Source organism: Kitasatospora sp. NPDC048298 (assembly GCF_043201465.1).
In the GTDB taxonomy this organism is placed as follows: domain Bacteria; phylum Actinomycetota; class Actinomycetes; order Streptomycetales; family Streptomycetaceae; genus Kitasatospora.
In genome coordinates, this window is sequence record NZ_JBICYZ010000021.1 from 1 (window position 1) to 115,343 (window position 115,343).

Annotated in this window: 43 protein-coding genes and 2 pseudogenes (1 of these 45 running past the window's edge); 30 read left to right on the plus strand and 15 right to left on the minus strand. The window is 74.7% G+C overall.

Annotated elements, in window-relative coordinates:
• From ACGF0D_RS17735 to ACGF0D_RS17780, 10 genes and pseudogenes are all read left to right on the plus strand, one after another.
• Nucleotides 1-483 (plus strand): annotated as a pseudogene (locus ACGF0D_RS17735) (RNA polymerase subunit sigma-70); the annotation flags it as partial.
• Nucleotides 484-1,090: 607 nt separating this feature from the next.
• Complete coding sequence (locus tag ACGF0D_RS17740; RefSeq protein ID WP_392917208.1) at nucleotides 1,091-15,394, plus strand: type I polyketide synthase; 14,304 nt, start codon at nucleotides 1,091-1,093, stop codon at nucleotides 15,392-15,394.
• 16 nt (nucleotides 15,395-15,410) lie between these two features.
• Nucleotides 15,411-30,410 carry a type I polyketide synthase gene (locus ACGF0D_RS17745; RefSeq protein WP_392917100.1) on the plus strand — a complete coding sequence of 5,000 codons (15,000 nt, stop codon included), beginning with the start codon at nucleotides 15,411-15,413 and terminating at the stop codon, nucleotides 30,408-30,410.
• 37 nt (nucleotides 30,411-30,447) lie between these two features.
• Nucleotides 30,448-42,240: an SDR family NAD(P)-dependent oxidoreductase gene (locus ACGF0D_RS17750; RefSeq protein ID WP_392917103.1), complete on the plus strand. Its 11,793-nt coding sequence runs from the start codon at nucleotides 30,448-30,450 to the stop codon at nucleotides 42,238-42,240.
• A gap of 100 nt (nucleotides 42,241-42,340) precedes the next feature.
• The gene (locus ACGF0D_RS17755) at nucleotides 42,341-52,510 is read left to right on the plus strand and encodes a type I polyketide synthase (protein ID WP_392917210.1); all 10,170 of its coding nucleotides are present in this window, start codon (nucleotides 42,341-42,343) and stop codon (nucleotides 52,508-52,510) included.
• Nucleotides 52,511-52,541: 31 nt separating this feature from the next.
• On the plus strand, nucleotides 52,542-58,835 hold the full coding sequence (locus ACGF0D_RS17760; RefSeq protein WP_392917106.1) for a type I polyketide synthase: 6,294 nt from the start codon (nucleotides 52,542-52,544) through the stop codon (nucleotides 58,833-58,835).
• 17 nt (nucleotides 58,836-58,852) lie between these two features.
• Nucleotides 58,853-59,722: a 3-hydroxyacyl-CoA dehydrogenase family protein gene (locus ACGF0D_RS17765; protein WP_392917109.1), complete on the plus strand. Its 870-nt coding sequence runs from the start codon at nucleotides 58,853-58,855 to the stop codon at nucleotides 59,720-59,722.
• A gap of 22 nt (nucleotides 59,723-59,744) precedes the next feature.
• A complete protein-coding gene (locus ACGF0D_RS17770; protein WP_392883116.1) occupies nucleotides 59,745-60,026 on the plus strand; it encodes an acyl carrier protein in 282 nt (93 codons plus the stop codon).
• Nucleotides 60,019-61,134 carry an acyl-CoA dehydrogenase family protein gene (locus ACGF0D_RS17775; protein ID WP_392917112.1) on the plus strand — a complete coding sequence of 372 codons (1,116 nt, stop codon included), beginning with the start codon at nucleotides 60,019-60,021 and terminating at the stop codon, nucleotides 61,132-61,134. Before ACGF0D_RS17770 ends, ACGF0D_RS17775 begins: the two co-directional genes overlap by 8 nt.
• Before the next feature lie 35 nt (nucleotides 61,135-61,169).
• Entirely contained in the window at nucleotides 61,170-62,270 is a 1,101-nt protein-coding gene (locus tag ACGF0D_RS17780) for an HAD-IIIC family phosphatase (RefSeq protein ID WP_392917114.1), read from the plus strand.
• Between the two features lie 45 nt (nucleotides 62,271-62,315).
• Here the strand turns inward: ACGF0D_RS17780 and ACGF0D_RS17785 are convergent, their stop codons facing one another.
• The 3 genes from ACGF0D_RS17785 to ACGF0D_RS17795 form a co-directional block, all read right to left on the minus strand.
• Nucleotides 62,316-62,978, minus strand: a complete 663-nt coding sequence (locus ACGF0D_RS17785; RefSeq protein ID WP_392917117.1) for a class I SAM-dependent methyltransferase — start codon at nucleotides 62,976-62,978, stop codon at nucleotides 62,316-62,318.
• Nucleotides 62,979-63,087: 109 nt separating this feature from the next.
• Entirely contained in the window at nucleotides 63,088-64,989 is a 1,902-nt protein-coding gene (locus tag ACGF0D_RS17790) for a BTAD domain-containing putative transcriptional regulator (protein WP_392883108.1), read from the minus strand.
• Between the two features lie 191 nt (nucleotides 64,990-65,180).
• A complete protein-coding gene (locus ACGF0D_RS17795) occupies nucleotides 65,181-65,327 on the minus strand; it encodes a hypothetical protein (RefSeq protein ID WP_392917120.1) in 147 nt (48 codons plus the stop codon).
• Between the two features lie 367 nt (nucleotides 65,328-65,694).
• Here ACGF0D_RS17795 and ACGF0D_RS17800 point away from each other — a divergent pair, with 367 nt between their 5' ends.
• Both ACGF0D_RS17800 and ACGF0D_RS17805 read left to right on the plus strand, forming a co-directional pair.
• Nucleotides 65,695-66,456, plus strand: a complete 762-nt coding sequence (locus ACGF0D_RS17800; RefSeq protein ID WP_392917122.1) for a thioesterase II family protein — start codon at nucleotides 65,695-65,697, stop codon at nucleotides 66,454-66,456.
• Between the two features lie 161 nt (nucleotides 66,457-66,617).
• Entirely contained in the window at nucleotides 66,618-66,842 is a 225-nt protein-coding gene (locus ACGF0D_RS17805; RefSeq protein WP_360509318.1) for a hypothetical protein, read from the plus strand.
• A 205-nt stretch (nucleotides 66,843-67,047) separates the two neighbouring features.
• Here the strand turns inward: ACGF0D_RS17805 and ACGF0D_RS17810 are convergent, their stop codons facing one another.
• The 5 genes from ACGF0D_RS17810 to eccCa form a co-directional block, all read right to left on the minus strand.
• Complete coding sequence (locus ACGF0D_RS17810; protein ID WP_392917125.1) at nucleotides 67,048-67,551, minus strand: VOC family protein; 504 nt, start codon at nucleotides 67,549-67,551, stop codon at nucleotides 67,048-67,050.
• Between the two features lie 95 nt (nucleotides 67,552-67,646).
• On the minus strand, nucleotides 67,647-68,831 hold the full coding sequence (locus ACGF0D_RS17815; protein WP_392917128.1) for a macrolide family glycosyltransferase: 1,185 nt from the start codon (nucleotides 68,829-68,831) through the stop codon (nucleotides 67,647-67,649).
• A 94-nt stretch (nucleotides 68,832-68,925) separates the two neighbouring features.
• On the minus strand, nucleotides 68,926-70,218 hold the full coding sequence (locus tag ACGF0D_RS17820) for a hypothetical protein (RefSeq protein ID WP_392917131.1): 1,293 nt from the start codon (nucleotides 70,216-70,218) through the stop codon (nucleotides 68,926-68,928).
• 854 nt (nucleotides 70,219-71,072) lie between these two features.
• Nucleotides 71,073-73,652: a hypothetical protein gene (locus tag ACGF0D_RS17825; RefSeq protein WP_392917133.1), complete on the minus strand. Its 2,580-nt coding sequence runs from the start codon at nucleotides 73,650-73,652 to the stop codon at nucleotides 71,073-71,075.
• A complete protein-coding gene (eccCa, locus tag ACGF0D_RS17830; protein WP_392917136.1) occupies nucleotides 73,649-77,677 on the minus strand; it encodes a type VII secretion protein EccCa in 4,029 nt (1,342 codons plus the stop codon). Before eccCa ends, ACGF0D_RS17825 begins: the two co-directional genes overlap by 4 nt.
• Before the next feature lie 266 nt (nucleotides 77,678-77,943).
• Here eccCa and eccD point away from each other — a divergent pair, with 266 nt between their 5' ends.
• The 14 genes from eccD to ACGF0D_RS17900 all read left to right on the plus strand — a co-directional run bounded on the left by eccD (nucleotide 77,944) and on the right by ACGF0D_RS17900 (nucleotide 106,221).
• The gene (gene eccD / locus ACGF0D_RS17835; protein ID WP_392917139.1) at nucleotides 77,944-79,335 is read left to right on the plus strand and encodes a type VII secretion integral membrane protein EccD; all 1,392 of its coding nucleotides are present in this window, start codon (nucleotides 77,944-77,946) and stop codon (nucleotides 79,333-79,335) included.
• A gap of 110 nt (nucleotides 79,336-79,445) precedes the next feature.
• Entirely contained in the window at nucleotides 79,446-80,924 is a 1,479-nt protein-coding gene (eccB, locus tag ACGF0D_RS17840) for a type VII secretion protein EccB (RefSeq protein ID WP_392917142.1), read from the plus strand.
• Between the two features lie 75 nt (nucleotides 80,925-80,999).
• Nucleotides 81,000-81,338 (plus strand): hypothetical protein, encoded by a 339-nt coding sequence (locus tag ACGF0D_RS17845; RefSeq protein ID WP_392917145.1) that lies wholly within the window; start codon nucleotides 81,000-81,002, stop codon nucleotides 81,336-81,338.
• Nucleotides 81,339-81,394: 56 nt separating this feature from the next.
• On the plus strand, nucleotides 81,395-81,682 hold the full coding sequence (locus ACGF0D_RS17850; protein ID WP_392883079.1) for a hypothetical protein: 288 nt from the start codon (nucleotides 81,395-81,397) through the stop codon (nucleotides 81,680-81,682).
• On the plus strand, nucleotides 81,682-82,110 hold the full coding sequence (locus ACGF0D_RS17855; RefSeq protein ID WP_392883076.1) for a hypothetical protein: 429 nt from the start codon (nucleotides 81,682-81,684) through the stop codon (nucleotides 82,108-82,110). Before ACGF0D_RS17850 ends, ACGF0D_RS17855 begins: the two co-directional genes overlap by 1 nt.
• A gap of 69 nt (nucleotides 82,111-82,179) precedes the next feature.
• Nucleotides 82,180-84,465, plus strand: a complete 2,286-nt coding sequence (locus ACGF0D_RS17860) for a hypothetical protein (RefSeq protein ID WP_392917148.1) — start codon at nucleotides 82,180-82,182, stop codon at nucleotides 84,463-84,465.
• A gap of 104 nt (nucleotides 84,466-84,569) precedes the next feature.
• Entirely contained in the window at nucleotides 84,570-85,040 is a 471-nt protein-coding gene (locus ACGF0D_RS17865; RefSeq protein WP_392883072.1) for a YbaB/EbfC family nucleoid-associated protein, read from the plus strand.
• Nucleotides 85,033-85,332, plus strand: a complete 300-nt coding sequence (locus ACGF0D_RS17870) for a hypothetical protein (protein WP_392883070.1) — start codon at nucleotides 85,033-85,035, stop codon at nucleotides 85,330-85,332. The genes ACGF0D_RS17865 and ACGF0D_RS17870 overlap by 8 nt, the downstream gene beginning before the upstream one ends.
• 91 nt (nucleotides 85,333-85,423) lie before the next feature.
• The gene (locus ACGF0D_RS17875; protein WP_392917151.1) at nucleotides 85,424-99,010 is read left to right on the plus strand and encodes a protein-glutamine glutaminase family protein; all 13,587 of its coding nucleotides are present in this window, start codon (nucleotides 85,424-85,426) and stop codon (nucleotides 99,008-99,010) included.
• An 82-nt stretch (nucleotides 99,011-99,092) separates the two neighbouring features.
• A complete protein-coding gene (locus ACGF0D_RS17880; RefSeq protein ID WP_392917154.1) occupies nucleotides 99,093-99,551 on the plus strand; it encodes a hypothetical protein in 459 nt (152 codons plus the stop codon).
• 149 nt (nucleotides 99,552-99,700) lie between these two features.
• Complete coding sequence (locus ACGF0D_RS17885; RefSeq protein ID WP_392917157.1) at nucleotides 99,701-101,035, plus strand: hypothetical protein; 1,335 nt, start codon at nucleotides 99,701-99,703, stop codon at nucleotides 101,033-101,035.
• A gap of 79 nt (nucleotides 101,036-101,114) precedes the next feature.
• Nucleotides 101,115-104,525: a right-handed parallel beta-helix repeat-containing protein gene (locus ACGF0D_RS17890; protein WP_392917160.1), complete on the plus strand. Its 3,411-nt coding sequence runs from the start codon at nucleotides 101,115-101,117 to the stop codon at nucleotides 104,523-104,525.
• The gene (locus tag ACGF0D_RS17895) at nucleotides 104,522-105,790 is read left to right on the plus strand and encodes a S8 family serine peptidase (RefSeq protein ID WP_392917163.1); all 1,269 of its coding nucleotides are present in this window, start codon (nucleotides 104,522-104,524) and stop codon (nucleotides 105,788-105,790) included. Before ACGF0D_RS17890 ends, ACGF0D_RS17895 begins: the two co-directional genes overlap by 4 nt.
• Nucleotides 105,791-105,915: 125 nt before the next feature.
• Nucleotides 105,916-106,221, plus strand: a complete 306-nt coding sequence (locus ACGF0D_RS17900; RefSeq protein ID WP_392917166.1) for a DUF6193 family natural product biosynthesis protein — start codon at nucleotides 105,916-105,918, stop codon at nucleotides 106,219-106,221.
• Nucleotides 106,222-106,358: 137 nt separating this feature from the next.
• Here the strand turns inward: ACGF0D_RS17900 and ACGF0D_RS17905 are convergent, their stop codons facing one another.
• The 3 genes from ACGF0D_RS17905 to ACGF0D_RS17915 all read right to left on the minus strand — a co-directional run bounded on the left by ACGF0D_RS17905 (nucleotide 106,359) and on the right by ACGF0D_RS17915 (nucleotide 108,891).
• On the minus strand, nucleotides 106,359-107,537 hold the full coding sequence (locus ACGF0D_RS17905; RefSeq protein ID WP_392917168.1) for a MinD/ParA family protein: 1,179 nt from the start codon (nucleotides 107,535-107,537) through the stop codon (nucleotides 106,359-106,361).
• A gap of 111 nt (nucleotides 107,538-107,648) precedes the next feature.
• Entirely contained in the window at nucleotides 107,649-108,326 is a 678-nt protein-coding gene (locus ACGF0D_RS17910; protein ID WP_392917171.1) for an HAD family hydrolase, read from the minus strand.
• Nucleotides 108,327-108,567: 241 nt separating this feature from the next.
• Nucleotides 108,568-108,891 (minus strand): hypothetical protein, encoded by a 324-nt coding sequence (locus ACGF0D_RS17915; RefSeq protein WP_392883047.1) that lies wholly within the window; start codon nucleotides 108,889-108,891, stop codon nucleotides 108,568-108,570.
• Between the two features lie 129 nt (nucleotides 108,892-109,020).
• Here ACGF0D_RS17915 and ACGF0D_RS17920 point away from each other — a divergent pair, with 129 nt between their 5' ends.
• Nucleotides 109,021-109,461 (plus strand): hypothetical protein, encoded by a 441-nt coding sequence (locus tag ACGF0D_RS17920; RefSeq protein ID WP_392917174.1) that lies wholly within the window; start codon nucleotides 109,021-109,023, stop codon nucleotides 109,459-109,461.
• Nucleotides 109,458-109,967 carry a hypothetical protein gene (locus ACGF0D_RS17925; RefSeq protein ID WP_392917177.1) on the plus strand — a complete coding sequence of 170 codons (510 nt, stop codon included), beginning with the start codon at nucleotides 109,458-109,460 and terminating at the stop codon, nucleotides 109,965-109,967. The genes ACGF0D_RS17920 and ACGF0D_RS17925 overlap by 4 nt, the downstream gene beginning before the upstream one ends.
• A 71-nt stretch (nucleotides 109,968-110,038) precedes the next feature.
• Here the strand turns inward: ACGF0D_RS17925 and ACGF0D_RS17930 are convergent, their stop codons facing one another.
• Together ACGF0D_RS17930 and ACGF0D_RS17935 are read right to left on the minus strand one after the other, a co-directional pair.
• Complete coding sequence (locus ACGF0D_RS17930; RefSeq protein ID WP_392917180.1) at nucleotides 110,039-111,280, minus strand: serine hydrolase domain-containing protein; 1,242 nt, start codon at nucleotides 111,278-111,280, stop codon at nucleotides 110,039-110,041.
• Between the two features lie 55 nt (nucleotides 111,281-111,335).
• Nucleotides 111,336-112,243, minus strand: a pseudogene (locus ACGF0D_RS17935) (alpha/beta hydrolase).
• Nucleotides 112,244-112,360: 117 nt separating this feature from the next.
• On the opposite strand from ACGF0D_RS17935, the gene ACGF0D_RS17940 reads away from it, so the two are divergent.
• The gene (locus tag ACGF0D_RS17940) at nucleotides 112,361-113,392 is read left to right on the plus strand and encodes a PucR family transcriptional regulator (RefSeq protein WP_392917182.1); all 1,032 of its coding nucleotides are present in this window, start codon (nucleotides 112,361-112,363) and stop codon (nucleotides 113,390-113,392) included.
• Between the two features lie 568 nt (nucleotides 113,393-113,960).
• On the opposite strand, the gene ACGF0D_RS17945 is transcribed toward ACGF0D_RS17940, so the two are convergent.
• Nucleotides 113,961-114,104, minus strand: coding sequence for a hypothetical protein (locus ACGF0D_RS17945; protein WP_392917185.1), 144 nt, complete (start codon nucleotides 114,102-114,104; stop codon nucleotides 113,961-113,963).
• A gap of 99 nt (nucleotides 114,105-114,203) precedes the next feature.
• Complete coding sequence (locus tag ACGF0D_RS17950) at nucleotides 114,204-114,545, minus strand: hypothetical protein (RefSeq protein ID WP_392917188.1); 342 nt, start codon at nucleotides 114,543-114,545, stop codon at nucleotides 114,204-114,206.
• 681 nt (nucleotides 114,546-115,226) lie between these two features.
• On the opposite strand from ACGF0D_RS17950, the gene ACGF0D_RS17955 reads away from it, so the two are divergent.
• Nucleotides 115,227-115,343 carry the 5' portion of an IS701 family transposase gene (locus tag ACGF0D_RS17955; protein ID WP_392917191.1) on the plus strand. The gene runs 1,134 nt beyond the window's last position, so only the first 117 of its 1,251 coding nucleotides appear in the window; its start codon is at nucleotides 115,227-115,229; its stop codon lies off the right edge, out of view.

A 115,343-nucleotide genomic window follows, 5' to 3' on the forward strand; every position in this document is an offset into this window, starting at 1 on the left:
CTCCACCGGGCCCGGCGCCGCATCACCACCGCGCGCCGCGGCGGCGGCGAAGCCGACCCGGCATCCGCCCGCAGGATCGTCGAGGAATTCCTCGCTGCTGCCTCGTCCGGCCGCACCGAACGGCTGGTAGCACTGCTCACCGACGACGCGACCGCGATCTCCGACGGCGCCGGCCTGACCGAGAAGCTGCTGCAGTACGACACCGCGCAGCGCATCGCCGCCATCGCACGGGCCGGCTTCAAACCCACAGCCGCGAAGCGGCGACTCGCCGGCGGCACGTCCGCCGTCCACTACGCGCTCGTCAACGGCGCCCCCGCCATCCTGTTCGTTCCCGGCGACCAGGTCGTCGGCGCCGTGACGTTCGACATCACGGGCGGCAGGATCGCGACCGTGCGCGGCATCGCAGCCCCCAGCCGCCTCGCCCGCCTCAACGAAGCCTGGCGGCAGCACGAACCGGACACGCCGCTCATCGCCCAGTGGTGACCCGACGCCGACCGCGTTCAGGCCTACGGCCGGACGCCATCGCAACTGGCGACCATCCAAGCGCGCAGGTGCGTCAGGCTGGTGCCGCGCCAGCAGTGCCCGTCCTGCCGGGGAGGAGGGCTGTCCTCCAGCCGATCAACCGCGTTCCGGGCTGAAGGTGGAGGATCGTGGTCGCCAGGGTGGCGTGGCGCAGGGTCTTGGAGACGATCGCGATGGGGATGCCTTCGGCGATCATGATGCTGGCCGCGGTGTGCCGCAGCCGCCTGCCCCGTTGACGTAGCGGGTCGAGGTGGAGGGCTTGCCCTGAGTTCGTGGCGGCACTGGACGGGATCTGGCGGGAGCCGGGGGTGACGCGAACTCCGGGCCCGGAGCGGTCCGCCGGAACGGACGGTTGACCCGCCCCACGGTGCGCGCGGGCCTCCCGCTGCTCCGCGACCCGCCCGTTCCCCGTGTCCACGTCGTGTCGCGGCCTGCGCTATCGAGCCGCTATGCGACTTGGGCAAGATCGGCGTCGCAGGTCCGGTGGCGGTACACGCCGGGCATGACGAAGGCGTCCCGGTCGGCGCGCGACCCGTGGGAGCGGGCCCCCGCCACGGTCCGGCGACTGATGGTCCTGCTCGCCGTGAAGGAGTCCGAAGACACGATGGCGCACCCCGACGGTACGGAAGCACCGCTGCTGTGGACCCTGGCAGGCAGCGGCAAGGAGTCGCTGGCGGCCGGCGCGCGGGGCCTGCACGCGTACCTGGCCGGTCGTGACGACTGGAGCCCCCAGGACATCGCGTTCACCCTCGCGCGCACCGCTTCCGAGGGGAGCCGGCGGGCGGCACTGGTGGCGGACGGCCGCGACGGATTCCTGCGGCGGCTGGACGCGCTCGCCGACGGCAGGAGCATGCCCGGCCTGGTGGAGGGCGCCGCAGGGGCAGGCCGCCGGGTCGCCTTCGTGTTTCCCGGACAGGGCGCGCAATGGCCCCGGATGGCGGTGGACCTGCTGGACACCTCCACGGTGTTCCGCGACCGGATTGACGCGTGCGCGCAGGCCCTGGAACCGTTCGTCGACTGGTCGCCGATCGACGTGCTCCGCGACCCGGGCGCGCCGGGCGCGCCCGCCGGGGACCGGGCCGACGTGGTGCAGCCCCTGCTGTTCGCCGTGACGGTGTCGCTCGCCGAGCTGTGGCGCTCCCACGGCGTGGAACCGGCCGCCGTGCTCGGGCACAGCGTCGGCGAGGTCACCGCCGCCGCGGTCAGCGGCGCGCTGTCCCTGGACGACTCCGCGCGGGTGGTCGCCCTGTGGAGCCAGGCCCAGGCGACCCTGGCCGGGCAGGGGGACATGGTCTCCGTCATGGCCCCGGCGGGCGAGGTCGAGCCGCGGCTGCGCGGCTGGGACGGCCGCCTCGTCGTCGCCGCGCACAACGGTCCGCGGTCCGTGATCGTCTCCGGCGACCGCGACGCCGCGGCCGAACTCCTTGCCGACCTGGCCTCGGAAGGGGTGCACGCACGGCGGATCGCGGTGGGCCTGGCCGCGCACTCCCCCCACATCGACGCGATCATCCCCCGGATGCGCGCCGACCTCGCACCGATCCGTCCCCGCACACCGCGGCTGCCCTACTACTCCGGACTGACCGGCGGACGACTGGACGCCCCGGTCCTGGACGCCGACTACTGGTGCCGCAACCTGCGCAACACGGTCAGGTTCCACGAGGCGGCCGGCGCCCTGCTGCGGGACGGGTACGGCGTCCTGCTGGAGGTCAGTCCGCACACCGTGCTGACCTCCGCCCTCACGGACTGCGCGGAGGAACACGGCGCGCAGGCCGCCGTCCTCGGGACGCTGCGCCGGGACCAGGACGGTCCGGGTCGGTTCCTGGCCTCGCTCGGTGACCTGTACGTGTGCGGTGCCGCCCCGGAACGGGAAGCGCCGCCCGCCGGGCAGCACGCCCGGGTACCGGAACTGCCGGCGGCCGTCCTGGCGGCGCTCGCGGAGCCCGGCCCGGCCGACGCGAACGGGCCGGACGACGCGGGCGCCACGGGCGGCGGCCGGGAGGTCGGCCGCGCGTTCCGCGCGGAGCTGGCCGGAACGGACGCCCCGGAACGGCGCGCCGCGCTGGCACGGCTGGTGGACGAGGAGATCGCCGCGCTGACCGGGCGGTCCGATCCGGTCCCCGCCGACCTGGCCTTCCTCGACCTGGGATTCGACTCCGTCACCGCCGTGGAGCTGCGCAACCGGCTGAGCGCGGCGACGGCGCTGCGCATCCCGGCGACGGTTGTCTTCGACTGCCCGACCCCGGCGGCCCTGACCGCGTACCTCTGCGCCGAGATCGGCGGCGACCGGCCCGACGGGAGCACGGACGCGGACGAGCCGGTGCGGCGGGCCGAGGACGACGACCCCGTGGTGATCGTCGGCATGGGCTGCCGCTACCCCGGCGGGGTCGGCAGCCCCGACGAACTCTGGGAGCTGGTGTCGGCGGGTGCCGACGCCGTCTCCGCGCTGCCCGACGACCGCGGCTGGGACACCGCCGGACGGTACGACCCCGCACCGGGCACACCGGGCCGGTACTACCAGCGGGAGGCGGGTTCGCTCGCCGGAGCGGCCGACTTCGACGCCGAGTTCTTCGGCATCTCGCCGCGCGAGGCGCTGGCCATGGACCCGCAGCAGCGGCTGCTGCTGGAGACCACCTGGGAGGCGCTGGAGCGGGCCGGGATCGACCCGTCCACCCTGCGGCGGACCCCGACGGGCGTCTACGTCGGGGCGATGACCATGGACTACGGCCCCTCCCTCGAACAGGGCGCCGACGAGGGCGGCCACCTGCTGACCGGCAACACCGGGAGCGTCGCGTCGGGCCGCCTGGCCTACACCCTCGGCCTGGAGGGAGCGGCGGTCACCGTGGACACGGCGTGCTCGTCCTCGCTGGTGGCCCTGCACCTCGCGGTCCGGGCGCTGCGCTCCGGCGAGTGCTCGCTGGCCCTGGCCGGCGGCGCGACCGTGATGTCCACCGTCGGCATGCTCGTGGAGTTCAGCCGGCAGGGCGGCCTGGCCCCGGACGGCCGCTGCAAGGCGTTCGCGGCGGCCGCCGACGGCTTCGGCCTGGCCGAGGGCGTGGGCATGCTGCTGCTGGAGCGGTTGTCGGACGCCCGCCGCAACGGGCATCCGGTGCTGGCGGTGGTGCGTGGTTCGGCGGTGAACCAGGACGGTGCGAGCAATGGTCTGACGGCGCCGAACGGTCCGTCGCAGCAGCGGGTGATCCGTGCGGCGCTGGCGGACGCGGGGCTGACGGCGTCCGAGGTGGACGTGGTGGAGGCGCACGGTACGGGGACGCGGTTGGGTGACCCGATCGAGGCGCAGGCGCTGCTGGCCACCTACGGCCAGGGGCGGCCTTCGGATCGCCCGGTGTGGATCGGCTCGCTGAAGTCCAACATCGGCCACGCCCAAGCCGCGGCCGGTGTGGGCGGGGTCATCAAGTCGGTGCTGGCGCTGCGGCACGGCGTGATGCCCAAGACGCTGCACGTGGACGGTCCCACACCCGAGGTGGACTGGTCGGCGGGCGCCGGCCGGCTGCTGACGGAGGCCCGTGCGTGGGACGACACGGGCCGTCCGCGCCGGGCGGGCGTGTCCTCCTTCGGCATCAGCGGGACCAACGCCCACGTCATCCTGGAGTCCGCGCCCGCCGAGGCGGTGGAGGACGCCCCGCGTCCCGGGACGGTGGTGTGGCCGGTGTCGGCGCGCAGCGCCGAGGCACTGCGCGCACAGGCGGAGGCGTTGGCGGCGCGGGTGGCGGCGGAGCCCGGCCTCGACGTGGCGGACGTGGGTTGTTCGCTCGCGGTGGGGCGTGCGTCCTTCGAGCACCGTGCGGTGGTGGTGGGTGGGGACCGGAGCGAACTGCTCGACGGCGTGAAGGCGCTGGCGCAGGGTGCCGCGGTGTCCGGCGGCGGGCTGGTTTCCGGTCGGGTGGCGCTGGTGTTCCCGGGCCAGGGTTCGCAGTGGGTGGGGATGGCCGCGGAGTTGCTGGCCGGGTCGGAGGTGTTCGCGGGGCGGATGGCGGAGTGCGGGCGTGCGCTGGCGCCTTACGTCGACTGGTCGTTGGCGGAGGCGTTGGGTTCGGAGGCGCTGCTGGCGCGGGTGGATGTGGTGCAGCCGGTGCTGTGGGCGGTGATGGTGTCGCTGGCGGAGGTGTGGCGTTCGTACGGTGTGGCGGTCGACGCCGTGGTGGGCCACTCGCAGGGTGAGGTTGCGGCCGCCGTGGTGGCGGGCGGTCTGAGCATCGACGATGGGGCGCGGGTGGTGGCGCTGCGTTCCCGTGCGGTGGGGGCGTTGGCGGGCCGTGGCGGGATGGCGTCGGTTCCTCTGCCGGTGGACGCGGTGCGGGAGCGCATTGCGGGGCGGTTGTCGGTGGCGGCGGTGAACGGTCCGTCGTCGACGGTGGTGTCGGGTGACGCGGACGCGGTCGCCGCGTTGGTGGAGGCTCTGGTGGGGGAGGGTGTGCGGGCGCGTCTGATCGAGGTCGACTACGCGTCGCACTCCGCGCATGTGGAGGAGGTCCGCGAGCAGCTGCTCGCCGACCTGGACGGCATCGTGCCGCTGTCCGGTGCGGTGCCGTTCTATTCGAGCGTCACGGGCGGCCTGTTGGACACGAAGGCCCTGGACGCCGAGTACTGGTACCGCAACCTGCGGGAGACCGTCGAGTTCGAGCAGGCCACCCGCGCGCTCCTGGCGGCCGGGCACCGCGTTTTCATCGAGTCCAGTCCGCACCCGGTGCTGTCGGTGGCGGTGGGGGAGTCGGTGGAGGCGGCGGGTGCGGACGCCGCGGTGCTGGGGACGTTGCGTCGCGGGGAGGGCGGTCCGGCGCAGGTGCTGCGCGCGGTCGGCCGTGGCTGGGAGCGCGGGTTGGAGGTGGACTGGTCGCGGGCGTTCCCGGGGGCCCGGCGCGTCGAGCTGCCGACGTACGCCTTCCAGCGCACCCGCTACTGGCTGACGGCCCCCGCCGCCGTCCCGGCCGCCCCCGCCGAGGACCGCTGGGACGACCTGGAACTGCAGGACCCCACCCGGCTCGCCGAGATCCTCGGGGTCGGCCATGCCGCCCTGGACGAAGTCCTGCCCGCACTGGCGGCCTGGCGCTCCGTCAGGAGCCGTGAGCGGAAGGCGGAATCCTGGCGCTACCACGTCGCCTGGGCACCCCTGTCGGTCACGCCGGCGGACGGCCTCCCCGGTCGCTGGCTCGCTCTGCGTCCCGAGGGCGGTGACGCGGCGGCCGTCCTGGACGCCCTCGGCGAGGCCGGAGCCGACCTCCTCCCGTGCGTCGTCGCCGATCCGGGCGCGACCCGCGAACAGCTGGCCGCCCTGCTCACGGAGACCGCCGGGGAGCAGCCGATCGCCGGCGTGCTGTCCCTGTTGTCCTGGGAGGAGCGCCCCCACCCCGACCACCCCGACCTGCCCGGTGGTCCGGCGCTGACCCTCGCGCTGGCCCAGGCACTGGAGGGCGCGGGCATCCAGGCCCGGCTCTGGACGCTGACGAAGGGACTGGCGGTCCTTGGCGGCGCGGAGCGGCCCGGACACGTCGGTCAGGCCGCCTCCGCCGCCCTGGGCCGGACGCTGGCCCTGGAGCACCCGCACCGCCGGGGCGGCCTGGTCGACCTGCCCGAGGTGCTGGACGCACGGGCCGCCCGCCGCCTGTGCGCGGTGCTCGCGGGAGCCGCGGCCGACGAGGAACAGGTGGCGGTGCGCTCCACCGGGGTCCACGGACGCCGGCTCCGCCCCGCGTCGTCCGGGTCGCCGAAGGCCCGTGCAGGCGGCCCGGACGTCCGGTGGCGGGGCACGGTCCTGGTCACCGGCGGCACCGGCGGCGTCGGCTCGCACACGGCGCGCTGGCTGGCGGGCCGGGGCGCGGAGCGGCTGCTGCTGGTCAGCCGACGCGGCGCCGACGCCCCCGGTACGGACGCGCTGCGGGCGGAACTGACGGCGCTGGGCGCCGAAGTGGCCTTCGCGGCCTGCGACGTCGCCGACCCGGCCGCACTGGCGGCGCTGCTCGCCGACATCCCGGCGCGATACCCGCTGTCCGCCGTCATCCATGCGGCGGGCGTCCTCGACGACGGTGTGCTCGACGCGCTGGACCCCGCGCGGCTCGCCGTGGTGCTGCGCGCCAAGCTGACCGCCGCACGGAACCTGCACGAGGCCACCGCGGGTCTCGACCTGTCGGCCTTCGTGGTGTTCTCGTCGGTGATGGGCGTCGTGGGCAACGCCGGGCAGGGCAACTACGCGGCCGCCAACGCGGCCGTCGACGCACTCGTCGCCGCCCGCCGGGCCGCCGGGCTGCCCGGCACGTCCGTGGCCTGGGGCGCCTGGGCCGGGCCGGGCATGCTGGCGGACGAGGTCGCCGCACGGCTGCGGGACTTCGGCATGCCGGTGATGGAGCCCGAAACGGCCGTCACCGCGATCGGCCGGGCACTGGAGGCGGACGACACGCTGGTCGTGGTCGCCGACGTCGACTGGAAGCGCTTCACCGCGGCCATCGGCCTGCGGTCCGCCGCCCTGCTCGACGGGCTGCCGGACCCGGCGGCCGCGGGGCCCGCCCCGGACACCGCCGGACTGCCGGCGGCCCGGGAGGGCGACGGCGCCGCCGACACTCTGCGGCAGCGGATCGCCGTACTGCCGCGCCACGAGGACCGGGTCAGGACGCTCACCGAACTGGTGCGCACCCATGCGGCGACGGTCCTGCGCCACCCCGACGTCGACACGGTCCAGCCCGGAAAGGCGTTCTCCGCGCTCGGATTCGACTCCCTGATGGCGGTGGAGCTGCGTAACCGGATCGCCGCCGTCACCGGGCTGGCCCTGCCCGCCACCGTCCTCTTCGACCACCCCACGCCGTCGGCACTGGCCGACCGGCTGCTCGCGGAACTGGACCTGAACCCGAACCTGGACCTGCCGGACGCGACGGGCGGCACCGCCGAGTCCGCCGGGGCCGCCGACCCCGTCGGCAACGAGCCGATCGCGATCGTCGGCATGGGCTGCCGCTTCCCCGGCGGGGTCGCCCGGCCCGAGGACTTCTGGCAGCTGCTCTCCAAGGGCACCGACGCCGTCGGCGACTGGCCGTCGAACCGGGGCTGGGACACCGAGGGGCTGTACGACCCGGACCCCGACCGCGCCGGCACCACGTACAGCAGGCAGGGCGGCTTCCTGCACGACGCGGCCGACTTCGACGCGGAGTTCTTCGGTATCTCGCCGCGCGAGGCCCTGGCCATGGACCCGCAGCAGCGGCTGCTCCTGGAGACCGCCTGGGAGGCGGTCGAGGGCGCCGGGCAGGATCCGACCGCGCTGAAGGACCGGCAGGTCGGCGTCTACGTCGGCACCAACGGCCAGGACTACTCCGCGCTGCTGGAGGGCGCCGAGGGCGTGTCCGAGGGCCACCTGCTGACCGGGAACACGGCCAGCGTGCTGTCGGGGCGGCTGTCCTACGTCCTCGGCCTCCAGGGGCCCTCGCTCACCGTCGACACCGCGTGCTCCTCGTCGCTGGTGGCGCTGCACCTGGCCGTGCAGGCACTGCGGCGCGGCGACTGCGAGCAGGCCCTCGCGGGCGGGGTGACGGTGATGAGCACCCCGCGGCTCTTCGTGGAGTTCAGCCGTCAGCGCGGGCTCGCCGCCGACGGACGGTGCAAGGCGTTCTCGGCGGACGCGGACGGCACCGGCTGGGGCGAGGGCGCCGGAGTGCTGCTGCTGGAGCGCCACAGCGACGCCCTGCGCCACGGCCACCCCGTACTCGCGCTGATCACCGGCACCGCCGTGAATCAGGACGGCGCCAGCAACGGGCTCACCGCCCCCAACGGCCCGTCCCAGCAGCAGGTCATCCGCGCCGCGCTGGCCGATGCCGCGCTGCGCGCCGACCAGATCGACGCGATCGAGGCCCACGGCACCGGCACGAAGCTCGGCGACCCCATCGAAGCGCAGGCGCTCCAGGCCGTCCACGGGCCGGCGCGCACGGCGGACCGGCCGCTGTGGCTCGGCTCCGTGAAGTCGAACATCGGGCACACCCAGGCGGCGGCCGGGGTGGCCGGAGTGATGAAGATGGTGCTGGCCATCCGCCACGGCGAACTGCCGGGAACCCTGCACGCCGGGACGCCGAACCCGCACGTCGACTGGTCCGACGGTGCCATCCGCCTGCTCACCGCGCACACCCCGTGGCCGGAGACCGGGAACCCACGCCGGGCCGGCGTGTCGTCGTTCGGCATCAGCGGCACCAACGCGCACGCGATCATCGAGCAGGCGCCCGCCATCGCGGCCGTGCCCGCCCTGGACCGGACCGACATCCCGGCCGCCCCCACCGAGGGAACCGCCGCCACCCCCGCCGCCGCGATGGCGCTCGCCGCGGACACCGCCGTCCCCACCGCCCGCCGTACCGGCTCGCCCGTGCCGCTGCTGCTCTCGGCCAGGACTCCGGAGGCCCTGCGGGTCCAGGCCGGTCGGCTGGTGAGCCGGCTCGACGCCGACCCGGACGTCGAACTGGTGGACGTCGCCTATTCGCTCGCCACGGGACGGGCCCCGCTCGAACACCGGGCCGCCGTCCTGGGACGGGACCGGGCGTCCGTCCGGCGCTCGCTCACCGCACTCGCGCGCGGCACGACAGCGGGCCGACTGCTCACCGGCGGCGTGCGCCCCGGCCGGACCGCCTTCCTGTTCCCGGGACAGGGCAGCCAGCGGGCCGGCGCCGGCGCAGAGCTCTACCGCGACGACCCGGTGTTCGCCGACGCCCTCGACGACGTGCTGACCGGCCTGGACCCGCACCTCGACCTGAACCTGCGCGACCTCCTGTTCGCCGAGCCCGGAACCCCCGACGCGGAGCTGCTCGACCGCACCCGGTACACCCAGCCCGCACTGTTCGCCCTGGAGACGGCGCTGTTCCGGCTCGTACGGCACTGGGGCGTGCGGCCCGACCTGCTGATGGGGCACTCCATCGGCGAACTCGCCGCCGCCCACGCGGCGGGCGTGCTGGACCTGCCCGACGCCTGCGCGCTGGTGACGGCCCGGGGCCGGCTGATGGACGAACTGCCCGGGGGCGGGGCGATGGTGGCGGTGGAGGCCGGCGAGGAGGAAGTACGCCAGGCCCTGTCGGCCGAGGACCGGGACGCGGTGGACATCGCCGCCGTCAACGGGCCCGACTCCGTGGTCCTGTCCGGTGACGAGGATGCGGTAAGCCGCCTGGCCGGGGCGTTCCGCGCCCGCGGCCGGCGCATCCGGCGCCTGAGCGTGAGCCACGCCTTCCACTCCGCCCGGATGGACGGCATGCTCGACGCCTTCCGGGACGTGGCCGAGTCGCTGACCTACCACGCGCCCGGCATCGAGATCGTCTCCAACCTGACCGGGCGTACGGCCACGGCCGCGGAACTCCGCTCCCCCGAGCACTGGGTGCGGCACGTCCGGGGCACCGTGCGCTTCCTGGAGGGGGCCCGCCAGCTGCGGGCCGAGGGCGCGACCACGTACCTCGAACTCGGACCGGGCGGCGTGCTGTCCGGCATGCTCCACGCCTGCCTCCCCGACGCCACCCCCACCCCCGGCGGCCCCGGCGGCCCCGGGACGGTGCCGCTGCTGCGCGACGGCCGCGGCGAGCCGGACGCGGTCCGCACCGCACTCGCCTCGCTGCACCTGCGCGGTGTGGCGGTGGACTGGTCGGCGGGCTGGAGCGGCACCGACGTGCGGCGGGTCGACCTGCCCACCTACGCCTTCCAGCACCGGCGCTTCTGGCCGGAAGCCGCGTCGGACCCGGCCCCCGCCGCCTGGCGCGCCCGCCGGGGGACCGCGGCCCCCATCGGCCCCCGCCGCTACCGCATCGCATGGGAGCCGCTCGCCGCGCCCGCGGAGCCCCGCCTCTCCGGCCGCTGGCTGCTCGTCACCCCGGACGGACCCGGTGCCGAGGACACCGCGCTCGCCTGCGAACAGGCGCTCGCCGGACACGGCGCCGACGTGGCCGTGTTCCGGGTCGGGGCCGCCGCCGAACGCGCCGAACTGGCCGCGCTGCTCCCGGAGTTCGGCTCCTTGGACGGAGTCCTGTCGCTGCTGGCCCTGGCCGAGGGCCCCCGCCCGGGCCTGCCGATGCTCGACGCCTGCCTGACCGGGACCCTGCTGCTGCTCCAGGCCCTGGGCGACAGCGGCATCGACGCACCCCTGTGGTGCGCCACCCGCGGCGCGGTGGCAGCCGACGGCACGGAGGAGGTCCGCCCCGAGCAGGCCCAGGTGTGGGGCCTGGGCCGGGTGGCGGCACTGGAGCACCCGCTGCGCTGGGGCGGCCTGGTCGACCTGCCGGACCTGCTGGACGGGCCCGCGCTGGACGGGCTGTGCGCGGTGCTGGCCGGACGGGACGGCGAGGACCAGGTGGCCGTACGCGCGCCGGCACCGTTGGGCCGCCGGCTCGTCCCCGCGCCGGAGCCCGCGACACCCGCGCCCGCACCGTGGACGCCGCGCGGCACGGTCCTCGTCACCGGCGGCACCGGCGGCCTCGGCGCCCAGGTGGCGCGCTGGCTCGCGGAGCGCGGCGCGGACCACCTGGTCCTGCTCAGCAGGCAGGGCCCCGAGGCCCCGGGAGCCGACGCGCTGGCCGACGCCCTGGCGGCGCTCGGCGCCCGGAGCACCCTGCTGGCCTGCGACGTCGCCGACCGCACCGCGCTGGAACGGATCCTGGAGCGGCTGCACGCCGAGGGCGACACCGTACGGGCCGTGGTGCACACCGCGGGACTCACCTCGGACACCGCGTTGACGGACTGCACGCCGGAGGAACTGGCCCTGCGGACGGCGGCCAAGACGCGCGGCGCGGCCCACCTCGACGCTCTGTTCGAAGGCCGTCCGCTGGACGCCTTCGTGCTGTTCTCCTCGATCTCGGGCACCTGGGGCAGCGGCGGCCAGGGCGCGTACGCGGCGGCCAACGCCTACCTGGACGGCCTCGCCGCGGCGCGGCGCGGCCGGGGCCTGCCGGCGACCTCGGTGGCCTGGGGCCCCTGGGCCGGCGCGGGCATGGCCGAGGGCGCAGTCGGCGACGGCCTGCGCCGCCACGGGCTGGTGCCGATGGACCCCGCGGCGGCGCTCTCGGCGCTCGGCCTGGCGCTGGCCCTGGACGAGGGCGAACCGGTCGTCGCCGAGCTGGACTGGAGTCGCTTCGCGCCCACCTTCGGTTCGGTCCGGGAGAGCGCGCTGCTGCGCGGCCTGCCGGCCGCCGCCGAGTTCCGGTCGGCGGACGGCGGCCCCGCGGCCGCGGACACCTCCACAGGGTCCGGACCCGGTACGGGCGGCGACCCGTCGTGGTCGCACCGGCTGCACCGGCTGTCCGGGCCCGAGGGCCGCAAGCTGCTGACGGAGCTGGTCCGGAGCGAAGCGGCCGCCGTGCTGGGCCACGAGTCGGCCGTCGGCCTCGCAGCCGACCGCCCGTTCCGCGAGGCGGGCTTCGACTCGCTCACCGCCGTCGAACTCCGCAACCGGCTGGTCGCGGCCACCGCCCTGCCGCTCGCGCTCACCTCCGTCTTCGACCACCCGACGGCGGACGCCCTCGCCGCGCACCTGTTCGCCGGGCTGGGCGGCACGGAACCGGGTGCCGACGGCACGGCTGGCACAACCGGCGCGGCCGGCGCGGCCGGGCCCGCGGCGGCCGACGAACCCCTGGCGATCGTCTCGATGGCCTGCCGGTTCCCGGGCGGCGTCCGCTCGCCCGAGGACCTGTGGCAGCTGGTGGCCGACGGAGTGGACGCGATCGCCGCGCTGCCCGCCGACCGCGGCTGGCCGCTGGACACCCTCTACGACCCGGACCCCCTGCACCCGGGCACCTTCTACACCACCGGCGGCGGATTCCTGGACGGCGCGGCCGAGTTCGACGCGGAGTTCTTCGGCATCTCCCCGCGCGAGGCCCTGGCCATGGACCCGCAGCAGCGGCTGCTGCTCGAAACCAGCTGGGAGGCCCTGGAGCGGGCCGGACTCGACCCCGCGTCGGTCCGCGGCAGCGAGGGCGGCGTCTACGTCGGCGTCGCCTCCCAGGGCTACGGCACCGGCCCGCAGGACCCGGCCGACGAGGTCGAGGGGCACCTGCTCAGCGGCACGGTCACCAGCGTCGCCTCCGGCCGGGTCGCCTACACGCTCGGCCTCGGCGGCCCCGCCGTGACCGTGGAGACGGCCTGCTCGTCCTCGCTGGTGGCCCTGCACCTGGCCGGCCAGGCACTGCGGGCCGGCGACTGCTCGTTCGCCCTGGTCGGCGGCGCCGCGGTGATGGCGAGCCCGGACGTCTTCGTCGAGTTCAGCCGCCAGCAGGGCCTGTCGCCCGACGGCCGCTGCCGCTCCTTCGCCGAAGGGGCGAACGGCACCGGGTGGGGTGAAGGGGTGGGCGTCCTGCTCGTGGAACGCCTCTCCGACGCGCGCCGCCTCGGGCACCCGGTCCTCGCCCTGGTACGGAGCACCGCGGTGAACCAGGACGGTGCCAGCAACGGCCTCACCGCCCCGAGCGGCCCCGCGCAGCAGCGGGTGATCCGGGCCGCGCTGGCCACGGCGGGACTCGCCGGCGCCGAGATCGACCTGGTCGAGGCGCACGGCACCGGGACCGTACTCGGCGACCCCATCGAGGCGCAGGCCCTGCTGGCCACCTACGGCCAGGACCGGCCCGCTGACCGCCCGCTGTGGCTGGGGTCGCTGAAGTCCAACATCGGGCACACTCAGGCCGCCGCCGGAGTCGCCGGGGTCATCAAGACGGTGCTCGCCCTGCGGAACGGCGTGCTCCCCGGCACCCTGCACGCCCAGCAGGCGTCCAGCCGGGTGGACTGGTCGGCCGGCGCGGTCCGGCTGCTCGCGGACGCCCGCCCCTGGGACGCCCCGGACGGGGGCCGGCCGCGCCGGGCCGGCGTCTCCGCGTTCGGCATGAGCGGCACCAACGCCCACGCCATCCTGGAGGAGGCACCCGCCGCCGACGGCCCGCCCGGCGACACGGACGGCGGACCGGCCGAGGACACCGGGGCCACGGTTCCCTGGCTGCTCTCCGCCATGACCCCCGCGGCCCTGCGCCGCCAGGCGCGTCGACTGGGCGAGCACCTGCGGGCCGACCCCGACGCGGGCGCCGCCGCGGCCGCCCGGGCGCTCGCCACCACCCGCCCCGCCCTGCCCTTCCGGGCGGCCGCCACCGGCCGCGACCGCGCCGCGCTGCTCGGCTGGCTGGACGCCCTCGCGGCGGGAGAACCCGCGCCCGACGCCGTGCAGGACCGGGTGCGCGGCGGCCGCACGGTCTTCGTCTTCCCCGGCCAGGGCTCGCAGTGGGCCGGCATGGCCGCGGCGGCGCTCGACACCTCCGCGCCGTTCGCCGCCGCCGTCGCCGCCTGCGAACGGGCGCTCGCCCCGCACACCGACTGGTCCCTGACCGAGGTGCTGCGCGGCGCGCCCGGCGCACCGACGCTCGACCGCGTGGACGTCGTCCAGCCGGTGCTCTTCGCCGTGATGGTCGCGCTGGCCGCGCACTGGCGCGACACCGGGGTCACCCCGGACGCGGTCGTCGGGCACAGCCAGGGCGAGATCGCCGCCGCCTGCGTCGCCGGAGCACTGTCGCTCGACGACGCGGCCCTCGTGGTGGCGCGGCGCAGCCAGGCGCTCCTGAGGCTGGCGGGCCGCGGCGGCATGGTGTCGGTCGCCGCCTCCGCCGAGCGGGCCACGGGCCTGCTGCCCGCCGGCGGACGCGCGTGCGTGGCCGCGGTGAACGGCCCCGACGCCGTGGTCGTCGCCGGGGAGCCCCAGGAGCTGGCCGCCCTGCTCGCGGCCTGCGAGCGGGAAGGCGTCCGGGCCAAGGCGATCCCGGTGGACTACGCGGCCCACTCGGCCCAGGTCGCCGAGATCGAGGACGAACTGCGCGAAGCCCTCACCGGGATACGCCCCCGCGCCTCGGCCGTCCCGCTCTACTCGACGGTGACCGGCGAACCCGTCGCCGGAGAGTCGCTCGACGCCGCCTACTGGTACCGCAACCTGCGCGAACCGGTCGACTTCGCCGGAGCGACCCGCACCCTGCTGGACGCGGGCCACACCCTGCTCGTCGAGGTCAGCCCGCACCCGGTGCTGCTCGCCGGGATCGAGGCGGTGGCCGCGGAGGCCGGGCGGGAGGTGTCGGCGGTCGGCACGTTGCGGCGCGGCGACGGCGGCCGGGACCGGCTGCTGGCCTCGCTGACCGAGGCGTGGGCGGCCGGCGGCGGTCCGGTGGACTGGTCGCCCTGGACGGGGACCCCCGGGCCGGGCGGACCGGCCCCCGTCCTGCTGCCGACGTACCCCTTCCAGCGCGACCGGTACTGGCTGGCCACCCCGGGCCGGACGGCCGCCGCCCCCACCGGGGCGCCGGCCGAGGACGCTCCGGAGGCCGCGGCCGACGACGACGGCACCGCCGCCGCACGACTGGCCGCCCGGCTGGCCCCGCTGGACCGGAGGGCCCGCCGGCAGGCGGTGCTCGACCTCGTCGTCCGGCACTCGGCCGCGGTCCTCGGCCACACCGGAACCGGCCCGGTGCGCCCGGAACGCTCCTTCGCCGAGGTCGGCTTCGACTCGATGCTCGCGGTGCGGTTCAGGAACGCGCTGTGCGAGGCCACCGGGCTGGCCGTCCCGCCGACGGCCGTCTTCGATCACCCGACGCCCGAGGCGCTCGCCGCCTACCTGGACGCGGAGCTGTCCGCCGCGCCCGAACCACCCTCGCCGCTGCTGGCCGAGCTGGACCGGCTGGCCACGCTCCTCACGGCCGCCCCGCCCGGAGCGGACGACAGCGACGGGGTCGGCGAACGACTGGACGAACTGCTGCGCGGCTGGCGCCGGCGCGCCGGCGCCCCGGGCGGCAGGGCAGTACCTCCCGGGGCGGTGGACGACACCGCAACGGTGACCGCAACGGCGACAGCGGACGAGTTGTTCGCCCTGATCGACAACGACTTCGGGAACGTCTGAGAGAGAGCTGGCACTGATGTCCGACGACAAGAAGCTGCTCGACTACCTCAGGCGCACCACCGCGGACCTCGGTGACGCCCGGAGGCAGCTGCGCGAGGCCGAGCGGGCCCGCCACGAACCGATCGCCATCGTCTCCATGGCCTGCCGCTACCCCGGCGGCGCCGACACGCCCGAACTCCTGTGGGACCTGGTCTCCCGGGGCGCCGACGCGGTCTCCGCCTGGCCGGTCAACCGCGGCTGGGACCTGGAGGGCCTCTACGACCCGGACCCCGAGCGGCCCGGCACCTCCTACACCCGGCACGGCGGCTTCCTGCACGACGCGGCCGAGTTCGACGCGGAGTTCTTCGGCATCTCGCCGCGCGAGGCCCTGTCGATGGACCCGCAGCAGCGGCTGGCCCTGGAGACCGCCTGGGAGGCGGTCGAGCGGGCCGAGATCGACCCCCGCGCGCTGCGGCGCACCGGCACGGGCGTGTTCCTCGGGGCGATCGGCAACGGCTACGGCGCGGGCTCGCGCCACCTCCCCGAGGTCCAGGGCCTGCTGGACACCGGGACCGCGAGCAGCGTGGTCTCCGGCCGGATCGCCTACACCCTGGGTCTGGAAGGGCCCGCGGTGACCGTGGACACGGCCTGCTCCTCCTCCCTGGTCGCCCTGCACCTGGCGATCCGCGCCCTGCGGGCGGGCGACTGCACGCTGGCCCTGGCCGGCGGGGTGTCGGTGATGGCGACCCCCGACCCGTTCGTGGCGTTCAGCCGCCAGCGCGCACTGTCGGCCGACGGCCGCTGCAAGGCGTTCTCGGCGGACGCGGACGGCACCGGCTGGTCCGAGGGCGCCGGCGTCCTGCTGCTGGAGCGGTTGTCGGACGCCCGCCGCAACGGACACCCGGTACTGGCCGTCATCCGCGGTTCGGCGACGAACCAGGACGGTGCGAGCAACGGTCTGACGGCGCCCAGCGGTCCGTCGCAGCAGCGGGTGATCCGGGCGGCGCTGTCGGACGCGGGGCTGACCGTGTCGGACGTGGACGTGGTGGAGGCGCACGGTACGGGGACGCGGTTGGGCGACCCGATCGAGGCGCAGGCCCTGCTGGCCACGTACGGCCAGGGACGGCCCGCCGAACGGCCGCTGTGGCTGGGCTCGCTGAAGTCCAACATCGGCCACACCTCGGCGGCGGCCGGCGTCGGCGGCGTCATCAAGATGGTGCTGGCGATCGGGCACGGCGAACTGCCCAGGACCCTGCACGCGGACCGGCCGACGCCCATGGTGGACTGGTCGTCGGGTGCCGTGGAAGTCCTCTCCGAGGCCCGCGACTGGCCCGCCGTCGACCGGCCGCGCCGGGCCGGCGTGTCCGCCTTCGGCGTCAGCGGCACCAACGCCCACCTGATCCTGGAACAGGCCCCGGCGGAGGAAGCCGAACCGGTGGCCGAAACCGCGGCCGACGGCGATCCGCACCCGCTGCCCTGGGTGCTCTCGGGGCGTACCGACGAAGCGCTGCGCGCCCAGGCGGCCCGGCTGCTGGCACACCTGGGCACCGCCCCCGGACCCCTGCGGGCCGCCGACACCGGCCGCGCCCTCGCCCTCACGCGTACCGCCTTCGAGCGGCGGGCCGTCGTGGTGGGCACCGACCCGGACCGGCTGCTCGACGGCGTGAAGGCGCTGGCGGAGGACCGCTCGGTGCCGGGCCTGGTGCGGGGCGACGGTGTGTCGTCCGGCCGTTCGGTGTTGGTGTTCCCGGGTCAGGGTTCGCAGTGGGTGGGGATGGCCGCGGAGTTGCTGGCCGAATCGGCTGTGTTCGCGGGGCGGATGGCGGAGTGCGGGCGTGCGCTGGCGCCTTATGTCGACTGGTCGTTGGCGGAGGCGTTGGGTTCGGAGGCGCTGTTGGCGCGGGTCGATGTGGTGCAGCCGGTGCTGTGGGCGGTGATGGTGTCACTGGCGGAGGTGTGGCGTTCGTTCGGTGTCGTTCCGGACGCGGTGGTCGGCCACTCGCAGGGTGAGATCGCCGCGGCGGTGGTGGCGGGCGGTCTGAGCATCGACGACGGGGCACGGGTGGTGGCGCTGCGTTCCCGTGCGGTGGGGGCGTTGGCGGGCCGTGGCGGGATGGCGTCGGTTCCCCTGCCGGTCGAGGCGGTGCGGGAGCGGATCGCGGGCCGGTTGTCGGTGGCGGCGGTGAACGGTCCGTCGTCGACGGTGGTGTCGGGTGACGCGGACGCGGTGGCGGCACTGGTCGAGGCCTTGGTCGGGGAGGGTGTGCGGGCGCGTGTGATCGAGGTCGACTACGCGTCGCACTCCGCGCATGTGGAGGAGGTCCGCGAGCAGCTGCTCTCCGACCTGGACGGCATCGTGCCCGTCTCGGGCGGGGTGCCGTTCTTCTCGACGGTGACGGGCGGCTGGCTGGACACGAAGTTCCTGGACGCCGAGTACTGGTACCGGAACCTGCGGGAGACGGTGGAGTTCGGGAAGGCCACGGAGGCGTTGCTGGGGGAGGGCTTCCGGTTCTTCGTCGAGTCCAGCCCGCACCCCGTGCTCACCTTCGGTGTCCAGCAGACCGCCGACGCGGCCGACACCGCCGGTTCCGCGCAGGGCCCCGCCGTGGTCGTGGGCACGCTGCGGCGCGGCGAGAGCGGCCTCGACCGCTTCCTGACGTCCCTGGGAGAGGCCCACGTGGGCGGCCTGCTGCCCGACTGGGACCGGGTGTTCGCCGGACACCGTCCGGGCGGCGTCTCCCTGCCCACCTACGCCTTCCAGCGCCGCCCGTACTGGCTGGAGGACACCGGCCCTGCGGCGGGCGGTCCGTCCGGGACGTCCGCGGCGGGCGACGACTTCTGGGAGGCCCTGGGCGGGGGTGACCTGGACCGGTTCACCACCGCCCTCGGGGTGGCGCCCGAGGACCCGCTGAACGTGGTGCTCCCCGCGCTCGCCAGCTGGCGCACCGAGCGCACCGAGCGTTCGGTGGTCGACTCCTGGCGCTACCGCGTGACCTGGCGGGCCCTGCCCGAGGGCCCGGCGGTCGCATTGGACGGCAGCTGGCTCGTGCTGTCGTCGGACGGCCAGTCCGAGGACGGGGCACGCCGGTCGGAGGCGACCGTCCACGCCATGGAGCAGGCCGGGGCCTCGGTGGTCCACATACGGATCACCGAGGCGGCGGCCGACCGCACCGTGCTGGCCGACCGGGTGCGCGCGTCCCTCGACGCGCTGCCAGGACCGGTGACGGGAGTGCTGTCGCTGCTGGGCCTCGACGAGCGCCCGCACCCGGAACACCCCTCCGTCCCGCTGGGCACCGCGCTCAACCTGGCCCTGGTGCAGGCCCTCGGCGACGCCGGGATCGGCGCGCCCCTGTGGTGGGCGACCCGGGGCGCGGTGTCGGTCGGGGGCACGGACACCGGGAGCGGGGTCAGCGCCGCGCAGAACCTGCTCTGGGGCCTGGGCCGGGTCGCCGCGCTGGAGTTCCCGCAGCGCTGGGGCGGTCTGGTCGACCTCCCGGAGGTCCTGGACCCGGACACCGCCGGGCGGCTGTGCCGGGTGCTGGCCGGCCAGGCCGGGGACGAGGACCAGGTGGCCGTCCGGGCCACCGGCTGCCACGGCCGGCGGCTGGTCCGGTCCGCCCTGGGCGACACCGCGCCGCGGCGGAGCTGGCGGCCCGGGGGCACCGTGCTGATCACCGGCGGTACCGGCGGGATCGGCGCGCAGATCGCGCGCTGGCTGGCCCGGCGGGGAGCCGGGCACCTGGTGCTGGTCAGTCGGCGCGGCCCGGACACGCCGGGTGCGCCGGAGCTCGCCGAGGAACTGGCCGCGCTCGGCACCCGGGTCACCCTGGCCTCGTGCGACGTCGCCGACCTTCAGGCCCTGCGTGCGTTGAAGGACGGCCTCGAACAGGACGGCCACCGGATCAGCACCGTCTTCCACGCCGCGGGGGCCGGGCTGCTGGTGCCACTGCCCGACACCGACGCGGACGAGTTCGCCGACACCCTGCACGCCAAGGTCGGCGGGGCCCGGAACCTGGACTTGCTCTTCGACCGGGACACCCTCGACGCGTTCGTGCTGTTCTCCTCCATCTCCGGGGTGTGGGGCAGCGCCGTCCACGGCGCCTACGCCGCCGCCAATGCCTACCTCGACGGCCTCGCCGAGGACCGCAGGAGCCGCAGCCTGGCCGCGACCTCCGTGGTGTGGGGCATCTGGAGCCCCGAGGGCGGGGCCGGCGGGATGGCGGCCGAACTGGCGGAGGAGACCCTGCGCGGCCACGGCGTGCTCTTCATGCCGCCCGCGGTCGCGATCACCGGGCTCCAGCAGGTCCTGGACCACGACGAGACGGTGGTCGTGGTCGCCGACATCGACTGGGACCGCTTCGCGACGGTCTTCACCTCGGCGCGCCCCAGCCCGCTGATCGGGGAACTCCCCGAGGTGCGCAGCGCGCTGGCCGCCGGACCGGAGACCGGCGGGACCGGTGCAGGGGGGACCCCCTCGGCGCTTCGCGACCGGCTGGCGCCGCTCCCGGCGGCCGAGCGGACCCGGGTGCTGGTCGACCTGGTCCGGACCCACGCGGCCGCCGTCCTCGGCCACGACTCGCCGGACGCGGTCGCCCCCGGCCGCGCCTTCCGCGAGCTGGGCTTCGACTCCCTGACCGCCGTGGACATGCGCAACCGACTCAACGCCGCCACCGGCCTGCGGCTCCCGGTCACCGTCGTCTTCGACTACTCGTCGGCGACCGCGCTCGCCGGACGCCTGGAGACCGGCCTGCTGGGTGCCGCCGGGGAGCCCGCCACCGTCCGGCAGCCCCCGACGGCGCTACCCGCCGCCGACGACGACCCCATCGTGATCGTCGCCATGAGCTGCCGCTACCCCGGCGGCGTCCGCACCCCCGAGGACCTGTGGCGCCTGGTCGCGGACGGGCACGACGCCGTCTCCGGGCTGCCGTCCGACCGGGGCTGGGACCTCGACACGCTGTACGACGCGGACCCCGACCGGCCCGGCCGGAGCTACGCCGCCGCGGGCGGATTCGTCAGGGACGCGGACCGCTTCGACCCCGGGTTCTTCGGGATCTCCCCGCGCGAGGCCCTCGCCATGGACCCGCAGCAGCGACTGCTGCTCGAAGCCTCCTGGGAGGCGATCGAGCGCGCCGGCATCGACCCGTCCACCCTGCGCGGCACCCCGACCGGCGTCTTCGCCGGCGCCTCCTACCAGGGCTACGGCGGCACCCTGCGCGACATCCCCGAGGAATTGGAGGGCCTGTTCATCGCGGGCATCTCCACCAGCGTCCTGTCCGGGCGGGTCGCCTACCAGCTCGGCCTCCAGGGGCCCGCCGTGACCGTGGACACGGCCTGCTCCTCGTCACTGGTGGCGGTCCACCTCGCCGCGCAGTCGCTGCGCTCGGGCGAGTGCACGCTGGCCCTGGCGGGCGGCGCCACGGTGATGGGCACCCCGCTGTCGTTCACCGGCTTCAGCCGGCAGCGCGGGCTTGCCGAGGACGGGCGCTGCAAGTCCTTCGCCGCCTCGGCGGACGGCTTCGGCATGGCAGAGGGCGTGGGCCTGCTGCTCCTGGAACGTCTCTCGGACGCCCGCCGCAACGGCCACCCGGTACTCGCGGTGCTGCGCGGCTCGGCGATCAACCAGGACGGCGCGAGCAACGGACTGACCGCGCCCAGCGGCCTGGCCCAGCAGCGGGTGATCCGCGACGCGCTGGCGAACGCCCGGCTGTCGGCCGCCGACGTGGACGCCGTCGAGGCGCACGGCACCGGCACCCGGCTGGGCGACCCGATCGAGGCCGACGCGCTGCTGGCCGTCTATGGCCAGGACCGGCCGGCCGGCCGGCCGGTGTGGCTCGGGTCGCTGAAGTCGAACATCGGGCACACCCAGGCCGCCGCCGGCGTCGGCGGCATCATCAAGATGGTGCTGGCCATGGGGCACGGCGAACTGCCGCGCACCCTGCACATCGACCGGCCGACCCCGAACGTCGACTGGACGGCGGGCGCCGTCGCCCTGCTGACCGAGGCCACCCCCTGGCCCGAGACCGGCCGGCCGCGCCGGGCCGGAGTGTCCTCGTTCGGCCTGAGCGGCACCAACGCCCACGTCGTCATCGAACAGCCGCCGGCCGAGCCCGCACCCGCCCTGCCCGCCGGGCCCGCACCCGCCCTGCCCGCACCCGCCGCCGTCCCGTGGGTCCTGTCCGGGCGGACCGCCGAGGCGGTGAAGGCCCAGGCGGAGCGGCTGCACGCGTACCTGACGGAGCGGCCGGAGCTGCCGTCCGCCGACGTCGGCTACTCGCTGGCCACCACCAGGACCGCCTTCGAGCACCGCGCGGCCGTCGTCGGCGGCGACCGGGCGACCCTGCTGGGCGGCCTGGCCGCGCTGGCCGCCGGAGAGCGCGCACCCGGCCTGGTCCAAGGCACCGTCGCCCGGTCGGCCAGGACCGTCTTCGTCTTCCCCGGCCAGGGAACCCAGTGGGCCGGCATGGCCCGGGAACTGCTCGACCACGCCCCGGTCTTCGCCGACCGGATCGCGGCCTGCGAACGCGCCCTCGCCCCGCACCTGGAGTGGTCGCTGCTCGCGGTCCTGCGCGACGCGCCCGACGCGCCCCCGCTCGACCGGGTGGACGTGGTGCAGCCGGTGCTGTGGGCGGTGATGGTGTCGCTGGCCGAGCTGTGGCGGGCGCACGGGATCGTCCCCGACGCCGTGGTCGGCCACTCCCAGGGCGAGATCGCCGCCGCCTGCGTGGCCGGCGCGCTCTCGCTGGACGACGCGGCCCGGATCGTCGCCCTGCGCAGCCGGGCCCTGCTGGCCCTGACCGGACGCGGCGGCATGCTGTTCGTGCCGCAGCCGGTCGAAGCCGTGCGCGAGGCACTGTCCGCCCACGATGGGGCACTCGACGTCGCCGCGGTCAACGGGCCGACGTCGGTGACGGTCTCCGGCGACCCGGCTGCACTGGAACGGCTGCGCGAGCAGTACGCCGAGGCGGGCGTCCTGGCCTGGCCGGTCCCCGGCGTGGACTTCGCCGGACACTCGCCCCAGGTGGAGGAGCTCCGCGAGGAACTGCTCGCCCTGCTCGGCGGCATCGCGCCGCGGACCTCCGCCGTCCCGTTCTACTCGACGGTCAGCGGCGGCCCCGTGGACACCCTGGACCTGGACGCCGCGTACTGGTACGAGAACCTGCGGCGGCCGGTGGAGTTCGGCCGGGCGCTCGACGCGCTCGTCGCCGACGGGCACCACACCTTCGTCGAGTGCAGCACCCACCCCGCGCTGACCGTCTGGATCCAGGAGGCCGTCGAGGCGGCCGGGGTCGGCGACGGGGCCGTCGTCGGCACCCTGCGCCGCACCGAGGGCGGCCCCGGCCGCTTCCTCGCCGCGCTCACCGAGGTCCAGGTCCGCGGACTGCCGGTGGACTGGGACGCGGTGTTCGCCGGAACCGGCGCGCGCAAGCGGCCCCTGCCCACCTACGCCTTCCAGCAGCAGCGCTACTGGCTGGACGCCACCCCCGGCCGGCCCGCCGACGCCGCGGCCGGCCCGGCCGCCGCGACCGGCGCCGGCCCGGCCGACTCCGGCTTCTGGGCGGCGGTCGACCGCGCGGACGTGGACGCCCTCGCCACCACCCTGCGGGTCGAGGACGGAGAGCTGCGGGCCTCCCTCGCCTCCCTGGTGCCCACCCTCGCCGAGTGGGCGCGCGGCCGCGCCGACGACCGGACCGCCGACAGCTGGCGCTACCGGGTCGCCTGGAAGCCCCTGCCGGCACCCGAGCGGCCCCGGCTCACCGGCAGCTGGCTCCTCGTCGCCCCGGCCGTCGCCGCCGACGACCCGGCCGTCGCGTTCGCCGCAGACGCCCTGCGCGGACACGGCGCCACCCCCGTCCTGGTCGAGGCCGGCCACGACGCGACCGACCGGACGCGGTTCGCCGCACTGCTCCGCGACGCCCACGACCGCGCCGACGGGCCGCCCGCCGGAATCCTGTCGCTGCTCGCCCTGGCCGAGGAACCGCACGGCGACGGATCGGCGCTCCCCCTCGGCCTCACCCTGACCGTCGCGCTCCTCCAGGCCCTGGGCGACCTCGGCACCGACGCCCCGCTCTGGAGCGCCACCCGGGGCGCGGTGTCGGTCGGCCGCTCCGACCGGATCGACAGCACCCTCCAAGCCCTGGCCTGGGGCCTCGGCGGGGTCGCCGGCGTCGAGTACCCGCAGCGCTGGGCCGGCCTGGTCGACCTGCCGCGACGGCTCGACGACCGGGCCGCGACCCGGCTCGCCGAAGCCCTGACCAACCGCGACGGCGAGGACCAGCTGGCGGTGCGCGCCACCGGCGTCTACGGCCGCAGGGTCGTCCACGCCGGACTCGGCGACACCGCCCCCGCACGCGACTGGACACCCGAGGGCACCGTCCTGATCACCGGCGGCACCGGCGGCCTCGGCGCCCAGATCGCCCGCCGGCTCGCCCGCACCGGCACCGCGCACCTGCTGCTCACCAGCCGGCGCGGCGCACAGGCCCCGGGAGCCGACGCCCTGCTCGCCGAACTGCGCGGACTCGGCGCCGACGCCACCGCGGTGGCCTGCGACGTCGCCGACCGCGACGCACTGGCGGAACTGCTCGCCGGCATTCCGGCCGAGCGCCCGCTGCGCGCCGTCCTGCACACCGCGGGCGTCCTCGACGACGGGGTGATCGATTCCATCACCCCCGAACGCGCGGCCGGCGTCCTGCGCCCCAAGCTCGACGGCGCACGCAACCTCGACGCGCTCACCCGGGGACTCGACCTGACCGCCTTCGTGCTGTTCTCCTCGCTCGCCGGCACCCTCGGCGGCACCGGCCAGGGCAGCTACGCCGCCGCCAACGCCTACCTCGACGCCCTGGCCCGGCAGCGCCGCGACCTCGGACTGCCCGGCACCTCGGTGGCCTGGGGCCTGTGGGGCGGCGAGAGCCTCGCCTCCGGAGCGGTCGCCGAACGGCTGATCCGCGACGGCCTGCCCGCCATGGACCCCGCCGTGGCCACCACCGCGCTGCACCAGGCCCTCGACCACGACGACACGGCCGTCCTCGTCGCCGACTTCGCCTGGGACCGCTTCACCCGGGCGTTCACCGCGCTCCGGCCCAGCGCCGCCGTCGGGGACCTGCCCGAGGTGCGGGAAGCGCTCGCCGCCGCGGCCGGGTCCCGGGGCGGCGCCGACGGCGCCGAGCCGCCGGCCCTGCGGCTCGCCGCACTGCCCCCGGCGGAACGCGACCGGGCCCTGCTGGACCTGGTCCGCCGCGAGGTCGCCGCCGTGCTCGGCCACCCCGGGCCCGAGGCGGTGGGACCCGACCAGGCGTTCAAGGACATCGGCTTCGACTCGCTGATCGCCGTCGAACTGCGCAACCGGCTCGCGGCGGCCACCGGCCTGCGCCTGTCGGTGACCCTGGCCTTCGACTACCCCACGGCCACCACCCTGGCCGGACACCTGCGCGCCGAACTGCCGGGGGAGCCCGCCACCGAGGCACCCGACGCCCCCGGGCAGCCGCCCGCGGCCGCCGCGGTGCCCGAGGACGAGGCGATCGCCGTGGTCGCCATGAGCTGCCGCTACCCCGGCGGCATCAGCACCCCCGAGGAGCTGTGGGAGCTCGTCGCGGGCGGACGGGACGCGATCACCGGCTTCCCCACCGGACGGGGCTGGGACCTCGACGGCCTCTACGACCCGGACCCGGACCGGGCCGGCAGCACCTACGCGCGGGAAGGCGGCTTCCTGCACGACGCCGACCGCTTCGACCCGGCCTTCTTCGGGATCTCCCCGCGCGAGGCGCTGACCATCGACCCCCAGCAGCGGCTGCTGCTCGAACTCTCCTGGGAGGCGTTCGAGCGGGCCGGCATCGACCCGCTCTCCCTCAAGGGCAGCGCGAGCGGCGTCTTCGTCGGCTGCAGCCACCACGACTACGGGTCGCGCGTCACCGAGCCCTCCGAGGAGTTCGAGGGCTACCTCGGCATCGGCAGCGCGGGCAGCGTGGCATCCGGGCGGATCTCCTACAGCCTCGGCCTCGAAGGGCCCGCGGTGACCGTCGACACGGCGTGCTCCTCGTCGCTGGTCGCGGTCCACCTCGCGGCCCGGTCGCTACGGGCCGGCGAATGCTCGCTGGCGCTGGCCGGCGGCGTGACCGTGATGTCGACCCCGGGCGCGTTCGTGGAGTTCAGCCGGCAGCGGGTGCTCGCCGAGGACGGCCGCTGCAAGCCGTTCGCCGCCGCCGCCGACGGCACCTCCTGGGCCGAGGGTGCCGGACTGCTCGTCCTGGAACGCCTCTCGGACGCCCGGCGCAACGGCCACCCGGTGCTCGCCCTGGTCCGCGGCTCGGCCGTCAACCAGGACGGCGCCAGCAACGGCCTGACCGCCCCCAACGGTCCCTCCCAGCAGCGGGTCATCCGGGCGGCCCTCGCCGACGCCGGACTGACCGCCGCCGAGGTGGACGCGGTGGAGGCGCACGGCACCGGGACCAAGCTGGGCGACCCGATCGAGGCCCAGGCGCTGCTGGCCACGTACGGCCGGGAACGCGGCGAGCGGGAGCCGCTGTGGCTGGGGTCGCTGAAGTCGAACATCGGACACAGCCAGGCCGCCGCCGGAGTCGCCGGCATCATCAAGATGGTGCAGGCCATGCGGCACGGGACACTGCCGCGCACCCTGCACGTCGACACGCCGACCCCGCACGTCGACTGGTCGGCCGGCGCGGTCCGGCTGCTCACCGACGACACCCCGTGGCCGGAGACCGGCCGCCCCCGGCGGGCCGCGGTGTCCTCCTTCGGGGTCAGCGGCACCAACGCCCACACCATCCTCGAACAGCCCACCGAACCGGCCCCGGCGCCCACCGCCGTCCCTGACGCGCCCGCCGCGCCCGCCCTGCCCTGGCTGATCTCCGCTCGCGGCGCGGACGCGCTGCGCGAGCAGGCGGCCCGGCTGCTCCGGCACGTGGAGCAGGCCCCGGCGCTCGCCGTCGCGGACCTGGGGCGCTCCCTCGCGCTGCACCGCAGCGCCTTCGAACACCGGGCCGCCCTCACCGGCACGGACCGGCAGGCCCTGCTCCAGGGGCTCGCCGCCCTCGCCGCCGGCGAGCCGTCGGCGGACCTGGTGCGCGGGATCACCGGCCCGGCCGCGAAGACGGCCTTCCTGTTCCCCGGCCAGGGCAGCCAGCGCACCGGCATGGGCGCCGGACTGTACGCACGGTTCCCGGTCTTCGCCGACGCCTTCGACGCGGTCTGCGCGGAACTCGATCCGCTGCTCGACCGCCCGCTGCGGGAGGTGATCGACGCGGCCCCCGGCGACCCCGGCCACGGCCTGCTGGACCGCACCGAGTACGCCCAGCCCGCCCTGTTCGCACTCGGCGTCGCCCTGTTCCGCCTCGTCGAGCACTGGGGCGTTCGCCCCGACCGGCTGCTCGGCCACTCCGTGGGAGAGCTGGCCGCCGCCCACGTCGCCGGGGTGTTCACCCTGCCCGACGCCGCGGCGCTGGTGGTCGCGCGGGGACGGCTGATGCAGGCCCTCCCGGCGGGCGGCGCGATGGTCGCCCTCGCCGCCGGGGAGGAGGAGGTGCTGCCGCTGCTCGCGGGCCGTGAGGGCGAGGTCGGCCTCGCCGCGGTCAACGGCCCGGCCTCGACCGTGGTCTCCGGCGACGCGGCGGCGGTGGACGAGATCGCCGCCGTGCTCGCCGGGCGCGGCCGCAAGACCCGGCGGCTGCGGGTCTCCCACGCCTTCCACTCGCCCCTCATGGAGCCGATGCTCGCCGAGTTCCGCGAGGTCGTGGCCCGGATCGTCCCGGGGGAGGCCGCCGTCCCGGTGATCTCCGACCTGACGGGCGAGCCGGCCACCGCCGAGCAGCTCGGCTCGCCGGACTACTGGGTGGAGCACGTGCGCGGCACCGTCCGCTTCCAGGACGGCGTACGCCATCTGGAACGCGACGGCGTCACCGCGTTCCTCGAACTCGGACCCGACGGCGCGCTCACCACCATGGGCCAGGACTGCCTGACCGGCGCCACCGGCAGCCCGGTGCTGATACCCCTGTTGCGCAAGGACCGGCCCGAAGCACCCGCGGCGACGGCCGCCCTGGCCCGGCTGCACGTCACGGGCGTCCCCGTGGACTGGGACGCCGTCCACTCCGGTGGCCCGGCCGGCTCCGCCGTCGACCTGCCGACCTACGCCTTCCAGCGCGGCAGCTACTGGCTGCAGGCCGGCCCGGCCGCGGCCGGACTGCCCGCAGCCGGACTTCAGGCGGTCGACCACCCGCTGCTCGGCGCCGGAACGGAACTCGCGGACTCCGACGGCTTCCTCTTCACCGGCAGGTTCTCGGTCCGCAGCCACCCCTGGCTGGCCGACCACGGCGTCTACGAGGGGGTGCTGTTCCCCGCCACCGCGTTCCTGGAACTCGCGGTCCGCGCGGGCGACCAGGTCGGCTGCGACCAGGTCGAGGAACTGACCCTGGAGGCACCGCTGGTGCTCCCGGCGGGCGGAGCCGTCGCACTCCAGCTCACCGTCGGAAGCCCGGACGCCGCCGGCACCCGTCCGCTGAGCGTCCACGCCCGGGCCGCCGACGACGGCCCCGACGCCCCCTGGACCCGGCACGCGAGCGGCCTGCTCGGCTCCACCGGAGCCGCGGACCCGGCCGACCCGGCGGACCCCGAGGCCTGGCCGCCGCCCGGAGCCGTCCCCCTCGACACGGAGGGCCTGTACGACCGCTTCGCGGGCGGCGGGTTCGCCTACGGCCCCGCGTTCCAGGGCCTGCGCGCGGCCTGGCGGCTCGGCGACGAGGTGTACGCCCTCGCGAGCCTGCCCGAGGAGCAGCGGCCGGACGCCGCCGCGTTCGGCCTGCACCCGGCCCTGCTGGACGCCGCCCTGCACTCACTGGTGTTCGACGTCCTGGAGGGGCCCGCGCAGGGCTGGCTGCCGTTCTCCTGGAACGGCGTGCGCCTGCACGCCTCCGGGGCCGCCGAACTCCGGCTGCGGCTGACCCCGACCGGCCGCGACGCCGTCGCCGTGCAGGTGACCGACGCCACCGGGCGGCCGGTGCTCTCGGCCCGCTCCCTGGTCCTGCGGCCCGTCTCGCGCGACCGCTTCAAGGCCACCCGCGCCGGACACCACGAGGAACTGTTCCGCCCCGAGTGGCAGGCCCTGCCCGAGCGCGCCGCGACGGCGGCCGGCACCGCCTTCGACCCGGAGTCCTGGACCGTGCTCGGCACCGGGACACTCCCCGGCCGCACGGTCACCGACCTCGCCGCGCTGTCCGCACTGCTCGACGCGGGCGCCCCGCCGCCCCGGCTGGTGCTGGCCGCCTGCCCGCCCGCCTCGGCCCCGTACGCGCCGCCCGGCACCCTCCGCGACGCGGTCCACGACGGACTCGGCACGGTCCTCGCCCTGCTGCGCGACTGGCTGGCCGAGGAGCGGCTGGCCGGGGCCAAACTGGTCCTGGTCACCTCGGGCGCGGTCCCGGTGACCGGCGACGACGTCCCGGACCCGGCCCTGGCCGCGCTCTGGGGCCTGGTCCGCTCGGCGCAGACCGAGAACCCCGACCGCTTCGTCCTGCTGGACCTGGACACCCACGAGAACCCGCCCGCGCTGCTCGCCGAAGCCCTCGCGTCCGGGGAACCCCAGCTCGCGATCCGGGCGGGAGCCGTCCACGTCGCCCGGCTGGCCCGGGTACCGCTGGCCGTCACCGGGCGCACCCCCGGCTGGGGCGGCGACGGAACCGTCCTGATCACCGGCGGCACCGGCGCCATCGGCGCCCACGTCGCCCGCCACCTCGCGGCCGAACACGGCGTCCGGCACCTGCTGCTGACCAGCCGCAGCGGCCCCGCCGCCGACGGCGCGGCGGAACTCCTCGCCGAACTCGCCGCCCTGGGCGCGCACGCCGAGATCGTCGCCTGCGACGCCGCCGACCGCGACGCCCTCGCGGCCCTGCTGGCCGCCCTGCCCCCCACGCACCCGCTGACCGGGGTGGTGCACGCCGCGGGCGTGCTGGCCGACGGCGTCGTCGCCACCATGACGCCCGCGCAACTGGAGCACGTCCTGCGCCCCAAGGTGGACGCGGCGATCAACCTGCACGAACTCACCGCCGGCCTGGAGCTGTCCGAGTTCGTCCTGTTCTCGTCCATCGCCGGGATCTTCGGCGGCATGGGCCAGGGCAACTACGCCGCCGCCAACGCCTTCCTCGACGCCCTGGCCCACCGGCGCCGCGCCGATGGGCTGCCCGGCCGCTCCCTCGCCTGGGGCCTGTGGGCCAACAGCACCGGGATGACCGGCGGGCTCACCGAGGCCGACCTGCGACGGATCGCCCGGGGCGGGATCGTCGCCTTCGACCCGGCCCAGGGACTGGCGCTCTTCGACACGGCCGGCACCCTCGACGAGCCGGTCGTCCTCCCGCTGCGGCTCGACACCGCGGCCGTCCGCGCCCAGGCCGCCACCGGCGGCGTCCCCGCCCTGCTGCGCGGCCTGGTGCGCCCCGCCGCCCGGCGCGGCGCCGCGGGCCCCGCGGCCGGCACCGGCCCCGACGGGCCCGAGGCCCTGAAGCAGCGCCTCGGCTCCCTCAACGAGACCCAGCGCGGCCGGGTCCTGCTCGACCTGGTCCGCTCGCACGCCGCCCTGGTGCTCGGCCACAGCGGCCCGGCCGCGGTCGAGCCCGGACGCGGCCTGCTGGAGGTCGGCTTCGACTCGCTGACCGCGGTGGAACTGCGCAACCGGCTGCGCGCCGCAACCGGCCACCCGCTGCCGGCCACCCTGCTCTTCGACCACCCCACCCCGGCCGCGATCGCCGCACACCTCGCCGCCGAACTGCTCCCCGACGCCGGACCCGGCCCGCTCCCCGGCCTCGCCGAACTGGACCGCCTGGCAGGCGCCCTCGACGGCCTCCCCGACGACCCGGCGGACCGCGAACGGCTGGCCGGGCGGCTCCGGGAGCTCCTGCGCCGCCTCGACGACCCGGCGGCCATCCCGGCCGACGGCGACGGCACGGCGGCCGGGGTGGCCGCCTCCATCGAGGACCGGATGGACGGCGCCAGCGACGACGAACTCTTCGACCTCATCGACAACGAACTCGGCCGGTCATGACACCGACCCGACCCGCGAACCAGGACGGCGGCCCCCAATGGTGAACGACGACAAGCTGAGGGACTACCTCAAGCGCGTGACGGCGGACCTGCACCACACCCGCCGGCGCCTGACCGAGGCCGAGGAAGCGGGCCGCGAACCGATCGCGGTCGTCGCGATGAGCTGCCGCTACCCCGGCGGCGTACGGTCCCCCGAGGACCTGTGGCGCCTGGTCACCGACGGCACCGATGCCATCACCGGCTTCCCCCGCGACCGGGGCTGGGACCTGGACCACCTGGACGACCCGGAACAACTGCGCGAGGGCACCAGCCACACCGCCCTGGGCGGATTCCTCGACGACGTCGGGCACTTCGACCCCGGATTCTTCGGGATCTCCCCGCGCGAAGCGCTCGCGATGGACCCACAGCAGCGGCTCCTCCTGGAGACCACCTGGGAGGCGTTCGAACGGGCCGGTATCGACCCCGCGACCCTGCGGGGCAGCAGGACCGGCGTCTTCGCCGGGGTGATGTACCAGGACTACGCGGTACGGCTGCGCCAGGTCCCCGACGACGTGGCCGGCTACGTCGGCAGCGGCAGCTCCGACAGCGTCGCCTCGGGCCGCGTCGCCTACACCTTCGGTCTGGAGGGCCCGGCGGTCAGCATCGACACCGCCTGCTCCTCCTCGCTGGTCGCCATCCACCTCGCCGCCCAAGCCCTGCGGGCCGGCGACTGCACCCTGGCCCTGGCCGGGGGCGCGATGGTCATGTCGACACCCGTTCCGTTCGTGGAGATGAGCCGCCAGGGCGGCCTGGCCCGGGACGGCCGCTGCAAGTCCTTCGCCGCCGCCGCCGACGGCACCGGCTGGGGCGAGGGCGTCGGCATGCTCCTGCTGGAGCGCCTCTCGGACGCCCGGCGCAACGGCCACCCGGTCCTCGCCCTGATCCGCGGCACCGCCGTCAACCAGGACGGCGCCAGCAGCAGGCTCACCGCCCCCAACGGCCCCGCCCAGCAGCGCGTCATCCGCCACGCCCTGGCCAACGCCGGACTCACCCCCGCCGATGTGGACGTGGTCGAGGCGCACGGCACCGGCACCCCGCTGGGCGACCCGATCGAGGCCCAGGCCCTGCTGGCCACCTACGGGCAGGACCGCGCGGACGGGCAGCCGCTGCTGCTCGGCTCGCTGAAGTCCAACATCGGGCACACCCAGGCGGCGGCCGGCGTCGGCGGCGTCATCAAGACCGTCCTCGCCATGCGGCACGGTACCGTCCCGCCCACCCTGCACGCGCAGGACCCGTCCCCGCAGATCGACTGGACCGCGGGCGCGGTACGCCTGGTCACCGCGAACACCCCCTGGCCCGAGACCGGACGGCCGCGCCGGGCCGCGGTGTCCTCCTTCGGCGTCAGCGGCACCAACGGACACGTCGTCCTGGAACAGGCGGACGAACCCGTCCTGGAACAGGCCGACGAACCCGCCGCCCCCGCCGCCCCCGCCGTCCTCCCCTGGGTGCTCTCCGGACGCACCGCCGAAGCGCTGCGCGCCCAGGCCGCACGGCTCCGCGACCACCTCGACGCCCACCCCGGACCCGGCCCGGCCGAGGTCGGCCACGCCCTCGCGACGACCCGCGCCGCGCACGAGCACCGGGCGGTCCTGATCGGCGCCCACCCCGACGAGTTCCGGGCCGGCCTCGACGCCCTGGTGGCCGGCCGCACCGCCCCCGGCCTGGTCCTCGGCACTGCCGGAACCGGCGGCGAAGTCGCCCTGGTGTTCCCCGGACAGGGATCCCAATGGGCCGGCATGGCCGTCGAACTCCTCGACTCCGCCCCCGCCTTCGCCGCCCGCATCGCGGACTGCGAGCGTGCCCTGACCCCCTTCGTCGACTGGTCCCTGGAAGCCGTCCTGCGCGGCGCTCCCGGCACCCCGCCGGCCGAACGCGTCGACGTGGTGCAGCCGGTGCTGTGGGCCGTCATGGTCTCCCTGGCCGAACTGTGGCGCTCCCACGGCATCACCCCCGGCGCGGTCATCGGCCACTCCCAGGGCGAGATCGCCGCCGCCGTGGTGGCGGGAGCGCTGAGCCTGGAGGACGGGGCGAAGGTCGTCGCCCTGCGCAGCCGCGCCATCCGCGCCCTGTCCGGCCGCGGCGGCATGGCCTCGGTGGCCCTGCCCGCCGAACAGGTCGCCGAACACCTCGCGCCCTGGGACGGCCGGCTCGCCGTCGCCGCCGTCAACGGACCCGCCTCCACCGTGGTCTCCGGCGACACCGACGCGCTCGACGCGTTCCTCGACCGGACGACGGCGCTGGACATCCGCAGCCGGCGCATCCCCGTCGACTACGCCTCGCACAGCGCCCACGTCGAGGACATCCGCACCGAACTGCTCGCCCGGCTCGACGGACTGACCCCCCGCCCGTCCGCCGTCCCCTTCTACTCCACCCTCAGCGGCGGCCTGCTGGAGGACACCACCGCCCTGGACGCCGACTACTGGTACCGCAACCTCCGCGGGACCGTCCGCTTCGAACAGGCGACCCGCGCCCTGCTCGCCGACGGCTACCAGGTCCTCCTGGAAAGCAGCCCGCACCCCGTCCTCACCGTCGGTGTCCTGGAGACCGCCGAGGACGCGGGCGCCGACGCCACGGCCGTGGGCACCCTGCGCCGCGACGACGGCGGCCCGCGCCGGTTCACCGAGTCCCTGGCCGAACTCCACCTGCGCGGAGTCTCCCCGGACTGGGACACCGTCTTCGCCGACCGCCGCCCCGGACGGGTGGAACTGCCCACCTACGCCTTCCAACGCGACCCGTACTGGCTGGAGGACGGCGCCGCGCCCGTCGGCGACGTCACCTCTGCCGGACTGACCCCCGCGGACCATCCGCTGCTGGGCGCCGTCGTGGTCCTCGCGGACAGCGACGGCCTGCTCCTCACCGGCCGCCTGTCGGCCCGCACCCACCCGTGGCTCGCCGACCACGCCGTCGGCGGCCGGGCACTGCTCCCGGGCACCGCCTTCCTGGAACTCGCGCTCCAGGCCGGAGCCCGCGTCGGCTGCCCCCGGGTCGAGGAATTCACCCTCGAGGCCCCCCTGGTGCTGCCCGAACACGGCGGCACCGTGCTGCGCCTCACTGTGGGCGCCCCCGACTCCCTGGGCCACCGCCCGCTCAGCCTGCACTCCCGGCCGGACACACCCGTCGACGGTGACCCCGACGGCGACGAGTGGACCAGGCACGCCGAAGGCGTCCTGGCCCAGGACGGCGCGGAAGGCGCCGAGGCCGACGGGCCGATGCCCTGGCCGCCGCCCGGCGCCGAACCCCTCGCCCTCGACGGACTGTACGACCGCTTCGCGGCGGGCGGATTCGCCTACGGTCCCGCCTTCCAGGGCCTGAACGCGGTCTGGCGGCGCGGCGACGAGCTGTTCGCGGAGGCCGTCGTGCCCGCTGGGCCCGCACCCGATGCCGCCCGCTTCGGCCTGCACCCGGCCCTGCTGGACGCGGCCCTGCACGCCACCGGTGTGCCCGGCACCCCCGGCGCGGAGGCCCACCCCGAGGGACGGCTGCCGTTCTCCTGGAACGGCGTGACCCTGCACGCCACCGGCGCCGACGCGATCCGCGTCCGGCTCGCCCCGGCCGGGCCCGACGCGGTGACGCTCGCCGTCGCCGACGCGACCGGCGCCCCCGTGGCGACCGTGGACGCACTGGTCCTGCGGCCCGCGGGCACCGTCAGCCTCGGCGCCGACCGCGCCCCCCACGGCCGCCACCAGGACCTCTATGCGACGGAGTGGGTCACCACACCCCCGCGCGGCAGCGGTGCACCCGTTCACCGCACCGCGGACCTGGCCACGCTGCTGGCCGCCGTCGACGCCGGAGCTCCGGTACCCGAAACGGTCCTGCTCGTCTGCGCGGAGCCCGCGGACGCGGCCGGACCGGCCGCGGTGGTCCGCGCGGTCGTCCACCAGGCCCTCAGCGACGTCCGGACCTGGCTCGCCGACGACCGCTTCGCCGGCTCCCGCCTGGTGTTCGCCACCCGGGGTGCGGTCAGCGCCGGGGAGGGGGAGGACGTACGCAACCCCGCGCACAGCGCACTCTGGGGCCTGGTCCGTTCGGCCCGCTCCGAACACCCCGGGCGCTTCGCCCTGCTCGACCTCGACGCCGACGACGAGCACGGCACCTCCGCGGGCGTCGCCGCGGCCCTCGCCTCGGGAGAACCGCAGTCCGCGGTCCGCGGCGACGACGTCCGCGTACCCCGGCTGGTCCGGGTCCTCAGGAACGACCCGGACCTCTCGGACGACGCGGCAGGGCCCCTCCGGGCCTTCGACCCGGACGGCACGGTCCTCATCACCGGCGGCACCGGCCTGCTCGGCTCCCACGTCGCCCGCCGCCTGGTCACCGGGCACGGCGTCCGGCACCTGCTCCTGCTCTCCCGCGGCGGCCCGGCCGCCGCCGGAGCCGACGAACTGCGGGCCGAACTCGCCGCGCTGGGAGCCGAGACCGCCATCGTCGCCTGCGACGCCGCCGACCGGGTCGCCCTGGCCGCCGTACTCGCGGACCTGCCGCCCGCGCACCCGCTGACCGCCGTGGTCCATACCGCGGGCACCCTCGACGACGGCGTCGTCACCGCACTCACCCCCGAACGGGTGGACGCCGTGCTGCGCCCCAAGGTCGACGCCGCCCTCCACCTGCACGAACTGACCCGCGACCTCGATCTGACGCACTTCGTGCTCTTCTCCTCGGCCGCAGGCACCTTCGGCGGCCCCGGACAGGCCAACTACGCCGCCGCCAACGCCTTCCTCGACGCCCTGGCCGTCCGGCGTCGGGCGGCGGGCCTGGCCGGCCAGGCCCTGGCCTGGACCCTGTGGGAGCAGGCCAGCGCCCTCACCGGACACCTGGACGAGGACGACGTACGACGCCTCGCCCGGTCCGGGATGCCGCCGCTCTCCACCGAGCGGGGACTCGCGCTCTTCGACACCGCCCTCACCGTGGACCGGGCCGCCCTGGTCCCGATGCGCCTCGACACCGCGGCCCTGCGGTCCGCGGCGGCGGAGGGCACTCTGCCGCCGCTGCTGCGCGGCCTGGTGCGCACACCGCCGCGCCGGGCGGCCACGGCCGCGCAGGCGACGGCCGACGACAACGCCCTGCGCCGGCGCCTCGCGGCCCTCGACGGCACCGGACGGACCCGGCTGCTCGTCGAACTCGTCCGCACCCACGCGGCTGCGGTCCTCGGCCATGCCTCCCCGGACACCCTCGACCCCGGACGGGCCTTCCGCGAACTGGGCTTCGACTCACTGGCCGCGGTGGAACTGCGCAACCGCCTGAACGCCGCCACCGGCCTGCGGCTTCCCGCCAGCCTGGTGTTCGACCACCCGACCCCGGCCGCGCTCGCGGACTTCTTGGGCGCCGGACTCACGGACACGGAAGCGGCCAGGGCCGTCATGCCCGCCGTACCCGCGGGGTCGGCCGACCGGAACCGGGACGCGGACGACGACCGGATCGCGATCGTCTCCGCGGCCTGCCGCCTCCCCGGCGATGTCCGCTCACCCGAGGACCTGTGGCGGATGCTGGCCGAGGGCCGCGACGGCATCTCCGGGTTCCCCACCGACCGGGGCTGGAGCCTGGACACGCTCTACGACCCCGATCCCGACCGCATCGGCACCTCCGTCACCCGCGACGGCGGCTTCCTCCACGACGCGGCCGAGTTCGACGCGGAGTTCTTCGGCATCTCGCCGCGCGAGGCGGCGGCCATGGACCCGCAGCAGCGGCTGCTCCTGGAAACCACCTGGGAACTCTTCGAGCGCGCGGCCATCGACCCGTCCACCCTGCGCGGAGCCCCGGTCGGCACGTACGTCGGCCTGATGCAGCAGGACTACGCGGCCCGGTTGCTGCCCTACATCCCCGAGGACGTCGAGGGATTCCTCGGCACCGGCAACTCGGGAAGCGTCGTCTCCGGACGCCTGGCCTACTTCTTCGGCCTGGAAGGCCCCGCGGTCACCGTGGACACCGCGTGCTCGTCCTCGCTGGTGGCCCTGCACCTCGCGGTACGGGCGCTGCGATCCGGCGAGTGCTCGCTGGCCCTGGCCGGCGGCGTCAACGTGATGTGCAGCCCCGAACTGTTCGTCGAGTTCAGCCGACAGGGCGGACTCGCTCCGGACGGCCGCTGCAAGTCCTTCGCCGCGGCGGCCGACGGTACCGCCTTCGGCGAAGGCACGGGCATGCTGCTGGTGGAGCGGTTGTCGGATGCGCGGCGCAACGGGCATCCGGTGCTGGCGGTGATCCGTGGTTCGGCGGTGAACCAGGACGGTGCGAGCAATGGTCTGACGGCGCCGAACGGTCCGTCGCAGCAGCGGGTGATCCGGGCGGCGCTGGCGGACGCGGGGCTGACGGCGTCCGAGGTGGACGTGGTGGAGGCGCACGGTACGGGCACGCGGTTGGGTGACCCGATCGAGGCGCAGGCGCTGCTGGCGACGTACGGGCAGGACCGGCCCGCGGACCGGCCGGTGTGGATCGGCTCGCTGAAGTCCAACATCGGACACGCCTCGGCTGCCGCCGGTGTGGCGGGGGTCATCAAGTCGGTGCTCGCCTTGCGGCACGGCGTGATGCCCAAGACGCTGCACGTGGACGGTCCGACGCCCGAGGTGGACTGGTCGGCGGGCGCCGGCAGGCTGCTGACGGAGGCCCGGGCGTGGGACGACACGGGTCGTCCGCGCCGGGCGGGGGTGTCCTCCTTCGGCGTCAGCGGCACCAACGCCCACGTCATCCTCGAACAGGCCCCGACCGACCCGACAGCCCCCGCGGACGGGCTCGTCGACGGGTCCGGGACACCGGGGACCGTACCCGCCGCCGTCCCCCTGCTCCTCTCGGCGCGCACTCCGGAGGCGCTGTGCGCCCAGGCCGCGGCGCTGTCGGCCCGGATCGGAGACGGGTCGGGCGTCCGCGCCGTGGACGTGGCCTTCTCCCTGGCCACGGGCCGCAGCGCGCTGGGACACCGCGCGGTGCTGGTGGGCACGGAGGAGAACCTCGCCGAGCACCTGGCCGCGCTGTCACAGGGTGCTGCGGTGCCCGGCGGCGGGTTGGTTTCCGGTCGGGTGGTGTTGGTGTTCCCGGGTCAGGGTTCGCAGTGGGTGGGGATGGCTGCGGAGTTGTCGGGTGAGTCGGAGGTGTTCGCGGGGCGGATGGCGGAGTGCGGGCGGGCGTTGGCGCCTTACGTCGACTGGTCGTTGACGGAGGCGTTGGGTTCGGAGGCTCTGCTGGCGCGGGTCGATGTGGTGCAGCCGGTGTTGTGGGCCGTGATGGTGTCACTGGCGGAGGTGTGGCGTTCCTTCGGGGTGACGGTCGATGCCGTGGTGGGCCACTCCCAGGGCGAGATCGCTGCCGCTTGTGTGGCGGGCGGTCTGAGTCTGGAGGACGGGGCCCGTGTGGTCGCGTTGCGTTCCCGTGCGGTGGGGGTGTTGGCGGGCCGTGGTGGCATGGCGTCGGTGCCTCTGCCGGTCGAGGCGGTGCGGGAGCGGATCGCGGGCCGGTTGTCGGTGGCGGCGGTGAACGGTCCGTCGTCGACGGTGGTGTCGGGTGACGCGGACGCGGTGACGGCACTGGTCGACGGGCTGACGGGTGAGGGGGTGCGGGCGCGTGTGATCGAGGTCGACTACGCGTCGCATTCCGCGCATGTGGAGGAGATCCGTGAGCGGTTGCTCTCCGATCTGGCCGGCATCGTTCCTGTCTCGGGTTCGGTGCCGTTCTTCTCGACGGTGACGGGTGGTTGGCTCGACACGAAGGCTCTGGACGCGGAGTACTGGTACCGCAATCTCCGGGAGACCGTCGAGTTCGGGAAGGCCACGGAGACGTTGTTGGGGGAGGGCTTCCGGTTCTTCGTGGAGTCCAGCCCGCACGCGGTGTTGTCGGTCGCGGTGGGAGAGTCGGTGGAGGCCGCGGGTGCGGATGCCGCGGTGCTGGGGACACTGCGTCGCGGGGAGGGCGGCCTGGCTCAGGTGCTGCGGGCGGTGGGCCGTGCGTGGGAGCGCGGGCTGGGGGTGGACTGGTCGGGTGCGTTCCCGGGGGCGCGGCGTGTCGAGCTGCCGACCTACGCCTTCCAGCGCAGCCGCTACTGGCTCGACGTTCCGACCACGAGCTGGGACGTCGCCTCGGCGGGTCTCGCCACGACCGGGCACCCGCTGCTCGGTGCGGCGACGCAGGTCGCGGACTCCGATGAGCTGCTGCTCAGCGGCCGGATCTCGCTGCGTACCCACCCCTGGCTCGCCGACCACGCGGTGTCGGGCGTCGTCCTCTTCCCCGGCACGGCGTTTCTCGAACTCGCGCTGCGCGCCGGGGCCGAGGCGGACTGCCCGGTGGTCGAGGAACTCACCCTCGGATCGGCGCTCGTGCTCCCGGAGGAGGGAGCCGTCCACCTACAGCTCCGGGTGGCCGCACCCGACGGCGACGGTCGGCGCAGGCTCGGCGTGTTCGCCCGTACGACACGGGACGCCGACGCGCCCTGGACCGAGCACGCCACCGGCACCCTGGCACCCCGGCCCGCCGGGGACCCGGTCGGAGCCGCGGCCGGCCTGCTGAGCTGGCCGCCGTCCGGTGCCGAACCCGTGGACACCGGCGATCTCTACGAGCGCTTCGCCGAGGCCGGCTACCACTACGGCCCCGCCTTCCGCGGCATCCGTGCCGCGTGGCTCCGCGGCGGCGAGGTGTACGCCGAGGTGGTGCTGCCGGAGCCGCAGCACGCCGACGCCGCCGGATGCGTGCTGCACCCCGCGCTGCTGGACGCGGCCCTCCAGATCGCCGCACTGCTGCCCGACCAGGACGGCCGGGCCCGGCTGCCCTTCAGCTGGAACGGCGTGACCAGCGGGATCACCGGGGCCACCACGCTGCGCGTGCGGCTCACCACCGACACGCCGGACACCGTGACCCTGCACGCCCACGACCTGTCCGGACGGCAGGTGCTCGGCGTGGAGGCCCTGCTGCTGCGGCCTCCGGCCGCCGGCGGGCCGCTCTCCGCGACCGCCCACGCCGACCTGCTGTACCGCCTCGACTGGACCCCGGCCACCGACCCGGCCGACAGCGCCGTGCCCACCTGGGCCGCCCTCGGCGGTGCCGTCCCCGGCGCGGTGTCATGGCAGGACATCGGCGCCCTGGGGGCCGCCCTCGAGGCGGGCGCCGCCCTCCCCGAGGTGATCGTGGCGGCCATCGCCACCGCAGACCTGCCCCACCCCGCCGACCGGGTCCGGGCCACCGCACACCAGGGCCTCGCCCTCGTGCAGCAGTGGCTGGCCGACGAGCGGTTCGCCGCGGCCAGGCTGGCCCTGCTCACCAGGGACGCGGTCCGTACCGGACCGGTCGACCGTCCCGTCGATCCCGCCCAGGCCGCCCTGTGGGGCCTGGTGCGCAGCGCGCGGGCCGAGCACCCCGGGCGCTTCGTCCTCATCGACGCGGCCGGGACCGGCGAGCCGGCGGACGCCCTGCCTGCGGCGCTCGCCACCGGGGAACCCGAGCTGGCGCTGCGGACCGGTCCGCCGCTGCTGCCGCGGCTGGTCCGCGGCGGACGGCCGGACGGCACGCTGTCCCTGCCGGACGGCGCCGCCTGGCGGCTCACCACCGACGGCCGGGGCTCCCTCGAGGACATCGCGGCGGAGCCCGCTCCGGCGGGCCTCGCCCCGCTGGGCAAGGGTGAGGTACGGATCGCGGTGCGCGCCGCCGGGCTGAACTTCCACGACGTCATCGCCGCGCTCGGCCTGGACCCCGACCCCGAACAGCAGGGCCTGGGCAGTGAGGGCGCCGGAACCGTCATCGAGGTGGGCCCGGGCGTGGACGACCTGGTACCCGGGGACCGGGTGATGGGGATCTTCGGGGGCGCGTTCGGCCCGACCGCCGTCGCCGACCGCCGTACCGTCGCCCGGATACCGGCGGGCTGGTCCTTCGCCCGTGCCGCATCCGTACCGGTGGTGTTCCTCACCGCCTACTACGGTCTGTTCGATCTCGGCGGACTGCGGCGCGGGGAATCGGTACTGGTCCACGCCGCGGCCGGCGGGGTCGGCATGGCGGCGGTGCAACTCGCCCGGCACGCCGGTGCGCGGGTGTTCGCGACCGCCTCCCCCGCCAAGTGGGACGTCCTGCGGGCCGGCGGACTGGACGCCGCGCACATCGCCTCGACCCGTACCACCGACTTCGCCGAGACGTTCCTGACGGCCACCGGCGGGCGGGGCGTCGACGTCGTACTCGACAGCCTGGCACGGGAGTTCGTCGACGCCGGTCTGCGGCTGCTGCCGAACGGCGGCCGGTTCGTGGAGATGGGCAAGACCGACGTCCGCGACCCCGAGACGGTCGCCCGGCAGCATCCCGGGGTGCGCTACCGGGCGTTCGACCTGATGGAGGCCGGTCCGGAGCGCATCGGCGAGATGCTCGCCGACGTCCTGGACCTGTTCCAGCGGGGAGTGCTGCGTCCCCTGCCCGTCACCGGCTGGGACGTCCGGCAGGCCCCGGCCGCCCTGCGCTCGCTCAGCCAGGCCCGGGGCGTCGGCAAGAACGTCCTGCTGCTGCCCGCTCCGCCGGACCCCGAAGGGACTGTCCTGGTCACCGGGGCCACCGGCACCCTGGGACGGCTCCTGGCCCGGCATCTGGTCGTCACGCACGGCACCCGGCACCTGCTGCTGGCCGGCCGCCGGGGCGGGTCCGCCGACGGTATGCCGGAGCTGGTACGGGAACTGACCGGGCTCGGGGCGTCGGTGACCGTCGCAGCCTGCGACGTCGCCGACCGCGCCGCGCTCGCCGCCCTGCTCGGGTCGGTGCCCGCCGCGCACCCGCTCACCGCCGTCGTCCACGCGGCCGGTGTCCTGGACGACGCCACGATCGCGGGGCTGACTCCGGACCGGCTCGACCGCGTCCTGCGGCCCAAGGCGGACGCGGCGCTGGCCCTGCACGAACTCACCCGGGACCTCGACCTCGCGGCGCTGGTCCTGTTCTCCTCGGGCGCCGCCCAGTTCGGCGCGGCCGGGCAGGCGAACTACGCCGCCGCCAACGCGGTCCTCGACGCCCTCGCCGCCGAACGCCGGGCCGAGGGGCTGCCCGGCCTGTCCATCGGCTGGGGCCTGTGGGAGGAGCGCAGCGAGATGACCGCCGCGGTCACCGCGGGCCGGGGCGCCGGGGCGGGCGCGCTGACCTCGGCGGAGGGCCTCGCCCTGTTCGACGCGGCACTGGACTCCCCGTACGCCTACCGGCTCGCGGCCAGGATCGCCCCGTCCGTGCTGCGGGCGGACGACCGACTGCCCGCCGTGCTCCGCGGCCTGGTCCGCCCCGCCCGTACCGGTTCCGCCTCCGCCGCGGCGCCGGCCCGCTCGATGGCGCGGCAGCTCGCCGAGCTGCCCGAGGCCGAGCTGTACCGGACCCTGCTCGATCTGGTGCGCGGCAACGCCGCGGCGGTGCTCGGCCACAGTTCGCCGAACCGGATCCGCCCGGCCCGCCCGTTCAAGGACGTCGGCTTCGACTCCCTCACCGGGGTCGAACTGCGCAACCGGCTGGTGTCCTCGACCGGGCTGCGGCTGCCGGCCGCGCTCGTCTTCGACCACCCCACCCCGGAGGCACTGGCACGCCACCTCGCCGAGCGGGCCACCGCCGCCCGCCCGACGGGCGACGCGGCGGTCCGGGCCGGGCTCGACACCCTGGAGGCCCTGCTCGACGCCCTGCCGCCGGACGGCGTCAGCGACGAACTCGCCGCCCGGATACGGGAAGTGCTGTCCCGCCCGCTGCCCGGCGGGACACCGGCCACCACCGCCCGCCCCACGGGCGACGTGGACGACCTGGCCCCCGACCTGATCGAGGCGGCCAGCGACGACGAGGTGTTCGACTACATCGACCGGCAGTTGGGATCCGCATGACCAGGGCACCGGTCCACGCCGTCCGCGCATCCCGCGCAGCCCGAGACGAGACCCGAGCAGCCCGAGACGAAAGCAGCGGTGTCCAGTGAGCGACCAGAGGATGCGCGACTACCTCAACCGGGTGACCATCGACCTGCGGGACACCCGGCAGCGGCTCCGGGAGGCCGAGGCCCGCACGAGCGAGCCGATCGCGATCGTGGCGATGAGCTGCCGCTTCCCCGGCGGCGTCCGCACCCCCGAGGACCTGTGGGAACTGCTCGCCGAAGGCCGCGACACCATCGCGCCGGTCCCCGGCGACCGGGGCTGGGAGACCGCCTGGCCGTCCGGCGGCACGGTCCCCGGGCGAGGGGCGTTCCTGGACGGCGCGGCGGACTTCGACCCGGAGTTCTTCGGCATCTCGCCCCGTGAGGCGGTCGCGATGGACCCGCAGCAGCGGCTGCTGCTGATGGCGTCCTGGGAGGCCGTCGAGCAGGCCGGCATCGACCCGCTCACCCTGCGGGGCAGCCGTACCGGGGTGTACGTCGCGGCCATCGACCAGGGGTACGCGACGCTGGGCTCCGGCGCGGCCGAAGCCGTCCAGGGGTTCCTGATGACGGGGAACTCGATGAGCGTGATGTCCGGGCGGGTGTCCTACGCGCTCGGTCTCGAAGGCCCGGCCGTCTCCGTGGACACCGCCTGTTCGGCCTCGCTGGTGGCGCTGCACCTCGCGGCGCGGGCCCTGCGGGCCGGTGAGTGCTCGCTCGCGCTCGCCGGCGGGGCCAGCGTGATGGCGCTGCCGGCGGTGTTCGTCGAGTTCAGCCGGCAGGGCGCGATGTCCCCCGACGGCCGCTGCAAGCCGTTCGCGGCGGCCGCGGACGGCACCGGCTGGGGCGAGGGCGTGGGGATGCTGCTGCTGGAGCGGCTGTCGGACGCGCGCCGCAACGGCCGTACGGTGCTGGCCGTGCTGCGCGGCTCGGCCGTCAACCAGGACGGTGCCAGCAACGGCCTGACCGCCCCCAACGGTCCCTCCCAGCAGCGGGTCATCCGGGCGGCCCTCGCCGACGCCGGACTGACCGCCGCCGAGGTCGACGCGGTGGAGGCGCACGGCACCGGGACCACCCTTGGCGACCCGATCGAGGCCGACGCGCTGCTGGCCACCTACGGCCAGGACCGGCCCGCCGGGCGTCCGCTGTGGCTGGGGTCGCTGAAGTCGAACATCGGGCACACCCAGGCCGCCGCCGGGGTCGCCGGGGTCATCAAGACGGTGCTCGCGCTGCGGCACGGCGTCCTGCCCCGCACCCTGCACGTGGACGCGCCCACCCCGCACGCCGACTGGTCCTCGGGCGCCGTCGAACTCCTCACCGAGGCCCGCGACTGGCCCGCCGTCGACCGGCCGCGCCGGGCCGGGGTGTCCTCGTTCGGCATGAGCGGCACCAATGCGCACGTCGTCCTCGAACAGGCACCGGAGCCGGAACAGGCCGACGGACCGGAAGCGGCGACCGACGGCCCGGACACCGCAGCCGGGGCGGGCGCGCCCGGGGCCGTGCTGCCCTGGGTGCTGTCCGGCCGCACCGCGTCCGCGCTCGGGGACCAGGCGGCCCGGCTGCGCGCCCGGCTCGCCACGGACGCGCCCGCACGGGCGGCCGACATCGGGTTCTCGCTGGCGACCACCCGGTCCGCATTCGAACACCGGGCCGTGGTGATCGGCGACGGGCGCCCCGCACTGCTGGACGGCCTCGCCGCCCTGTCCGGGCCGGGCACGGACCTCTCCACCGCCCCGGCCACGCCCGCCGACGTCGTCGCGGGCACCGGCCGGGTCGTCGAGGGCCGGACGGCACTGGTGTTCCCCGGCCAGGGCTCCCAGTGGGCCGGCATGGCGCGGGACCTGCTCGCCACCAGCCCCGTGTTCCGGGACCGCCTCGCCGCCTGCGACGCCGCCCTCTGCGCCCATGTCGACTGGCGGCTCCCCGCCGTCCTGGAGGGCGCGCCCGGGGCACCCTCCCTGGAACGGGTGGACGTGGTGCAGCCGGTGCTGTGGGCGGTGATGGTGTCACTGGCCGCGCACTGGGAGTCCTGGGGCGTCCGGCCCGACGCCGTGGTCGGGCACAGCCAGGGCGAGATCGCCGCCGCCGTGGTGGCGGGAGCGCTGAGCCTGGAGGACGGGGCGAAGGTCGTCGCCCTGCGCAGCCGGGCCATCCGGGCGCTGGCCGGACTCGGCGGCATGGTCGCGGTGTCCCTGCCCGAGGACCGGGTCCGCGCCGAGATCGCCCCCTGGGCCGAGAAGCTGTCGGTGGCCGCCGTCAACGGGCCCGCCGCCGTGGTGGTCTCGGGCGAGACCCAGGCCCTGGCCGAACTGCTCGCCCACTGCGCCGCACAGGGCGTACGGGCCCGGTCCGTACCCGTGGACTACGCCTCGCACTCGGCCCAGGTCGAAGGGATCAGGTCCGAGGTGCTGGCCGCGCTGGCCGGCGTACGCCCGCTCCCGGCCCGGATTCCACTGTTCTCCACCGTCACCGGCGACCGGCTCGACACCACGGTCATGGACGCCGACTACTGGTACCGAAACCTCCGCGGGACCGTCCGCTTCGATGCCGCCGTCCGCTCCCTGATCGAACAGGGCCACGAGGTCTTCGTCGAGGTGTCGCCGCACCCGGTGCTGACCATGGCCCTCCAGGACACCGCCGAGGCCACCGGCGCCGAGGAGCCGCCCGTGGTCGTCGGCACCCTGCGCCGCGACGACGGCGGACTGCGCCGGGCCCTGCGCTCGGCCGCCGAACTGTGGGTGGCCGGCGCGGCCGTCGACTGGTCCGCGGTGTACGCCGGTACCGGCGCCCGCCCGACCGCTCTGCCCGGATACCCCTTCCAGCTGCGGCGCTACTGGCTGGAGCCGGAGGCGGCGCCCGGCACCGGACCGGCCGCCGCCGACCCGCACGACACGGCCTTCTGGCACATGGTCGACCACGACGCCCCGGCCGAGATCGCCGCCCACCTCGCCGTCGACGAGGACGCCCTCGCCCCTGTCCTGCCCGCCCTGCGAGGCTGGCGCAAACAGCGGCGCGACGAGAGCGTCATCGACTCCTGGCGCTACCGCATCGGCTGGCAGCCCCTGCCCGACCCGCCGGCCGCCACCCCCGCCGCCGGCACCTGGCTCGTCGTCCTGCCCGCCGGACACGACGACGACGCACGGGTACGCGGCCCGCTGCTCGCCCTCACCGAAGCGGGCGCCACCGTCGTCACGGCCGAACTCACCGCCGACGCCGTCCGCCGCACGGACCTCGCGGACACGCTCGCCACCGCCCTCGGCGACCGCGTCCCGACGGGCGTGCTGTCGCTGCTGGCCGCCGACGACCGGCCCCACCCCGACCACCCGGCCCTGCCCACCGGGACGGCACTCACCGTCGCCCTGGTGCAGGCCCTGGGCGATCTCGCCCTCACCGCACCCCTGTGGTGCGCCACCGCCGGGGCCGTGTCCACGGGCCAGGACGACCCGGTCACCCACCCCCGCCAGGCACTGGTCTGGGGCACCGGACTGGTGGCCGCGCTGGAACTGTCCGCCCGCTGGGGCGGACTCATCGACCTGCCGCCGAACCTCGACGCCCGCGCCAGGACCCGCCTCGCCGCCGTCCTGACGGCCCCCGGCACCGGCCCGGACGGCCTCGGCCGCGAGGACCAGCTCGCCCTGCGCCCCACCGGCCTGCTGGCCCGCCGCCTCCGGCGCGCCCCCCGGAACGACAGCCGTACGAAGCACTGGAAGCCCCGCGGCACCGTCCTGCTGACCGGCGGCACCGGAGCCGTCGGCCCGCACCTCGTCCGCTGGCTGGCCCGCAGCGGCGCCACCCACCTCGTCCTGCCCGGCCGCCGTGGCCCCCAGGCACCCGGCGCGGCCGAACTCGCCGCGGAACTGGCCGCCCTCGGCGTACGACTGACCCTGCCCGTCTGCGACCTGGCGGACCGTCAGGCCGTGGCGGAACTGCTCACCGGCCTGGACACGGCGGGCGACCCGGTCACCGCGGTCGTCCACGCGGCCGCGTTCGTCGCGCTCGCCCCCCTGGACGGCACGCCGATGTCCGCGTTCGAACAGATCGTCGCCGCCAAGGCCGCCGGCGCCGAACACCTCGACGCCCTGCTCGACCGCGAACTCGACGCCTTCGTCCTGTTCTCCTCGATCGCCGGAGTCTGGGGCAGCGGCGACCACGGCGCCTACGCCGCGGCCAACGCCTACCTCGACGCCCTGGCCCAGCACCGCCGGGCCCGCGGCCTCACCGCCACCACCGTCGACTGGGGCATCTGGCAGGCCGAGAACCCCTTCCAGGACCGCGTCGCCGGAGCGGACGCCGATCTGTTCAACCTGGAGCAGCACGGCCTGCCCCGGATCGCCCCCGACCTCGCGGTCCACGCCCTGCAACAGGCGCTCGACGACGACGAGACCGTACTCGCCGTCGCCGACGTCGACTGGGAGCAGTTCGCCGCCGTCTTCACCTCCACCCGCCGCAGCCCGCTGCTCACCGGCATCCCCGAAGCCCGCCGCGCCCTGGAAGCCGCGACCGGCGACACGGAGGCACCCGCCGCCGCACTGCTGCGCCAACGGCTCGCCGCCCTCGCCGAATCCGAACAGCACCGCCTGCTGCTCGACCTGGTCCGCATCCACGCGGCAGCCGTCCTCGGCCATCCCTCGGTGGACGCGATCCGGCCCGGCACGGCGTTCCAGGACATGGGCTTCGCCTCCCTCACCGCAGTCGAACTCCGCAACCGGCTCAACACCGCCACCGGACTGCGGCTGCCGTCCACGCTGATCTTCGACCACCCGTCGTCCACCGCGCTCGCCCGGGAGATCCGCGCCGAACTGCTCGGCCGGCAGGCCACCGACCCGGACCCCGCCGCCCCGGACGCCGCCGCGCACCCGCCCGCGCCCGACGACGAGCCGATCGCGATCGTGTCCATGGCCTGCCGCTTCCCCGGCGGCATCGGCACCCCCGAAGACCTGTGGCGCCTGCTCGCCGACGGCGGCGACGCCGTCTCGGACTTCCCCACCGACCGCGGCTGGGACCTGGAGGGCCTCTACGACCCGGACCCCGACCGCCCCGGCACCTCGACCACCCGGCACGGCGGCTTCCTGCACGACGCCGCCGACTTCGACGCGGAGTTCTTCGGCATCTCGCCGCGCGAGGCCCTGGCCATGGACCCCCAGCAGCGGCTGCTCCTGGAAACCACCTGGGAGGCGATCGAACGCGCCGCGATCGACCCGGCCGCCCTGCGCGGCAGCCGCACCGGAGTGTTCACCGGCGTCAACTACGCCGACTACGCGGCCGTCGTCGCCCAGTCGGAGGAAGGAGACGGCCACCTGCTCACCGGCAGCGCACCCAGCGTCGTATCCGGCCGGGTCGCCTACACCCTGGGCCTCGAAGGCCCCGCCGTGACCATCGACACGGCCTGCTCCTCCTCACTCGTCGCCATGCACTACGCCGGCCGGGCCCTGCGCGGCGGCGACTGCTCCCTCGCCCTGGTCGGCGGCGTCGCCCTGATGGCGACCCCCGGCGCCCTGATCAGCTTCTCCCGGCAACGGGGACTCGCCGAGGACGGCCGCTGCAAGGCCTTCTCGGACGACGCGGACGGCATGGGCATGGGCGAAGGCGTCGGCGTCCTGCTGCTGGAGCGGCTGTCGGACGCCCGCCGCAACGGACACCCGGTACTGGCGGTGGTACGCGGTTCCGCCGTCAACCAGGACGGCGCCAGCAACGGGCTCTCCGCCCCCAACGGTCCGTCGCAGCAGCGGGTGATCCGGGCGGCGCTGGCGGACGCGGGCCTGACGGCGTCCGAGGTGGACGTGGTGGAGGCGCACGGCACCGGCACCACCCTCGGCGACCCCATCGAGGCGCAGGCCCTGCTGGCCACCTACGGCCAGGACCGGCCCGCCGGACGGCCCCTGCTGGTCGGCTCCCTCAAGTCCAACCTCGGCCACGCCCAGGCAGCATCGGGTGTGGCGGGGGTCATCAAGACGGTGCTGTCCATGCGGCACGGGCAGGTGCCCCGCACCCTGCACGTCAGCAGGCCCTCCGGCCACGTCGACTGGACGCGTGGAGCGCTGGCCCTCGCGACCGAGCAGCAGCCCTGGCCGTCCCACGGCCGCCCCTTCCGGGCCGGAGTGTCCTCCTTCGGCCTGAGCGGCACCAACGTCCACACCATCCTCGAACACACCCCCCTGGAGGACGACGGCCCGCCGGCCGAGCGCACCCCCCTGCCGGCGGTGCCCTGGCTGCTGTCGGCGAAGAGCCCGCAGGCATTGCGCCTCCAGGCCGACCGGCTGCGCCGCCACCTGGACGGCAACCCCGGGGTCGACCCGCGCGACATCGGATCCGCCCTGCACACGCGCACCGCCTTCGAGTACCGGAAGGCACTGGTCGGGGACCGGGACCAACTCCACACCCTGCTGGGCCGGATGGCCGACGACGACTCGGGAGCGTGGGACGGCGGTCGCCCGGTCGACGGTCGTTCGGTGTTGGTGTTCCCGGGTCAGGGTTCGCAGTGGGTGGGGATGGCCGCGGAGTTGCTGGCCGGGTCGGCTGTGTTCGCGGGGCGGATGGCGGAGTGCGGGCGTGCGCTGGCGCCTTATGTCGACTGGTCGTTGGCGGAGGCGTTGGGTTCGGAGGCGCTGTTGGCGCGGGTGGATGTGGTGCAGCCGGTGCTGTGGGCGGTGATGGTGTCGCTGGCGGAGGTGTGGCGTTCGTTCGGTGTTGTTCCGGACGCGGTGGTGGGCCACTCGCAGGGTGAGATCGCCGCGGCGGTGGTGGCGGGTGGTCTGAGCTTCGACGACGGGGCGCGGGTGGTGGCGCTGCGTTCCCGTGCGGTGGGGGCGTTGGCGGGTCGTGGCGGGATGGCGTCGGTTCCTCTGCCGGTCGAGGCGGTGCGGGAGCGGATCGCGGGCCGGTTGTCGGTGGCGGCGGTGAACGGTCCGTCGTCGACGGTGGTGTCGGGTGACGCGGACGCGGTGGCGGCACTGGTGGAGGCTCTGGTGGGGGAGGGTGTGCGGGCGCGTGTGATCGAGGTCGACTACGCGTCGCACTCCGCGCATGTGGAGGAGGTCCGCGAGCGGCTGCTCTCCGACCTGGACGGGATTGTGCCCGTCTCGGGCGGGGTGCCGTTCTTCTCGACGGTGACGGGCGGCTGGCTGGACACGAAGCTCGTCGACGCCGAGTACTGGTACCGGAACCTGCGGGAGACGGTGGAGTTCGGGAAGGCCACGGAGGTGTTGCTGGGGGAGGGTTTCCGGTTCTTCGTCGAGTCCAGCCCGCATGCGGTGCTGGGTGTGGCGGTGGGGGAGTCGGTGGAGGCCGCGGGTGTGGATGCCGTGGTGTTGGGGACGTTGCGTCGTGGGGAGGGTGGCCCGGCGCAGGTGTTGCGTGCGGTGGGTCGTGCGTGGGAGTGCGGGTTGGGGGCGGACTTCTCGGGTGCGTTCCCGGGGGCGCGGCGGGTGGACCTGCCGACGTACGCCTTCCAGCGCAGCCGCTACTGGCCCGAGCCGGCGCCCACCGCGGCGGCCGATGTGGGCGCGGCCGGGCTCGATCCGGCCGACCACCCCGTCCTCGGAGCGGCCATCGAACTGGCCGACACGGGTGAACTGCTGCTCGCGGGCCGGATCTCGCTGCGTACCCACCCCTGGCTCGCCGACCATGCGGTGGCCGGTACGGTCCTGCTGCCCGGCGCGGCCTTCGCGGAACTCGCGGTACGCGCCGCGGACGAGGCCGGCTGCCGCACGGTGGAGGAACTGACGCTCCAGTCACCGCTGTTGATACCCGCCGACACCGCCGTCCGCCTGCAGGTTCGGGTCGGCGCCACGGACGCGCACGGCAGCCGCTCACTGGACCTGTTCTCCTGCCGCGAGGACACGGCGACCCCGCACTGGACCGCGCACGCGACCGGCAGGCTCACCGCCGACGCCACGACCCGCGAGCCGTCGTCCTCAGCCGTACCGGACGACGCCGGCTCCTGGCCCCCGCCCGGCGCCGTCCCGATCCCCGTCGACGACCTGTACGAGCGGTTCCGTGCCTCCGGTTACGGCTACGGACCCGCCTTCCGCGGGCTCACCGCTGCCTGGCGCCGGGGTGACGAGATCTTCACCGAGGTACGTCTGCCCGAGGACCAGCACCGGTCCGCCTCTGCCTTCGGCGTGCACCCCGCCCTCCTGGACGCCGCCCTCCAGGGGCTGTTCCTGCGGGCTCGGCCGGACACCGAACCGGGCGCGGACCGGCCGTCCGCCGGACTGCCGTTCTCCTGGAGCGGAGTCGGGCTGCACGCCTCCGGAGCCACCGCGCTCAGGGTACGGCTCGGCTTCCGGCCGGACGGATCGGTGTCGATCGACGCGACCGACTCGAACGGCCTCCCGGTCGCGTCGGTCGAGGCGCTCGCCGTCCGCCCGATCGACCTCGACACCCTCCGCCCGGGCGGCGGCCCGGAATCCCTCTACCGGGTGCAGTGGTCGGCGGTGCCCGCCACCGCACCCGCCGACCCCCTCGGACACTGGGCTGTCCTCGGCGGCCGGGAACTCTTCCCGGACAGCCATCCGGACCTGGCCGCGCTCGGTGCCGCGCTGGACGGGGGAGCGCCGTCGCCCGCCGCCGTGCTGGCCTGGTGCGACCACACCCCGGACCTTTCGTCCCCGCCCGACGCCGCATCCGTGCACACCGCACTGGACGACGCCCTGCGGCTCGTCCAGGACTGGCTGGCCGACCCGCGGTGGGACGACGGCACCCGGCTCGTGCTCGTCACCCGGGGTGCGGTCTCCACGGCAGCCGGCGAGGAGGTCACCGACCTCACCGGCGCCGCGGTCCGCGGCCTCGTCCGCTCCGCCCAGTCCGAGCACCCGGACCGCTTCCTGCTGATCGACACCGACGACCCGGCCGCCGTGGCCGGCCTGCTGCCCCGGGCACTGGCCGGAACGGAACCCCAACTGGCGATACGCGGCGGAGAGCTCCTCGCCGCCCGCCTCACCAGGGCCACCGTCGCCACGGACCCGAACCCGGCCCCGGACACACCGTCCGGTATCGCCGCGGCCGGGGGAACCGTCCTCGTCACCGGGGCCGGCGGCGCGCTCGGCGGCCTGGTGGCACAGCACCTCGTGACCGCGCACGGCGTACAGAACCTGCTGCTCGTCGGCAGGCGCGGCACGGACGCCCCGGGCCTGGCCGACCTCGCCGCCGAACTGCGCGGCCTCGGCGCCCGGGTGGACGTGGAGGCCTGTGACGTCGCCGACCGGGACGCGCTCGCCGCGCTGCTCGCCGGCATCCCCGCCGACCGCCCGCTGAGCGCGGTCGTCCACGCGGCCGGCGTCCTGGACGACGGGACGATCGAGTCGCTGACCCCCGAGCGGATGCGCCACGTCCTGCGGCCCAAGGTCGACGCAGCCCTCAACCTGCACGACCTCACCCGTGACCTCGCGCTGTCGGCCTTCGTCCTGTTCTCCTCCGCGTCCGCCACGGTCGGCAACGCCGGGCAGGGCAACTACGCGGCCGCCAACGCCTTCCTCGACGCGCTCGCCCAGCACCGCCGTGCCCTGAAACTGCCCGCCCAGTCGCTCGCCTGGGGCCTGTGGGCGCGCCGCAGCACCATGACCGGCACGCTCACCGCCGCCGACCTGCGGCGGATGTCCCGGGGAGGCACCGCGGCCATCGGCAGCGAAGAGGGCCTGGCCCTGTTCGACGCGGCGCTCACCCTGGACGAACCGCTGCTCGTCCCGGTCAAGATCGACCTCGGCCGGCTCCGGACGGCAGCCCGGACCGGACCCGTCCCGGCCCTGCTCGCCGCCCTGGTCCCCGGTACCGCACGCCGCCCCGCCTCCGGGGTGGACGCCGCCGAAGCGGACTCGCTGCGCCGCCGGCTGACCGGCCTCACCCCGGAGGAACGCGTCTCCACCCTGCTCGACCTGGTACGGAGCCGGGTCGCCGACATCCTCGGCCACGGCGGACCCGAGGCCGTCGACCCGGACCAGGCGTTCAAGGACCTCGGCTTCGACTCGCTCACCTCCGTCGAACTCCGCAACCGGCTCGGCGCCGCCACCGGCCGCCGGCTGCCCGCCACCCTGGTCTTCGACCACCCCACCCCGGCCGCCGTCGCCGCCCACCTCACCGGGCGCCTGGTACCCGACGGGCCGGGCGACCCCGCCGGCACCGGGAAGGCCGCCGGGGCGCACCTCGCCGACCGGCCGGAGACACCGGACACGCCGGCTCCCGACGCCGACATCAACGCCATGGCCGTCGACGACCTCGTCCGGATGGCCCTGGGCGGCGAACGTGACTGACCGACAGCCGCAGAAGGAGAAGCCCGACCCCATGCCCACCGACACGGACCAGGTGGTCGCCGCCCTGCGCGCCTCGCTGGTGGACAACCAGCGCCTGCGGCAGGAGAACCGACGGCTCCGCGACGACTCCGCCGAGCCCATCGCCATCGTGGCGATGAGCTGCCGCTACCCCGGCGGCGTACGCACCCCGGAAGACCTGTGGGAGCTGCTGGTCAAGGAACGCGACGCGGTCTCGCCGTTCCCCACCGACCGCGGCTGGGACGTCGAGGGCGGCTTCGACGCCGACCCCGACGCCCCCGGCACCTTCTACGTCCGGGAAGGCGGCTTCCTCCACGACGCGACCGGCTTCGACCCCGGCTTCTTCGGCATCTCGCCGCGCGAGGCCCTGGCCATGGACCCGCAGCAGCGGCTGCTGCTGGAAGCGTCCTGGGAAGCGGTGGAACGCGCGGGCATCGACCCGGCGACCCTGCGCGGCAGCCGCACCGGCGTCTACACCGGAGTGATCTACAGCGAATACGGGTCCCGGCTCGGCCGGGTGCCCGACGAAGTGGAAGGCTTCCTCGGCACCGGCACCATCCCCAGCGTCGCCTCGGGCCGGATCGCCTACACCCTGGGCCTGGAAGGCCCGGCGGTCACCCTGGACACCGCCTGCTCGTCCTCCCTGGTCGCCGTCCACCTCGCCTGCCAGGGGCTGCGCTCCGGCGACACCACCCTCGCCCTGGCCGGTGGGGTGACCGTGATGTCCACCCCCGGCCTGTACGTCGGGTTCAGCCGCCAGCGCGGCCTGGCACCCGACGGACGCAGCAAGTCCTTCTCGTCCGCGGCGGACGGAGCCGGGTTCGGGGAGGGCCTGGGCCTGCTCCTGCTGGAACGGCTCTCGGACGCCCGGCGCGCGGGGCACCCCGTCCTGGCCGTCATCCGCGGCTCGGCCGTCAACCAGGACGGCGCCAGCAACGGGCTGACCGCCCCGAACGGGCCCGCGCAGCAGCGCGTCATCAACGGGGCGCTCGCCCGTGCCGGACTCGACCCGTCCGAGGTCGACATGGTGGAGGCGCACGGCACCGGCACCGTCCTCGGCGACCCCATCGAGGCGCAGGCGCTCATGGCCACGTACGGGCAGGACCGGCCCGCCGGGCGGCCGTTGCGGCTGGGCTCGCTGAAGTCCAACCTGTCCCACACCCAGGCCGCCGCGGGCGTCGGCGGGGTGATCAAGTCGGTGCTCGCGATGCGGCACGGCGTGATGCCGCGCACCCTGCACGTCGACCGTCCCTCGCCCCGGATCGACTGGACCGAGGGAGCCGTCTCCCTGCTCACCGAGGCCGCCCCCTGGCCGGAGACGGGACGTCCGCGCCGGGCCGGGGTGTCCTCCTTCGGCGCCAGCGGCACCAACGCCCACGTCATCCTCGAACAGGCCCCGGCCGACCCGGCAGCTTCCGACGGGTCCGCCACGCCGGAACCGGTGCCCGCCGCCGTCCCCTGGATCCTGTCGGCGCGTACCCCGGATGCGCTGCGCGCCCAGGCGACGGCGCTGTACGAGCGGGTGGTGGCGGAACCGGGCCTGAGCGTGACGGACGTCGGCCATTCGCTGGCGGCGGGGCGTTCGCGGTTCGCGGAGCGCGCGGTGGTGGTGGGGGCGGACCGGGGCGAACTGCTGGCCGGTGTCGCCGCCCTGTCGCGGGGCGTGCGTGCGGCGGGCGTGACGGTCGGCAGCGGGCTGCCCCCGGGCCGTTCGGTGTTGGTGTTCCCGGGTCAGGGTTCGCAGTGGGTGGGGATGGCCGCGGAGCTGCTGGCCGAATCGGCTGTGTTCGCCGGGCGGATGGCCGAGTGCGAGCGGGCGCTGGCGCCTTACGTGGACTGGTCGTTGGCGGAGGCGCTGGGCTCGGAGCGGTTGCTCGCACGGGTCGACGTGCTGCAGCCGGTGCTGTGGTCGGTGATGGTGTCGCTGGCGGAGGTGTGGCGCTCGTTCGGCGTCGTTCCGGACGCGGTGGTGGGCCACTCCCAGGGCGAGATCGCCGCCGCGGTGGTGGCGGGTGGCCTGAGCATCGACGACGGGGCGCGGGTGGTGGCGCTGCGTTCCCGTGCGGTGGGGGCGTTGGCGGGCCGTGGCGGGATGGCGTCGGTGCCCCTGCCGGTGGACGTGGCACGGGAGCGCATCGCCCCGTGGGCGGGCCGGCTCTCGGTGGCGGCGGTGAACGGCCCGTCGTCGGTGGCGGTGTCGGGCGACGCCGACGCGGTCACGGCCCTGGTGGAGGAACTCCTGGAGGAAGGGGTGTGGGCGACCCGCATCGAAACCGACTTCGCGTCGCACTCCTCGCACGTGGAGCGGATCCGCGAGCGCCTGCTCTCCGACCTGGACGGGATCACCCCCCTCGCGGGTGCGGTGCCGTACTACTCCAGCGTGACCGGCGGCCTGCTGGACACGAAGTCCCTGGGCGCCGAGTACTGGTACCGCAACGTCCGGCAGACCGTCGAGTTCGAGCGGGCGACCCGCTCGCTCCTCGCGGCCGGGCACCGCGTCTTCATCGAGTCCGGCCCCCAGCCCGCCCTGATGTACGCGATCGAGGACACGGCCGCCGACGCGGGCGCCCCGGAGACGCTGGTGCTCGACACCCTGCGGCGCGGGGCCGGAGGGCTCCGCCGACTCCAGCTCGCGCTCGCCGAGGCACACGTCCGGGGCCTGCGCGTCGACTGGGAGCGACTGTTCGCGGGAACCGGTGCCCAGCGGGTGGACCTGCCCACCTACGCCTTCCAACGACGCCGCTACTGGCTGGACGCCCTGCCGGCCGACCGGGACCAGGCGGCCACCGGCCAGTCCGCCGCGGACCACCCGCTGCTCGGCGCCGCGGTCGAACTGCCCGACGACGCGGGCACCCTCTTCACCGGCCGGCTCTCCTCGGCCACCCACCCCTGGCTCGCCGACCACGCCGTGGCCGGAGCCGTGATCCTGCCCGGCGCGGCCCTCGTGGAGCTGGCCGCGCACGTGGGCCGCCGCCTCGGCTGCGCCCTCGTGGAGGAGCTGACCCTCGCCGCCCCGCTGCTGCTGCCCGACGATCAGGCCGTGCAACTGCGCGTCCGGGTGGGCGCCGAAGACGGCACGGGACGGCGCCCGGTGGAGTTCCACTCCCGGCCCGAGGCCGCCCCCGGCTCCGCCGACCGGGCCTGGACCCGGCACGCGACCGGCGCGGTCGGCCCCCGGGACCCGTCGGCCGACCGGGACGACACGACCGAACCGGCCGGCACGTGGCCCCCGCCCGACGCGGTCCCCCTCGACGTGGACGAACTGTACGGGCTGCTCGAAACCCGGGGCGTCGCCTACGGCCCGGCGTTCCGGGGCCTGCGCGCCGCATGGCGCACCGCAGACGCGATCCACGCCGAAGTGGCCCTGCCCGACGGCCTCCCTGCCGGCGGAGCGGGCGGCTTCGGCGTGCACCCGGCCCTCCTGGACGCGGCCCTCCAGACGACCGGTCTGCGCGAAGGCGCCGCGACCGCGGAGCCCGCCGACAGCGTCCCCCTGCCGTTCTCCTGGCAGCGCGTCGCGATCGAGACCTCCGACGCGCCGGTCCTGCGTGTCCGGCTGCGCCCCGACGGCCCGGACGCCGTCACCGCGCGGATCACCGATCCCTCGGGGCGCACGGTGGTGACGGTCGGCTCGCTCACCCTGCGCACGGCGTCCACCGCCGCACCGCGGGCGTCCTCCGGCTCCGTCTTCCACGTCGGCTGGACGCCGGTCACTGCCGGGCCCGGCCCGCGCCCGGTCACCCGCTGGGGCCTCCTCGGCCCGCAGGACGAGCGGCTGCTGCCGGCCGCCTTCCCCACCGAACCCCCGTCCGCGGCACCCGACGCGATGCTGCTGACCTGCCCCCCGTCCGCCGACACCGTGACCGCGGACACCCCCGCCCGGGACGCGGACCCCGCGGCGGTGCACGTGGTCGCGTCCGGGGTCCTGGACCGCCTCCAGGCCCACCTGGCCGACGACACCACCGCCCGTACGCCCCTGGTGGTGCTCACCCGGGGCGCGACCGGCCCGCTCGGTGCGCAGCCGCAGCCGGCGGACCTCGGTGCGGCGGCCGTCTGGGGCATGCTCCGAGCCGCTCAGCTCGAACACCCCGACCGGTTCGTGCTGCTGGACACCGAAGGGCCGGACCCGGACGGTCTCGGCGACGCGCTCGCCGAGCTCCTCGCCACGGGCGAACCACAGGCGGCCCTGCGCGGTGGGGTCCTGTACGCGCCCCGACTGATACGGCCGCCGGTCACCACCGCCACGGCCACCACCGCCACCGCGACCCGGCCGGCCGGCCCGTTCGGGCCGTCCGAAGGGACGGTACTGGTGAGCGGGGGCGGCGCGCTCGCGGCCGTCCTGGCGCGCCATCTGGTCGCCGCGCACGGGGTACGCCACCTCCTCGTGCTGAGCCGCCGCGGCGCCGACGCCCCCGGCATGCCGGAGCTGACGGCGGAGCTGGCCGAGGCCGGAGCCGAACTGGCCGCCGTCAGCTGTGATGTGTCCGACCGTCAGGCACTGGCCGCCGCCCTGGCGGCCATCCCCGAACGCCATCCGCTGTGCGCCGTGGTCCACACCGCCGGAGTGCTCGACGACGGTCTGCTGGACGGGCTGACGGGGGAGCGGATGACCGCCGTCCTGCGGCCCAAGTTCGACGCCGCCCGGCACCTCGACCAGCTGACGCGCGGAGCGGACCTGTCCGCGTTCGTCGTCTTCTCCTCCGCCGCGGGCGTGCTGGGCAGCCCCGGCCAGGCGTCCTACTCGGCCGCCAACGCCGCGCTCGACGCCCTCATCGCGGAACGCCGACGGCTCGGGCTCCCCGGCCTGTCCCTGGCCTGGGGCCCCTGGGAGCGGGTGAGCGGGATGACGGCGGAGCTCGGCGGCGCCGAACGGCGGCGCATCGACCGGCGCGGCGCCCGCGGCCTCTCCGACGAGGAGGCCATGGCCCTGCTGGACACGGTGTGCGCCGCGGACGCCGCCCCGCCGGGAGACGGGAGCCCCGTCGTCCTGGCCCACCTCGACCTCACCGTGCGCGGCGACGGCCCGGTGCACCCGATGCTGCGCTCCCTGGTCCGGCGCAGCCCGACCGCGACGACCGGAACGAAGGGGACGCCGACCGCCGCCGCAGCGCTGCGGCAACGGCTCGACGCCGCCGCCGACGTACAGGAACGCGGGCTGGTCCTGCTCGACATCGTCCTCGCCCAGGCCGCCGAAGTCCTCGGCCACACCGACTCCGGGGCGCTGTCCGCGACGGTGCCCTTCCTCTCCGTCGGATTCGACTCGTTGACCGCGGTCGAGCTCCGCAACCGGCTGGCCGCCGCCACCGGACTGCGGTTGCGGCCCTCCGCCGTCTTCGACAGCGGCACCCCCGCCGCGCTCGCGGCGCGCCTCGCCGCCGAGGCCCGGAGGGAAGACACCCCCCGGCCCGAAACGGCACCCGCAACCGGAACCGCCGCAACCGGAACCGACACCGCCGACACCGACCCGGTGAGCGTGCTGTTCCGCCGGGCCTGCGCACTCGGCCGGATCGACGAGGGCATCGCCCTGCTCAAGCACGCCTCCGCCCTGCGCCCGGCCTTCCCCAGCGGCGGCGACCTCGCGGCCGCCGGCACCGGCCCGCGGCTGCTGCGCCTGAACGAGCGCGCCGACGCCCCCGTACTCGTCTGCTTCGGCTCCATCGTCGCCCTCGGCGGTGCCCACCAGTACGCCCGCTTCGCCGCCCGCTTCCGGGACCGCTACGCCGTCGCCGCCCTGGACGCCCCCGGATTCAGCCCCGAGGAGGAACTGCCCGCCGACATGTCGGCCCTGCTGGACTTCCAGGCGACGACACTGCTCCGGGAACTGCCCGGACGGACGCTCGTCCTGGCCGGCTCCTCCTCCGGCGGCACGCTCGCCCACGGAGTGGCCGCCGCGCTGGAGCAGCGCGGCGAGGGCCCGGCGGCCGTGGTGCTGCTGGACACCTACCTCTCCGACAACGAAGGCATCACCCAGTTCAACGACGTCCTGCTGGGCGGCATGTTCGACCGCGAGGACCAGGCGGCCCCGATGGACGGGACCAGGCTGACCGCGATGGGCGGCTACTTCCGTCTGCTCGACGACTGGAAACCCCCGGCGGTCCGCGCCCCGCTGCTGCTGGTCCGCGCCTCCACCCCGCTCGGCCGCCCGTCCGCCGAAGCCGGTGACTGGCGCTCGTCCTGGGCCGGTGCCGACACCGTCGTCGACGTTCCCGGAGACCACTTCTCGATCATGGAACAGCATGTCGCGACCACCGGCGACGCCGTCGCCGACTGGCTCGGCGCCACCCTCCGCACCCCCGAAGACCTGTGACACCGAAGGAGAGCCCGTTGACCACAGCCCCGTACGACGATTCCCCCCCGCGACACGCCCTCACCGTGCTGGGAGCCGGGGTGATGGGCGTCGGCATCACCGTCCTCGCCCTCGGACACGGCCTGCCGGTCCACCTGGTCGACATCGACCGGGAACGGCTCGACCGGGCCACGGACCTGATCGACGGCGACCTCCGGCTGGCCGAGCTGATGGGCGCCCTGCCCGCCGGGACGCCCCTCGGCGCCCTGGCCACCGGCACCTCGCTCAAGGCCGTCGCCGGAGCCACCGCCGTCGTCGAGGCGGTCACCGAGAACGCCGCGATCAAGGCCGCCGTCCTGTCCGAGGTCTCCGGACTGGTCCGGCCCGGAACCCTGCTGATCACCAACACCTCCTCGATCCCCGTCGACGAACTGGCCGGGGCCGTGGAGCGGCCGGAGGATCTGGTCGGCACCCACTTCATGAACCCGCCCTACCTGATCGGCACCGCCGAAGTGGTCCGCGGCGCCAAGACCGGGGACCCGGCGATGGCCTCCGTGGCGGCCCTGCTCACGGCGCTGCGGCGGCGGGCGGTGGTCGTCCGGGACGCACCCGGCTTCGTGACCAGCCGCATCCTGCACCCGATGATCAACGACGCGGCCCGGGTCGTGGAGGAGGGCACGGCGACCGCGGAGGACGTCGACGCCCTGATGCAGGGCTGCCTGGGACACCCCACCGGCCCGCTGCGCACCGCGGACCTGATCGGCATCGACAACCTCGTCGACTCCCTCACCGTGCTCCACGAACGCACCGGCGACGACGGCTGCCGCCCCGCCGAACTGCTGCTCCGGCTGGTCCGCGAGGGCCGGCTGGGCCGCAAGTCCGGGCGCGGCTTCTACGACTACACCTGATCACCCCGACAAGGAGACGGCCATGACCACAGCGAACACGCCCGACACCCACGACCTGGAGAAGGAACTGCTGGGATTCCTGGAGGAACGCACCGGAACCGCCTGGGACGCCGACACCGACCTGTTCGGCGCCGGCGGCCTGTCGTCCCTGTTCGCCATGCAGGTGGTGGTGCACCTGGAGAAGACCTACGCCATCGCCGTCCGCGGCGCGGACCTGCGGCTGGACAACTTCCGCACCGTACGGCGGATGGCGGAGCTGGTGGACCGGCTCCGGGTGCCCGCCGCCGGGGGCCGGCGTGGGTGAGGACCTGAACAGCGCCATGACCTCCGTCACCCTGCGGGTCGGCGACCAGGCGGGGGAGTGGGACCGGACCGGCCTCATCCCGCTGGACCTGCTCCGCGAACTGGGCGCCGAGGGCCGACTGTGCGCCGAGGTCCCGGAGCAGTACGGCGGCTGGGGGCTCAGCAGCATGCGCAGCGGCGCGTACACCGCCCACGTGGGCGGCCTCTGCAGCTCGCTGCGCAGCGTGATGACCTCCCAGGGCATGGCGGCATGGACCATCCAGCGCCTCGGCACCGCCGAGCAGGCGGCCGCCCACCTCCCCCGGCTGACCGGCGGCGGACTGGCGGCGGTCGGCTTCAGCGAGCCCGGCGCCGGCAGTGACCTCGCGGCGATGACGACGACCGTCCGCCGCGACGGCGACGCGGTCGTCGTCGACGGACACAAGAAGTGGGTGACCGCCGCCCACTACGCCGACCTGCTGGTCGTCGTCGGCCGCTACGAGGACGGCGCGGTGGCCGTCGTGGTGCCCGCCGACACGCCCGGCGTCCGGATCGAGCGGATCGCCGACCCGCTCGGCTGCCGCGCGGCCGGACACGCGGACGTCCACCTCGACGGGGTGCGGCTGCCGGCCGACAGCGTCCTGGGCGGTCACGGACTGCCGCCCGCCCTGCTGGTGACGACCGCGCTGGCCTACGGGCGGATGTCCGTCGCCTGGGGGTGCGTGGGCATCCTGCGGGCCTGTCTGGCGGCGGCCACCGCGCACGCCTCAGGGCGGGAGCAGTTCGGCAGGCCGCTCGCAGAGCACCAGCTCGTCGCCGGGCACCTCGCCGACCTCTACACGGCCGAGCAGGTGGCCGCGCGGGTCTGCGAGCACGCCAGCCGCTGCTGGGACGAAGGGGCGCCGGACCAGGTGGTGGCGACCGTACTGGCCAAGCACGTCAGCGCGACGCAGGCCGCCCGGGGCGCGGCGACGGCCGTCCAGGTCCTGGCCTCGGCCGGGTCCCGGGACGGGCACGCGGTGGCCCGGGCGTACCGGGACGCCAAGTTGATGGAGATCATCGAGGGCAGCAACGAGCTGTGCCGGCTGATGCTGGCACAGCACGCCCTCTCCGCTCCGGGGGCACGGTGAGCGGGCCCACGGCCGACGAGACGAGGAAGGACGGCATGGCCGAGATTGTCAAGTGCCTGGTCTGGGACCTGGACGACACCCTCTGGCAGGGCACCCTGCTGGAGGACGGCGAGGTGCACCTGCCGGACGAGGTGCGCAAGGTGGTGATCGAACTCGACTCCCGCGGCATCCTCCAGTCCGTCGCCAGCCGTAACGACCACGAGCACGCCTGGGCCCGGCTGGAGGCGTTCGGCGTGGCCGAGTACTTCGTCCTGCCGGAGATCGGGTGGGGCGCCAAGTCCGAGTCGGTGCGCCGGATCGCCGACCGGCTGAACTTCGCGCTCACGACCGTCGCCTTCGTCGACGACCGGCCCGCCGAACGCGCCGAAGTGGCCTTCCACCTGCCCGACGTACGGTGCTACCCGGCCGAGCAGGTCCTCGCACTCCCCGAACTCGCCGAGTTCACCCCTGCGGTCAGCACCGTCGACTCCCGGCGCCGCCGCCAGATGTACCAGGCGGGCTTCCGCCGCGAGGCCGAGCGGGCGGCCGCCCCCGGCCCCGACGAGGAGTTCCTGCGCTCCCTGGACCTGCGGATGCGCATCGGCCGGGCCACCGGCGAGGAGCTGTCCCGGGTCGAGGAACTCACCCTGCGCACCAGCCAGATGAACGCGACCGGGGTCCACTACCCGGACGCGGTGCTGCGAGGCCTGATCACCGACCCCCGGCACGAGGTCCTGGTGGTCACCCTCACCGACCGGTTCGGCCCGCACGGCGCGGTCGGCGTCCTGCTGCTCGAACGGCACCCGGGCCTGTGGCACCTCAAGCTGCTCGCCACCTCCTGCCGGGTCGTCGCCTACGGCGCCGGCGCGACCCTGCTGAACTGGCTGGCCGACGCCGCCGCCCGGTCCGGAGTCCACCTGGTCGCGGACTTCCGGGCGACCGAACGCAACCGGATGATGGAGATCGCCTACCGGTTCGCGGGCTTCGAGGGCCTGGACGAAGCCCCGTGCCCGTGTGCCGCCGTCCTCGCGCCGGCTCCGGAGGACACCGGACTCCAGCGCCTCCACCTGGTCCCCGGCCCGCGCGTGGTGTCCACCGTCATCAGCGTGGACGCACCCGACCTGAACGTGCCGGAAGGGGGCCCGGGAACGTCGTGACCGCGGCGGCGGCGGTCGGCGCTCCCGGGCTCCGGCCCGCCGCCCTCAGCGCTTGCGGACGAGTGTGATCCCGTCGGCCATCACCAGCAGCGACAGCTCCACCCGGGGGTCCTTGTGCAGCAGCCGGTTCAAAGCCCGGACCCCGGCGGTCTCCGGGTCCACGGCGGCCGGATCGGCGACCCGGCCGAAGAAGAGGGTGTTGTCGACCACGATCAGACCGCCGGTGCGCAGCAGCGCCAGCGAAGTCTCGTAGTAGCGGACGTAGTTGCTCTTGTCCGCGTCGATGAACACCAGGTCGAAGCTCTCCGGCCCGCGCTCCGCCAGCAGCGCGTCCAGGGTCGCGGTGGCATCGCCGATCCGCAGGTCGATCCGCGAGTCGACCCCGTCCCGCTTCCAGAAGTCGGCGCCGATGGCCGGCCACCGGTCGTCGATGTCGCAGGACACCAGCACCCCGTCGGCCGGGAGCGCGCGGGCCATGCACAGGGTGCTGTAGCCGGTGAAGGTGCCGATCTCCAGCACCGCCCGGGCCCCCGTCAACCCGACCAGCAGGGAGAGCAGTTGGCCCTCCTCCGCCATCACCTGCATGGCGGTCCCGCCGGGGAGGTCCGCGGTGGCCTCCCGCAGTTCCCTGAGTAGATCGTCGTCACGGAGGGAGACCTCCCGGACGTAGGCGAGCAGGTCGTGGGTGGCTTCTGTCTGGTGGGCCATGGCGCGGGGGTCCTCTCGAAGGAGATCGGGTCGAAGGAGGTCGGGTCGAAAAGCATCGGGGGAAGGGGAACAGGGCCGCCGGGTGCCCGTCGCCGGGCCGCCGGGACGGTCACCCGGCGCGCATGTACGGGTGATCGTGCTGCCGTACGGCGACCGCCTGCGCCCGCTCGCGGGCGTACGCCCGCAACAGCGCGTCCAGCCGGTAGCGGCCCCCCGCCGGCGCACCCAGCAGATTCGCCTCCACCAGGGCGTCCAAGGCCTCCTCGGCCTGCGCCTCGGAGCAGCCGAACATCACCGCGACCCAACTGCTGGAGACCGAACGCGATTCGGCGGCCCCCAGCGCGGTGAACACCTCGGCCGGGTCGACCCCGGCCGGAGCCGCCCGCCGGAGCCCGGCGTGGTCGGCGTCGAGGCAGGGCCGGACACCGAGGTCGCCCGCGCACAGTTCGTCCAGCAGCCGCGGGGCGTCCGTGAGCCGCCGGGCGAAGTGCCCGATGGTCCAGTGCGGGCGCTCCAGCAGCCGGGTCCCCGCGATCCGGATCGCCAGCGGCAGGCCCGCGCAGACCGTCAGCACCGAACGGGCCGACCGCGGTTCGGCACCGACCCTGGCCGGGCCGACGATGCTGCCCAGCAGCTCCAGCGACCCGGCCTCGTCCAGTGGGCCGAGGACAAGCGGGGACGCCCCCTCCAGATCGGCCAGCCGCCGTCGGCTGGTCACCAGCAGCCTGCTGCCCCCGCTACCCGGTATCAGCGGCCGCACCTGCGCGGTGCTGGAGGCGTTGTCGAGTACCACCAGCAGACGGCGGCCCGCGGTGAGCGAGCGGTAGAGGCTCTCCTGTTCCGACTCCTCCTCGGGTATCTCGTCCCGGGGCACACCGAGGTCCGCCAGGAACCGCGGCAGCACCGCCCGGGCGGTCAGCGGCCGCGCGGCTCCGCCGAGATCCGCGTAGAGCTGGCCGTGCACCGAGGAACCGCGCACGGCGTGCGCCGCTTGCAGGGCCAGCGCGCTCTTGCCGACACCGCCCCGGCCGGTCACCACCGCCGTCGCCACCATGCCCGCGGGCATCGTGCCGGTCGTGAGGAAGTGCTGCAGCCGCGCCAGTGCACCGGAGCGGGCCGACAACGGCAGCGGCACCGAGGGCAGCTGCGCCGGGCTCGGCCAGCAGGATCTTTCCCAGGCGGCGGCCGGCGCCGGCGCGACGGCCGCCTCCGGGGCCTTCGCGGGCTGCTCCAGCGGGTCGGGCGTGCGGGGCCGGTCGTGGGCCGAGAGGATGTGCCGGTGGACCTCGCGCAGATCGGTGCTCGGCTCGGCGCCGAGCTGCTCGACGAGCAGCGCCCGGGTGCGCTGGTAGAGGTCCAGGGCCTCCGACTGCCGTCCCGAGCGGCCCAGCGCCAGCATCAGCTTGCCCACCAGGGCCTCGCGTAAGGGGTGCTTCCGCACCAGCCGTACCAGCTCCGGCACGATCTCGGCGTGCCGCAGCAGCGCCAGCTCCGCGTCGAACCGCATCTCCATGGTCTGCAGGCGAAGCTCCTGGAGGTAGCGGCCCTCCACATCGCGCAGCGTCTGCGACGGGATGTCCGCCAGCGGCTCCTCGCGCCACAGGGCGAGCGCCTCGGCCAGCTCGGCGGAGGAACCTTCCAGGTCTCCGCGCTCGGCCAGCTCCGCCGCGCGCCGGCGATGGGCCGTGAACTGCCCGAGATCGCTCTCGTGCTCGCCGAGTTCGAGGAGGTAGCCGGGCGCCCGGGTGACGATCCGGGCGGAGGCGTGCTCGCCCAGCGACTGCCGCAGGCGCATCACATAGGTGCGGACGGTCGCGGCGGCACTCGGCGGCGGGGCGCCGTCCCAGACGTACTCGGCGATCCGGTCGACGGAGATCACCCGGTTGGCGTTGAGGAGGAGGGCTGTCATGACCACGCGTTGCCTCGGCGCCGACACGTGCACCTCACGCGCGTTCAACCGGACGGAAAGCGGGCCCAGTAACAGGAAGTTCAAGGGGGGAGTCCTCTTCATCGCACGACCGGTGGGCAAGACTGCCTCCAGCGTCTTGGGTGACCATGAACGGGTCAACGCGGTCCTGTCGTATCTAGAGGTATTCCTAGAGCACAGGTCTTGCGCGCATGCCGGGTTTACGCTGCGCGGCACCGTCACGGTGGTCAGGACCAGGCCGCCCACCACGGCCCACCGGCCGGAGTCCGTCACCGCTACTCACCGGACGGGAAGACCTCACGCAGCAGCGGATCCGGCTTGCCCCACCGCCGCCACTCGCGCGGATACCCGAGGGACACCTCCTGATGCCGCACCCCGTCCGCGTGGACGGTCCGCGGACTGACGGCGTACAACCTTGCCATGAGGTGCCCTCGCCTCCTCGCCCGGATCCGCGGTGCGGGGTCCGGCCGGACCGTTGCTGCCGAGTCGGAGCCAAGTAAATCCCACAGGATTGCTCGGCGCTGCAACGTTCTTACCATTCGCCGAAGAAACGGCCGGTTTTGAACCCGGGCATGAGTGCCGGATGCGCTCCGATGCGTACTTGCTGACATTCCCGGAGGCATGGCAGGCTGTCATATGTGGCGCCCGTGACCCGCCGACCGTCGCCGATCGGGGATCCCCGGATTAGTACGTACCAGCCGGCCCACCGGTGCGGCGGGTGTCCGACGTGATCACCACACCCCGCCCGCCGGCACCGCGCGGATTTCGCGAAAGGAATGAAAGGCCGACATGATCCCCCTCTCTTTGGACAGCGACCTGTGGTGCCGTCGCTTCCATCCCTCGCCGACGGCCACGCGCCGACTGGTCTGCTTTCCGCACGCCGGCGGCTCGGCGAGTTTCTACTTCCCGGTATCCGCCGCACTGAGCGGTCCGGTGGACGTCCTGGCCGTGCAGTACCCCGGCAGGCAGGACCGCCGGGAGGAACCCGGTGTCCAGGACCTGCACCGGCTGGCCGACGAAGTGTCCGAAGCGCTGCGCCGCTGGGACGACCTCCCCCTGACCTTCTTCGGGCACAGCTTGGGCGCGCTCGTCGCCTTCGAGGTGGCCCGGCGGATCGAGCGCGCGGGCGGTCGGATCGACCACCTCTTCGTCTCCGGCCGCAAGGGGCCGTCCGCGGACCGGCCCGGGCCCTCCCACCCACTCGACGACGCGGGCATCGTGGCCGAGGTCAGGGCCATGAGCGGCACCGACGCCCGGCTCCTGGAGGACGAGGAACTGCTGGCGATGGTGATGCCCGTGCTGCGCGGCGACTACCGGGCCCTGGGGGCCTACCGGACCGACCGTGACGCCGCGGTCACCTGCCCGGTCACCGCCGTGGTGGGGGATCAGGACGCCTGGACACCGGTCCCCGAGGCCGGGCACTGGCGCGACCGCACGACGGCCGCGTTCGACCTCAAGGTCTTCCCCGGCGGGCACTTCTACCTCAGCAGCCGGGCGGACGAGGTGACCGGCATGCTCCGCGACCACCTCGCCGGTACGCCGCGCGCCTGAGACCGCCGACGACAGGGAAGGGGGACCGAGGAGTGACACCGTCAGCGACCTCCGAGGAGATCAAGCCCGCGCAGCGGCCGCCGCGGTCCGGGCCCGCCGGCGGCGCCCGTCCGGCAGTCGGGGGCCCTTCCGGCGGCGCGGGCGTCCGTCGGCTGACCGCCGTGGACGCCCGCATCCTGGAAGGCGTCGCGGTCGGCACCCCGACCGTCCGGCTGGCGGCATCGCTTTATCTGAGCCCGCAGGGCATCGAGTACCGCATCGGGCTGATGATGCGCCATTTCCAGGCCGCGAACCGGCCGGCTCTGGTCTCCCGGGCGCACTCCCTCGGTGTGCTGAGCGTCGGAGCATGGCCACCCCGCGTCCTCCCGGAATTCCTCGAGTCCTAGCAGAGCGCGGCGCGCACCGCTCCCTGATCTCCCCCGTGAGTTCTCTCCCGGAGGGCGGGCCGAAAAATCCTTTCCGAAAGCGGAGAATTCACTCCGCCGGTATGCTGTCGGATATTCTCCCAGACCCGGATATCGTATCGATATCGCGCCACGAGACGGGTTCCCGGGTGTCCGGTCGAACGCCGGATTCTGCGGCATTCTGGTGTCAGGCCCACTTCTGCTGCACTACGCTCGGGCCGTACCGGCACCCCTCCATTCGCTCCGATTCACAGGAGCTGTCATGAGTCCGGGGTACCTGTTCGTCGGCGGCGTCGGGACCGAGCCGCATGGCCGGGAGCTCTACCGGACCTACGAGGTCGTGTACCGCGCCGAGCGGGACCAGCCGTGCGCATTCGGCCTCAAGCGCGGCCGGCCGCTCCTCACCCACCAGCCCGGTACCGACCCGTACGTCGAGATGCAGCCGGTTCTTGGCGGCCTTGCCCTCGGGAACGCGCTGGAAGTACAACCGCGGCCCCACGCCTGACGGATCGACGCAGGCGAACCACGCGTCCCGCCGGTCGGCCGGCTGCGCGCTCCTGTAGTCCTCCCACGTGGCGAACCCCTCCGGTGGCGGCGGCACGACGTACCCCAGCACCTCGCACCAGAAACGGGCGAGGCGCTCGGGTTCCGCACAGTCGAAGGTGACCTGGAACTGCTTGGTCGATGACATCGGCCCACCATGGTGGCGCGCACCGCCCGCCGGGACCCCTGGGCGGCCGTTGATCGTTCCGCTTCTCGTCGGGGACGCCGGGCCCTGTGGTGGGATCAGGTCGTGCGCTTCAGGTAGGCCTCGATCTCGTCGGCGGCGCGGGTGGCACCGCCCGCTTCCCGGGTGAGGCGCTGCGCCTCGGTGCCCCGCTCCCGCACGGCCGCGTCGGCGGCCACCTCGGTGATCGCGGCCCGCAGCCGGCTCACGTCGGCCTCCGCCGGCAGCAGTACCCGGCCGAGGCCCAGCTCGGCCACCCGCGCGGTGTTGGCCGCGACGTCCGGCCAGGACGGCACTCCGAGTATCGGGCAGCCGGCGTCCAGGGACTCCAGCACGCCGCCCATGCCGCCGTGGGTGATCACCAGCCGGGCGTGCCGGAGCACCGCCAGGTGCGAGACCCAGCGGTGGACCTCGACGTTGTCCGGCAGCGGACCGAGGTCGGCCGGGTCCATCCCCCCGCCGACCGAGATGACGGCGTGCCAGGGCAGCTCGGCGAAGGCGTCCACGCACAGCCGGAAGAACTCCGGATGCCTGTTGTGCACGGTCCCCATCGAGACCAGCGCCACCGGCAGGCCGCTCGCCGGGGGCCGCCACTCCCCCAGGAAGGAGCGGTCCGTGAGGCACGGCCCGACGAAGGCGAAGCGCTCGTCGAAGCTCTCGCCGTGCGGCTGGAAGAACCGCGGCACGTGGACGAGGTTGAGGCGCTCGGTGCGCATCATGAACTCGTGCGCCGGCTCGTCGATGCCGTGCGAGGCCAGCAACTCGGCCATCCGGACGCCGAATTCGACCATCACCTCCTCGGTGAGCGGGACCGCGCCGTCCGCCTCCATCATCTGCTGCACGAAGGAGTAGGTGTCGTTGGAGGCGAAGAACGGCGTCGACTGGACGGCCGGGAGCCCCCAGGTGTGGGCCAGTATCCGACCGGCCTGGAAGGCCACGGCGTCGTAGACCACCGCGTCGGGCCTGGCGTCGCCGAACCACTCCTGGACCGCGCGCAGGACGGCGATGTTCTCGTCCAGGAAGATCAGCGGGGTGCGCCCGTTCTCGGGACCGCCCACGCTGTCCAGCGGCTGGGTGGAGTCGTAGCGCAGGTGTTCGGCGCCGACCTCGGCCAGGGCCTGGGCGAAGTCGTCGACGGCCGCGTAGGTGACCCGGTGCCCGCGGCGTACCAGTTCACCGACGACCGCCAGAGTGGGGAAGACATGGCCGTGGGCCGGGATGTTGACCATCAGGATGTGGCTCACTGCTACTCCGTCGGTATCGGGAAGAGGGACGAGGGAAGAGGGAAGCGAGAAGCGCGATTCGGGAAGGGAGAAGGGGCGCGCCAGGCCGCGCGGCTCAGCTGGGGTCCTGGTCCGGGCCGGGCTCGGGCTGCAGCTCGGACTGCTGCTCGGCGGCCCGCCGGGCGTCCGCGATCTCCTCGGCGCTCAGCTGCCGGCGCGGGATCCAGGCGGGGAGGGTGCCCTCCTCGTTGCGGCCTTTGTCGAGGATCGCCAGGTTGTGGTAGAAGTGCGCGCCGGCCAGCGTCCGGTCGGTCCCGCTCGGGCGGTGCGCGGTCGGCGGCTCGTGCTCCTCGTGGTTGAGGCCGTCGAGCAGCTGCTTGAGGAAGCCCATGCTGGTGGTCGGGTCGCCGAGCCGCTCCGAACTGCCGCCGTAGCTCGGCCAGTAGGAGGTCTGCAGGTCCTCGATCACATAGAGCCCGCCCGGGACCACGTGCGGGAAGAGCGCGCCGAAGGCGGCGATGACGTCCGGGCAGTAGTGGCTGCCGTCGTCGATGACGATGTCGATCGGCCCGATCCGCTCGGCCAGTGCGGTGAGGAAGGCCGGGTCCGCCTGGTCGCCCTGGACGGTGTGGATCCGCTGCTCGCGCAGCGCCGTCTTGTCGTAGACGTCGACCCCGTAGACGAGGCCCCGCCGGAAGAAGCGCTTCCACATCCGCAGCGAGCCACCGCCCGCCGCCGGGTCGGCGTAGCCGCCGATCCCCAGCTCCAGGATGGTGAGCGGCCGGTCCCGCAGCGGGGCGAAGTGCCGGGCGTAGTGCTCGGTGTAGTAGTGCAGCCCCCACTTGTCCGAACCGTGGCGCAGCGACAACTCGGCCAGGTCGAGCGGCTGTTCCACCAAGCCGCGGAGCAGCTGCTGGACGACCGGGAAGGCCGCCAGCACGGGCATCAGCCGGGCCGGGTCCTCGATGCCGTGCCAGGTGACCCTGGGCGTGCGGTGGCCTGCGGTGTGCCGGGCGCCGAAGACGGCGCGGGCCAGGTCGAGCAGGTCCAGCTCGACGGTGGCGCTGGGCTCGTCGGCCGGCCCGGTGCGGTGCTCGGCCTTGGGGCCGGTCAGCAGGTGGTGCCGGAGCACCTGGCCGTCGAAGGCGAGCTCGAACTGCACCACCACCGCCGCGGCGGCGAGTTGCTCGCTCAGGTCGGCCCGGCTGACCAGTTCGTCCACCAGGTCGGCGGCCGTCTGCTCGGCGCCCGCCGTCCTGATCACCGCCGCAAGCTGCTCCTCGGGCCCGTCCGCCGCCAGGATCAGGGTGCGGATCCGGCGCAGGTCGGTCTCGTGCGGGTCCGAGTCGTGGTCCGACGGGCTGTTCACGTGCCGGCCGTTCTCGTGCTGTCCGGTGAGGGTGGTCATGCGTGAGCCTTTCCACGAGGGAGTCGAGAGGACGGGGAACAGATCGGGGCTTCTTCCAGGCCGGGGTGACGCCGTCGGTCATCGCCGGCGGCGGGATCTCCACCCGACCGGGGAAGAGGGCGTTGTCCACCACGATCGGACCGCCGGGCACCGAGTTCACGGCGGGACACCGTTGCCACTCTCAGCTACTGGATCGACACGTCGTGAATCTAGGTGCGCATCCCTCCCGCCACAAGCACTACCTGGGGCCGCGGGGCGCCGAGTGCGGGAAACGAGCCAGAATCGGGGCACCGCTGTTCCGCATGTTTGAACCCGTCACCCCGGTGTCGTTCGTGGCAGCGGCGGAGTCGGTGATCGTCGGGTGACCGGGCCCCGGCCCCGGATCCACCGGCCCCCGCGGCCGGCCCCGGGCGGGACCGTCCCGCCCGGCCGGGTCGGCCCGCAAGGACACGAGGGGCAGTTCCACCCCCATGACCAGTGACCGAGCCGCCCGGGTCCGGCCCGGCCCCGAGGCCGGAGCGCCGCAGGTTCGGCTCCCGGGTCCGCACCGTGGATCGTGGCCGAGTACGACGCCGCCGGGAACGAGAAGGGCGCGCTCCCGCGGTGCGGCCTTCGCGTCACGTCCTCGCCCGCTCGGCGGAGTCCAGGATCACGCGAAGGCCGCAAGGCCGTCCCGGAGGATTCCCGGGCATCAGGCCGAGGTGGCCAGGTCGGCGAGCAGGTCCTGTTCCGCGGTGTCGTGGACGGACTCGTCGACCAGGCCGGTGACGAAGTCCTCGAACACGACACCACCTTCGCCGAAGACGCCTCGGAGATCCACACCGGTCACGGCCCGGAGAACATGGCGACGACGGCTACCGGGGGGTGACGCCGAGTGCGAGGTGCAGCCGCTCGGGGCGGGCGGAAGCGCGAAGCCGTTCGGCCGGTATCCGGTCGCGGCGCTCCTGCCAGGCCAGCAGCCGGGCCCGGTCCTGCTCGTCCGCGGCCTCGTCCCCGGCGCCGCCGGGCACGCTCTCGCGCAGCAGTACCCGGGCCGGACGGTCCTCGTCGGCGGGCAGTACGTCGAGGACCAGGAAGTGGGTGCCGGGCGGGAACACCACCTCGGGATCCCCGTCCTCGGCGATCACGGATGTGCGCCGCCCGGTCGCCGACCACAGCAGGAACTCGACGTCCGTGCCCGGCACCACCTCGGCCTGCGCCGTCCCCACCACGGGCGCCGGCTCCACCAGCAGCGCACCGCGCGTGTACTGCGCCAGCACCGACGCGGACACGTCGGCGCCCAGCAGCACCGCGCCCCGGTGGTTGGGCAGGCGCCGCAGCCCCGATCCCAGGCAGGCCAGGTAGCCGGCCAACGGCCCCTCGCCGCCGGCGGTTCGCCGGGCCGCCTCGACCAACTCGGCTCGGTGCACCGGGATCCCGGTGTCGGTGTGGTGCAGGTACACCGCCGCGAGATCGTCCCTCAGGTCGTCCCGGGACTGCGCGCGCAGCGCCGGCATCCGCAGCGCGGCCTGCTCGGCGCGGCTGGCGTAACGGTGGAAGTCCGCGCCCAGCAGCGCTCGGAAGGCGGCCCGCTCGGCGGCCGTGGACACCCGGCCGGCGGCGCCGGCGCCGGTCGGTGGGACGAGGAGGCGGGGTGCGGCGGCGGAGTCGGGGGAGCCGGAGGCGGTGGTGCTCTCGGTCGTGGTGGCGGTGGCCGGGGCGATCGGCTCGCTGTCGCCCTCGGCGGGGGCCTGGGCGAGGAGCGGGTCCTGCGGGGTGGTCGGCTCGGGTGGGGTGAGCTGCTCGTCGCCGTGGTCGGGGGTGTCGGTGCTCTCCGTGGTGACGGTCGCCGCAGTGGCGGGGGTGAGCGGCTCGGGCGGCTCGGTGTGGCTCTCGGCGGGAGCCGGGGTGGTGGGGGCCTCCGGCGTGAGGGGTTCGGGGGCCGCGGGTGCGGCCGTGGGGGCCCGGTGGATGCTGGGGGTGCCGGGCAGGAGCAGGTGCGGGGCCGGGGCACCCGGTTCGGTGAGGGCGGACGCCAGGTCCTCCAGGACGGCGAGCACCTCGGCGGGCGCCGGCCGGTCGGCCGAGCCCGCGATCAGCGTCGGCCGGGCGGGGTCGGGGTCGAGCAGCCGGGGGCCGCGGTCGTCGGGCGTCCGATCGGGCCGCAGCCACAGCCCGGCGGGGACGGCCTCCAGGCGCCAGCCCGCGACCGGGGCCTGATGGAGCGCCGGCCCGGAGACGGCGAAGGCCGCGGGGAGGGGACGCCACGCGGAGGCGATCACCCGTCCCAGTTCGATACTGGCGGTCAGTTCGGTCAGCCACGGCTCCCAGGCCGGGGCCCCGTCGGCGCCCAGGACGCGGGAGGACCAGCCGCTCGCGGTGTGCGTCGGCAGGCCGACGGCGGCCCGTACGTCGTGACCGAGGGCCACGGCGAGCGCCCCGGCCAGGGCGACGAGCTGCGCGGTGTCGGCCCAGGGCGCGCTGACCAGCAGCTCGGCGGGGTCGGCACCGGGCAGGACGGGCCGGGCGGAGGCGGTGGCGGAGGCGGCGGCAGTGGTGATCGCGGCGATGTCGGCGGCCGGCGGCAGGGGTGCGTCCGGGCGGCCCACCACCAGCACCGCGGTGCCGGGCGCCGCGGCGGCCCGCAGCAGGGGGGACGGCACGGCGGCCGGGCCGGGCCCGCCGTGGAACCAGAAGCCGTGCGGCAGCACGGTCATCAGCGGGTCGGCCGCGCCCTCCGACGCGGGTTCGGCCACTGGTTCGGCCGCCGGTTGGGCCGCCGCTGCGGCCACGGGTCCGGCCGGTGCCGCGGGGGAGGGTGCCGGGCCTGCCGCCGCCGGTGCCGCCGCTGCGGTGGCTGTCGTGCCTGCCCGCCCGCGTGCCGCGCCCGCGTCCGGGCGGGGCAGGGGCCACACGGGCCCGAGTCGGCGGGTGCGTCCGTCCGGGGTGAACAGCCACCAGGAGGACGGTTCGGTGTCGGTGGCGCCCGTGGTCAGCAGGGTGCCGTCGGGGCGCAGGGTGACGAGTCCGTCCGGGGCGACGATGCTGGTGGCGGCGATCTCGGCGATCCGTTGCGCGGGCCGGGGTCCGGACGCGGGTGCCGCCGCGAGGGCGGAGGCGGCCAGGACGAGGGTGGCGGCGTTGCGGTCGGCGGCGGTGCGGGCCAGGTCGGCGAGGCGGCCGAGCAGGACGGGTTGGGCGTCGGGGGCCGCGGCCAGCACGGTGACGGTGCCGGGCACGGCTTCCAGCGCGGTCAGCGCGTCGGTGAGCGTGGCCGGCAGCGCCGCCGCCCCGGTGCCGTTCCCGTTTCCGGGCGCGATGACGAAGTGCGCTCCCACCTCGTGCAGCGCTGCCGCGCCCGCGCCCGCGGCCACGGCGGCCGGCGCCGCAGCGGTGTCGGTGTGCCGGCGGGGCAGCCAGCGCCGCGCCCCCGAGGCCCGTTCGACGGCACTCACTGCTTCGACTCCCCGTCCCCGTCCGCACTGCCGTTCCCACCGCTGCCGGCCACACCGCCGTCGCCGTCGTCGACGAGCGCGGTCTGCACCTGCACGGTCCGGCGTCGGGTGATGTGCAGGGCGCGGCCCGGGGGCAGCGCGAGCGGCTTGGTGTTGCCGAACAGGAAGCCCTCGCTGGGCGGGCAGGACAGCAGCAGCGCGGGGGTGTTGACCTCTTCGAGCTTGCGCAGCAGCTGGTCGGAGGAGGCCCGTCCGACGCCGTTGGCGCTGCGGGCCACGATCAGGTGCAGGCCCAGTTCGGTGCCTTGCGCCAGGTGTTCCAGCAGCGGCGCGAACGGGTGGGCGTGCATGCCGCCGGGGGAGCCGGAGACCAGTTCGTAGTCGTCGACCAGGATGAACAGTTCGGGGCCCTCCCACCAGTCCCGCAGCCGCAGCCGCTCGGGGGCGATGTCCGCGCCGGGCAGCCGGTTGGCCATCGCCCGGGCCGCGCCGTCGACGATCTGGCGCAGCACGTCCACGGCGACGGCGTGTCCGAGCCGGTACTCGGGCGGTACCGCGCCCTGGAGGACCCGCCGGTAGTCGACCAGCATGATCCGTGCCTCGTCGGGCCGGTAGGCGCGGGTGATCCCGGCGGCCACCAGTTTCAGCAGGTTGGTCTTGCCGGCCTCGCTGTCGCCGACGACGACCAGGTGCGGGGACTCCTCGAAGTCGTGCCACAGGGTGTCCATGGAGACGTCCCGCAGGCCCAGCGGCACCCGCAGCCGACCCTCGGGGGCGGGCAACGCGGCGGCGGGCAGGTGCAGCGGAAGCATCCGGACCTCCGGTGCGCGCGGGCCGCTCCAGTGCTCGGCGACGGCGTCGACCAGGTCGGCGACGCCCTCGCCCAGGTCCTCGGTGCTGCCGTGGCCGTCCAGGCGGGGGAGCGCGGTGAGGAAGTGCAGTTCCTCGCCGGTCAGTCCGCGGCCGGGGATCTTGGGCACGGTCGCCGCGATCCGCATGCCGATCGCGGAGTCGACCGGGTCGCCCAGCCGCAGCTCGAACCGGGTGCCGAGCAGGTCGCGCAGCGCGCCGGTGACCTCGCCCCACCGGGTGGTGCCGACCACCAGGTGGATGCCGTAGTTCAGGCCGCGCTGGGCGATCAGGGTCAGGGCCGGTGCCAGGTCGGGGAACTCCTGGCGCACCGTGTTCCAGCCGTCGACGACCAGGAACACGTCACCGTGGCTCTCGCCGGGCAGCGCCCCCTGGGCCAGGGCGCGCCGGAACGCCGCCACCGAGTCGATGCCCTGTTCGGCGAAGCTCTGCTCGCGCCGGGCCAGGATGGCGTTCACCTCCGCGACCGTGCGCACCACCCGTTCCGGGTCGTGCCGGCCGGTCACCGCGCCCACGTGCGGCAGGGCGCGCAGCGAGGAGAGCGTGCCGCCGCCGAAGTCCAGGCAGTAGAACTGCACCTCGCGCGGGGTGTGGGTGAGCGCCAGTGCCGCCACCAGGGTGCGCAGCAGGGTGGACTTGCCGCTCTGCGGCCCGCCCGCCACGCCCACGTGGCCGCCCGCTCCCGACAGGTCCGCGACCAGCAGGTCGCGGACCTGCTGGAAGGGCTTGTCGACGACGCCCACCGGCACCCGCAGCGCGCCGCGGCCCGGGTCGTCCTCGGCGGTCAGCCCGCACCCGGGCACCGGTGCCAGCGGCGCCAGCAGCTGGTCCAGGGTCGGCGGCACGCCCAGCGGGGGCAGCCACACCGGGTGGGCCGGCGGACCGGCGTCCACCAGCTTCTCCGCGGCGATTTCCAGCAGGCTGCGGCCGGACGCCGCCTCCTGCTCCCGCACCTCCTCCGGCACGACGACGGGCTGACGCGGCGCCACGTACTCCGTGCCGTACACCGCGACCTGCCCGGCCGCGGCCTGGCGGCGCGCCTCGACCGGGCGCGGCGCGCGGTAGGGCCCGGAGACGTACGCGGCCTTGAACCGGGTCAGCGTGGCGATGTCGCTGCGCAGGAACCCGTTGCCCGGCTGTGAGGGCAGGTGGTAGGCGTCCGGGACGCCCAGTACGCCCCGGCTCTCCATCGCCGAGAAGGTCCGCAGACCGATCCGGTAGGACAGGTGCGACTCCAGCGCGTGCATCCGCCCCTCGTCCAGGCGCTGCGAGGCCAGCAGCAGGTGCACCCCCAGCGACCGCCCCAGCCGGCCGATCATGATGAACAGGTCCATGAAGTCCCGGTGCGCGGCCAGCAGTTCGGAGAACTCGTCGACCACGACGAACAGCGTCGCCAGCGGCTCCAGCGCCGCCCCGCCGGCCCGGGCCCGCTCGTAGTCCAGCAGCGAACTGTAGTTGCCCGCCGCCCGCAGCAGTTCCTGACGGCGCACCAGCTCCCCGTGCAGCGCGTCCCGCATCCGGTCGACCAGCGCCGCCTCGTCGGCCAGGTTGGTGATCACCGCCGAGGTGTGCGGCAGCTGCTCCAGGCCCAGGAACGTCGCCCCGCCCTTGAAGTCCACCAGCACGAAGTTCAGCACCTCGGAGGAGTGCGTCAGCGCCAGCGCCAGCACCAGCGTGCGCAGCAGCTCCGACTTGCCCGACCCGGTCGCCCCGATCAGCATCCCGTGCGGCCCCATGCCGCCCTGCGCCGACTCCTTGATGTCCAGCTCCACCGGCGTGCCGTCGGCGGCGATGCCCAGCGGCACCCGCAGCCGGTCGGCGACGCCGCGCGCCCAGCCCGCCGCCACGTCGTGCCCGTGCAGGTCACGGACGCCCAGCAGCGACGCCAGGTCGAAGTCCCCGGCGAGCGGCTCGCCGCCCTCCGACCCGTCCCCGATCCGGTACGGCGCCATCAGCGCCGCCAGCCGCCGCGCCGCCGGCAGCGACAGCGCGTCCGCCCGACCCAGGTCGGTCTCCTCGTCCCGGTGGTTGCGGTCCGCGCCGACCATCGCCAGCCGGCCCTCCTCGATCCGCAGCCGCAGCCGGTGCCGCAGCGGCTTCCACTCCAGCGCCTCACCCAGGTCCAGCAGCACGGTGTTGCGCCACCCGGCGAGCGCCGCGCGGCTGCCCGCACCCACCGGCACGCCGTCCAGCACGACCACCGTGAACGGCTCGTCCCGGCCCGGCTGCGCCTCGGGCTCCCAGGGCCCGCGCCCCGCGAACTCCGCCCCCAGCACCTGCTCCAGCTCCGCCACCGAACCGGCCGTCAGCCGGACCGGCCCCAGCGCGTCGGTGTCCTGCGGGTGCAGCGCGTGCGGCAGCCACTTCACCCACTCCCACCGCCCGCGCCGCCCCGGCTCGCACACCACCGCGATCCGCAGCTCCTGCGGCGCGTGGAACAGTGCCAGCTGCGCCAGCATCGCCCGCGTCAGCGCCCGCGCCGCCTCCCGGTCGTCCGCGCGCACCAGCACCTGGGCGTAGCCGCGCACGTACACCGCGATCGGCTGGTCGGCGACCGTGCCGTACGCGTGGATGAACCGGCGCAGCGCGTGCGCGCACAGCGGCTCCAGGTCCTCCACCGGCTTGGTCGCCAGCGGCGCCAGCCGCACCGCCAGCCGCTGGTGGCCCACCCCGACCCGCACGTCCCCGAAGTCCGGGTGCGCGCTGCGCCGCTCCCACAGCCGCGAGGTGCGCACCAGCGAGGCCAGCGCCCCCGGCGCCGGGTGCCGCCAGGCCAGCGCCTCCTGCTGGCGCACGATGTGCCCGCGCACCTGACGGCGCATCTGCGCGAGGTAGCGCAGGTAGTCGCGCCGCTCGGCGCGCAGCTCCCGCTTGCGGTCGCTGGACCCGCGCAGCAGCGACGTCACCAGCATGCCCACCGCCGAGAGGCCCATCATGCCCATCGCGACGTACGTCATGATCCCGCCGCCCTCACCCGGGCGCAGGAACACGAACACCATCGACAGCGAGCTCAGCGCCATCGGCGCCATCGTGATCATGCTCGACATGCCGCTCTGCGACTGCGGCAGGACCGGCGGCTCCTGCAGCTGGATCTCGCCGTCGGGCATCGCCGGCCCGGGGCGCCGCGGCGCACGCTCGACCACTACCACACTCAACGAAAGCGCTCCTCGCACCCGGGAAGGACGGCCGCGAAGTGCCCCGCCGCGCGGGCGCCGTCCTCCTGGGGCGACGGACGGCGACCCCTCCCGGGTTCAACCCCCCTGCCGAGGGCGCCCGCCACGTCCGCGCCGGGCCCGTCCGCCCGGCCCGTCCGGCCCGTCCGGCTCGGATTGAACCCCGCACCCGTCCCGGCCCGTCCCCCGGGAAGGAGACCACCCCGCGGACGGCACGGCGACCGTCGCACGCAAGCACGAGGAGAACCTTGAACGGGAGCACCACCGGAACCACGGCCACCGGACTGTGCCGACTGAGGTTCCACGCACCCGACGCGGTGTTCGAACTCGTCGTCCCCGCCGACGTCCCGCTCGCCGACCTGCTGCCCGCCGTCCTCGACCACGCCGGCGACGACCTCGACGAGCAGGGCACCGAACACGACGGCTGGATCCTCCAACGCCTGGGCCACGCCCCCCTGGACGAGGAACTGGGCGCCGACGCCCTCGGCCTGCGCGACGGCGAGGACCTCCACCTGCGCCCCCGCCGCGACCCGCTCCCCGAGGTCCACTACGACGACCTCCCCGACGGCCTCGCCACCGGCATGCGCGAACGCGCCGACACCTGGCGCCCCGCCCTCACCCACCACACCGCCCTCGCCCTGGCCGTCACCGTCCTGGCCGGCGGCCTGGCCCTCCTGCTGCTGTCCGGCCCGCCCCACCTGCGCGCGGGCGCCGCCGCCGTCACCGCGCTGTTCCTGCTCCTGGGCGCCCTCAGCGCATCCCGCGCCGTCGGCGACGCCGGCGCCGGCACCGCCCTGGGCGCCGCCGCCGTGCCCTACCTCGCCGTGGCCGGCGCCCTCCTCACCAGCGCCACCGGACCCTCCGCCACCGGCGCCCGGCTGCTCGCCGGCGGCTGCGCCGGCGCCGGAGCCGCCGTCCTGGCCATGGCCGCCGTCGGCTGCGCCGCCCCGCTCTTCCTCGGCCTGGTCCTGTTCGCCCTGCACGTCACCGCCGCCGGCGCCCTGCTGCTGGCCGGGCTCACCGCGCCCGCCACCGCCGCCGCCCTGGCCGTCGCCCCCGTCGCCACCGCCGCGTTCCTGCCCGGCCTGTGCTTCCGGCTGTCCGGACTGCGCCTGCCGGCCCTGCCCCGCAACGCCGAGGAACTCCAGGAAGGCATCGAGGCCGTCCCCGCCGCCACCGTCCGCTCCCGCAGCACCGTCGCCGACGGCTTCCTGACGGCCTTCCACCTCGCCCTCGCCCCCGTCCTCGCCCTGGCCCTGACCGCCCTCACCCGCCAGGACGGCTGGGTCCCCACCACCCTGACCTGCACCCTGTCCCTGCTGCTCGCGCTGCACGCCCGCGGCATCGGCTCCGTGCCCCAGCGCCTGGCCGTCCTCGTCCCCGCCGTCCTGGGCCCGGCCCTGCTCACCGCCCGCCTCGCCACCGAGCTGACCCCCGCCGCCCGCACCGGCCTGCTCGCCGCGCTGCTGGCCACCGCCGCCCTGCTGGCCGCCGCCTCCTGGACCGTCCCCGGCCGGCGCCTGCTGCCCTACTGGGGCCGCGCCGCCGACCTCCTGCACACCCTCGCGGCCGTCGCCGTCCTCCCGCTCGCCCTCGCCGCGGCGGGCACCTTCCAGGCGCTGCGCGCCCTCGCCGGCTGACCCCGCGCCACCCGCGCCACCTGCCGGCCCACCAGCCGTATCCGCCGTACCGGCCCGCCGTCCGTACCCGCCGTACCCGCCGAGCCCCGCCACCGAGGAGAACCGCCACCATGCAGTCGAAGCGCGACCAGGTGCAGGCCCACCTGTTCGTGATGGGCCGCCTCGCCACCGGCATGCTCCGCGGCGAACCCGACGCCCCCGACGTCCCCACCGGGCGCACCTCCCGTGGCATCGTCACCGGCCTGGTCGTCGCCGCCCTCGCCGCCCTGATCGCCGCCGTCTACGGCGTCCTCGTCCCCGGCGGCGCCACCGGCTGGAAGAAGCCCGGCACCCTCGTCCTGGTCAAGGAGAGCGGCGCCCGCTACCTCTACCTCGACGGCGCCCTCCACCCCGTGCTCAACGAGGCCACCGCCCGGCTGCTCGCCGGCGACCAGCTCACCGTCGACCAGGTCAGCGTCCACTCCCTGGCCGACACCCCGCGCGGCACCCCCCTGGGCATCCCCGGCGCCCCCGACGGCCTGCCCCAGCCCGAGCGCCTGGCCACCGCTCCCTGGCTGGCCTGCGCCAGTTGGCAACCCGACCCCTCCGGCACCCGCCGCCCCCGCCTGGCCCTGGCCGTCGACCCCACCACCCGCGGCACCGCCCTGACCGACCGCCAGGCCCTCCTGGTCGCCGCCCCCGACGGCACCCAGTACCTGCTGTGGCACGGGCGCCGACTGCGCCTGGACACCCGCAACGGTGCCCGGCAGGCCCTCGGCCAGGCCGCCGTCACCCCCCAGCCCGTCACCCAGGCCTTCCTCGACGCCGTGCCCGCCGGCCCCGACCTCGCCGCCCCCGACCTCGACCAGCGCGGCACCCCCGGCCCCGACCTCGCCACCCGGCCCACCCGCCTCGGACAGCTCTTCACCGGCCCCGGCGGCGACCCCTACCTGCTCACCCCCGCCGGACTCACCCCGCTCACCGAGATGGCCCTGCGCCTGCTCCTCGCCGACCCGCGCACCCAGCAGAGCGCCTACCAGGGCAGCGCCGCCACCCCCGCCGCGATCGGCGCCGCCGACCTCGCCGCCCACACCGCACCCGCCGCCCCGGGCACGACCGCCCTGCCCACCACCGTGCCCGAACTGCTCACCGCCCCCCAGGGCCGCGACCTGTGCACCGAGCTGCGCCCCGGCGACCCCGCCCCCACCACCACCCTGACCCTCGTCGACGACACCGCCGTCCAGGGCCCCGCCCCCACCGCCCAGCCAGGCCTGGAGGCCGCCTGCACCCCCGCCGACACCATCGCCGTACGCCCCGGCGGCGGCGCCCTGGTACGCGCCCTGTCCACCGCCGGCACCGGCACCACCCTCTACCTGGTCACCGACAACGGTGCCAAGTACCCGCTCGCCTCCCCGGCCGTCGCCAAACAGCTCGGCTACGGCGACGTGGCCCCCGCGGGCGTGCCCGCCGCCCTGCTGGCCCTGCTGCCCACCGGCCCCAGCCTGGACCCCGCCGCCCTCACCGGCCCCACCGCCGGACCCGCCACCGGCACCGCCGCCGCCACCGGGACCGCCGCCACCGCAGCGCCGGGCCCGGCCTGCGCCCGGTGAACCAACGCTCTCCACACCCCCGTTGACCTGAAATGAAACCCGGAAACCGAAACCGGGCCTAGGAAAGGAACCACCGTGGTGAACAACCTGAGGGTGAACGACCACGCCGTCCAGGGCACCCACGCCTCCCTGGAGGAGCAGATCGAGGCGATGATGCGGGCCGCCGCGCGGATCCACGACATCAACAGCGAGGTCCAGCAGCACTTCCAGGCCGCGTGCAGCACGAAGTACACGGAGAACCTCAACGCCTGGGAGGGCAAGTACGCGAGCCTCCAGAGCGCCTACCGGACCTTCCAGGAGGCCTTCGCCGCCGGGCACCGGCAGGTCGGCAACGCCCACGACGAGGCGGCGGGGGTCGGTGGCGGCTGGGGCGGCGGGCACTCCGACGCCGTCTACAAGGGCCTCAACCCCTGACCCGCTCCGCCTGCCCGGCCGTTCCACCACCACCACGACCCACAGCGAGGACCCCCATGGCGAACATCCTGCTCAACCACGCCAACATCGACCAGGCCGCCGACGACATGGAGATGGCCAGCCGGGCCATGGCAGAGGCCATGACCAACTGCATGACGGCCATCAAGAACAACCAGGAACACCTCAGCGGCAGTCTCGCCCAGGCCGCCGACGCCTTCAACGCGGTGCTGTCCGCCAACAACGCGGACATGAACACCGAGATCGCCGCCGGCGTCGAGGCCCTGCGCACCATGCACGGCCTGCTGCGCGACGCCGACAAGCGCGCCGCGGCGGGCATCGGCTGATGGCCACGCCCACGGAGCCGGACTACAACCACACCCTCAGCGTCAAGCACGACGACCTCAAGTACTTCGCGGACACCGAACTCGGCGCCTTCCTCAAGGACTTGGCGGGCAACCCCGGCTACCGGGCGATGCTGTCCTTCGCCGGCGAGGGAGGCGGCGACTACTCCACCCTGCTGCTGGGGCACGGCTCGCCGGCGGCGCTGTCCATCGCGACCAAGATCCAGACCGACTTCAAGAGCCTCGCCGGGGGCATCTCCACGGACCTCAAGACCATGGGCACCCAGATGACCGAGGCCCAGCTGAGGATCCGGCTCGCGCTGACCCTCATGGAGACCGCCCACGAGGAGGCCATGACGGCCGCCGACATGATGGCGATCCTCGGCAAGGTGTCGGCCGCCACCGCCCCCAAGGCCAGCACGTCGTCCTAGGCCGCTCCGGCCCCCGCCCCTGGCCCGACCGCACCTACCGCCCGACACCTTTTGGAGACACGAACCCCCATGGCCGATCTGAACTGGGAGAGCGTGCTCGGCTTCTTCGCCTCCGAGGCCCAGCGCAGCTCCAAGATCGTCACCAGGGACCAGGTCGCGGGGCCCTCGAAGGACAAGCCCTGGCTGCGCCCGATCGACAAGATGGTCTTCGACACCAGCAAGTTCTACAACGGCACGACGGACAAGGGCGCGGTCTCGGGGATGGGCAGCCCCGACGTCTGGTGGGCGTGGAACTACATGCACGACACGGTCCCGCACAGCATCCGGATCACGGTGAGCGTCAACTACACGGACTGGGGCAACGACGCGGACAAGCCGCTGTCCCAGTTCATCCACCAGCACGAGGCGATCTTCGCGCCGCTGGGCTCGGGCGGCCCGGGCAACGACACCGTCAAGCCCGAGAGCCTGCGGTACGCGGCGGACGGCATCTCCCAGGTGCGGGCGTGGCTGAACCTGTGGCAGCCGCGAGTGCAGCACTGGGCGGAGCTGGTCAACGGGCCGGACAGCAACTGGCAGGGCAACGCGGCCGGGGAGTTCAAGGTGCTGCTCAAGCAGTACGCGCTGGAGCTGGAGACCGTCCGGGTCCAGCTGGAGAACAGCCCCTACGAGGCCGACCTCAGGTCGGTGGCCGACCTGCTCCCCGCCACCGTCGACAAGCTCCACTCCGTTCACCAGCGCTGGTGGGACAGCGGGAAGCTGTGGCCCTCCCATGCCATCTACGAGGCCCTGTCGACCGCGCTGGCGGGCGTCGTGCCGCAACTCGACTCCACCGCGCATGCCATCAGCTCGATCAGCACCCCCCTCGGCGACCCCCGGGAGCAGGGCTTCTACGACCAGCTGGAGCTCAGGGCCAAGTCCATCTGGCTGGACAACGTCAAGAAGTACCTGGACGAGAGGTCCTACGCCTACCAGTCGGAGGACCCCAACACGGCCGCGGTGACCGTGCGCAAGGTGGGCGACCCGATGCTCGTCCTGCAGGACGCCTACAACCGGCTGGACGCCGACTTCGGCTTCGGCTACCGCAACGCGACCCTGGACCTGCCCACCGGCCCGCCCACCGGCGCCGGGGACGGCGGCAAGGACGGGGGCAAGGACGGCGGCAACGGCAAGGTCGACCTGGGCGGCGGCTCCGGCGGCGGCAAGGACGGGGGCGCGGACGGCGGCAAGGGCAAGGTCGACCTGGGCGGCGGCTCCGGCGGCGGTGCCGGCGCCGGAGCCGGGGGTGGCACGGGCGGTGGCTCCAAGACCCACCTGCCTCCGCCGCCACCCGTCATCGGCCCCGGCGGCGGCGGTTCCGGAATCGGCGACGGCGCCGGCACGCCGATCCTCGACAAGGACCACAAGCCGGTCCTCGGCGCGGACAAGAAGCCGGTGCTGCTGCCCCCGGGCGGCTACATCGGCAAGGACGGCCAGGTGTACGACGCCAACGGCCAGAAGGTGATCGGCAAGGACGGCAAGCCCGTCGTGGTCCCGCCGGGCTCGGACGTGCCGCCGGGCACGGGCGGCGGCATCTACGGGACCAACGCCAAGGTGCCCAAGGGCTCCAGGGTCCGCGAGGACGGGACGGTGATCGGCCCCGACGGCAAGGAGGTCCTGGACCGCGACGGGAACCCGGTGGTGCTGCCCAAGGGCGGCTCCATCGCCGGGGACGGCACCCTGCTGGACTCCACCGGCCGCCCGATCTCCGACGTCTCCCAGCGCTACACCGACCGCCAGCACGCGATCGACGCGATCATGGGCGGCGGCAGCGGGGGAGGGGGCGGGATCGGTTCGGGCGGCGGCACCCGGCTGCCGGCCACCGGCTCCGACTGGAAGCTGGACCTGGGCAGTTCCTTCGGCGGCCACGACCTGGAGTCGGGGGCCGGCGGGCTGGGCCCGTACACCGGCCTGCTGGGCGGCGGGGGAACGGGCGGCCTCGGCGCGGGCGGCCTCGGCCCCGGCGGTGGCCAGCTGCCCAAGCTGGTCAGCTCCGGCGGCGGGGTGAGTGCGCGGGCGATCGAGAACAGCGGCGGGCTGACCCCGGGCGGCAAGGCGGCGGCCGCCGCCGCGGCCGAGTCCGCCGCCGCCGAGAAGGCGGCGCTGCAGAAGGCCTCCGCGATGTCCGCCGAGGAGGCCGCGATGCGGGGCCGCTCGATGGCGACCAGCGGCGGCGGGATGCCGATGGGCCCGATGGGCGGCGGAGGCATGGGCGGCGGCCAGGGGGAGAAGGACCGTCAGCGCACCACCTGGCTGGCGGAGGACGAAGAGGTGTGGGGCACCGACACCGGCGCGGTCAGCGGAGTCATCGGCCGCTGAACCGGGCGCCCCGCCCGGGCGCCCCGCCCGGGCGCCCGGCCAGGGCGCCGAACCGGGTGGTGGGCACACGTGAGCCCACCGACGAACAAGGAACAGGAACGAGCATGTCGTACTCCTTCGAAGACCAACTCAACCAGGCCATGGCCTCGTTGGCGGAGCAGCAGGAGAAGCTGGCCGAGTCCACCCGCCGGATGCAGGCGATGACCGCCGCCGCGACCAGCAAGGACCGGATGGTCACCGCGAAGGTCGGCCCGCAGGGCGAGCTGCTCGCGCTGAACTTCCACACCACCGCCTACCAGTCCATGGCCCCGGCCGAGTTGAGTGCCGTGCTCAAGGACGTCCTCAACGAGGCCAGGGCCCGGATGGGCGACCAGCTCACCGCCGAGATGCGCGGCTTCGAGGGCGTCGGCGAGACGCTGCGGATGAACTTCACCGGCGAGCGCGGGGACGAGGAGGAACTCTTCGGAGGCGGCGGCGCACTGGATCTGGACGCGCTGCTCGCCCCGCTCACCGCGATGCGCCCCGGCGCCGACCGGACCGCCAAGTCCCACAAGCAGGAGGAGTTCAATGGCTAAGACGCTGCGCAAGGACGAAGGCCTCAAGGAGGCGTTCACCAACTTCGACGACGTGGCCGCACTGGTCGAGAAGATCAACAAGGAGATGGAGGACATCAACACGAAGAACGTCAAGGCCGGCGGCGGCGACGACATCGGCAAGCAGTACCACGAGAAGATCGACAAGCCGACCTCGGACCTCTACGGGCTGACGACTCAGATCCGCAACAAGCTCAAGGCGATGTCCGCGCACGGCCAGGACACCGCCGACCTCTTCGACGCCACCGACGAGAACAACCTGAGCCTGGCGTGAGCCTCCGCCCGTAAGCCCCCGCCGCCTTCGGGCCCACCGGCCCGCCCCCGCAACGCCCGTACCGTCAGCCCCGCCGCCGGAGGCCCGCGCCGTGTCCCACTCCTCGATCCACGTCTCCCCGGGCCTGGCGCAGTTCTTCCACATCATCAGCGGCATGCCCTGGCCGGAGTCCGACGAGGGGCTGCTGCGCGACGTCCGGGATGACTACCAGGCGCTGGCCGACGACCTGCCGAAGCTGAGCGGGTACATCCTCGACGCGGTGCAGGGCTGCGACAAGCGGCTGGAGGGCGAGGCCGCCAAGGCGTTCCGCCAGGAGTGGGGCAAGTTCGTCAACACGGACGAGTCCAACGACCCGCTGCGCAAGGCCGGTGAACTCTGCACCCAGCTGGCCGACCTGGCGGGCAAGGTCGCGAACACCGTCGAGTACACCAAGTGGATGGCGATCGGCCAGCTCATCCAGCTGCTCTTCGAGATCGCCCTGGCCATCGCCTGGTCCGTGTTCACCGGCGGTGCCTCGCTGGCGGCGGTGGAGCTCAAGAAGATCCTGACCCGGGAGTTCCTGCTCTGGCTCGTCAAGAAGCTCCTCACGCTGATCGTCATGCACACCTTCGGCGGAGTCGTCGGCGGCCTGATGCTGGACGCGATCATCCAGGGCATCCAGTTCGAGCGCGGCGACCGCCACGAGTGGGACAAGGACCTCACCAAGCAGGCGGCGATCTTCGGCGCGCTCAGCGGCGCCATCGGTGGCCCGCTCAGCCTGCTGGGCATGGGCCTGGGCAAGCTGCTCGGCCCGCGCCTGAGCAAGCTGTTCGTGGAGAGCGCCCTCAACGACGTCATCAAGGGACTGGCCGGGGGAGTGGGCAAGGACCTCGCGGAGGGCGTGGCTGGTGGCGCGCTCAAGGGGATCGGGAAGGACCTCGGGGAGGGCGTGGCGGCGGGCGCGCTCAAGGGGATCGGGAAGGACCTCGGGGAGGGCGTGGCGGGCGGCGCCCTCAAGGGCGCGGGCAAGGAGGCCGGCGAGGGCTTCGGCAAGCTGCTCGGCAACGAGGCGGCCGAACGGTTCGCCAACGGCATCGCCAAGCTCTTGAAGGAGAACTCCCAGTACCTCGCCAAGGGCTTCAAGGGCGGGCGCAAGGTCGGCATGGCGACGGGCGAGAAGTTCGTGCGTGAGCTCGGCGAGCTCTTCGAGAAGGAACTCGGCAAGGAGCTCGGCGAACAGCTCGCCCGGCAGATGGGCGAGCAGATCGGCAAGCAGTTCGTCCAGCACTCCCTCAAGACGGTGGCCAAGGAGAGCAGCCGGGAAGCGCTCAAGGAGGCGCTGGAGAACATTGCCAAGGACGGCGGCAAGGTCGGCCTGACGCCCGAACTCAAGCTGCTGGTCGAGAAGATGCCCGAACTCGCCGGCGGCATCAACAAGATGGACAAGATGTTCCACCTCGGGGCCGTCCTGGGCAGCCAGTTCGAGTCGGGCATCAACCAGTACCTCACCGAGGGCATCTACAACACGATCTACAACGGCGAGTGGTCAGCCGGCGGGATGAGCTTCGTCGGCGGTTTCATGATGGCCGGCATGCGGCACATGATCATGGGCCTCGCCTCGCCGTTGACCCTGCGCTACGCCGACTTCGTCCGAGGCCTGGAGAGCTCGCGGATCACCGACGAGAACGGCGGGTTCTACAGCAAGACCCACCCGATCACCTTCCTGTCGGTGATCAGCAACATGGGCGGCCACGCGGCACCCTTCCCGGTGCCCCGCCCCGGCCACATCGACCAGATCGGCGGCACCCGGCTGTCCGGGGGCGACGGCGCCTCGATCAAGTCCGACGGCGCCTCGATCAAGACCGAGGGCCCGGGCTCGTTCGCCGGCTCCACCCTGCCGGGCTCCGGCAGCCACCACCGGGAGGAGAACGGCGACGGCGTCCTCGCCGACCCCGAGGGCAAGAGCAGCTTCCACTCCTCGGTCGACGGCGGCTGGGACCCCAAGGCCCCGGTCCGGCCCGTCGAGACCCAGTCCCGCGGCGACGAGCGCACCGCCGCCACCGAGACGCCCAAGCCCCCGGCCGCGCCGGGCGGCCGGGACGCCGTCGTCCCGCCGCCCGTGCCCAGGAAGACGGACGGCGGGGCGGAGAACACCACCACCACCGCGCCCGGCGGCGGCCGGAGGAACGCGGACGGCGACACCAGGCCGGTCAACGGCGGCGAGCGCGGCAGCACCGCGACGGCCTCCGCCGATGCCAACGGCCAAGGCGCGGTCAAGTCTCAGCCCCAGCCGCAGGCGCAGGTGCAGCCCAAGCCGGACCCGTCGCGCCGCACCACCGTCGTCGACGAGCACGGCGAGCCGCCCCTGCAGGAGTCCACGACCACGCGCGTCGGCGGTCCCCGGGACGGTACGCAGCCGGATGAGAACACCTCTCACCGCAGCCCGGCCGCCTCCCCGCCGCCACCGCCGATCCGCACCAGCGCCAGCGGCCCCGGCGACGGCGCCGCGCCGGTCACCCCCAACCGTCCCGACCCGAACCACATCGACCCCAGCCGTCCCGACCCCAACCGTCCCGACCCGAACCGTCCCGACCCCGACCACAGCGCCCCGAGGACCCCGCAGGGGCTGGGACCCGACCCGCTGCCCCCGCTGCCGCCCACCACCCCGCCACGCGACCCGAAGCCCGACGGCCCGCGCCCCGACCCGAACACCCCCGACCCGCACACCCCCGACACCGCGCCCACCACCACCGCCTCCGGCCACCTCTACCACCAGGTCGACGCCCCCGAGCACGCCAAGGCGCCCGCCGGCGACGAACGACGCACCGCCTGGCGGGACAAGCAGCAGTCCCTCGCCGAGGACCACGACGCCCGGCTCGCCGAGGCCGAGCAGCGGGAGGCGACCCGCCTGGCGATCGAGGAGCGCCTGACGGAGGGCGCCGGCCGCCTGCCCCGTGAGCTGCGTGCCCTGGTGACGCCCGATTCGCCGGTGTGGCGCCGGGCCGCGGAGTCCATGCGCGAGTCCATCGAGGCCCGCCCGCACGAGCGGGAGGAGATCCTCGCCGGCGCCGCGGACCGCCTGGAGCTGGCCGGTGCCCGCGAACTCGCGCTCACCTTCGCCGTCGGCCGGTTCGACCGGCTGCTGGCCGACCGCGGTCTGGGCCCGGAGAGATCCGGTGACCACACCCTGGCCGAGATCCGCCGGGAGGCCTCGGAGAAGTTCCGGGCCGACGCGGAGCAGGACGTCGCCCAGCTGTTCACCGCCCGCACCGACCTCACCCCCGAGCGCAACGCCCTGGCCGCCCGGGCCCTGGAGCGCCGCCTGAGCGAGGCCGGCCGGGACCTGGACGTGCGTCAGGCGCGTGCCCGGGTGCTCGAAAAGGTCGACCGGGTGGTCGACGACGCCCATGCCCAGTGGTCGGCGGACGGGCTCTCCGAGGGTGACCGCGCCCTGCTGGACGCGGCCGGCCTGGCGGGGGACGTCCGGCTCTCGCCGCAGGCCCGGGACCAGCTGGCCGAGACCCTGCGGGAGCGGCTGGCGGACCTGCACGGCGGCGACGAGGACGCCTTCCCGCGGATCGAGGAGGAGGGCGGCGAGAGCCTCGCCCCCGTCGACCCGACCCGCCTGGGCCGGGCCCGGCTGGAGGCGGACTTCCAGGAGGCCCTGGACCGCCACCAGGCAGGGCTCTCCCACGACTTCACCGTCCAGGCAGTCCGCGAGGCGGTCCTCAAGCGCGCCACCGGCGCGGTGGACGACGCGGCCGCGGGGTGGAAGGACACCGCCGCCGAGCAGTTCGGCCCCGAGGCGCTGCGCGAACTCGGCCTGGCCGATGGGCCGTCCCCGCGCGCGGTGGTCGCCGCCCGCGCCGACCTCGCCGCCCGCACCGACCGCCTGGTCGCCGAGCACACCGCCGCCGACCGCGACCCGGCCCACCTCAAGGCGGAGCTGGACAAGCTCACCTCCCGGGCCGAGGCCAACCGCCTGCTGGCCCTGCACGGCGCCCGGGAGGAGGCGCTGCGCGCCGCCGAGGACAGTGCCCGCGCCCACGTCCCGCACGACCTGGGCGGCCCCGAGGGAGCCGCCCGCCACGAGGGCGACGCGGCCGCCTCTGTCGAGACGGCCCTGGGCCCGGTGCGCGGCAACCGCTCCGAACCGCCGGCCACCAGCGCCGCCCGCCGGGTGCGCGAGGGCTACACCGAGCGTGTGCGCGCCGCCTTCGAGGAGACCTTCCGCTCCCTGCTGCGCGACCCGGCCGCCGACCACCGCACCGACCTGCCCGAACGGCTGGCGCACTGGCGCGGCGAGCGCGAGCGGCTGGCCGAGGGCCTGGCGGACCACGTCGCCTTCGAACGCGCCGTGCTGCCCGCCCGCGAGCGCGCCGCCGCCGGGTACGACCGCCTCGCCGAGGACCGCCGGGTCCCGGAGGCGGAGATCGGCAAGCTCAAGACCGAGTACGGCGGCGACTTCTTCGACGCCTACCGGGACCACTGGGCGCCCGAGGACCTCAACAGCGAGCACTGGCGCGACCACGAGGCCACCCACGAGAACGTCTTCGGCCGCCGGCCGGTGGAGGAGCGGCCCGAGGCCGAGAACGAGCCGTCTGACGTGCCGTCTCGCGAGCCCGCGTCCGAGCCGACCCCCGTGTCCGAGCCGACCCCCGTACCCGAGGAGAAGCCCGCCCCCGACACCCCGTCCGGCCCGCTCACCCGCCCCACCGACACCACCCCGGACACCGCCCCCAAGACACCTGCCGCCGCACCGCCCACCGCACCCCCCGTCCTGCCGCCCGCCGTACCGCACGCGGCCGTACCGCCGGCAGAACCGCGCCCGCTGCTGCCCGCCTCCTCCTGGGCCGACATCCGCTCGCTCGCACCGTCCGCCCGGATGGACACCGTCCGCTTCGACGCCCGCGTGCGCGGCCAGGACAACCCGGGCGCGATCGCCGGCCCCAAGGTGCGCGAGCAGTACGAGAACCGGGAACAGCGGCCCGGCGGCCTGCCCCGCGCCCAGCGCAGTCTCGGCGACCTGCACGGCGCCGACACCGGGATCAAGTACGACGTACGGCGCTTCGAAGCCCAACCGGGCCACTGGGTCACCGAGTTCACCCTCAACCTGCACCTGACCGGACCGGACGGCCGCCCCCTGCCCCAGGCCGCCGCCACCCGCATGCTCGACCGCGCCCGCGCCGTGGTCGCCGACCGGTTCAACGAACAGCACCGCCTGCCCGGCGGCGACCAGGTCCACCTGCGCCTGGAGAGCACCCCGAAGGCCGCCGGCGCGCACCAGAACGTCACCGTCCTGCCCGGCACCGGACGCAGCGACCAACTCCACTGGTACGACGGCAGCGCCCCCGGCGTGCTGCTGCACGAACTGCTGCACTTCCTCGGTCTGCCCGACGAGTACGTCGAACCGGCCGCGAAGCCCGGCGACGCCTTCGCGCTGCGCCGCCGCGACCGCTGGGCCGGCGAGAACGGCGTGATGGGCACCGCCGCCCACCGCGACGACTTCACCGTCCTGCCCCGCCACCTCCAGCGCATCGAGGACGTCCTGCACTCGGGCCCGGTCCTGCGGGACCTGACCCACGGTCAGTACCTCACCCACCAGGAGGGCACGGTCGAGGCCCCGGCCCACGCGGCCCCGGCGAACGGTACCCCCGATGTCGCCGCGAGCCCCGTGCGCCGGTTGCCGAACGTCCCGGCCCCGGTGCACCAGTCACCGGTGAACGTCCTGTTCGGCGGGAGACTGCACCACGTCGTCGACGTGCCGGGCGACGGTGACCGCCTGTTGCCCGCCGTCGTCGCCGGAGGCGGCCGACTGGCGACCTGGGAACACGGCGAACTCACCGTCGAAAGAATGCGGGAGCTGGCACCGGAGTGGGACACCACGTCCTACCAGGATGCGCCGAGGGTCATCGCCGAGCGCCTCGGCATCCGCCTCGTGGTGCACGAGGGACAAACCCCCCACACGTTCAACTCCGGTGTCACCGACCGTGAAGTGCACGTCTACCGCGACCCGAGGCCCGGCCAGGGGCAGGTGGCACAGTACGCGCAGCTGATCCCCGACGTTCGGCGAACGGAGCTGACGGAAACCGACCGGCCCGTCGACCGGCAGGCGGTGGCGGAACTGAAGGGCCTGGTCGAGCCGGGCACCACCGTCGTCACCCTGGCGGCAGGGCAGCCGGTCTTCCGGGTGACCGACGCCCCGACGATGCGGGGATACCTGTTGCAGGGCATCCGTGCCATCACGAACAAGGACAACTGGGCCGAGCTGGGCCCGGGGCTCTACACGGGTCACGACTTCGCCCACGCGACCCTCTACAGCGACTCCCTCCGCGGCCTGCCGGTGGTCATGGAGCTCGTCCTCGGTCGAACGGCGACAGGCCTTCACGTGAAGAAGCTCACCGGGGAGGGGGCGGACTGGACGAACCAGCAGCTCACGGCGACGTCGAGGACGTACGACTTCCTCACCGACGGGACGCAGTTCAAGTTCCACCCCGACTTCTTCAAGGGTCTTCTCCAGGCGGAAGGACCGCCCCAGGGCAGCAGCAACCTGCGCGTGGTCGGCCTGAAGGTGAAGGAGGGACCGGACGTCTGGAGGCACTACACGGACGGCGAGTTCAACCGGGAGTTCGAGGACTACCTGGTCAGCAAGCATCGGGAGACGGCGGCCCAGCTCCCGCGCCGCCAGGACGTGCCCGGCCCCGGCCGCACACCGGATCCGGTCCCGACGAACGAGGCCCTGGACTCCGCCCCGCACGCCTCGTCCGAGGACCTCAGGAGCATCCGCTACCTGGAGCAGGCCGAGGCCTTCGAGCGGGAGCTGGCCACCCACCTGCTCCAGCGCGAGGACGTCCAGCGTGAGGTCAGGAAGGTCGTGGACCTGGCCTGGGGGATGACCACCGGCGACAAGGACAAGGCCAAGTTCGGGTCCAAGACCGCGGGCACCACCGGCATGGTCGGCACCGATCGGCACATGCTGCAGGATGTCGTCGACCGCGGCAACCTCCGTGAGCGTATGGCCCTGCTCTACAACGGCTACACCTCCGACCACTTCGCCAAGCTCGTACGGCAGCGGAAGCTGCCGCGACCGGAGCAGCTGACGCAGGAACGAGCGGACCGCCACGACCTCGGCGCCGAGGTCGTCACCCCGCTGATCGCGGAGATCAAGAAGGTCTACGGGGAGTTCCTCAAGCCGACCGCCGAGCGGGCGGAGCAGCCGGTGCCCTTCGGGCCGTTCCGCACCGACGAGCCGTACGGGGCCCTCATCAACCGGATCGGGGACGGCTACGTCGAGTTCCAAGGCCGGCAGCTCTACGACTACAACCGCACGCAGGTCGTCGAGACCGCGCAGAAAGCCGCGGAGCGCCTGGCCAAGACCATGCTCGAAACCGACCACAACCCCCTCGACGTCAACCCGCCGCTGGGCCGCGGTGAGTGGTACAGCGCCGTGGGCAAGGACGGTCGGCTGGGCTGGCATCCCGGTGCCAAGTCCTACCACTACAAGCTCGATTCCGCGCTCCAGCAGGACGCCCACGACACCGGGGGACTGGTCGCCACCGGGACCTCCGGCACGGCCTTCGGGATGCTCCAAGCCGTCAAGGAGCTCGTCAGGACCCCGGCGGGGCGCAAGGAGCTCGCCAGGACGGGTGCCGAGCCGGTCGACTTCGAGCTGCTCAGGCTGGGGTTGCTCGGCTGGATGCTGGAGTCGGGCGACCACACCTTCCACGAGATCATGGCCGGCTCCAGGCTGTTCGCCGACAGCCTCACCCCCGAGGAACGCGCGGACCCCGACCTCACCGGCACGGACCTCACCTACCGCGACACCCACCACCGCTACCGCTTCCTCTCCCCGCTGACCGAGCGGGAGCTGCGCGAGGAGGTGGCACCGGGCGGGGTCTTCCCGGACGAGCACCTGGTGGGCCACTGGTCCGTCGACGACCCGGACGTCACCGGCCTCGCCCCCGACGACCGGAGCCAGGTGACCTCCCACGGCGCCGACGCCGACGACACCACCGGTGACGGCGGCCTCCGGGACTCCGCCGCCGCGCCGCTGCCGCCCACCGATCAGCTCGCGGTGGACCTGGCCCGCCGGCACCTCGACGCGGCGAACCAGAACCCGGACCTGTACGAGTTCATGGGGTGGATCAAGGCCGGTGCGTTCACCAGCAAGCGCGACGACGAGGGCATGATCAGGATCCGGGAGGGGGAGCGCTACGAGACCCTGCTGACCGACGTGCAGCGGTTCCTCGATCACGCGAAGGCGTTGAACCAGGCGGGGACGCATCCGGCCGGGCAGTCCCTGCGCCTGTACCGGGCGGTGCGGATGGATCCGCAGGGGCGGGAGCGGGACGCGTTCACCGAGTTGCTGCCGGCGTCGACGTCGTTCAGTCGGGAGTTCGTCGAGGGCTGGATGTCCAACGGCGGCGGCGCGGACAACTACGCGCTGTTCCAGATCAAGGTGCCGTTGGAGCACCCGATGCTGGCGTTGTCGTTCCCGCCGGGCCACGTCCGGGAGGAAGGTGATCCGGAGCCGGTGAACGAGTCGCAGTCGGAGGTGACGCTCGGCCCCTCCTGGCTGACGGTGACCGGCCGCGACGACGACGGCGGCTTCCACGTCATCCGGGTCGACGCCTCGCCGATGACGGTCGACGACATCCGCGCCGAGGTCGCCAACTGGTCCAGCGGCATCTCGATGGCGGACGCCTTCCGGGGCTTCACCGACTTCTACAGCCCGGACTCCCTGCGCGCCGCGTACCCCTTCGACTTCAATCCCCAGCACCGCATCACGGAGTCGCGGTCCGAGGACGGCCGCACCAAGACCGTCCGGATCGAGCACTCCCACGAACAACTGTCCGGCCAGTTCGCCGAAGCGGTGATCCGTCACGAGGACGACGGGTCCGTGTCGATCCGCTGGCGCTCCAGCGACGACGACCGGCCGCGCGAGCCGATGGTCTACAACGCCGACAACATCGGCGACGTCAGCGGCGGCCTGCGCTCCGGGACGCTGACCGAGAACCCCAGCTTCGAGTCCCTCGACCTCCCCGGGGAGTGGTACAGCCCCGACTACGACTGGCAGGAGCCCGAGGCGCCGACCACGGAGAACGCCGACCACCGCCTGGCGGACCTCGGCGGCGACGACGACCTCCACCAGGCAGCCGCCGCGCCGCTCCTCCCGCGGCACGAGGGGTCGCGGCACGAGGAGCCGCAGCAGGAAGGTACCGAGCACGGGGACGCCTCCCTCGTCCCGTCGCCGCCGCCGGACCCGCCGGCCACCGACCGCTCCGGCGCGCTGCGCGAGGCCCTCGTCCACCACGACGCCTCGGGCGCCCACCGGCTGGACGACCCGGACGCCGACCCGCAGGCCCGGGAGCAGATGGCCGCGACCCTGAACCGCTTCCCGGTCGACGAGCGCTTCCTCACCGTGGCGATGCACACCGGCGCCGACGGCGTGCCGCGCTGGCGGGGCAAGGCCCTCAGCGAGGACGAGGGCGCCGACCTGCTCGTCTCGCTGTACGACCGGGGGGCCTGGGACGGGATCAAGCCCGTGCTGCTGGTGGCCTGTTCGTCGGCCCGCGACGGCGACCGGTCGTTCGCGGCGGGCATGCTGCGGCGCCTGCGTCTGCGCCTGCCCGAGCTGGACCCGGAGGTCTACGCCCCCAAGGGCGTGGCCTGGTTCGCCCCCCCGGTCCTGGCGCCGTTCCGCAGCGACCCGCACGGCCCCGGCTCGCTGGTGGTCGGGCGGCAGCTCGGCTTCGACACCTCGGGGCGTCCCGTGCTGGTGGACGGTGGCAACTGGGCCCGTCTGAAGGCTCCCAGGGACGCGGCCCCCGACGCCCCGATCGTGATCCACGACCTCGGCGCCCACCTGCCGGTGGACGCCAGCCGGCCGCCGCGCTCCACGTCGGCCCCCGAGGGCTACACCGTGGTCCGCAGCGGTCCCGCCCCGCACGAGCGGGAACCGGTGCCGCAGGAGGACGCGCTGGCGTTCGCCGGGCCGGACAAGCGCAAGAGCGCGGCCGACACCCAGGCCCTGGACCCGGACGTGGGCCCGAGTTCGAGCAAGCGCCACCGGCAGAACGATCCCGGCTCGTCGGACGAGGAGATGTCCTCCGGAGACGAGGACGGCGGCGACCACTCCGAGTCGGACGGTGACACGGGCAGCCGGTCCGAACCGGAGGACGAGGAGATGCCTTCCGGCGACGAGGAGGGCAGTGACCACTCCGAGTCGGACAGCGAGTCCGAGTCGGAGGGCTACCGCGGTTTCCTGGAGGCCGTGAAGGCCCGCGACGACGAGCTGGCGGAGGAGTGGCGGGAGGCCGACGCGGACGGAGACGTGGACCGGCTCGACGCGATCGACGCGGAGCGGGCCGTGCTGGCCGCCGTCCAGAACGTCGGCACCGTCCACTCGGTGCGGGCGGCCGACGCCCTGCTCAGGATGGTGGCCGGTACGTCGATGACCCGGTCCCAGTACCTCGAACTGCGCGTCCGTCGAGCCGAACTGGCCGCTTCGACCACCGACGCGCCCACCACCGCGGAGTTCCGGCAGCTCCGCACCGCGGTGCTGAACCACTACCGCCCCGACGATCCGGGCCGCGTCGACGGCTGCGAGTTCCGGGCCCACGCGCTGTCCGAACTCATCGACCTGGCCGCCCCGCAGACCGGCCGCCGGCACCTGGCCAAGATCTGGGCCTCCGCCGTGGACCGGGAGCGCGGGTACGTCCACGCGCAGCACCGGTGGAACCACCACGTCGCCGTGGTGGTCCACACCGCGGAGGGGGAGCGGGTGATCGACCCGCTGCTCTTCCCCGACCGCGCGGTCACCCCGGACGAGTGGCGGGACGTGCTCGCCGTGCCGGGGCAGCCGGCGCCGCACGTCCAGCAGGCGCCGTGGGAGTTCTTCGGCGGCCCCGACCGCGCGGGCCGGATCGCGGCGGAGTCGGCCGTCCTGATCGACGACTCGACCAGGGAGCAGATCGACGAGCGCAAGAACCCGGACCTGACCGCGATCGACGGCCAGTTCTCCTTCGGCGAGCGCGACGCCACGAACCCCGTCACGCCCCGCCCCGGCCCGTACGGCGACCCGCGTGACTCCGCCGGGGTGTTCGGCAGCCGCCCGATCGTCCAGGCCCGGCGCACGTACACCGTCACCGACTACACGGTGACCTCACCCCACGCGGAGAACCTGACCGGCACTCCCACCGAACTCCTGGCCCGGGCCCCGTTCGCGGACCGGGAGGAGGGGAAGATCGCTCCGGCCCACCCGGACCTCGCCCCGCAGGACGTCAGGCCCGACGACGCCGCCCTCTTCCCCAACCGCCTGCCGGTACGCCCGGTCACGGTCGAGCACAAGCCCGAGCTGACGGTCTCCGCCGACGGCACGCTCGCGGCGAAGAACGAGACCACGTTCCGGGAGTTCTACGCCACCCAGGAAGTAGTGGACCGCGCCAACGCGGCGCTGCGCGAGAGCGGCGGCAACGTCACCCTCTCCCTCCACCGCGACACCTTCATCCAGTTCGAGCACGGCGGTGGGACGGTCCGCCTGTTCAAGGTCGGCCCGGAGTTCAGCAAGGACCCCACCGACATCTGCCGCGACTTCGCGGCGGACGTCCTGGGCGGCAACTTCACGCACCTGGTCCTGCACGACCAGCTCCCGCCGGACGCGGGCGGCACCGGCCGCACCGTCACCGCCCGGATCAACACCCTCAACAGCCTGGAGGTCTCCGGGGTCGCGCGGCTGGCCGAGGGCATCGCCGACGCGGCGCAGCAGGGCCGCCCCGGGGGGCTGGGGCTGGACCGGGCACGCTCCTTGGTCGACCAGGACGCCCGCAGGGGCCCCCACGAGTGGCCCGCCCCGGGCGAGGCGTACGGCGGCGTCCTCCAGGCCAAGAAGCAGGACGGCGGGTCGCTGAACCGCGTCACCCGCAGCCTGGGCCTCAACGAGAACGCCTACGCCAGGCCCGGCGAGGGCTACGTCATCCAGTCGCTGCCTGCCCACGACTCCAGCGGCTCCCGCGCCTACGACAAGGACCACTCCGGCCTCAACGAGCACGGCAGGGGCTTCGGCTACCACTTCGCGGCCGTGGTCGTCGAAAGCCTGGACGGCAGCGCCCAGGTGGCGCTGCAGAACGCCAACCGGCGCGAGGGCACCAGCGAGCTCATGCGCAAGGCCGTCGACGAGAACCTGGACGTCCACGGTCCGCACCTGGAGACCCTGATCGCCGCCCTGCGGTCGCCGGCGGACGCGGCGGGGCCCGGCACCGTCGAGCACAGACGGCACCAGCTGGCCCTGGCCATGAAGGAGATCCGGGACGCCCGCGAGGTTCAGGAGACCACGAGCTCGACCTCCTCCCAGGCCCAGGACGCGTCCAAGCGGGAGAAGCGCGGCCTGGCCGACGCGGCCCGTCTGATGATCGGGATCGCCAACGAAGCCCACGGCCGCTCGGGCGACGCCTGGTTCTTCACCCTGCACGACCGGGAGGAGGAGAGCTTCTACACGGCGCGCACCGGTGACGGCGGCTACAGCAACCCGCTCGCCGTCGTCGTCAAGTCCAACCACCACGACGACGCCCGCGACTTCCCGGTGTCGGCCGTCCGCCCGCTGAACGACGTGACCCGCACCTGGATGGACGCCGTCGCCGACCACGTCGCCAAGGTCGCCCTGTGGCGAGTGGAGCAGGGCATGTCACTGCCCGGTGTCTCCCTGGCCAGCATCGTGCACCAGGGCGACTCCCTGGAGGGTCTGGACGGCACGGCGAACACCCTGCTGGCGGCCTTCCACGGAGCGCTGACGGCCAAGCTGGACGAACACGCCCCGGCCGCCCCGTCCGGACGCGAGAAGCTCAGGTCGGACCACCTCCGCGTGGTGCGCGACTTCCAGCTGCGCGCCGCCGAGAGCCGGACCACGGACGGCGGCTGGACCGAGGGCGACGTCCTGGTGAGGCTGAGCACCTCCATGGAGTCCGATCTGCTCGGGGCGGTGAGCGTGGAGGTCGTCCACCTGGTCGAGCTGGCGCGCGAGACCAGGCCCGGGCCCGTCGCCCCCGCGCCGGCGACGGCTCCGGTGACGGCGGCGGAGGCGGCGCGGATGCGCGACGTCGTCCACGTCGTCCACGACCTGTTCCCCTCGGGCCGGCTGCCCTCGGCCGAGAACCTGACCGTCGGCCGCCGCCTCGTCGCCCTCGCGCGGGCGGAGTCCGCGGACCCCACCCGGCGGTTCACCGCCGCCGACCTGGACCCCTTGGTACGCAGGGTGCGCGGCCTGCCCGAGCACGCGCCGGTCAGGAACGCGGATCGGCGCGAACTGCTACGGCTGGCCGTGGCGGCGGCGCAGGAGGGCCGGCCCGTCACGGAGGAGACGCTGAGGTCCCTCAGTCGTCAGCTGCCCCCGCAGGTCCCCTCCCGCTCGATCTCCCGCTCCGCGTCCCGGGCCACGTTCCGGGCCGACTCCCGGGCCACGTTCCGTGCCGACTCCCGGGCCACGTTCCGGGAGGACTCCCAGGACGGTTCCCGGGGCACCGCGCAGCCGGTGTACCAACCGAACCAGAGCTTCGGCGGCCCCACGCCCCGGCGCGGTACCACGGTGCGCCGCCAGCCGACCGGACAGCCTCCGGCCGGGACGAACTCCGCGGCGGCGGTCTACGCCGCCCTGATGACGGCGGAGCCCCGGCAGCAGGACGGGGACGAGGAGGGCGACGGCTGAACGCCGTCCCGGCCGGGGGCCGTTGAGCGGGAGAGGGCGTCCGGCCGGGACGCCCGGACGAGAGCGGCAGCGGGAGCAGGACGTGGAGCAGCAGCAAGGACGGGCGGCGGAGCCGGAGTTCCGGCTGGCGGCGGTCTTCGACCTGGTCGACCCGGTGAGCGGGCCGGGCTTCTCGCCGGACCGCCCGCTGGTGCGTGACTCCGCGCAGCGGGCCGCTCTGCTGGGGTACCTGAGGTCCGGTGCGGAGGTGCTGGTGACGCCGATGCTGATGGACGACGTCTTCGACGGCTCCCGCCGGGGCGCCGTCCCGATGGGATACCGCACCGACGGCGAGTGGATCTGGACCGACACCGTCGCCTACTACCTGGCGGAGTACGACCTCGCGCCGGAGCCCGGGCTGCTCGCCCACCTGCGCGAGCGCACCGGGGCGCTCCCGCCGTCGCAACCGCGGCCGTCGGCGGAGACCGTACGGCGGGCGGCGGAGTTCGTGCTGGAGCCGCCGCGCCGGGCCGAGCCGGCCTGGCGCCTGGAAACCGGCTGAACCCGGGGCCGCGCGCCGTCCGTCGGTCTGGAGGAGGGGCGGTTCTCGCCGCGCGGTCGTACGGCCGCGCGGCGCCGCCCCGGTCGGGCGTCGTCGAAGGCCGGGGAGCGTTGGTGGGCAGGGAACGTAGTGCGCGGGGCAGCGGGGCCTTGGGCGGGGGCATTCAGCTGCCCGCGGTGGCCTGGGAGGTGCCGGAGCCGGCCGTCGAGGCCCGGGAACCGGGCGCCGCAGCCGCCGTGACCGGCGCAGCCGCGGTCGCGGGAGCCGGGGTCGTGGGAGCGGCCGGGGTGGGCGCCGCCGGGGCGGTGCCCGCGGTCGAGGAGAGCGGTGCAACGGCGGTGGAGGCCGCCGGGCAGGCCCGGCCCGGGGTCAGTGCCGCGTCCGCGCCGGCCGCCGCGGCCGAGGAGGAGGGCGCCCAACGGCGCATCCCCAAGCCGATGGTGGCCGCCGCGGTGATCGCCGGCCTGGTGCTGGTCGGGGTGCCGCTGGGCATCGCGGGCTTCGGCGGGGACGGCCCCGGCACCCCCGGCGCCGACGGGCCGCCGCCCGCCGGCTTCTCCCAGCCGGACGGCGGCGGCAACGGCTACGTCCCCGGCGCCGACGCGCCCGGCAACCCGCCCGGCGACCAGCCGCTGCAGCCCGGCCAGCCCGGGGAAGGCGGCCAGCCCGGCCAGCCGGCCGGTGCCCAGCCGGGCGAGGGCGCCGTGGTGCCGGCTGCCGCGGCCGCCGGAGCCGTGCTGCCCGGCATCGGCGCCGACCAGGGCTCCGGCCCGGGCGCCTCGACCACCAGTCACGCCGTCGGCGGCGCGCCCGCCGCATCCCAGGGCGGCGGCCAGGGTGGCGGGCAGAACACCGGACAGGGCAGCGGCCAGGGCGCGGGACAGGGCGCGGGCCAGGGCGCCGGGCAGGGCGGCGGCGCACCGCAGACCCAGCCCCAGCAGCCGGCCCCGCCCCCGGCCAAGCCGAGCCAGCCCGCCCCGCCCCCCGCGCCCACCTACCACGCCGTCGCCGGCCCGGGCTGCGGCGGATCCACCTCCATGCAGCGCAACGGCTGGTTCGACGACGGTCAGAAGGGCTGGCGCAACAACTCCGGCGGCTACAGCGGCGACGGCTGCGGGGGCGGCTTCGTCTCCATGCCGATGTCCGGCGCCGCCAACAAGGACGACAGCAGCAACTCGGTGGTGTGGACCTTCGACACCGGCTCGCTCAGCACCGGCAGCTGCCGCCTGTCGGTCTACGTCCCGAACAACGGCGACATCAAGGCCGTCGGCGGCGCCCCCACCTACTACACCGTCCAGGGCCAGTCCTTCACCGTCAACCAGGTCTCCTCCCGGGGCCAGTGGGTCTCGGCGGGCACCTACCCGCTCAGCGGCGGCCGGATCGCCGTGGTGATGCACAGCCGAGGCCAGGACTGGGTGGGCGACAGCACCAAGACCTACGCCCACCACGCCGCCTCCGCCGTCCGCGCCGACTGCACCGGCTGACCCGGCCCCGCGGCACAGCAGCATCACCGACACCCGCACCACCGGCACCACAGCCACGAACGACGGAGGAGAACGGCCCATGACCCGCCATGTGCTGACGGTCGGCGCGCAGCCCGGCGAGGGCGGCTACCGCACGATCGGCGCCGCCCTGGAGGCGGCCCGCAGCGGAGCGGTGATCAGCGTCCGCCCGGGCCGCTACGACGAGAACCTGGTGATCACCAAGATGGTGACCATCACCGCCGAGGAGGCCCGCGGCAGCGTGCGCCTCTCCCCGCGCCGCGGCGCCGTCGTCCAGGTCGTCGCCGAGGCCGTTCAGCTCACCGGCCTGGTCCTGCAGGGCCAGGACGAGGAGCTGCCCACCGTCGACGTCCCGCGTGGCCAGGCCGCCCTCCAGGACTGCGAGGTCGCCGGCAACTCCTGGACCGCCGTGCTCACCCGTGGCCAGGGCTCCCTGGCCATGCGTGGCTGCCGGGTCGTCAACCCCGCCGGCGCCGGCATCGTCGAGACCTCCACCGGCACCAGCGTCATCGAGGACTGCGTCATCGAACACCTCGGCAGCTCCGCCGTGGTGATCGGCGAGAACGCCAACCCCGTCGTGCGCAACTGCGTCCTGCGCGACGCGCGCGGCAACGGCGTGTGCGCCAACGGCGAGGGCCGCGGCTCCATCGAGGACTGCGAGATCTCCGCCACCGACAAGCCCGGCATCGCCCTGGAGGAGCACAGCACAACCCGGGTGCTGCGCACCACCGTGCGCGACGTCGCCATCGGCGTCTACCTCAGCTCCGCCGCCCAGGTCCTGCTGGAGGACTGCACCCTGGAGAGCACCCGGGGCCACGGGCTGGTCCTGGCCGGCGGCACCGACCCCCTGGTGCGCCGCTGCCGCACCACCCGCACCAAGGGCCACGGCATCCACGTCACCACCCGCTCCCGGGGCCGTTTCGAGGAGTGCGCGGTCGCCGACGCCCAGGGCACCGGCATCCTCGTCGACGAGTCCGCCAGCCCGGTCCTGACCCGTACCACCGTCACCGACGGCGCCGGCGACGCCGTCGAACTCACCGGCGAGAGCGCCGCCGAGTTCGACCGCCTGGAGGTGCGCGGCGCCGCCGGCACCGGCGTCCTGGTACGCGACGGCGCCAACCCGCTGCTGCGCCGCGTGGACGTCGCCGAGGTCGGCGGCCACGGTGTGGAGGTGCTGCGCGAGGGCCGCGGCCGCCTGGAGTCCTGCGTGCTGGGCACGGGCGGGCGGGCCGCCCTGCGGGTCGCCGACGGCGGCAACACCCAGATCGGCGGCACCACCGTGCGCGGCGCCGCCACCGGCGCCGGGGCGGCGGTCAACGGCGTCGAGATCGGCCCCGGCGGCGTCGCCTCGCTGCGCGACTGCGACATCGCCGACTGCGGCGGCGACGGCCTGCTGGTCGAGGACGGCGGCGAGGTCACCGCCGCCCGCACCCGCGTCCACGGCAACCGCCGCCACGGCGTCCTGCTCGCCCCCGGCGCCCGGGCCGCGCTGACCGGCTGCGAACTCACCGAGAACGCCCACGACGGACTGCGCGTGGACTCCGAGGAACCGGTGCGTGTCACCGGCTGCACCGTCACCGGCAACCGCGGCTCCGGACTGCGCCAGACCAGGCCCAGCACCCGCCTGGCCGTCCAGGACCTGACCAGCCGCGACAACGCCCACGCCGACAGCCACGGCAGCGCCGCCGCCCACCCCGGCGCGGCCGCCACCCCCGGCACCCGCCCCGCCGCCACCCCGCCCGCCTCCGACGACCCGGACCCCACCGGGGCGCAGCCCGCCGTCACCCAGGCGCCGCCACCCGAGCCCGAGGGCCCGCAGGCCGCCCTGCAGGCCCTGGTGGGCCTGGAGGGCGTCAAGGAACAGGTCGCCACCCTGGTCAACCTCAACAAGCTGGCCCGGCGGCGCGAACTCGCCGGGATGCCCGCCCTCCCGATGGGCCGGCACCTGATCTTCGCCGGGCCGCCCGGCACCGGGAAGACCACCGTCGCCCGCCTCTACGGCGGCATCCTGGCCGAACTCGGGGTGCTGCGCAGCGGACACCTGACCGAGGTGGCCCGCGCCGACCTGGTCGCCTCCATCGTCGGCGGCACCGCCATCAAGACCACCGAGGTGTTCAACGAGGCTCTCGGCGGCGTGCTGTTCGTCGACGAGGCGTACACCCTGTCCGCCGGATCCGGCGGCACCGGTCCGGACTTCGGCCGGGAGGCGATCGACACCCTGGTCAAGCTGATGGAGGACCACCGCGACGACATCGTGGTGATCGTCGCCGGCTACTCCGAGGAGATGCGCGAGTTCCTCTCCTCCAACCCGGGCCTGGCCTCCCGGTTCAGCCGTACCGTGGAGTTCCGCAACTACTCGCCGCAGGAACTGGTCACCATCGTCGAACGGGCCGCCGCCGCCCACGGCTTCGAACTCGCCGAGGCCACCGTCGAGGTGCTCGCGACGCACTTCACCCGTATGCCCAAGGGCGCCGACTTCGGCAACGGCCGCGCGGCCCGCAAGGTCTTCGAGGAGATGGTCGACCGCCAGGCCTCCCGGCTCGCCGCCCTGGCCGAGGTCACCGACGCCGACCTGCCGCTGCTGCTGCCCGAGGACCTCGGCGCCGAAGCCGTCCGCGCCAACGGCCCCGGCCCCGGTACGGACGGCCGCGGCGAACTCCTGGAGCGGCTGCGCGCGATGGTGGGCTTGAGCGCCGCCAAGGAACAGGTCGAGAACCTGGTCAACCTGATCACCCAGGCCCGCCGCCGCGAGGAGGCCGGCCTGCCCGCCGCCCGGATCAGCCACCACCTCGTCTTCGCCGGTCCGCCCGGCACCGGCAAGACCACCGTCGCCCGCCTCTACGGCGCCCTGCTCGCCGAACTCGGCGTCCTGCCCACCGGCCAGCTCGTCGAGACCGCCCGCGCCGACCTGGTCGGGCGCTACATCGGCCACACCGCTCAGCTCACCAAGGAAGCCTTCGAACGCGCCCGCGGCGGCGTGCTGTTCGTCGACGAGGCCTACACCCTCACTCCGCGCGGCGGCGCCGCCTCCGGGGACTTCGGCCAGGAAGCCGTCGACACCCTGATGAAGCTGATGGAGGACCACCGCGACGAGGTGGTGGTGATCGTCGCCGGCTACCAGGAGGAGATGCGGTCCTTCCTCGCCTCCAACCCCGGCCTCGCCTCGCGCTTCCCCCAGCAGATCGCCTTCGACCACTACAGCGCCGACGAACTCGTCACCATCGTCAGCCGCCAGGCCGAGGAGGCCGGCTACCTCTGCGCCCCCGAGACCCTCACCGCGCTGGCGCGGCTGTGCGAGGCCGTCCCCCGGGACCGCAACTTCGGCAACGGTCGCTTCGCCCGGCAGACCCTGGAGGCGATGATGACCCGTCAGGCCGGGCGCCTGGCCCGCCTGGAGGTCGGCGACGTGTCCGAACTGAGCCTGCTGCTGCCCCAGGACGTCCCCGCCCTGCTCCAGGGGAGCGCGGTGTGAACGCCCGCCGGACCGCTGCCCTCGCCGCCGCCCTGTGCACCCTCGGCACCGGGGCCCTGCCCGCTTCGGCGGCGGGCGGCGACCCGTCGGCGCTTCCCGTCATCGGCCAGAGCCGCCCGGCCACCCGCGCCGGCGACTGCCTCAAAGCCTCCGACAAGGGCACCGACCGCACCCCCTGGGCCCAGGCCTTCCTGCGCCCCGAAGCCGCCTGGCCGCTCAGCCGCGGCGCCGGGGTGACCGTCGCCGTCGTCGGCTCCGGCGTCGACCCCGCCTCCGGGGTCCTGGGCGAACGCCTGCTGCCCGGCCCGCGCGAGTACGGCACCGGCGACTCCACCCGCGACTGCGTCGGCCACGGGACCTTCCTCGCCGGACTGATCGCCGCCCGCCACCAGGACGGCACCGGCTTCGCCGGCCTCGCCCCCGAAGCGCGGATCCTCGCCGTCGCCGTCACCGACGACACCGGCAACACCACCCCCGCCCTGCTCGCCAAGGGCATCCGCGACGCCGCCGACGCCGGCGCCCGGATCATCGCCTCCGCCCTGCCCCTGCCCGCGGGCGACAGCACCCTCGACGACGCGCTGCGCCAGGCCGAGACCAAGGGCGTGCTGGTCGTCGCCCCCGCCACCCCCGACCAGGGCGGCGCCACCCTGCCCTCCGCCCCGCCCCAGGTCCTCACCGTCGCCGCCCTGGCCCCGGGCGGCGGCGCGGCGGCGACGGGGACGGCCTCGGGGACGGGGGCAGGGACGGCCTCGGGCACCAGCGTCGGCATCGGCCCCGGCGGTGGTGCCGGCCCGGGAGCCGCCGGTGCCCGGGTCGACCTCACCGCCCCGGGCGAGGCCATGATGAGCACCGGCCCCGCCGGCAAGGGCTACTTCACCGGCAGCGGCCCCAGCTTCGCCACCGCCGTCGTCGCCGGCACCGCTGCCCTGCTCCTCGGCCACCGGCCCGACCTCGACCCGGCCCACCTGCGCGAGCGCCTCGAAGCCACCGCCTACCATCCCGGCACCGCCCTGCCCGACCCCCGTCTGGGCTACGGCACCGTCGACCCCCTCGCCGCCCTCACCGCCACCCCGCCCGCCACCGCCGCCACCCTCCCCGCCCCGCAGGCCACCCTCCTGGTACCCCCGCCCCCCGACCCCGCCCCCGGCGAGGCGGCCACCGTGGCCGTCGCCGTCCTGACCACCGTCACCCTCACCCTCGGCCTCGCCCTGCTGTGCACCGCCGCCCGGCGCCGCGCCTGGCGCCCGGGCCGCTGGCAGGTCTGACGGGGCGCAGCGGGCGTCCGTCCCAGGCCCCGGGCAGGAACAGGCCTCAGGACAACGGGCAGGAAGCGGCGTCGGAGACCGCGTGGACGCCGACGCCGATCCGGCAGTCGCCGACCTTGCCCGGCGTGCCCGAGTCACCTGCCGCCGATGAACCGTTTCCCGCGCGTGCACGAGCTGTTGGGCGGGCGGCGTACGACCAGCCGGTGCTCCGCCGACTGATGCCGGTGACCAGCCACTTCGACCTCTGGTTCGCCACCGGTGCCACGGGGCAGCGGAGTGCGACACGGGTCGGGCCCATGATCTGGCCGCACGACGAGGGGCGCTACGGGGTACGGGACCGGGGCGAGTTGCTCGCGCGCTTCGAGACGCCGGAGGAGGCCGTCGCCTTCGTGCTGGACGTCCTGCCGGAGGGGATCGGGCCGACGCGTTGAAGCGTCGTCCGAGCGGTACCGGCGGCCACACGAGGCGCCTGCGCTCTTGATCTCCAGGACACCGCCCCGGGCCGGATCCGGCTCGTACCGCCGTGCCGCCGGGGTCCGGGCCGCCTCGGGGTTGCGGCCGTGCGCGGTCAGGCGCCGGCCGGGCGGATGCCCTCGGCGACGAGGGCGGCGAGGTCGAGGTAGGCGCGGCGGGTGCGCTGGTGGAGCCTGGTGGGGTCGAACGTGCCGCCGAGGGCGAGGTGTTCGTCGAAGGGCAGCACGAGGGCGGCGCGGGAGCGCTGTCCGAAGTGGGCGACCAGGTCGTCCGCGTTGATCGCCCGGCTCTTGGCCCGTACGCCGGAGATCAGGGTGACGCTGCGCCGCGCCAGCTCCTGGTAGCCGTTGGCGCACAGCCAGTCCAGGGTGGTGTCGGCGCCGCTGGCGCCGTCGACGCTGGTGGTGGCGGTGATGACGAGCTGGTCGGCGAGGTCGAGCACCGCGCCCATGGAGCCGTGCAGCAGGCCGGTGCCGCAGTCGGCGAGGACGATCGGGTACTGGCGGCTGAGCAGCTCGACCAGCCGCCGGTAGTCCTCGCCGTCGAAGGCGTCGGCGACGGTGGGGTCGGCGTCGTTGGCCAGGACCTCCAGCCCGCTGGGGGTCAGCGAGGTGAAGCGGCGGATGTCCATGTAGCCGGTGATCGAGGGCGCGGCCGCGAGCAGGTCCTGGACGGTCGCCGGGCTCTCGCGGCGGATGCGCCGGCTCAGGGTGCCGGTGTCCGGGTTGGCGTCGACGGCGACGACCTTGTCGGACCGGGTCTCGGCGAGGACGGAGCCGAGCCCGAGCGTCGCGGAGGTCTTGCCGACGCCGCCCTTGAGGCCGATGACCGCGATCCGGAAGGAGCGGTGCAGCGGGGTGCGGATGACGGCCGCCAGCCGTTCCCGCTCGCGCTGCTCGCCTCGGCCCAGGCCCAGCCCGGCGGCCAGCAGCCGGGGGCGCCGGCCGGTGGCAACGGGCGGCAGCGAGGCGGCAACGGGCGGTGCCGTGGGCGCACCGGGGGCCGGCGTGGCGACGACGGGCAGCGGCAGCGGCACGGGTGCCGGTAGCGGCGGGGCGTACGGCGGGGGAGGCGGCGCCAGGAGGGCGGGCGCGGCGGACGCGGGCCTGGCCTGCGGGGGGATGAGCACCGTGCCCAGGGAGTCCAGGGGCCGTCGCCAGTCGGGCTCGGCGGGCGGGGCCGGGGGAAGGAGCCCGTAGTCGGGGGAGAGGTCCCGTTCCGGGCCGTGCCCCAGCCGCCGCACCTGCTCGATGACCATGTGGTCCGCCGCCACGTTCCGCCTCCTGTCGCCACGCCGGCACCCCGCCGGTGCCGTACGTGATCCCCCACCTGGCACAACGGCCCGGGAGGGCGGCACCGTTCACCGCCGGACGCGGCGGGGCGGTCAGGGCAGCGGGAGTCCGTTCGCGGTCGCGACCAGGGCGGGCAGGTCGCGCATGTCGTCGAAGGTGCGGGTGCCGGGACCGGTCAGCCAGTGGGCGGGGGTGAGGCCGCCGTGGAAGCCGAGCGAGCGCATGCCGGCCGCGCGGGCGGCGGCGATTCCGTACTTGCTGTCCTCGACCACCAGGCAGGCCTCGGGTGCGACGCCCATGGTGGCGGCGGCGTGCAGGAACAGGTCCGGCGCGGGCTTGCCGTGCGCGACGTCCTCCGCGCCGAAGATCCGCCCCTCGAAACGCGCCGGCAACCCGGTCTGCCCCAGGGTGCGGCGCAGCCGCTCGTGGCTGCTGGAGGAGGCGACGCAGTCACGTATCCCCGCTTCCGCCAGCACCTCCAGTGCCCGCACGACGCCGTCCACGGGGACCAGTTCGGTGGCGAACGCCTCGTCGTACAGGTGCTGGAACGCCTGCTCCCAGCCGGGCTCCAGCGGTACGCTCGCGTGCGCCTGGACCTCGGCGCTCATGTAGGCGTGGCTGCGTCCGACGAAGCGCTCCACGATCTCGGCCTCGGACAGCGGCCAGCCGACCGCGGCGGTCACCCGGGCGTCGATCTTCACCGCCAGGCGCTCGCTGTCGAGGAGGACGCCGTCGCAGTCGAAGATCACCAGCTCGATGGATATGGGCATGGCGGTCACCCTAGGGCCCGTCTTGCCGATCATTCCCGGGTCCGCGGCGTTGGGGCACGCACCTCGCCGCGTTGTCGTCGGTCGCCAACGGCCCCCAGCCTCCGGCCGGGAGGTGCCCCCACCGCAGTGGCTCCGCCCCCAGCCTTCGGCCGGGGAGCCGCGGCCTGATCCGAGCTGATCGACAAGACGGGCCCCAGGCCATCGATGATCATCAAGGCGTTTGCTTGCGCCGCCGTCGCCGCTACCGGGAGGCCTGCACGGCCAGGCCGATGCTGTCGATGTGAAGGTCCACGACGACCTCGTCGCCTTCCTCCCGGCCGCGTTCGGAGATCGCCAGGCCGATCAGCGCCAGTTCCCCGGCGTCGCCCCGCAGGGCGTACTGCTCGTGGGTCTCCTCGCCGACGTCCCCCAGCTCGTCGCGGTCCCAGGCCGCGACCGCGGCGCGCGCCAGGTCCTTGGGCAGGCGCACCGTGAGTGTGGGGTACTGGGTGTCCAGGCGCGCCCCGATGGCCGCCAGCACCTTCGAGTCCGCGCGGTACCGGTCGTACTGGTCCTGATCGTCCATGCCGTGAGGGTACTGACGGTCCCTCGTACTGTCGCCCGCTTTCCCGGCGGTCGGCCGCCTGCGAGCGGGGCCCGCGCCGGCCCGACTCCGGTCCGGGGCGTCAGTGGTCCTCGGTGAGCAGGAAGGGCAGTGAGCCAGTGGCGCATCGCGGCCCGGGTGGGGCCGGACTGGCTGACCGTCGACGTGGCGGGCGTGGTATATGGGTTGCGGTGCTGGGGGAGTCGGGTGAGGCGGATCGTACCGCTGTGCAGATCGAGGTCGTTCCTGCGCAGGGCGCAGAGTTCGCCGGCGCGGCAGCCGGTGTCCAGTACGGTGCCGGTGATCGCGAGGATCCGGATGCGGGACTCGGACCGGCCGGGGTGGGCTGAGTGTTCCAGGTGGCGCACCGACAGCCACGTTCACCGGATCCGCGAGGAGATCAGCCGCATCGACGAGGAACTCGCCGCAGACCTGACGCCCCTGCCCATCCGCCAACGACTCCGGCAGCGACGAGCCGAACTCGAACAGATCGCGGTCGATCACCACGTCACTGCCACCCGACCATTCCCGGCACCGGAGAGCCAGCCGTGACCGAGACCCAGGCGTCAGCCCGGCCCGCCGTCTTCGACACGGCGGATATCGCCGCTGTCGTCGACATTGTGGCCGCCCACAGCACCGCCAGCGCGGGATCGCTCAACCCGGAAGACACGCAGGAGATCCAGCAGATCGCACAGGTGATGGTCCGCCTCCTGATCGGCCTCCCGCTGCACTCCGGCGGCCAGTTGACGGTTAAGTCCCTGGCCGTCGAGGCCGGGCTGAGACGCAACAAGCTCACCCACAAGCACACCGGCCTGAAGGACCTGTTCTATGCGCTGGTCAAGGCCCAGGACCGCCGCCCGAAGATCGCGGACCGGCTGCAGGAGGAGAACACCGCCCTCAAGCGGAAACTCAAGAGGGCCCATTCCGCCCGGGACCAGCTCTCCGAACTCGTCGGCCAGTACGCCAGAATCATCCACGTCCTGGAAGTCGAGAACCACCAGTTGCGCGAACAGCAGCAGCCCGGGGGCGTCGTGCTGCCGTTCCACAACCGGGAGTAAGGCACACGGCCAGGAACGACTCCCGCCCGCTCGTTGGCCTCCAACGAGCGGGCGGGAGATGGAACCCGGACCTACGAGGCGTCCTCGGCGTCCGTGGCGCCGCCGCCGCACATCGCCTGCCGGTACAGGGCCGTGAGCGCGCCGTCGATGGGGTGGGGCTGGAGCCGGCCGGAGGCGTCCGGCTTGTTCCACCGCTGGAGGTTGATCGCGACGGACATCTGGCGCCTGCCGTCGGCCCGGATCAGGGAGATCGTCCCGGCGCCCCAGGCCGAGCCGTCCTTGCCCCAGAAGGTGCCACAGCCGACGTCGACCTTGACCAGGCCGAGGCCGAACTGGATCGTGGAGCCGTCCAGGTCCACGACCGGGCCGGTGCGCTGCATTTCCGTCAGGGACGACGGGCTGACGATCCTGCCGTCGAGCACTTGGGCGAAGAAGCGGTCGAGGTCGGCCATGGTCGACACCAGTCCGGCCGACACGCCCACCCAGGAGCCGTCGTAGACGCTGTAGTCGCGCGGCGGGTCGATCTTCCCGAAGAAGGACTCGTACATCCGCGGGTGCGGTCCCTCGATGTACGGCGTGGTCGGGAACCCGGTGTGGCGCAGGCCGGCGCGTTCGATGACGTTGCGAGTGATGTACTCCTGGGCCGGGACGCCGCTCACATGCTCCAGGAGCTCCCCGAGCAGAAGGTAGTTGGTGTTGGAGTACACGCCCTTGGCAGCGCCGGGTTCGGTGGCGGGCGGCGCGTCGAGCCCGAGCCTGATCAGCTCGGCCGGTTCGAAGTGCCGGAACCGGTTGTCGTCGATGCTCTGCGGCGACATCTCCGGCACGTGCGGGTGCTTCACCATGGACGGGAACGCGTAGGGGATGTAGTCGGCGATGCCGCTGGTGTGGTTGAGCAGCATCCGCACCGTGATCTTCCGGCCGCGGTCGCCCGGTACGAGCTGCGGCAGGTAGTCGCCGATCGGCGCGTCCAGCCGGATCCGGCCCTGCTCGACCTGCTGCATGATCGCGGCGGCGGTGAAGGTCTTGGTGACGCTGCCGACGCGCTGGCGCATGCCGGGCCGGACGGGCCGGCCGGTGTCGAGGTCCGCGACGCCGGAGGCGCCGCGCCAGGTCCCGTCCGCGTCGCGGACCTCCGCGAACACCCCCGGAACGCCCGCCTGGTGGACCGCGTCCAGGGCAGCCTGGAGCTTCTCGGTGTCGAGACCGGTCGACTGGGCGGCGCCTGCCTCGGGTGCGTGCGCCGCTGCCACGGTGCCCGCGCAGATACAGAGCGCGGCCGCGCTCGCGGCCAGGGCGAGTCGGGTCTTCATGACGTTCTCCCTCTCGTGGGTTGAAGGTGTTGAAGGTCGGGACGGGACGCCCGGCTCAACCGGCCAGGGCGCGGCGCAGGGCGGCGCCGAGTTCGGCGTTCTGCCGCTGGGAGATCTCGGCGGACACGATCGCCTGCGAGCCGTGGAAGGTGCCCGGCCACTGGTGCAGTTCGACGGACACGCCCGCCTGCAGCAGCCGGAGCGCGTAGCCGAGATTCTCGTCGCGGTTGGGGCACAGTTCGGCGGTGGCGATGTAGGCCGGCGGCAGACCGGACAGGTCCTCGGCCCGGGCCGGGGCCGCGTGGCCGGCCGGCCGCCCAGGTAGTGCCGCCAGGACGCGGCGGACTTGTTGCGGTTGAACCAGGGCGTGTCGGTGAAGTTCCGGGCCGACCAGGTCTCCTGCCGGTTGTCGAGCCCGGGCTGGTTGAGCAGTTGGAAACGGATCGCCGGCCCCCGCTCGTCCCGCGCCCGCAGCGTCACGGCGGCCGCGAGCCCGCCCCCGGCGCTGTGGCCGCCGACGGCGATCCGCTCCGGGTCGATGCCGAGGGCGGCCGCATGCTCGGCCGTCCAGCGCAGGACGGCGTAGGCGTCGTCCAGAGCGGCCGGGAACGGGTGCTCGGGGGCCAGCCGGTAGCCCACCGAGATCACCGTCACGCCGGAGCCGTTCGCGATCAGGGTGGCCCAGGGATGCTCGGTGTCCAGATCGCCCATGACGAACCCGCCGCCGTGCAGCCAGATTAGGGCGGCCTGGCCGCGCTTCACCGGGTGGGCCCGGCGCGGCCGGTAGATCCGTACCGGCACGGCCGGGTCGGCGGGAACCGTACGGTCCTCGACGTCCAGGTCCGTGGTGTCTGGTGCCGGTACTGCGGCGGCCAGTTCGGAGAACCTGCCGCGGGCGGAGACCGGGTCGGCCAGGTCGGTTCGGGGGAACAGCGGGATGAACGCCTCGAGTTCGGGATCCATGACGACCATCCTGGCGGCCGCCTCCGCGCGGGTCAGCCGCCAACTGTCGCGCGTCCCGTGCCGATCGTGCGCCGATCGGCGCACCTGCCACCGTAACGGTCCTTCTATCCTGCTGGCATGGAGGCACTGGCCGTACGGCTGTCGGGGCTCGATCCGTACGTCGACGGGGCGATCCGCATCGTCACGTTCTACGACACGCTGATGCGCCGCCGGGTCGACCTGCCCGCGCTCGCGCGGGCCTCGGCGGGCCTGGCCGAGTGCGTCGCCGGGATCCGGCTGCACGGCACGGGCGAGAGCACCCGCGTCTCACCCCACGGGACGGAGGCGTCCGGCCCGCCGGCACCCGCGTCCAGTGCCGTGCCGATCACCCTCGACGAGGAGGAGGTCGGCACGGTGTGGCTGGAACGCCCCGGCCCGCCGGGCTCGTTGGACGACGTCCTCCTCGACCGGCTCGCCATCGCCGCCGCGGCGGCCGTCGAACGGTACGGCCCGGCCCGCACCACCATGGCCGACCCGGCGCTGGTCGAGCTCGCCATCAGCGCCGACAGCGACGAGGCCGCCAGAGCACGGGCGCTGCGGCTGCTGGGCTTCGCCCCTGGGCCGCTCAGCGTGGTTGCTGTGCGCTCACCGCTGTCGCTCGACCGAATTGGGCTGCTGATTTGCCCGGCACACCCGGTGAAGGCGGCACCGCTCGCCGACGTGGGCGTCATCCTGGCCACCACCGTGGAGTTGGCCGGGCTGCCTGCCGGAGTCCGCGCGGGCCTCGGCATGCCTGGGAGCCCCGACCGGTCCTGGCGGCAGGCCAGAACTGCTCTGCGCTTCACCACGGGGCGCGAACCAGCCGTCCAATACAGCGACTTGGGTGCACTGGCGCTGCTCGCAGAGGTGCCGCCGGAGAGCTTGCGCGACAACGCCGACATCGCCGCCATCGCCCGGATCGCCGACAGCCCGGAGAGCCTGGACACCCTGGACACCTACTGCGCCAGCGGCTCCCTGCGCCGCGCCGCAGAGCTGCTCCACCTGCACCACAGCAGCGTCGCCCGCAGACTCGACCAGATCGCCAAGACCCTGGGAATTGATCTCACCGACCCCACCGGCCTGACCCGGGCCAAGCTCGCCCTCACCGCCTGGCGGCTCCTCGGCGACTGACCCTGGAGACACCCGCGCCCGCTCGTTGGGGGCCAACCAGCAGAAGGGGAGGGGAGGTTTAAGCCCTGCCTCCGTGAACATCATGCCAAGCACAACACGCTCGAACTTGCCACAGAAAACGAGCGGCTGGAGCCGGAGATCACCCGCAAGGACTTCGACGCGATGATCGCCAACCTGACTTGGACCCACCACCCCGACACCGACGCCGCCCGGGTGGCCCTTGGCTTCGACGGCACCTTCGCCGGCATCTACCTGGACTAACGAGCTCTGACGCAGCACAGGTGGCGCTGAGGAGGACGCTCTGTGCCAAGGACCGGGCGCCCAACCGTCGGACATACAGGGTGGCGACGGCTTCGATTTAGAGAACCCGCACGGTGGTTACTCAAGCTGCGCGTGAGCAACTGCGGGCGACCTCCTGGACCACTTCGCGGTTGCGGGCTGCGCCCCGACGCCGCGGCCGGTGGCGGCCGGTGGCGGCCGGTGGCGGCCGGCGGCGGATCGATGGGGTAGCGGCGGTCGAGTTCGGCGGCGACGCGCGCGGCCTCTCGGGGTCGACGTAGCACAGGACTCATCCGAGCCAATCGTCGGCGACGCCCGACTCGTCCGACAGCAGCCGGCCGCCGGGCATGAGCTCGGCGAGCAACTGCCAGCGACCCCCCTCGTCCTCGTCGGCGAAGGCGGCCCGCAGGCCCTTCGCCAAGTCGGTAAGCATTGACCGCACTTCATGCCCGGACGTGCCGGCGTCGATCTCGGCGAGTCGCGGTGCACTGGTCAGATAGCCGCCGATGGCCTGCGAGTGGTGGCGCTCGTCCTACGCGGGCGGGTGATCGGACACCACCTCGACCGTGTCACCGGTCGGCAGCAGCTCGACCCGCACGTACGCGTCAGCCTCGACCCGGTAGAGGTTGGCCGTGGCCCGCAGGTGCAACCGCGCCGTCAGATCCCGCCGCAGGGCCGCGAGGTCCTCCTGCCGGGCCGCAGTAACCGACGCTACCCGGGCACCCCCGGCGAACGCCACCCCCTCCTCCGCTGCGATCTTCGACACGGCCGAACTGCTGCGCCCGATCCCGGCAGCGATCGCGTTGCGGGACAAGCCGTCGGTGCGCAGGCGGCGGACGCGATCACGGTCGTCATCGCTGATGGGGGCGTGCATGCCTCACCCCCCGAACCATATAAATTATTACTTTTGAATCGAAGATCGTCTCTTGATTTGGGGATCGTAAGCATGGGCATCGGGCTGAATTTAAACTTACCAGAAGGAATTTTCCGCGATCTGCCTTTGATTACAAAGCTCCAGGCGCTGCTGTCTGATCTGAATCTAGGGGTGGGTTCCTCTGATGATCTTGGAACCTCGATTGGCACCCACTTTGGGTGTCTTCCGGACCTTGGCTCACTGCCAGACTGGTGGGGGAGCGGCGCCGCCCATCACTCGATAGCGAGAGAAGGGTGCTCTGTGGGAGAGATTCAGCGGCGGCGGGGTAGCGCGCCGTCCGGGGGAGGTTGGACGCCGGCTGAGGTGATCGAGTTGACTCGATCGGCTCTGGCGGCCGGCGTGATGGTCGTCATCCTCGTGAGGCATCCGCAGCTCGATGCAGCGGCAATGACTCTGCTGGGTACCGGCTTTGCCGCGATTGCGGTTCCGGTGCGGCGGGGCGGGCGACGGTAGGAGTGACTGCGGCCCGCCATCGGGGGGAGGGTGGCGGGCTGCGGGCCTGTGGCGTTTCCGGGTGCACTGGAAGCGCCTCCAACTCTAGTAGGGCTTGGTCAGGTCGGCGCGACGGTGGCGTGTCCTGGGGAGTAGGTGGCGCGTTGTTGAGGTGTGACACCTGGGGAGATGGCCGAGGTCCGGGAGGACCTGGAGGCGTTCACGGCGGAGTTGTTCGAAGCGTTCACGCGTGCTGACCAGCGGCGTTGGGGGCAGGCGTATGTGCGTGGGCTGCTCCTGGACGGC

Excerpts from the sequence above, each read along its gene's own strand:
- ACGF0D_RS17810 (WP_392917125.1), bottom strand. The coding sequence starts at position 67,551 with ATGTCATCGACCAAGCAGTTCCAGGTCACCTTCGACTGTGCGGAACCC.
- ACGF0D_RS17785 (WP_392917117.1), bottom strand. The coding sequence starts at position 62,978 with ATGGCCCACCAGACAGAAGCCACCCACGACCTGCTCGCCTACGTCCGG.
- ACGF0D_RS17760 (WP_392917106.1), top strand. The coding sequence starts at position 52,542 with ATGCCCACCGACACGGACCAGGTGGTCGCCGCCCTGCGCGCCTCGCTG.
- ACGF0D_RS17940 (WP_392917182.1), top strand. The coding sequence starts at position 112,361 with ATGGAGGCACTGGCCGTACGGCTGTCGGGGCTCGATCCGTACGTCGAC.
- ACGF0D_RS17820 (WP_392917131.1), bottom strand. The coding sequence starts at position 70,218 with ATGACCACCCTCACCGGACAGCACGAGAACGGCCGGCACGTGAACAGC.
- ACGF0D_RS17890 (WP_392917160.1), top strand. The coding sequence starts at position 101,115 with ATGACCCGCCATGTGCTGACGGTCGGCGCGCAGCCCGGCGAGGGCGGC.
- ACGF0D_RS17780 (WP_392917114.1), top strand. The coding sequence starts at position 61,170 with ATGGCCGAGATTGTCAAGTGCCTGGTCTGGGACCTGGACGACACCCTC.
- ACGF0D_RS17855 (WP_392883076.1), top strand. The coding sequence starts at position 81,682 with ATGGCCACGCCCACGGAGCCGGACTACAACCACACCCTCAGCGTCAAG.
- ACGF0D_RS17865 (WP_392883072.1), top strand. The coding sequence starts at position 84,570 with ATGTCGTACTCCTTCGAAGACCAACTCAACCAGGCCATGGCCTCGTTG.
- ACGF0D_RS17945 (WP_392917185.1), bottom strand. The coding sequence starts at position 114,104 with ATGCTTACCGACTTGGCGAAGGGCCTGCGGGCCGCCTTCGCCGACGAG.
- ACGF0D_RS17930 (WP_392917180.1), bottom strand. The coding sequence starts at position 111,280 with ATGAAGACCCGACTCGCCCTGGCCGCGAGCGCGGCCGCGCTCTGTATC.
- ACGF0D_RS17870 (WP_392883070.1), top strand. The coding sequence starts at position 85,033 with ATGGCTAAGACGCTGCGCAAGGACGAAGGCCTCAAGGAGGCGTTCACC.
- ACGF0D_RS17740 (WP_392917208.1), top strand. The coding sequence starts at position 1,091 with ATGGTCCTGCTCGCCGTGAAGGAGTCCGAAGACACGATGGCGCACCCC.
- ACGF0D_RS17770 (WP_392883116.1), top strand. The coding sequence starts at position 59,745 with ATGACCACAGCGAACACGCCCGACACCCACGACCTGGAGAAGGAACTG.
- ACGF0D_RS17850 (WP_392883079.1), top strand. The coding sequence starts at position 81,395 with ATGGCGAACATCCTGCTCAACCACGCCAACATCGACCAGGCCGCCGAC.
- ACGF0D_RS17795 (WP_392917120.1), bottom strand. The coding sequence starts at position 65,327 with ATGGCAAGGTTGTACGCCGTCAGTCCGCGGACCGTCCACGCGGACGGG.
- ACGF0D_RS17910 (WP_392917171.1), bottom strand. The coding sequence starts at position 108,326 with ATGCCCATATCCATCGAGCTGGTGATCTTCGACTGCGACGGCGTCCTC.
- ACGF0D_RS17790 (WP_392883108.1), bottom strand. The coding sequence starts at position 64,989 with ATGAAGAGGACTCCCCCCTTGAACTTCCTGTTACTGGGCCCGCTTTCC.
- eccB (WP_392917142.1), top strand. The coding sequence starts at position 79,446 with ATGCAGTCGAAGCGCGACCAGGTGCAGGCCCACCTGTTCGTGATGGGC.
- ACGF0D_RS17745 (WP_392917100.1), top strand. The coding sequence starts at position 15,411 with ATGTCCGACGACAAGAAGCTGCTCGACTACCTCAGGCGCACCACCGCG.
- ACGF0D_RS17950 (WP_392917188.1), bottom strand. The coding sequence starts at position 114,545 with ATGCACGCCCCCATCAGCGATGACGACCGTGATCGCGTCCGCCGCCTG.
- ACGF0D_RS17800 (WP_392917122.1), top strand. The coding sequence starts at position 65,695 with ATGATCCCCCTCTCTTTGGACAGCGACCTGTGGTGCCGTCGCTTCCAT.
- ACGF0D_RS17915 (WP_392883047.1), bottom strand. The coding sequence starts at position 108,891 with ATGGACGATCAGGACCAGTACGACCGGTACCGCGCGGACTCGAAGGTG.
- ACGF0D_RS17860 (WP_392917148.1), top strand. The coding sequence starts at position 82,180 with ATGGCCGATCTGAACTGGGAGAGCGTGCTCGGCTTCTTCGCCTCCGAG.
- ACGF0D_RS17750 (WP_392917103.1), top strand. The coding sequence starts at position 30,448 with ATGGTGAACGACGACAAGCTGAGGGACTACCTCAAGCGCGTGACGGCG.
- ACGF0D_RS17755 (WP_392917210.1), top strand. The coding sequence starts at position 42,341 with ATGCGCGACTACCTCAACCGGGTGACCATCGACCTGCGGGACACCCGG.